Annotated in this window: 101 protein-coding genes and 5 tRNA genes (2 of these 106 only partly in view); 83 read left to right on the top strand and 23 right to left on the bottom strand. The window is 70.9% G+C overall.

What is annotated here, in order from left to right; all coding sequences use genetic code 11:
• Positions 1 to 1,066, top strand: the 3' portion of a protein-coding gene (locus ITJ64_RS14155; protein WP_194681391.1) for an ammonium transporter. The gene continues 173 nt to the left of window position 1, outside the view; only the last 1,066 of its 1,239 coding nucleotides appear in the window; its start codon lies beyond the left edge, outside the window; the stop codon is at positions 1,064 to 1,066.
• Here the strand turns inward: ITJ64_RS14155 and ITJ64_RS14150 are convergent.
• Both ITJ64_RS14150 and ITJ64_RS14145 read right to left on the bottom strand, forming a co-directional pair.
• Positions 1,045 to 1,860, bottom strand: a complete 816-nt coding sequence (locus ITJ64_RS14150) for an EI24 domain-containing protein (RefSeq protein ID WP_194681390.1) — start codon at positions 1,858 to 1,860, stop codon at positions 1,045 to 1,047. The two genes, ITJ64_RS14155 and ITJ64_RS14150, sit on opposite strands and share 22 nt — an antisense overlap.
• 30 nt (positions 1,861 to 1,890) lie before the next feature.
• Positions 1,891 to 1,966: transfer RNA gene (locus tag ITJ64_RS14145), tRNA-Val, on the bottom strand.
• A 137-nt stretch (positions 1,967 to 2,103) separates the two neighbouring features.
• Between ITJ64_RS14145 and ITJ64_RS14140 the strand changes: the two genes are divergently transcribed.
• The 17 genes from ITJ64_RS14140 to ITJ64_RS14060 all read left to right on the top strand — a co-directional run bounded on the left by ITJ64_RS14140 (position 2,104) and on the right by ITJ64_RS14060 (position 16,345).
• Positions 2,104 to 2,175 (top strand) — tRNA-Gly (locus ITJ64_RS14140).
• A 63-nt stretch (positions 2,176 to 2,238) separates the two neighbouring features.
• A tRNA-Cys gene (locus ITJ64_RS14135) sits at positions 2,239 to 2,312 on the top strand.
• 29 nt (positions 2,313 to 2,341) lie between these two features.
• Positions 2,342 to 2,413 (top strand) — tRNA-Val (locus ITJ64_RS14130).
• Between the two features lie 89 nt (positions 2,414 to 2,502).
• On the top strand, positions 2,503 to 3,072 hold the full coding sequence (locus ITJ64_RS14125) for an alpha/beta hydrolase (protein WP_194681389.1): 570 nt from the start codon (positions 2,503 to 2,505) through the stop codon (positions 3,070 to 3,072).
• 30 nt (positions 3,073 to 3,102) lie between these two features.
• Positions 3,103 to 3,438 (top strand): PGPGW domain-containing protein, encoded by a 336-nt coding sequence (locus ITJ64_RS14120; RefSeq protein ID WP_194681388.1) that lies wholly within the window; start codon positions 3,103 to 3,105, stop codon positions 3,436 to 3,438.
• 41 nt (positions 3,439 to 3,479) lie between these two features.
• Positions 3,480 to 5,468, top strand: a complete 1,989-nt coding sequence (gene thrS / locus ITJ64_RS14115; protein WP_370545193.1) for a threonine--tRNA ligase — start codon at positions 3,480 to 3,482, stop codon at positions 5,466 to 5,468.
• A complete protein-coding gene (locus tag ITJ64_RS14110; RefSeq protein ID WP_194681386.1) occupies positions 5,468 to 6,034 on the top strand; it encodes an HIT domain-containing protein in 567 nt (188 codons plus the stop codon). Before thrS ends, ITJ64_RS14110 begins: the two co-directional genes overlap by 1 nt.
• A gap of 27 nt (positions 6,035 to 6,061) precedes the next feature.
• A complete protein-coding gene (pdxS, locus tag ITJ64_RS14105) occupies positions 6,062 to 6,961 on the top strand; it encodes a pyridoxal 5'-phosphate synthase lyase subunit PdxS (RefSeq protein WP_194681385.1) in 900 nt (299 codons plus the stop codon).
• A complete protein-coding gene (pdxT, locus tag ITJ64_RS14100) occupies positions 6,951 to 7,559 on the top strand; it encodes a pyridoxal 5'-phosphate synthase glutaminase subunit PdxT (protein ID WP_194681384.1) in 609 nt (202 codons plus the stop codon). Before pdxS ends, pdxT begins: the two co-directional genes overlap by 11 nt.
• 46 nt (positions 7,560 to 7,605) lie before the next feature.
• Entirely contained in the window at positions 7,606 to 8,370 is a 765-nt protein-coding gene (locus ITJ64_RS14095) for a YebC/PmpR family DNA-binding transcriptional regulator (protein WP_194681383.1), read from the top strand.
• 48 nt (positions 8,371 to 8,418) lie between these two features.
• Complete coding sequence (gene ruvC, locus ITJ64_RS14090; RefSeq protein ID WP_194681382.1) at positions 8,419 to 9,003, top strand: crossover junction endodeoxyribonuclease RuvC; 585 nt, start codon at positions 8,419 to 8,421, stop codon at positions 9,001 to 9,003.
• Positions 9,003 to 9,629, top strand: a complete 627-nt coding sequence (gene ruvA, locus ITJ64_RS14085; RefSeq protein ID WP_194681381.1) for a Holliday junction branch migration protein RuvA — start codon at positions 9,003 to 9,005, stop codon at positions 9,627 to 9,629. Before ruvC ends, ruvA begins: the two co-directional genes overlap by 1 nt.
• On the top strand, positions 9,626 to 10,663 hold the full coding sequence (gene ruvB, locus ITJ64_RS14080) for a Holliday junction branch migration DNA helicase RuvB (RefSeq protein ID WP_194681380.1): 1,038 nt from the start codon (positions 9,626 to 9,628) through the stop codon (positions 10,661 to 10,663). Before ruvA ends, ruvB begins: the two co-directional genes overlap by 4 nt.
• 79 nt (positions 10,664 to 10,742) lie before the next feature.
• Positions 10,743 to 11,180: a preprotein translocase subunit YajC gene (gene yajC / locus ITJ64_RS18975; protein WP_228508679.1), complete on the top strand. Its 438-nt coding sequence runs from the start codon at positions 10,743 to 10,745 to the stop codon at positions 11,178 to 11,180.
• A gap of 68 nt (positions 11,181 to 11,248) precedes the next feature.
• Positions 11,249 to 12,970, top strand: coding sequence for a protein translocase subunit SecD (gene secD / locus ITJ64_RS14070; protein WP_194681379.1), 1,722 nt, complete (start codon positions 11,249 to 11,251; stop codon positions 12,968 to 12,970).
• Complete coding sequence (gene secF / locus ITJ64_RS14065) at positions 12,970 to 13,989, top strand: protein translocase subunit SecF (RefSeq protein WP_194681378.1); 1,020 nt, start codon at positions 12,970 to 12,972, stop codon at positions 13,987 to 13,989. The genes secD and secF overlap by 1 nt, the downstream gene beginning before the upstream one ends.
• A gap of 97 nt (positions 13,990 to 14,086) precedes the next feature.
• Positions 14,087 to 16,345: a bifunctional (p)ppGpp synthetase/guanosine-3',5'-bis(diphosphate) 3'-pyrophosphohydrolase gene (locus ITJ64_RS14060; protein WP_194681377.1), complete on the top strand. Its 2,259-nt coding sequence runs from the start codon at positions 14,087 to 14,089 to the stop codon at positions 16,343 to 16,345.
• Between the two features lie 59 nt (positions 16,346 to 16,404).
• Here the strand turns inward: ITJ64_RS14060 and ITJ64_RS14055 are convergent, their stop codons facing one another.
• The 3 genes from ITJ64_RS14055 to ITJ64_RS18970 all read right to left on the bottom strand — a co-directional run bounded on the left by ITJ64_RS14055 (position 16,405) and on the right by ITJ64_RS18970 (position 19,197).
• Positions 16,405 to 16,989 (bottom strand): hypothetical protein, encoded by a 585-nt coding sequence (locus tag ITJ64_RS14055; RefSeq protein WP_194681376.1) that lies wholly within the window; start codon positions 16,987 to 16,989, stop codon positions 16,405 to 16,407.
• A 92-nt stretch (positions 16,990 to 17,081) separates the two neighbouring features.
• Complete coding sequence (locus ITJ64_RS14050; RefSeq protein ID WP_194681375.1) at positions 17,082 to 18,311, bottom strand: DUF349 domain-containing protein; 1,230 nt, start codon at positions 18,309 to 18,311, stop codon at positions 17,082 to 17,084.
• A gap of 79 nt (positions 18,312 to 18,390) precedes the next feature.
• The gene (locus ITJ64_RS18970; RefSeq protein ID WP_370545192.1) at positions 18,391 to 19,197 is read right to left on the bottom strand and encodes a peptidylprolyl isomerase; all 807 of its coding nucleotides are present in this window, start codon (positions 19,195 to 19,197) and stop codon (positions 18,391 to 18,393) included.
• Positions 19,198 to 19,257: 60 nt separating this feature from the next.
• Between ITJ64_RS18970 and ITJ64_RS14040 the strand changes: the two genes are divergently transcribed.
• The 14 genes from ITJ64_RS14040 (at position 19,258) to nusB (ending at position 32,343) form a co-directional block, all read left to right on the top strand.
• Complete coding sequence (locus ITJ64_RS14040; protein WP_194681374.1) at positions 19,258 to 20,667, top strand: replication-associated recombination protein A; 1,410 nt, start codon at positions 19,258 to 19,260, stop codon at positions 20,665 to 20,667.
• A 212-nt stretch (positions 20,668 to 20,879) separates the two neighbouring features.
• Complete coding sequence (gene rpsD, locus ITJ64_RS14035; RefSeq protein ID WP_173181055.1) at positions 20,880 to 21,509, top strand: 30S ribosomal protein S4; 630 nt, start codon at positions 20,880 to 20,882, stop codon at positions 21,507 to 21,509.
• Positions 21,510 to 21,608: 99 nt separating this feature from the next.
• A complete protein-coding gene (locus ITJ64_RS14030) occupies positions 21,609 to 22,043 on the top strand; it encodes a DUF948 domain-containing protein (RefSeq protein ID WP_194681373.1) in 435 nt (144 codons plus the stop codon).
• Between the two features lie 58 nt (positions 22,044 to 22,101).
• A complete protein-coding gene (locus tag ITJ64_RS14025; protein WP_194681372.1) occupies positions 22,102 to 22,311 on the top strand; it encodes a hypothetical protein in 210 nt (69 codons plus the stop codon).
• Positions 22,312 to 22,411: 100 nt separating this feature from the next.
• Positions 22,412 to 25,102, top strand: a complete 2,691-nt coding sequence (gene alaS / locus ITJ64_RS14020) for an alanine--tRNA ligase (RefSeq protein WP_194681371.1) — start codon at positions 22,412 to 22,414, stop codon at positions 25,100 to 25,102.
• 2 nt (positions 25,103 to 25,104) lie between these two features.
• Positions 25,105 to 25,605: a Holliday junction resolvase RuvX gene (gene ruvX / locus ITJ64_RS14015; protein WP_194682159.1), complete on the top strand. Its 501-nt coding sequence runs from the start codon at positions 25,105 to 25,107 to the stop codon at positions 25,603 to 25,605.
• Entirely contained in the window at positions 25,598 to 27,043 is a 1,446-nt protein-coding gene (gene mltG, locus ITJ64_RS19395) for an endolytic transglycosylase MltG (protein ID WP_370545191.1), read from the top strand. The genes ruvX and mltG overlap by 8 nt, the downstream gene beginning before the upstream one ends.
• Before the next feature lie 6 nt (positions 27,044 to 27,049).
• On the top strand, positions 27,050 to 27,961 hold the full coding sequence (locus ITJ64_RS14005) for a shikimate dehydrogenase (RefSeq protein WP_194681370.1): 912 nt from the start codon (positions 27,050 to 27,052) through the stop codon (positions 27,959 to 27,961).
• 36 nt (positions 27,962 to 27,997) lie between these two features.
• A complete protein-coding gene (gene aroC / locus ITJ64_RS14000) occupies positions 27,998 to 29,197 on the top strand; it encodes a chorismate synthase (RefSeq protein WP_194681369.1) in 1,200 nt (399 codons plus the stop codon).
• On the top strand, positions 29,194 to 29,736 hold the full coding sequence (locus ITJ64_RS13995) for a shikimate kinase (RefSeq protein ID WP_194681368.1): 543 nt from the start codon (positions 29,194 to 29,196) through the stop codon (positions 29,734 to 29,736). The genes aroC and ITJ64_RS13995 overlap by 4 nt, the downstream gene beginning before the upstream one ends.
• Entirely contained in the window at positions 29,733 to 30,812 is a 1,080-nt protein-coding gene (gene aroB, locus ITJ64_RS13990; protein WP_194681367.1) for a 3-dehydroquinate synthase, read from the top strand. The genes ITJ64_RS13995 and aroB overlap by 4 nt, the downstream gene beginning before the upstream one ends.
• Before the next feature lie 8 nt (positions 30,813 to 30,820).
• Positions 30,821 to 31,255, top strand: coding sequence for a type II 3-dehydroquinate dehydratase (locus ITJ64_RS13985; protein WP_194681366.1), 435 nt, complete (start codon positions 30,821 to 30,823; stop codon positions 31,253 to 31,255).
• Positions 31,256 to 31,362: 107 nt separating this feature from the next.
• Positions 31,363 to 31,923, top strand: coding sequence for an elongation factor P (gene efp, locus ITJ64_RS13980; protein ID WP_173181045.1), 561 nt, complete (start codon positions 31,363 to 31,365; stop codon positions 31,921 to 31,923).
• Positions 31,924 to 31,932: 9 nt separating this feature from the next.
• Positions 31,933 to 32,343, top strand: coding sequence for a transcription antitermination factor NusB (gene nusB, locus ITJ64_RS13975; protein ID WP_194681365.1), 411 nt, complete (start codon positions 31,933 to 31,935; stop codon positions 32,341 to 32,343).
• Between the two features lie 25 nt (positions 32,344 to 32,368).
• Here the strand turns inward: nusB and ITJ64_RS13970 are convergent, their stop codons facing one another.
• Positions 32,369 to 33,502: a hypothetical protein gene (locus ITJ64_RS13970; protein ID WP_194681364.1), complete on the bottom strand. Its 1,134-nt coding sequence runs from the start codon at positions 33,500 to 33,502 to the stop codon at positions 32,369 to 32,371.
• Positions 33,503 to 33,765: 263 nt separating this feature from the next.
• Here ITJ64_RS13970 and pyrR point away from each other — a divergent pair, with 263 nt between their 5' ends.
• From pyrR to ITJ64_RS13820, 30 genes are all read left to right on the top strand, one after another.
• Positions 33,766 to 34,302 (top strand): bifunctional pyr operon transcriptional regulator/uracil phosphoribosyltransferase PyrR, encoded by a 537-nt coding sequence (gene pyrR / locus ITJ64_RS13965; RefSeq protein ID WP_194681363.1) that lies wholly within the window; start codon positions 33,766 to 33,768, stop codon positions 34,300 to 34,302.
• A complete protein-coding gene (locus tag ITJ64_RS13960) occupies positions 34,299 to 35,264 on the top strand; it encodes an aspartate carbamoyltransferase catalytic subunit (protein WP_194681362.1) in 966 nt (321 codons plus the stop codon). The genes pyrR and ITJ64_RS13960 overlap by 4 nt, the downstream gene beginning before the upstream one ends.
• A complete protein-coding gene (locus ITJ64_RS13955) occupies positions 35,261 to 36,604 on the top strand; it encodes a dihydroorotase (protein ID WP_194681361.1) in 1,344 nt (447 codons plus the stop codon). The genes ITJ64_RS13960 and ITJ64_RS13955 overlap by 4 nt, the downstream gene beginning before the upstream one ends.
• Positions 36,604 to 37,137, top strand: a complete 534-nt coding sequence (locus ITJ64_RS13950) for a hypothetical protein (RefSeq protein ID WP_194681360.1) — start codon at positions 36,604 to 36,606, stop codon at positions 37,135 to 37,137. Before ITJ64_RS13955 ends, ITJ64_RS13950 begins: the two co-directional genes overlap by 1 nt.
• On the top strand, positions 37,137 to 38,315 hold the full coding sequence (gene carA, locus ITJ64_RS13945) for a glutamine-hydrolyzing carbamoyl-phosphate synthase small subunit (protein ID WP_370545270.1): 1,179 nt from the start codon (positions 37,137 to 37,139) through the stop codon (positions 38,313 to 38,315). Before ITJ64_RS13950 ends, carA begins: the two co-directional genes overlap by 1 nt.
• Positions 38,315 to 41,614, top strand: a complete 3,300-nt coding sequence (gene carB / locus ITJ64_RS13940) for a carbamoyl-phosphate synthase large subunit (protein WP_194681359.1) — start codon at positions 38,315 to 38,317, stop codon at positions 41,612 to 41,614. The genes carA and carB overlap by 1 nt, the downstream gene beginning before the upstream one ends.
• Positions 41,611 to 42,489: an orotidine-5'-phosphate decarboxylase gene (pyrF, locus tag ITJ64_RS13935; protein ID WP_194681358.1), complete on the top strand. Its 879-nt coding sequence runs from the start codon at positions 41,611 to 41,613 to the stop codon at positions 42,487 to 42,489. The genes carB and pyrF overlap by 4 nt, the downstream gene beginning before the upstream one ends.
• Positions 42,486 to 43,400 (top strand): guanylate kinase, encoded by a 915-nt coding sequence (gene gmk / locus ITJ64_RS13930; protein ID WP_194681357.1) that lies wholly within the window; start codon positions 42,486 to 42,488, stop codon positions 43,398 to 43,400. The genes pyrF and gmk overlap by 4 nt, the downstream gene beginning before the upstream one ends.
• 5 nt (positions 43,401 to 43,405) lie before the next feature.
• Complete coding sequence (gene rpoZ, locus ITJ64_RS13925; RefSeq protein ID WP_173181035.1) at positions 43,406 to 43,669, top strand: DNA-directed RNA polymerase subunit omega; 264 nt, start codon at positions 43,406 to 43,408, stop codon at positions 43,667 to 43,669.
• Between the two features lie 34 nt (positions 43,670 to 43,703).
• Entirely contained in the window at positions 43,704 to 44,984 is a 1,281-nt protein-coding gene (locus ITJ64_RS13920; RefSeq protein ID WP_194681356.1) for a phosphopantothenate--cysteine ligase family flavoprotein, read from the top strand.
• Positions 44,981 to 46,189, top strand: coding sequence for a methionine adenosyltransferase (gene metK / locus ITJ64_RS13915; protein WP_194681355.1), 1,209 nt, complete (start codon positions 44,981 to 44,983; stop codon positions 46,187 to 46,189). The genes ITJ64_RS13920 and metK overlap by 4 nt, the downstream gene beginning before the upstream one ends.
• Before the next feature lie 77 nt (positions 46,190 to 46,266).
• Complete coding sequence (locus tag ITJ64_RS13910) at positions 46,267 to 48,309, top strand: primosomal protein N' (RefSeq protein ID WP_194682156.1); 2,043 nt, start codon at positions 46,267 to 46,269, stop codon at positions 48,307 to 48,309.
• On the top strand, positions 48,306 to 49,220 hold the full coding sequence (fmt, locus tag ITJ64_RS13905) for a methionyl-tRNA formyltransferase (protein WP_194681354.1): 915 nt from the start codon (positions 48,306 to 48,308) through the stop codon (positions 49,218 to 49,220). The genes ITJ64_RS13910 and fmt overlap by 4 nt, the downstream gene beginning before the upstream one ends.
• Positions 49,217 to 50,917, top strand: coding sequence for an RsmB/NOP family class I SAM-dependent RNA methyltransferase (locus ITJ64_RS13900; RefSeq protein WP_194681353.1), 1,701 nt, complete (start codon positions 49,217 to 49,219; stop codon positions 50,915 to 50,917). Before fmt ends, ITJ64_RS13900 begins: the two co-directional genes overlap by 4 nt.
• A 37-nt stretch (positions 50,918 to 50,954) precedes the next feature.
• Entirely contained in the window at positions 50,955 to 51,536 is a 582-nt protein-coding gene (locus ITJ64_RS13895) for a GNAT family N-acetyltransferase (protein WP_194681352.1), read from the top strand.
• A 9-nt stretch (positions 51,537 to 51,545) separates the two neighbouring features.
• A complete protein-coding gene (gene rpe / locus ITJ64_RS13890; protein ID WP_194681351.1) occupies positions 51,546 to 52,226 on the top strand; it encodes a ribulose-phosphate 3-epimerase in 681 nt (226 codons plus the stop codon).
• Between the two features lie 9 nt (positions 52,227 to 52,235).
• Positions 52,236 to 52,499: a phosphoribosyl-ATP diphosphatase gene (locus ITJ64_RS13885; protein ID WP_173181028.1), complete on the top strand. Its 264-nt coding sequence runs from the start codon at positions 52,236 to 52,238 to the stop codon at positions 52,497 to 52,499.
• A gap of 54 nt (positions 52,500 to 52,553) precedes the next feature.
• Positions 52,554 to 53,393 carry an ATP phosphoribosyltransferase gene (hisG, locus tag ITJ64_RS13880; protein WP_194681350.1) on the top strand — a complete coding sequence of 280 codons (840 nt, stop codon included), beginning with the start codon at positions 52,554 to 52,556 and terminating at the stop codon, positions 53,391 to 53,393.
• Positions 53,393 to 54,163, top strand: coding sequence for an imidazole glycerol phosphate synthase subunit HisF (gene hisF / locus ITJ64_RS13875; RefSeq protein ID WP_194681349.1), 771 nt, complete (start codon positions 53,393 to 53,395; stop codon positions 54,161 to 54,163). Before hisG ends, hisF begins: the two co-directional genes overlap by 1 nt.
• Positions 54,160 to 54,525, top strand: a complete 366-nt coding sequence (hisI, locus tag ITJ64_RS13870; protein WP_194681348.1) for a phosphoribosyl-AMP cyclohydrolase — start codon at positions 54,160 to 54,162, stop codon at positions 54,523 to 54,525. Before hisF ends, hisI begins: the two co-directional genes overlap by 4 nt.
• On the top strand, positions 54,522 to 56,048 hold the full coding sequence (locus ITJ64_RS13865; RefSeq protein WP_194681347.1) for an anthranilate synthase component I: 1,527 nt from the start codon (positions 54,522 to 54,524) through the stop codon (positions 56,046 to 56,048). The genes hisI and ITJ64_RS13865 overlap by 4 nt, the downstream gene beginning before the upstream one ends.
• Positions 56,048 to 56,779, top strand: coding sequence for a Trp biosynthesis-associated membrane protein (locus tag ITJ64_RS13860; RefSeq protein ID WP_194681346.1), 732 nt, complete (start codon positions 56,048 to 56,050; stop codon positions 56,777 to 56,779). The genes ITJ64_RS13865 and ITJ64_RS13860 overlap by 1 nt, the downstream gene beginning before the upstream one ends.
• Before the next feature lie 108 nt (positions 56,780 to 56,887).
• Entirely contained in the window at positions 56,888 to 57,118 is a 231-nt protein-coding gene (locus ITJ64_RS13855) for a DUF6704 family protein (protein WP_194681345.1), read from the top strand.
• Between the two features lie 4 nt (positions 57,119 to 57,122).
• The gene (trpC, locus tag ITJ64_RS13850; RefSeq protein WP_194681344.1) at positions 57,123 to 57,896 is read left to right on the top strand and encodes an indole-3-glycerol phosphate synthase TrpC; all 774 of its coding nucleotides are present in this window, start codon (positions 57,123 to 57,125) and stop codon (positions 57,894 to 57,896) included.
• On the top strand, positions 57,893 to 59,122 hold the full coding sequence (trpB, locus tag ITJ64_RS13845; protein ID WP_194681343.1) for a tryptophan synthase subunit beta: 1,230 nt from the start codon (positions 57,893 to 57,895) through the stop codon (positions 59,120 to 59,122). Before trpC ends, trpB begins: the two co-directional genes overlap by 4 nt.
• Positions 59,119 to 59,916, top strand: a complete 798-nt coding sequence (gene trpA, locus ITJ64_RS13840) for a tryptophan synthase subunit alpha (protein WP_194681342.1) — start codon at positions 59,119 to 59,121, stop codon at positions 59,914 to 59,916. The genes trpB and trpA overlap by 4 nt, the downstream gene beginning before the upstream one ends.
• A gap of 276 nt (positions 59,917 to 60,192) precedes the next feature.
• Positions 60,193 to 64,791 (top strand): glutamate synthase large subunit, encoded by a 4,599-nt coding sequence (gltB, locus tag ITJ64_RS13835; RefSeq protein WP_194681341.1) that lies wholly within the window; start codon positions 60,193 to 60,195, stop codon positions 64,789 to 64,791.
• On the top strand, positions 64,784 to 66,241 hold the full coding sequence (locus ITJ64_RS13830) for a glutamate synthase subunit beta (protein ID WP_194681340.1): 1,458 nt from the start codon (positions 64,784 to 64,786) through the stop codon (positions 66,239 to 66,241). The genes gltB and ITJ64_RS13830 overlap by 8 nt, the downstream gene beginning before the upstream one ends.
• 97 nt (positions 66,242 to 66,338) lie before the next feature.
• Complete coding sequence (pyk, locus tag ITJ64_RS13825; protein ID WP_194681339.1) at positions 66,339 to 67,784, top strand: pyruvate kinase; 1,446 nt, start codon at positions 66,339 to 66,341, stop codon at positions 67,782 to 67,784.
• A 247-nt stretch (positions 67,785 to 68,031) separates the two neighbouring features.
• Positions 68,032 to 68,841, top strand: a complete 810-nt coding sequence (locus ITJ64_RS13820) for a hypothetical protein (protein ID WP_194681338.1) — start codon at positions 68,032 to 68,034, stop codon at positions 68,839 to 68,841.
• On the opposite strand, the gene ITJ64_RS13815 is transcribed toward ITJ64_RS13820, so the two are convergent.
• The 5 genes from ITJ64_RS13815 to ITJ64_RS13795 all read right to left on the bottom strand — a co-directional run bounded on the left by ITJ64_RS13815 (position 68,838) and on the right by ITJ64_RS13795 (position 71,701).
• The gene (locus ITJ64_RS13815) at positions 68,838 to 69,077 is read right to left on the bottom strand and encodes a hypothetical protein (RefSeq protein WP_194681337.1); all 240 of its coding nucleotides are present in this window, start codon (positions 69,075 to 69,077) and stop codon (positions 68,838 to 68,840) included. The two genes, ITJ64_RS13820 and ITJ64_RS13815, sit on opposite strands and share 4 nt — an antisense overlap.
• A 26-nt stretch (positions 69,078 to 69,103) precedes the next feature.
• Positions 69,104 to 70,318, bottom strand: coding sequence for a cupin domain-containing protein (locus ITJ64_RS13810; protein ID WP_194681336.1), 1,215 nt, complete (start codon positions 70,316 to 70,318; stop codon positions 69,104 to 69,106).
• A 125-nt stretch (positions 70,319 to 70,443) separates the two neighbouring features.
• Positions 70,444 to 70,809: a hypothetical protein gene (locus ITJ64_RS13805; protein WP_194681335.1), complete on the bottom strand. Its 366-nt coding sequence runs from the start codon at positions 70,807 to 70,809 to the stop codon at positions 70,444 to 70,446.
• Positions 70,810 to 70,824: 15 nt separating this feature from the next.
• A complete protein-coding gene (locus ITJ64_RS13800) occupies positions 70,825 to 71,499 on the bottom strand; it encodes a DUF1275 family protein (protein WP_194681334.1) in 675 nt (224 codons plus the stop codon).
• Positions 71,500 to 71,618: 119 nt separating this feature from the next.
• Positions 71,619 to 71,701 (bottom strand) — tRNA-Leu (locus tag ITJ64_RS13795).
• Between the two features lie 39 nt (positions 71,702 to 71,740).
• Here ITJ64_RS13795 and ITJ64_RS13790 point away from each other — a divergent pair.
• Entirely contained in the window at positions 71,741 to 72,346 is a 606-nt protein-coding gene (locus ITJ64_RS13790; RefSeq protein WP_092552903.1) for an ANTAR domain-containing response regulator, read from the top strand.
• A gap of 53 nt (positions 72,347 to 72,399) precedes the next feature.
• On the opposite strand, the gene ITJ64_RS13785 is transcribed toward ITJ64_RS13790, so the two are convergent.
• Entirely contained in the window at positions 72,400 to 72,816 is a 417-nt protein-coding gene (locus tag ITJ64_RS13785) for a PaaI family thioesterase (protein WP_194682155.1), read from the bottom strand.
• A 123-nt stretch (positions 72,817 to 72,939) separates the two neighbouring features.
• Here ITJ64_RS13785 and polA point away from each other — a divergent pair, with 123 nt between their 5' ends.
• The gene (gene polA / locus ITJ64_RS13780; protein ID WP_194681333.1) at positions 72,940 to 75,642 is read left to right on the top strand and encodes a DNA polymerase I; all 2,703 of its coding nucleotides are present in this window, start codon (positions 72,940 to 72,942) and stop codon (positions 75,640 to 75,642) included.
• Positions 75,643 to 76,195: 553 nt separating this feature from the next.
• On the opposite strand, the gene ITJ64_RS13775 is transcribed toward polA, so the two are convergent.
• Genes ITJ64_RS13775 through ITJ64_RS13765 form a run of 3 tightly spaced genes read right to left on the bottom strand, consistent with a single transcriptional unit; the run spans position 76,196 to position 82,275 of the window.
• Positions 76,196 to 79,669 (bottom strand): error-prone DNA polymerase, encoded by a 3,474-nt coding sequence (locus tag ITJ64_RS13775; RefSeq protein WP_194681332.1) that lies wholly within the window; start codon positions 79,667 to 79,669, stop codon positions 76,196 to 76,198.
• Between the two features lie 54 nt (positions 79,670 to 79,723).
• Positions 79,724 to 81,523 carry a DNA polymerase Y family protein gene (locus ITJ64_RS13770; RefSeq protein WP_194681331.1) on the bottom strand — a complete coding sequence of 600 codons (1,800 nt, stop codon included), beginning with the start codon at positions 81,521 to 81,523 and terminating at the stop codon, positions 79,724 to 79,726.
• The gene (locus ITJ64_RS13765; protein ID WP_194681330.1) at positions 81,520 to 82,275 is read right to left on the bottom strand and encodes a hypothetical protein; all 756 of its coding nucleotides are present in this window, start codon (positions 82,273 to 82,275) and stop codon (positions 81,520 to 81,522) included. Before ITJ64_RS13765 ends, ITJ64_RS13770 begins: the two co-directional genes overlap by 4 nt.
• Before the next feature lie 121 nt (positions 82,276 to 82,396).
• On the opposite strand from ITJ64_RS13765, the gene ITJ64_RS13760 reads away from it, so the two are divergent.
• The 8 genes from ITJ64_RS13760 to ITJ64_RS13725 all read left to right on the top strand — a co-directional run bounded on the left by ITJ64_RS13760 (position 82,397) and on the right by ITJ64_RS13725 (position 90,577).
• A complete protein-coding gene (locus ITJ64_RS13760) occupies positions 82,397 to 84,064 on the top strand; it encodes a DUF885 domain-containing protein (protein WP_194681329.1) in 1,668 nt (555 codons plus the stop codon).
• Between the two features lie 2 nt (positions 84,065 to 84,066).
• Positions 84,067 to 84,795: a DUF4166 domain-containing protein gene (locus ITJ64_RS13755; protein ID WP_194681328.1), complete on the top strand. Its 729-nt coding sequence runs from the start codon at positions 84,067 to 84,069 to the stop codon at positions 84,793 to 84,795.
• Positions 84,792 to 85,817: an epimerase gene (locus ITJ64_RS13750; RefSeq protein WP_194681327.1), complete on the top strand. Its 1,026-nt coding sequence runs from the start codon at positions 84,792 to 84,794 to the stop codon at positions 85,815 to 85,817. Before ITJ64_RS13755 ends, ITJ64_RS13750 begins: the two co-directional genes overlap by 4 nt.
• Before the next feature lie 193 nt (positions 85,818 to 86,010).
• Positions 86,011 to 87,462: a 30S ribosomal protein S1 gene (gene rpsA, locus ITJ64_RS13745; RefSeq protein WP_173181006.1), complete on the top strand. Its 1,452-nt coding sequence runs from the start codon at positions 86,011 to 86,013 to the stop codon at positions 87,460 to 87,462.
• A 99-nt stretch (positions 87,463 to 87,561) separates the two neighbouring features.
• Positions 87,562 to 88,188: a dephospho-CoA kinase gene (gene coaE / locus ITJ64_RS13740; RefSeq protein ID WP_194681326.1), complete on the top strand. Its 627-nt coding sequence runs from the start codon at positions 87,562 to 87,564 to the stop codon at positions 88,186 to 88,188.
• A gap of 16 nt (positions 88,189 to 88,204) precedes the next feature.
• Complete coding sequence (locus tag ITJ64_RS13735; protein WP_194681325.1) at positions 88,205 to 88,969, top strand: 5-oxoprolinase subunit PxpA; 765 nt, start codon at positions 88,205 to 88,207, stop codon at positions 88,967 to 88,969.
• Positions 88,966 to 89,688 (top strand): allophanate hydrolase subunit 1, encoded by a 723-nt coding sequence (locus tag ITJ64_RS13730; protein WP_228508676.1) that lies wholly within the window; start codon positions 88,966 to 88,968, stop codon positions 89,686 to 89,688. The genes ITJ64_RS13735 and ITJ64_RS13730 overlap by 4 nt, the downstream gene beginning before the upstream one ends.
• A 13-nt stretch (positions 89,689 to 89,701) precedes the next feature.
• Positions 89,702 to 90,577: a biotin-dependent carboxyltransferase family protein gene (locus tag ITJ64_RS13725; protein WP_370545190.1), complete on the top strand. Its 876-nt coding sequence runs from the start codon at positions 89,702 to 89,704 to the stop codon at positions 90,575 to 90,577.
• Positions 90,578 to 90,648: 71 nt separating this feature from the next.
• Here ITJ64_RS13725 and ITJ64_RS13720 read toward each other — a convergent pair whose 3' ends face one another.
• Positions 90,649 to 91,674 (bottom strand): 6-phosphofructokinase, encoded by a 1,026-nt coding sequence (locus ITJ64_RS13720; RefSeq protein WP_194681324.1) that lies wholly within the window; start codon positions 91,672 to 91,674, stop codon positions 90,649 to 90,651.
• A 98-nt stretch (positions 91,675 to 91,772) separates the two neighbouring features.
• On the opposite strand from ITJ64_RS13720, the gene uvrB reads away from it, so the two are divergent.
• A complete protein-coding gene (uvrB, locus tag ITJ64_RS13715) occupies positions 91,773 to 93,842 on the top strand; it encodes an excinuclease ABC subunit UvrB (RefSeq protein WP_194681323.1) in 2,070 nt (689 codons plus the stop codon).
• 41 nt (positions 93,843 to 93,883) lie between these two features.
• Here uvrB and ITJ64_RS13710 read toward each other — a convergent pair whose 3' ends face one another.
• Positions 93,884 to 96,151 (bottom strand): lamin tail domain-containing protein, encoded by a 2,268-nt coding sequence (locus tag ITJ64_RS13710; protein ID WP_194681322.1) that lies wholly within the window; start codon positions 96,149 to 96,151, stop codon positions 93,884 to 93,886.
• A 144-nt stretch (positions 96,152 to 96,295) separates the two neighbouring features.
• Here ITJ64_RS13710 and uvrA point away from each other — a divergent pair, with 144 nt between their 5' ends.
• The 10 genes from uvrA (at position 96,296) to ITJ64_RS13660 (ending at position 107,706) form a co-directional block, all read left to right on the top strand.
• Positions 96,296 to 99,277: an excinuclease ABC subunit UvrA gene (gene uvrA / locus ITJ64_RS13705; protein WP_194682152.1), complete on the top strand. Its 2,982-nt coding sequence runs from the start codon at positions 96,296 to 96,298 to the stop codon at positions 99,275 to 99,277.
• A 9-nt stretch (positions 99,278 to 99,286) separates the two neighbouring features.
• Positions 99,287 to 101,209 (top strand): excinuclease ABC subunit UvrC, encoded by a 1,923-nt coding sequence (gene uvrC / locus ITJ64_RS13700; RefSeq protein ID WP_194681321.1) that lies wholly within the window; start codon positions 99,287 to 99,289, stop codon positions 101,207 to 101,209.
• Between the two features lie 43 nt (positions 101,210 to 101,252).
• A complete protein-coding gene (gene rapZ, locus ITJ64_RS13695) occupies positions 101,253 to 102,128 on the top strand; it encodes an RNase adapter RapZ (protein ID WP_194681320.1) in 876 nt (291 codons plus the stop codon).
• Between the two features lie 26 nt (positions 102,129 to 102,154).
• Positions 102,155 to 103,132 carry a DNA-binding protein WhiA gene (gene whiA / locus ITJ64_RS13690; protein ID WP_194681319.1) on the top strand — a complete coding sequence of 326 codons (978 nt, stop codon included), beginning with the start codon at positions 102,155 to 102,157 and terminating at the stop codon, positions 103,130 to 103,132.
• 85 nt (positions 103,133 to 103,217) lie between these two features.
• The gene (locus tag ITJ64_RS13685; RefSeq protein ID WP_194681318.1) at positions 103,218 to 103,841 is read left to right on the top strand and encodes a superoxide dismutase; all 624 of its coding nucleotides are present in this window, start codon (positions 103,218 to 103,220) and stop codon (positions 103,839 to 103,841) included.
• Between the two features lie 103 nt (positions 103,842 to 103,944).
• Positions 103,945 to 104,952, top strand: coding sequence for a type I glyceraldehyde-3-phosphate dehydrogenase (gap, locus tag ITJ64_RS13680; protein ID WP_194681317.1), 1,008 nt, complete (start codon positions 103,945 to 103,947; stop codon positions 104,950 to 104,952).
• Between the two features lie 75 nt (positions 104,953 to 105,027).
• The gene (gene pgk, locus ITJ64_RS13675) at positions 105,028 to 106,242 is read left to right on the top strand and encodes a phosphoglycerate kinase (RefSeq protein WP_194681316.1); all 1,215 of its coding nucleotides are present in this window, start codon (positions 105,028 to 105,030) and stop codon (positions 106,240 to 106,242) included.
• Positions 106,233 to 107,021, top strand: a complete 789-nt coding sequence (gene tpiA / locus ITJ64_RS13670; RefSeq protein ID WP_194681315.1) for a triose-phosphate isomerase — start codon at positions 106,233 to 106,235, stop codon at positions 107,019 to 107,021. The genes pgk and tpiA overlap by 10 nt, the downstream gene beginning before the upstream one ends.
• A gap of 59 nt (positions 107,022 to 107,080) precedes the next feature.
• Positions 107,081 to 107,332 carry a preprotein translocase subunit SecG gene (secG, locus tag ITJ64_RS13665; RefSeq protein WP_173180992.1) on the top strand — a complete coding sequence of 84 codons (252 nt, stop codon included), beginning with the start codon at positions 107,081 to 107,083 and terminating at the stop codon, positions 107,330 to 107,332.
• Between the two features lie 11 nt (positions 107,333 to 107,343).
• On the top strand, positions 107,344 to 107,706 hold the full coding sequence (locus ITJ64_RS13660; protein WP_173180991.1) for an RNA polymerase-binding protein RbpA: 363 nt from the start codon (positions 107,344 to 107,346) through the stop codon (positions 107,704 to 107,706).
• A gap of 96 nt (positions 107,707 to 107,802) precedes the next feature.
• Here the strand turns inward: ITJ64_RS13660 and pgl are convergent, their stop codons facing one another.
• The 6 genes in view from pgl to tkt are tightly spaced (at most 45 nt apart) and all read right to left on the bottom strand, a layout consistent with a single transcriptional unit that may run on beyond the window.
• A complete protein-coding gene (gene pgl, locus ITJ64_RS13655; protein WP_194681314.1) occupies positions 107,803 to 108,573 on the bottom strand; it encodes a 6-phosphogluconolactonase in 771 nt (256 codons plus the stop codon).
• A 20-nt stretch (positions 108,574 to 108,593) separates the two neighbouring features.
• Positions 108,594 to 109,568, bottom strand: a complete 975-nt coding sequence (locus tag ITJ64_RS13650; RefSeq protein ID WP_194681313.1) for a glucose-6-phosphate dehydrogenase assembly protein OpcA — start codon at positions 109,566 to 109,568, stop codon at positions 108,594 to 108,596.
• Positions 109,565 to 111,106, bottom strand: a complete 1,542-nt coding sequence (gene zwf / locus ITJ64_RS13645; RefSeq protein WP_194681312.1) for a glucose-6-phosphate dehydrogenase — start codon at positions 111,104 to 111,106, stop codon at positions 109,565 to 109,567. The genes ITJ64_RS13650 and zwf overlap by 4 nt, the downstream gene beginning before the upstream one ends.
• A gap of 28 nt (positions 111,107 to 111,134) precedes the next feature.
• Complete coding sequence (locus tag ITJ64_RS13640; protein WP_194681311.1) at positions 111,135 to 112,739, bottom strand: glucose-6-phosphate isomerase; 1,605 nt, start codon at positions 112,737 to 112,739, stop codon at positions 111,135 to 111,137.
• The gene (gene tal / locus ITJ64_RS13635) at positions 112,736 to 113,842 is read right to left on the bottom strand and encodes a transaldolase (protein ID WP_194681310.1); all 1,107 of its coding nucleotides are present in this window, start codon (positions 113,840 to 113,842) and stop codon (positions 112,736 to 112,738) included. Before tal ends, ITJ64_RS13640 begins: the two co-directional genes overlap by 4 nt.
• 45 nt (positions 113,843 to 113,887) lie before the next feature.
• Positions 113,888 to 114,933, bottom strand: partial view of a transketolase gene (tkt, locus tag ITJ64_RS13630; RefSeq protein ID WP_173180985.1) — the 3' end only. The gene runs 1,048 nt beyond the window's last position; 1,046 of the gene's 2,094 nt are visible here — the last part of the coding sequence; the start codon falls outside the window, past its right edge; its stop codon occupies positions 113,888 to 113,890.

Genomic DNA, 114,933 nt, shown 5'->3' with positions numbered 1-114,933 from the left:
GGTGCTCTACGGCTACGGCATGGCCTTCGGCACCCCGTTGATCCCCGGAATCCTCGGAAACCCCTTCGACGGCTCGATCGGCCTCGGCAGCCTCCTCGGCATCGACGAGTCGGGCGCGATGAGCCCCGACCTCGCCGGCCTCGCCTTCGCCGGCTTCCAGGCGACGTTCGCGATCATCACCGTCGCGCTGATCTCGGGAGCCATCGCGGACCGCGCGAAGTTCGGCGCCTGGATGGTCTTCGCCGGTGTCTGGGTGACCGTCGTCTACTTCCCCGTCGCCTTCATGGTCTTCAACCTCGCCGAGGGCTGGGCGCCCGTCTGGGGCGTCAACGACTTCGCCGGTGGCACCGCGGTGCACATCAACGCCGGTGCGGCGGCCCTCGCCCTCGCCCTGGTGCTGGGCAAGCGCGTCGGCTTCCAGAAGGGCATCCAGAAGCCGCACAACGTGCCGCTGACCCTGCTCGGCGCCTCGCTGCTCTGGTTCGGCTGGTTCGGCTTCAACGCCGGCTCCGAGGCCGCGGTCGACGGCGTCGCCGCCATCGCCTGGATCAACACCCTCGCCGCTCCCGCCGCCGCCATCATCGGCTGGCTGATCGTCGAGAAGATCAAGGACGGCAAGCCCACCTCGATCGGTGCCGCCTCCGGCGCCGTCGCGGGTCTCGTCGCCATCACCCCGGCCTGCAACATCCTCACCCCGGGCTGGGCGATCGTGCTCGGCGTGCTCGCCGGTGCCGTCTGCGCCCTGGCCATCGAGCTGAAGTTCAAGCTCGGCTTCGACGACTCGCTCGACGTCGTGGGCATCCACCTCGTCGGCGGCCTGATCGGCACGCTCTACATCGGCATCTTCGGCGCCGGCATCGGCCTGCTCGACACCGGCTCGCTCGAGCAGCTCTGGAAGCAGTTCGCCGCCGCCTTCGTGGTACTGGTCTACTCCTTCGTGATGGCCTTCATCATCGGCTGGATCATTCAGAAGACGATGGGCTTCCGCATCAAGAACGAGGACGAGGTCGCCGGCGTGGACACCACGGTGCACGGTGAAGAGGGCTACGCCCTCGAGACCGTCTGATCCGTCTCTCCTGCAGCACCGTCTGAGCGGGGCGTCACCTCCGGGTGGCGCCCCGCTTCGGCGTTCGCGGCGCGGGCCAGGCGGGTGGCGCCGACGACCGCCGCGGGCATCGCGACGACGGCACCGAGCGGGACAAGGAACACGAGGTAGGCGGCGACGCCGAAGCCGAGGGTGCGCGCGCGGCGGCGGCCGAGCATCCGTCGCCGCTCTCTCAGGGGGATGTCGCGGGCGTCGAAGGCGAAGCCGGTGAGTTCGAGGGCGAGGACCCAGCCGCCGAACAGGGCGCCCAGCACCGGCCCGGCGACCTGGCCGACCACGGGGATCAGCCCGACCGCGAACAGCAGCACGCCGATGCCGAGCGCGAGCAGCAGCAGCCTCAGGGCGTTGAGGATGCCGCGGGCCAGCTGCCCCCAGAATCCGCCGGCGGGCTCCCCGGGGGCGTCGCCCAGGGTCTCCTCGGTGGCGCGCCAGATGCGCTCGTAGAACGGGTCTCCGACGGCCAGGGTGATGGCGGTGAAGGTGAGCACCACGAGCAGCACGGCGAGGCCGACGAGGGCGAGCGAGGCGGCGGCGCGGGTGATCTCGCGCCACGGCTCGTCCCAGTCGTCGGCGAAGGGCGTCGCCCAGTCGGCGATCGCGGGGGAGTTGATCACCAGCAGCACGATGCCGGTCACGTAGACCGCACCGACGATGGCCGCGGGGATCGCGCCGAGGAGCATCAGGCGGGGGCGGGTGAGCCAGGTGCCGAGGCCGCGGCCGAAGAGGCCGACGCCTTCGAGGAACGAGCGGATCATGCCGCGAGCATATTGTGATGCGGAGGTTTCTGGTGGGCGATACCGGACTCGAACCGATGACCTCTTCCGTGTGAAGGAAGCGCGCTACCAACTGCGCCAATCGCCCGCGGTTATCGATAGTAGCGGACGAAACGGGGTGCTCGTGAACACCCGGGGGCGCGACACGCTGTTCCGGTGACGATTTGGCAATCGCCGAAAGAGTCGGCTAGTGTCTAATCCGTTCGCAGGAATGCTGAACGAAATGCGGATGTGGCGCAGTGGTAGCGCATCACCTTGCCAAGGTGAGGGTCGCGAGTTCGAATCTCGTCATCCGCTCGAGTGAAGTTACTCGGTTGTGAGAGCTCCGGTTCATCCGGAGCGATCGCAGTGCACGAACTGGGTGGCGTGGCCGAGAGGCGAGGCAGCGGCCTGCAAAGCCGTCCACACGGGTTCAAATCCCGTCGCCACCTCCACTCCACCACCAGAGGAGCCTGTCTCCACTGGGCGATTGGCGCAGCGGTAGCGCGCTTCCCTGACACGGAAGAGGTCACTGGTTCGATCCCAGTATCGCCCACAACGAAAACCCTCGGCCCGCGTTGATTCACGGTCAGCCGGGGGTTTTTCCCGTTCTGCAGCCCGTTCGCCCTCGAAAGGACTCCCGACATGGCCGACACCCAGATCTTCGACGCGGATGCGCGGGCGATCCCCTTCTCCGACGAGGGCGTGGGCCCGGCCGTCGTCATCGTCGCCGAGCGCGGCGAGGAGCTCGGCTACCTGGCCCCGCTCGCGCACTCGCTCGTCGAGGAGGACTTCCGGGTCGTGCTGATCGGCCATCGCGCCGGCGCCGAGGCTCCCGACGCGGTCACGGCGGCGCAGGACGTCGAGGACCTGCTCGACCAGCTCGAGCTCCCCGCCGCCTGGATCGGCGGCCACGGCTTCGGCGGCTCCGCCGCCCGGCACATCGCCCACCGCCGGCACGACCACGTCGACGGCGTGCTGTTGTTCGGTGTCGAGGCCGGCGACGACCTCCCGGCGCCCGCCGAGGGCATCCCGATGCTCGTCATCCAGGGCGACGCCGACGAGGTCACCCCGCCCGCCAACGGCGAGGCGCTCCGCGCGGCCGCGCCCGGGCTCGTCAGCGTGGTGCCGATCGAGGGCGGCGGCCACCGCTTCCCGGCCACCCACGTCGGCGCCACCTCCTGGGCCATCGAGGACTACCTCGACTGGGACTGATCTCCCAGCCCCTCGGGCTAGCGTCTCGGCATGACCGATGAACGCACCCCCGGAACCGCTCGCGTCGCCGCCGGCAGGGCTCGTGAGCTCATCCGCCGCAACCCGCGCGTGAACCGCGTCTACCGCACCGGCGTCGGCGTGGTGGGGGCCGGCACCGTCGCGCTCGGCGTCGTGATGATCCCGCTGCCCGGCCCGGGCGCCCTCGTGGCCGTCGGCGGGCTCGCCCTGCTCGGCACCGAGTTCGAGCCGGCGAAGCGCGCCAGCACGAAGGCGAACGCCGCGGCGAAGAAGGCCTACGCGACGGCGAAGGACGTGCGCGCTCGGCGCCGGGCCCGGAAGGCCGAGGGCACGCCCGAGCGCCGGTAGAGTTGGTTCGTTCTGCACCGACAGCTAGGGAGCATGCGAGCGTGGCAACTGGATTCGACCTCTTCACCGACCGGGCCGTCGTGGCCCTGCGCGTCAACGGAGAGCTGAAAGACCTCGCCACGACCGTGGGAGACGACGACACCGTCGAGCCCGTGACGATCGACAGCCCCGACGGCCTGGCCATCCTGCGCCACTCCGCCGCCCACGTGGCTGCGCAGGCCGTGCAGGCCATCAACCCCGAGGCGAAGCTCGGCATCGGCCCGCCCGTCACCGACGGCTTCTACTACGACTTCGACGTCGCCGAGCCCTTCACCCCCGACGACCTCAAGGCGATCGAGAAGGGCATGGAGCGCATCGTGCGTGCCGGCCAGCGCTTCGTGCGCCGCGTCGTCACCGAGGACGAGGCGCGCGCCGAGCTGGCGGACGAGCCGTACAAGCTCGAGCTGATCGGCCTGAAGGGCGGCTCCGACGGGGCGGCCGGCGACGACGAGCTGAACGGCGACAACGAGTCGGTCGAGGTCGGCGGCGCCGAGCTCACCATCTACGACAACGTCGACCCCAAGACCGGCGAGACCGTCTGGAAGGACCTCTGCCGCGGCCCGCACCTGCCGAGCACGCGGATGATCGGCAACGGCTTCGCGCTCACCCGCCTCGCGGCGGCCTACTGGCGCGGTTCCGAGAAGAACAAGCAGCTGCAGCGCGTCTACGGCACCGCCTGGCCCACGAAGGACGAGCTGCGCGCCTACCAGACCCGTCTCGAGGAGGCCGCGAAGCGCGACCACCGCAAGCTCGGCGCCGAGCTCGACCTGTTCTCGTTCCCCGACGAGATCGGCTCGGGCCTCGCCGTCTTCCACCCGAAGGGCGGCATCATCCGCTCCGAGATCGAGGACTACCTGCGCCGGCAGCTCGTCGCGAACGACTACGAGCTCGTGAACACCCCGCACATCACCAAGGCGCACCTGTTCGAGACCAGCCAGCACCTGCACTGGTACAAGGAGGGCATGTTCCCTGCGATGCACCTCGACGAGGAGCAGGACGCCGACGGCAACATCACCCGCCAGGGCCAGGACTACTACCTGAAGCCGATGAACTGCCCGATGCACAACCTGGTGTTCCGCGCGCGCGGCCGCAGCTACCGCGAGCTGCCGCTGCGCCTAGCCGAGTTCGGCACGGTGTACCGCTACGAGAAGAGCGGAACGCTCTCGGGCCTCACCCGCGTGCGCGGCCTCACCCAGGACGACGCGCACATCTACGTCGCGCCGGGCGAGGTGCGCGAGGAGCTCACCCGCCAGATCGACTTCATGCTCGAGGTGCTGCGAGGCTACGGCCTCGACGACTTCTACCTGGAGCTCTCGACCCGCGACCCCGAGAAGTCGGTGGGCACCGACGAGATGTGGGAGACCGCGACCGAGACGCTCCGCGAGGTCGCCCTGGCCTCCGGGCTCGAGCTCGTGCCCGACCCCGGGGGAGCGGCGTTCTACGGCCCGAAGATCTCGGTGCAGGCGCGCGATGCCATCGGCCGCACCTGGCAGCTGTCGACCATCCAGCTCGACTTCAACCAGCCCGAGCTGTTCGAGCTCGAGTACACCGCACCCGACGGCTCGCGCCAGCAGCCCGTGATGATCCACCGCGCGCTGCTCGGTTCGATCGAGCGCTTCTTCGCCATCCTGCTCGAGCACTACGCCGGGGCGTTCCCGGTGTGGCTCGCGCCGGTGCAGGTGGTGGGCATCCCGATCTCCGACGACCACGCCGACTACCTCGCCGAGGTGATCCGGCGGCTGAAGAAGCGCGGCATCCGTGCGCAGCTCGACGACTCGGGCGACCGCATGCAGAAGAAGATCCGCACGCACACCAAAGACAAGGTGCCCGTGCTGCTCATCGCCGGCGGCGAGGACGTGGCGGCCGGCTCGGTGAGCTTCCGCTTCCGCGACGGCTCGCAGGAGAACGGCGTGGGCGCCGACGAGGCGATCGAGCGCATCGTCGCCAGCGTCGAGAAGCACCTCCAGGTCACCACCGCCGGCCAGCTCTGATGGAGCACGAGCCGGTCGACGGCGTGGAGCTCGAGGGCTCGGCCGAGTTCGCAGGCGTGCCCGACGCGTTCCAGCGCCTCTGGACCCCGCACCGCATGGTCTACATCGAGGGCGGCCCCCAGCCGCACGTCGACGAGTGCCCGTTCGACCGGGCGCCCACGCTCTCCGACGAGGAGGGGCTGATCGTCGCCCGCGGCGAGCACGCCTACGTGCTGCTGAACCTCTTCCCCTACAACTCCGGCCACCTGCTGGTCTGCCCCTACCGGCACGTGTCGACGTACGACCTGGCGACGGATGCCGAGGTCGCCGAGATCGCGAGCCTCACGCAGACGGCCATGCGCGTGCTCACGGCCGTGTCGCACTGCGACGGCTTCAACATCGGCATGAACCAGGGCCGGGTCGCCGGTGCCGGCGTCGCCGGGCACCTGCACCAGCACATCGTGCCGCGTTGGGCCTCCGACGCGAACTTCTTCCCGATCATCGCCCGCACGAAGGCGCTGCCGCAGCTGCTCGGCGACGTGCGCGCGATGATCCAGGCGGCCTGGCCCGCCCCCGCTGCACGGTAGGATTCTCCTGCTTCCCGAAAGGACATGATGAGCGACACCACCAACCACCAGCTCGGCTCGAGCCGCGTCAAGCGAGGCCTCGCCGAGATGCTGAAGGGCGGCGTCATCATGGACGTCGTGACCGCCGAGCAGGCCCGCATCGCCGAAGACGCGGGAGCCGTCGCCGTCATGGCGCTCGAGCGCGTCCCCGCCGACATCCGCTCCCAGGGCGGCGTCGCCCGCATGAGCGACCCCGACCTGATCGAGTCGATCATCGCCGAGGTGTCCATCCCCGTCATGGCGAAGGCCCGCATCGGTCACTTCGTCGAGGCGCAGGTCCTGCAGGCGCTGAACGTCGACTACATCGACGAGTCCGAGGTGCTGAGCCCCGCCGACTACGTCAACCACATCGACAAGTGGAACTTCACCATCCCGTTCGTCTGCGGTGCCACCAACCTGGGTGAGGCGCTCCGCCGCATCACCGAGGGCGCGGCGATGATCCGCTCGAAGGGCGAGGCCGGCACCGGCGACGTCTCCGAGGCGACCAAGCACATCCGCACCATCAAGCAGGAGATCGCCCGCCTCTCGAGCCTGTCGAAGGACGAGCTGTACGTCGCGGCCAAGGAGCTCCAGGCGCCCTACGACCTCGTGGCCGAGGTCGCCGAGACCGGTCAGCTGCCGGTCGTGCTCTTCACCGCCGGCGGCGTGGCCACCCCGGCCGACGCGGCCATGATGATGCAGCTCGGCGCCGACGGTGTGTTCGTCGGCTCCGGCATCTTCAAGTCGGGCAACCCGGCGGCGCGCGCCGCGGCCGTCGTGAAGGCCACCACCTTCTACGACGACCCGAGCGTCATCGCCGAGGTGTCCCGCGGTCTCGGTGAGGCGATGGTCGGCATCAACGTCGCCGACGTCCCCGCCCCGCACCGCCTCGCCGAGCGTGGCTGGTAGCACGCCGCCGGTCGGGGTGCTCGCCCTGCAGGGCGACTTCCGCGAGCACCTCGCCGTGCTGCGCGGTCTGGGCGCGGAGGCCGTCCCGGTGCGTCGTCCGGAGGAGGTCGAGCTCGTCTCCGGCCTCGTCATCCCGGGCGGCGAGTCGAGCGTGATGGACAAGCTCTCCCGCGCCTTCGGCGTGGCCGAGACGCTGAAGCGCCGCATCGGGGAGGGCCTGCCCGTCTACGGCACGTGTGCCGGCCTGATCATGCTGGCCGACCGCGTGCTCGACGGCATCCGGGGTCAGCAGAGCCTCGGCGGGCTTGACGTCGCGGTGCGCCGCAACGCCTTCGGGTCGCAGACCGAGTCGTTCGAGGCCGAGCTCGACGTGCCCGTGCTGGGGGAGCCGCCGATGCACGCGGTCTTCATCCGCGCACCGGTGGTCGCCGAGCTGGGGCCCGAGGCGCGCGCGCTCGCCACCCTGGCCGACGGCACCGTCGTCGCGGTGGAGCAGGGCGCCCTCGTCGGCACCTCGTTCCACCCCGAGATGACGGCCGACTACCGCTTCCACCAGTACTTCCTCGACAAGGTCGCCGCGCGGTCCTCCCGCGGCTGAGCGCGCCCTCGCGTAGACTTGTCACCGACTTCCGAAGGAGATTTTCGTGTCCGGACACTCTAAATGGGCGACCACCAAGCACAAGAAGGCCGTCATCGACGCGCGCCGTGCCAAGTCGTTCGCGAAGCTCATCAAGAACATCGAGGTGGCCGCCAAGATCGGCGGTGCCGACATGTCGGGCAACCCCACCCTCGTCGACGCGGTGCAGAAGGCCAAGAAGACCTCGGTGCCGAACGACAACATCGACCGCGCCATCAAGCGCGGCGCCGGCCTCACCGGTGAGGTCATCGACTACCAGACGATCATGTACGAGGGCTACGGCCCGAACGGCATCGCCCTTCTGATCGAGTGCCTCACCGACAACAAGAACCGCGCCGCGGCCGACGTGCGCACCGCGATGACCCGCAACGGCGGCACCATGGCCGACCCCGGCAGCGTGGCCTACAACTTCAGCCGCAAGGGTGTCATCACCGTCGCCCACGCCGGCGAGCTCTCCGAGGACGACGTGCTGATGGCCGTGCTCGACGCCGGGGCCGAGGAGGTCACCGACCGGGGCGAGAGCTTCGAGGTGCTCACCGACCCGTCGCACATGGTCGCCGCGCGCACCGCGCTCCAGGAGGCCGGTATCGACTACGACTCGGCCGACGTCGAGTTCGTCGCGAGCCTGCAGGTCGAGGCCGACGCCGAGACCGCTCGCAAGGTGTTCCGACTGATCGACGGTCTGGAGGACTCCGACGACGTGCAGAACATCTACACGAACATGGACCTGACGCCCGAGGTGCAGGCCGAGCTCGAGGACGAGTCCGACTGATCCGGGTGGTCCCGGGCGGTCGGAGGGCTTCCGCATGAGGGGTGTGGCATGAGAGTGCTGGGCATCGACCCCGGGCTGACCCGCTGCGGTGTGGGGGTCGTCGACGTCTCGTCGACCCGCACGGCCGTGCTCGTGCACGTCTCCGTCATCCAGACCCCGCCCGAGATGCCGCTCGAGCTGCGCCTGCTGGCGGTCGCCGCCGGCATCGAGGCGGTGCTCGACGAGCACCGGCCCGACCACCTCGCGGTGGAGCGCGTGTTCGCCCAGCACAACGTGCGCACCGTGATGGGCACCGCGCAGGTGAGCGGCATCGCGCTGCTCGCGGCCGCCCGGCGGTCGCTGCCGGTCGGGCTGCACACCCCCTCCGAGGTGAAGGCCGCCATCACCGGCTACGGGCAGGCCGACAAGAAGCAGGTCGGCACGATGGTGGCGAAGGTGCTGAAGCTCGCCGAGATCCCGCGTCCGGCCGATGCGGCGGATGCGCTGGCCCTGGCGATCTGCCACGCCTGGCGGCTGCCTCCCACGGGGCCGGTCACCGCATCCGGAGCCCCCGGTCTCACGCCGGCCCAGCTGGCATGGCGCGCCGCCGAGCAAGGGACGACGTCGCGGGTGGCCGCCCGTAGGCTGGCCTGATGATCTCTGCCTTGCGCGGCACCGTGCTCTCCCTCTCGGGCGGTACCGCCGTCATCGACGTGGGCGGTGTCGGCTTCTCGGTGGCCGTCACACCGCGGCACGCCCTCAGCCTCCGCACCGGGTCGGAGACGACCGTGCTGACGACCCTGATCGTGCGGGAGGACAGCCTGTCGCTGTTCGGCTTCCCCGATCAGGACTCGCTCGAGATCTTCTCGGCGCTCGTCGGCGTGACGGGCGTGGGCCCGAAATCGGCGCTCGGTGTGCTCGCCGAGGTGACGCCGTCCGAGGTCGCGTCGGCCGTGGCCCGCGAGGACGACGCGGTCTTCCGCAAGGTCTCGGGCATCGGCCCGAAGACGGCGAAGCTCATCGTCGTCTCGCTCGCCGGCAAGCTCGCCCTGCGTCACGCCCCCGCGCCGGAGGAGCCCGCCGCGGGCACCTCGCCCGTCGTCCGCGGCAACGTCGAGCGCGCCCTGGTGGGCCTCGGCTACCCCGAGCGAAGCGCCACCGCGGCCCTCGACGAGGTGCTCGAGAGCGCCTCCGCGGTCGATGCCGGCAACGTGCAGACCCTTTTGCGGCTCGCCCTCGCGGTGCTCGGCCCGGCCAAGAACACCGGGGGAGCGCGATGACGCCCGGCTTCGACGGCAACGAGGTCGTGAACCCCGAGGTCGAGGGCGACGCGGAGGTCGCCTTCGAGGGCGCGCTGCGCCCGAAGTCGCTCGCGGAGTTCGTGGGGCAGCGCAAGGTGCGCGGCCAGCTCCAGCTGCTGCTCGACGCGGCCGCCATGCAGGACCGCACCCCCGACCACATCCTGCTCGCGGGCCCCCCGGGGCTCGGCAAGACCACCCTCGCGATGATCGTGGCGCACGAGACCGGCCGGCCGCTGCGCATGACGAGCGGCCCGGCCATCCAGCACGCCGGCGACCTCGCGGCCGTGCTGTCCTCGCTCGTGCCGGGCGAGGTGCTCTTCATCGACGAGATCCACCGGATGGCGCGCTCCGCCGAGGAGATGCTCTACCTCGCGATGGAGGACTTCCGCATCGACATCATGGTGGGCAAAGGGGCGGGCGCGACGAGCATCCCGCTCGACCTCGCCCCGTTCACGCTGGTCGGCGCGACCACCCGCTCGGGGCTGCTGCCGAACCCCCTGCGCGACCGCTTCGGCTTCACGGCCCACCTGGAGTTCTACGAGACCGAGGAGCTCGTGCGGGTGCTGCACCGTGCGGCGGCCCTGCTCGGCGTCGAGATCGAGGAGGAGTCGCTGCGCGAGATCGCGTCGCGCTCGCGCGGCACGCCCCGCATCGCGAACCGCCTGCTGCGCCGGGTGCGGGACTTCGCCCTGGTGGCCGGAACCGGGGCGACGCTCTCGGCCGTGCGCGCCGCCCTCGAGCTCTACGACGTCGACGAGCTCGGCCTCGACCGGCTCGACCGGGCGGTGATGACCACCATCCTGCAGCGCTTCGACGGCGGGCCGGTCGGCCTGAACACGCTGGCCGTCTCGGTCGGCGAGGAGGGCGAGACCATCGAGGCAGTCGTCGAGCCGTTCCTCGTGCGGATCGGCCTGATCTCGCGCACTCCGCGTGGCCGGATCGCCACGAAGTCGGGCTGGGCCCACTTCGGGATGGAACGCGATTCCGCTGCCCTTTTCGGCGATGACCTATAATTCAAGCTGGTCTCCAGGAACAGCACCCTAAGCTGTTCCTCGCTCAACAACCCCCACCATCTGGAAGGCGCCGTTTTTCATGGCATTCGATCCGTTAACTATCGTCATGCTGGTCGTTCTGGCCGTCCTGGTGATCTTCATGTTCCGCAACAGCCGCAAGCGCCAGCGCGAGGCCCAGGAGCTGCAGAGCAAGGTGGCGGTGGGCGCCGAGGTCATGACGAACTTCGGCGTGTACGGCACCGTGCTCGAGATGGACGACGAGGAGAACCAGGTCCTCCTCGAGACCACCCCCGGCACCGTGCTGAAGGTGCACCGCCAGACGGTCACCCGCGTCGTCACCCCGTCGCCCCTGGCGCCGATCGACGACGAGACGGTCGCCCTCGACGGCGAGCCCGCCTATGGCGAGCGCCTCGACGACGCCGACGCGAGCGCGACCCCGCTTCTCGACGGCCCCACCACCCGCACCACGGATGCCCCCGACTCCGCCGCAAAGTCCGACAAGAAGGGCGACGAGTAGCAACTCGTCCGACCTCTGACTCACGCTCGTCGCGATGGCGCTCGAGCGTACAGAAAGCTGAGTAACTGGTGGCACAATCGACCGCCGTGAAGAAGGCGTGGAAGACGCTGATCTGGCTCGGAGTGATCTTCGCAGTCCTGATCGGAACGATCGCCGGAGGCGTGCTGTTCAGCACGGCCACATGGACCCCGAAGCTCGCCCTCGACCTCGAGGGCGGCACCCAGATCATCCTGACCCCCAAGCTCGAATCGGGTCAGGAGGTCTCCGCCGAGCAGCTCGACCAGGCGGTGTCGATCATCCGGCAGCGCGTCGACGCCAGTGGCGTCTCCGAGGCCGAGGTGACCACCCAGGGCGCGCGCAACGTGGTGGTGTCGATCCCGGGTCAGCCCGACGACGCCACGCTGAACCGCATCGAGTCCTCGGCGAAGCTCGACTTCCGCGCCGTGCTGCTGGCCGGCGTGGCCACGCCGTCGGCGTCGACCTCGCCGAGCGCCTCGCCCGACCCGAGCCTGTCGACGGTTCCCACCGCGACGCCCACGAACGGCAGCGACCTGGCCTACGTGACGCCGGCGCTGCAGGCCCAGTTCGACAGCTTCGACTGCGCGTCCGAGGCCGCTGAGGACGCGGGCCAGGCGCCCGCCGACCAGCCGCTCGTCACCTGCGACGACAACGGGGTGAAGTACCTGCTCGGCCCCGTCGAGATCGAGGGTGCCGACATCGCCGACGCCTCCGCCGGAGTGGCCACCACGCAGCAGGGCGCCTCGACCGGTCAGTGGGTCGTCGACATCTCGTTCAACGACGCCGGCACCGCGAAGTTCGCCGACGTCACGACCCGCCTGTTCGGCCTGCAGGGCGTGCAGAACCAGTTCGCCATCGTGCTCGACGGGAAGGTGATCACGGCCCCCACCACGGGCGGCGCGTTCACCGACGGCAAGGCGCAGATCTCGGGCTCGTTCACGCAGGACTCGGCCCAGACCCTGGCCGACCAGCTGAAGTTCGGCGCCCTGCCGATCGGCTTCACGACGCAGTCGTCCGAGGCCATCTCGGCCACGCTCGGCTCGACCCAGCTGCTCTCGGGGCTGATCGCCGGCGCGATCGGGCTCATCCTCGTGGTGATCTACTCGCTGCTGCAGTACCGCCTGCTCGGCACGGTCACCATCGCCTCGCTCGTCGTGGCGGCCGCGCTGACCTACCTCCTGGTCACGCTGATGTCGTGGCGCATCGACTTCCGCCTGTCGCTCGCCGGCGTCGCGGGTCTGATCGTCGCGATCGGCATCACGGCCGACTCGTTCATCGTGTACTTCGAGCGAATACGCGACGAGCTGCGCGACGGCCGGGCCCTGAACTCCTCGGTGCAGGCCGGCTGGAAGCGCGCGATCCGCACGATCACCGCCTCCGACGCGGTGAACTTCCTCGCCGCCGCGGTGCTCTACGTGCTGGCCGTCGGCAACGTGCGCGGCTTCGCGTTCACGCTGGGGCTGACGACCATCGTCGACATCGTCGTGGTGATGCTGTTCACGCATCCGCTCATGACGCTGCTCGCCGAGCTGCCGTTCTTCCGCGACGGCCACAAGCTCTCGGGTCTCGACCCGCGGGCCCTCGGCGCCGTCTACCGCGGCCGGGCGCAGTTCCGCGCCCCGGCGGCGAGCGTCACCGCCGCGAAGAAGGGCTCCTCCAGCCGTGAGGCCGTGAAGCGCCAGACGATCGCCGAGCGCAAGGCGGCCGAGCTCGCCTCGAGCGGCACCGGCGCCGCCTCGACCCGTACGACCGACGAGGGGAAGAACTCCTGATGGCCAGCTTCTCCCAATTCGGAAACGACCTCTACTCGGGCAAGCGCTCGATCGACTTCGTCGGTCGCCGCCGCATCTGGTACATCGTCTCGGCGGTGCTCGTGCTGATCGCCCTGATCGGCCCGTGGCTGCGCGGCGGCTACGAGTTCGGCATCGAGTTCCGCGGCGGCTCGGAGTTCACCGTGTCGCAGGTCTCGAGCATGGACCAGACGCTGGCGACGGATGCGGTGAACGACGCCGCCCCGGGTGTGAACCCGCGCGTCAGCACCCTCGGCGGCGACTCGGTGCGCGTGCAGACCGACGAGCTCGACAAGACCCAGACGTCCACGGTTCAGGATGCCCTGGCCACCGCCTACGGTGTGCCGGCCGACGACGTCACCACGTCGTTCATCGGTGCGACCTGGGGGCAGGACATCACGACCCAGGCCATCCGCGGCCTCGTGATCTTCCTCGTGCTGGTCGCCGTGTTCATGGCGCTGTACTTCCGCACCTGGAAGATGGCGGCCGCGGCGCTGATCGCGCTGCTGCACGACCTCGTGATCACGGCGGGCGTCTACGGGCTCATCGGGCTCGAGATCACGCCGGCGGCGGTGATCGGCTTCCTGACGATCCTCGGCTACTCGCTCTACGACACGGTGGTGGTGTTCGACAAGATCCGCGAGAACACGGCGGGCATGAACGAGCGCGGTACCCAGACGTTCCCCGAGATGGTGAACCTGGCGATCAACCAGACGCTGGTGCGCTCGATCAACACCTCGATCGTGGCGGCCCTGCCGGTGGCGTCGATCCTCATCATCGGGTCGTTCGTGCTCGGCGCCTCCACGCTCCGCGACATCTCGCTCGCCCTGCTGATCGGCATCATCGTCGGCACCTACTCCACGATCTTCGTGGCGGCGCCGCTGTACGTGCAGTTCCGGCAGAAGGAGCCGAAGATGCGCAAGCACGACGCCCGCGTCGAGACCGACCGGGAGCGCGCGGCGAAGACCGCCGTCGCCTCGGACGCGACCGCCTCGGCCTGACGTCGTCCCGCTCCTGCTCGCCCTCGGCGCAATCGCGCCGGGGGCGAGCGTGCGTCCGGCCCTCCGCGCTGGGGGATAATCGACGTGGAGGCCTGATATGACCGAGACGAGCACCACCTCGACCGCGGCGCTGCGACGTCTCGTTCCGCGCCTGTTCTCCCGCGCCCAGCCGGCCGGGGCGGTGGACGAGCTGCTCCGAACGGTGCGCACGAACCACCCGAAGGCCGACCTCACGATCCTCGAGCGCGCCTACGCGACCGCCGAGAAGGCGCACGACGGCCAGAAGCGCCGCAGCGGCGAGCCCTACATCACGCACCCGATCGCGGTCGCCCAGATCCTCGCCGAGCTCGGTCTCGGCTCGAAGGCCGTCGCGGCCGCCCTGCTGCACGACACGGTGGAGGACACCGAGTACTCCCTCGACATGCTGCGCCACGACTTCGGCGACGAGGTCGCCATGCTCGTCGACGGCGTGACGAAGCTCGACAAGGTCAAGTACGGCGACAGCGCCCAGGCCGAGACGGTGCGCAAGATGATCGTGGCGATGTCCCGCGACATCCGCGTGCTCATCATCAAGCTCTGTGACCGGCTGCACAACGCGCGCACCTGGGGCTTCGTGCCCGCCGAGTCGGCGGCCCGGAAGGCCAAGGAGACGCTCGAGATCTACGCCCCGCTGGCGCACCGGCTGGGCATCCAGTCGATCAAGTGGGAGCTGGAGGACCTCTCGTTCGCCGTGCTGTATCCCAAGCTCTACGTCGAGATCGAGAACCTCGTGCGCCAGCGCACCCCGCAGCGCGAGGAGTACGTGCAGCAGGTCATCGACGCGGTCGGCGACGACCTCAAGTCGGGCAAGATCCGCGGCAAGGTCGTCGGGCGTCCGAAGCAGTACTACTCGATCTACCAGAAGATGATCGTGCGCGGCCGCGAGTTCGACGAGATCTACGACCTGGTGGGCATCCGCGTGCTCGTGAACACGGTGCGGGACTGCTACGCGGTGCTCGGATCGATCCACGCGCGCTGGAACCCGATCCCCGGCCGGTTCAAGGACTACATCGCGACGCCGAAGTTCAACCTGTACCAGTCGCTGCACACCACGGTGATCGGCCCGGGCGGGCGGCCCGTCGAGATCCAGATCCGCACCACCGAGATGCACCAGCGCGCCGAGTTCGGTGTCGCGGCGCACTGGAAGTACAAGGAGCGGGTGAACGGCGGCAAGTCGTCCTCCACCGCCCCCGCCGGCATGCCCGACACCGACATGGCGTGGCTCGCCCGCATCAGCGACTGGCAGGCCGAGACCGTCGACCCGGGGGAGTTCCTCGACTCGCTGCGCTTCGAGATCGGGGCGAAGGAGGTCTACGTCTTCACCCCGAAGGGCAAGGTGATCGGCCTGCCCGCCGGGGCGACCCCCGTCGACTTCGCCTACGCCGTGCACACCGAGGTGGGGCACCGCACCATGGGCGCCAAGGTGAACGGGCGGCTCGTGCCGCTGGACTCGACGCTCGGATCGGGTGACGTGGTCGAGGTGTTCACCTCGAAGAACCCCGACTCCGGGCCCTCGCAGGACTGGCTGACCTTCGTGCAGAGCCCCCGGGCGCGCAACAAGATCCGCCAGTGGTTCACGAAGGAGCGGCGCGACGAGGCCATCGAACAGGGGCGCGACGCGATCGCCCGGGCGATGCGCAAGCAGAACCTGCCGCTGCAGAAGCTGATGAGCCAGGACTCCATCGCCGACGTGGCGTCGCAGCTGCACTACGACAACGTCTCGGGCCTGTACGCGGCCATCGGCGAGGGTCACATCTCGACGCAGTCGGTGATCGAGAAGGTGCTGGCGTCGCTGCAGACCGAGGTCGAGAGCGACGACTCCGACGTCGACGTCTTCGTCGGCAACCGGCCGCGCGTGACGCACAGCGACTCCGGCGTGCTCGTGCGCGGGGCTCCCGACATCCTCGTGAAGCTCGCCAAGTGCTGCACCCCGGTGCCGGGCGACCCGATCGTCGGCTTCGTGACGCGCGGTTCCGGTGTCTCGGTGCACCAGTCGGACTGCCACAACGTGGCGTCGCTGCTGAACGAGCCCGAGCGCATGATCGACATCGAGTGGGCGCCGTCGTCCAAAAGCGTCTTCCTGGTGCAGATCCAGGTCGAGGCCCTCGACCGTTCGGGGCTGCTCTCGGACGTGACTCGGGTGCTGTCGGAGCATCACGTCAACATCCTCTCGGCCTCCGTGAACACCTCGAGCGATCGCCTGGCGATCAGCCGCTTCGTGTTCGAGATGGGGGACACCACCCACCTCGACCGGGTGCTGAACGCCGTGCGCCGCATCGACGCCGTCTACGACGTCTACCGCGTCAGCGGCGGCTGAGCCGACTTCGCGGGGTCACCGACCGCTCGAGCTCGCGGCGGCGGGCGCGGCGACCCCGCTCAGGTGGGCACGAGGCGCTCCAGAGCGTGGAGGCGGTCGAGCGCCCGCTGCTTGTGCGGCAGGTGAGGTGAGCGGTCGAGGACGGCTTCGGCCTCGGCGCGCCCGCGGGGCCCCATCAGCAGGAGCGTGACCACCGCGCTCCGGTGCCGGCCGTCGAAGGCTCCGTCGGGCGGGAGCCGCAGCAGGTCGAGCGCGGTGCGGAGCGGCGAGGTGGCCAGCACCCCGCGCACGACGACCAGCTCGTCGGGCGGGAGCACGGCCTGACGCAACGTCCACGCGACGTCGGGGCTCACGCGCACCCGGTGATCGCTCCGCACGCACAGCTCGAGCGGCGCGGGCGGCGCCGCCCAGGCCCCGTGCAGCCACGCGGCGGTGCGCCGCTCGACGACGAGGCCGGCGGGCAGCCGGGGGAACAGGGCGAGCGCCCGCAACTCGCGCGCTCCGCGCACGTCGACCGTTCGCGCGATGTCGGGGGGCGAGAAGCGGTCGCCGACTCCGACGAGCTCGCCGTCGAGGCGTGCGGCGTGGAGTTCGGCCAGCGGAAGTTCGGCGGGGCCGAGGAGGAAGGGCAGCGAGGGTGGCATGCCCCGATGGTGCCAGGAGACGGGAAAGGCCGGGTCGCGCATCCGGAATCTGTGGATGAACGACCCGGCCTTCGTGCCGGTGGAGGAGGAGATCAGCCCAGGGCGTCGAGCCAGACCTTGCGCGCGTCGAGCGCCTCCTGCAGCTCGGCGACCTTCTTCGTGTCGCCCGCCGACTTCGCGTCGTCGATCTCGCGCTGCAGCTTGTCGATGGCGCCGGTCAGCTGCGAGGCGAGGCCTTCGCTGCGGGCCTTCTTCTCGGGGTTGTTGCGGCTCCAGTGCTCCTCGTCGAGCTTGCGCACGGCGGCCTCGACACGGCGCAGGCGATCCTCGACGGGCTTGACCTGATCGCGGGGCACCTTCCCGATCTCGTCCCAGCGACGCTGGATCGAGATGAGGGCCTCGCGCGCCTTGGTGCGGTCGGTCTCCTTCAGCAGCGGCTCCGCCTCCTCGAGCAGCGCGAGCTTCGCGGTGAGGTTCTCACCGAACTCGGTCTCGTCGCGGGCGACGACCTCGCTGCGGGCGGAGTAGAGCACGTCACCGGCGGCCTTGAACCTGTCCCACAGCGCGTCGTCGTACTTCTTGCCGGCGCGGCCGGTGGCCTTCCACTGCGCGAGCAGGTCGCGGTAGGCGGGGATGCCGTCGGAGCCGCGCGCCTCGAGGGCCTCGGCCTGCTCGACGAGCGCCTGCTTGCGCGTGCGCGCGTCGCGGTGCACCTGGTCGAGCTCGGCGAAGAACGCCTTGCGCTGCGTCTCGAGCGAGGTGCGGGCCTCACGGAACCGCTTCCACAGCTCGCCGGCCTCGGCGCGGGGGAGCCGCGGGCCCTCCTGCTGATGCTTCTGCCAGCGGCCGAAGAGCTCGTCGATCTGGGCGGTGACGTTCTTCCACTGCGCCTTGGCCGGGTCGTGACCCGCGAGGGTCTCCATCTCGACCACGATCGCGGTGCGGTCGACGATGGCCTGGTCGACCAGCGCCTTGTCTTCGGCCGACTGCTTCTCGGTGATCTCCGAGACCGTCGACTTCAGCGCCTCGACGCGCTTCTGCAGGGCAGCGAGGTCGCCGACGGCGTTGGCCGAGGCGACCGAGGCCGACAGCGACTTGACGGTCTTCGCGATGTCGGCCGCCGGGGCGCCGCGCTTGGCGCGCTGCTCGAGCAGCGTCACCTGCCCGGCGAGGTCGGAGAACTTGCGCTCGAAATAAGCGATCGCTTCTTCTTTGCTGCCATCGGGGTACTGGCCGACGAGACGCTCGCCCTCGGCCTCACGGACGTAGACGGAGCCGTCGTCGTCGACTCGCCCCCACGGGTGCTGATCTGAATCGGTCACGGAACCATCCTGTCGACGATGTCTGGAGTACGGCCACAAGCCTAGAGCACGGGACGCCCCGAGCACCGGCCGTGGTGGGCTACTGGACGGTGACGTCGGTGATGACGGCCGCCGCGGCGGGCTTGCCGTCGGGCGCACCGTCGACGGCACCGGCGGCGATCACCGACGAGTCGAGCTGATCCAGCCCCGAGGTGATCTGCCCGAGCACGGTGTAGCCGCCCGCGGCGTCGGAGGGGATCGTCGAGTCGTCGTAGACGATGAAGAACTGGCTGCCCATGCTGTAGCCGTTGCCGCCCTGCCGGGCCATGGCGAGCGTGCCGGCGGGGTAGACGTCGTCGGCGGGGGCGTTCTCGACCGGGCCGTACTCGTAGCCGGGGCCGCCGGTTCCGGTGCCGGTCGGGTCGCCGCACTGCAGCACGAAGATGCCGCTCGTGGTGAGGCGGTGGCAGGAGGTGCCGGTGAAGAAGCCCGACTGCGCCTGCGAGATGAAGGCCGAGACGGCCTGCGGGGCAGCGGCGCCGTCGAGCGTGATGCCCAGCGGGACGTCGTTGATCGTCATCGTGCCGGTCCAGTCGCGGCCCTCGGCGATGCTCGAGGCGGGCACGTCGCCGGTGTTCTGGCCCTCGGCGGCGTCGTCCGGCGCGTCGGTGGCGGCCGGCGTCGAGGTGGGGGCCGACGAAGCCGCGGGGGCGCCCGGGCCGCCGCTGAAGTAGAACAGCTGCGCGGCGGTCACCCCGGCGATCAGCACGACCACCACGACGGCCGCGATCACGTTGTCGCGGGTGCGGCGGCGGATGCGCTCGGTGTGCGCCTGCTGCCGAGCCTGGTACTCGCGCAGACGGGTGCGGGCCTCACGAGCAGCACGCTCCTGGTTGCTGGGTGCCACAGGTCCTCCAGTGTCATCGATCCGCCGGGCGCTGTCGGCCCATCACAGTACCCTAGACGCATGGCTCTTCAGCAACCGGGACTCCACTCCGGGGCGGTCCCCCTTGCGGTGCGCATGCGCCCCAGAAGCCTCGACGAAGTGGCCGGTCAGCGCCACCTCCTGCGGCCCGGTTCCCCCCTCGTCAATCTCGCCACCGACCGCACCGGTGCGGCGGGTTCCGTGTCGGTCATCCTCTGGGGGCCGCCCGGCACGGGCAAGACCACGCTCGCGCAGGCCATCGCCCACTCCTCGGGCCGCAAGTTCGTCGAGCTCTCGGCCGTCACCGCCGGCGTGAAAGACGTCCGGCAGGTGATGGAGGACGCGTTCCGCAACCGCGACCTCTACGGCCTGTCGACCGTGCTCTTCCTCGACGAGATCCATCGCTTCACCAAGGCCCAGCAAGACGCGCTGCTGCCCGGCGTCGAGAACGGGTGGGTCATCCTGGTCGCGGCCACGACCGAGAACCCCTCCTTCTCCGTCATCTCACCGCTGCTGTCGCGCTCCCTGCTGCTCACCCTCGAGCAGCTCACCGACGACGACCTCGGTGTGCTGATCGATCGTGCGGTGACGGATGCGCGGGGCCTCGCCGGCACGGTCGAGCTCGACCACGAGGCGCGCGCCGCCATCATCCGCATGGCCTCGGGTGACGCCCGCCGTGCCCTCACGGCGCTCGAGGCGTCGGCCGGCACGGCGCTGGCGGCCGCGGAGGGTGCGGGAGCCGCGGGCCACGACGGCGACGAGGACGATGACGATGACGAGGACGAGGAGGAGGACGACGAGCATCCGCTGCCCGTCATCACCCCCGAGGTGCTCGAGCAGTCGGTCGACCGGGCGCTCCTGCGCTACGACCGCAACGGCGACGAGCACTACGACGTGATCAGCGCCTTCATCAAGTCGGTGCGGGGCAGCGACGTCGACGCCTCGCTGCACTACCTCGCCCGCATGTTCGAGGCGGGGGAGGACCCGCGGTTCATCGCGCGGCGGGTCATCATCCTCGCCGCGGAAGACATCGGCATCGCCGACCCGCAGGCGCTGCCGATCGCGGTGGCCGCGGCCGAGGCCGTGCAGATGATCGGCATGCCCGAGGGACGGCTGCCGCTCGCCGAGGCGGTGGTCTACCTCGCCACCGCACCGAAGTCGAACGCGGCTTATCTGGGCATCAACGCGGCCATCGCCGACGTCAAGGCCGGCAACTTCGGGCGGGTGCCCAAGCACCTGCGCGATGCGCACTACGCCGGCGCCAAGCGGCTCGGCCACGGCAAGGGCTACAAGTACCCGCACGACAGCGACGTGGGGGTCGTCAGGCAGCAGTACCTGCCCGACGAACTGACCGGGAAGGTCTACTACGACCCCACCGACCACGGTCACGAGCGGGAGGTCTCGGCGCGGCTCGCGAAACTCCGCGACATCACGCGGGGAACGCCGGGCTGACGGCATCCGCTGTGCTATTCTCGTAGACGCCTAATCAGCGTCATTTCGGAGCGGCTGCCGATCGATGTTCGATGACGGGGCCGCGTTCTTTAGCCGAACCGCCCGGCGACACCCTCTGAATCTATTGTCGCGGTATGCGACTGGTGCAGTCATCGACGCGCGCAACGGCGCACACCATCCCAACTATTCAGAATTTTCACGAAAGGACGTAAGTGGCTACCAAGTCGCGTACGCGCAGCAAGACCCGCCTCTCCCGGGCGCTCGGCATCCCCCTCACCCCGAAGGCGGCCAAGTACCTCGAGAAGCGCCCCTACGCTCCCGGTGAGCACGGCCGCACCAAGCGCAAGCAGGACAGCGACTACGCCGTCCGTCTGCGCGAGAAGCAGCGTCTGCGCGCCCAGTACGGCATCCGCGAGAAGCAGCTGACCATCGCCTTCGAAGAGGCCCGCCGCGCGAAGGGCCTGACCGGTGAGAACCTGGTCGAGCTCCTCGAGATGCGCCTCGACGCCCTCGTGCTGCGTGCCGGCTTCGCCCGCACCACCGCGCAGGCCCGTCAGATGGTCGTGCACCGTCACATCCTCGTCGACGGCCAGCTCGTCGACCGTCCCTCGTTCCGCGTGAAGCCGGGCCAGATGATCCACGTCAAGCAGCGCTCCGAGGGCACCGAGCCCTTCCAGGTCGCCGCCGCCGGTGGTCACATCGACCTGCTCCCGAAGACCCCGGCCTACCTCGAGGTCGAGCTCGACAAGCTCCAGGCGCGCCTCGTCGCCCGCCCGAAGCGCGCGCAGGTCCCCGTGACCTGCGAGGTCCAGCTCGTGGTCGAGTACTACTCGGGCCGCTAGCAGCACGAGTCACGACATACTAGAGAGCGGGTCGCCCACAGGGTGGCCCGCTCTCGTCGTATCCGGCCCCGCCCGGGTCGCTTTCCTGAAGGAGTCACCGTGACCGGTGGAGATATCGCAGGCCTGATCGCCGCCGGAGTGTTCGCCGTGCTGGTCGGCCTGATCGCCGTGCCCCTGCTGAAGCTCGGCGGCGTGTTCGACCAGACCCGCGACTCCATCAAGGACGTCAGCGACGGCATCACGCCGATCCTCGCCGAGTCGACCGTCACAGTGCAGGAGGCGAACAAGCAGCTCGCCCGGGTCGACGTCATCACCCGCAACGTCGAGGAGGTGACGGGCAACGTCACGTCGCTCGTCGCGCTGTTCGCGGCCTCCGTCGGCGGCCCGCTGATCCGCCTCGCGGGCTTCAGCGCCGCGGTGCGCGCCGGCCTGACCAGCCTCCGCGCCGCGAAGGAGGCCGACGACGTCGTCTCCGGCTCGAAGACCTCGAAGACCACGAAGACGACGAAGAAGCCCAAGAAGTCCAAGCGATAGTCTTGACGGAGGCTTGAACGGGCGCCGTCGCGCGCCCGGAACGAACGAGGAGAACGCAATGAAGAAGATCCTGTGGCTCGTCATCGGCATCGGCGTCGGTTTCGCCGTCGCCCACCAGGTGAACCAGACCAAGAGCGGCAAGGAGTTCTTCTCCGAGCTCGACCGCAAGACCAAGGAGTTCGGCGACTCGCTCGTCGACGGCTACCGCGAGCGCGAGGCCGAGCTGCGCGACGCCATCTCCGACGCGGGCGACAAGCTCTCCAAGTAGCACTCCGGCACGGGCCCGGCCGTCCGCCGGAGGCTCCTGCCGATCCGAACCGCGCGCCGACCCCAGCGTGCCGATCCGAACCGGGAACACCACTCCACCCATGCTCACCGCTGACATCCGCAACCGCTGGCTCGACTTCTTCGGAGAACGCGGCCACACCGTCGTGCCCTCCGCCTCGCTCGTCTCCGACGACCCGTCGCTGCTGTTCACCGTCGCCGGCATGGTGCCGTTCATCCCGTATCTGTCGGGGCTCGTGCCCGCACCGTACCCGCGCGCCACGAGCGTGCAGAAGTGCATCCGCACCCTCGACATCGAGGAGGTCGGCAAGACCACCCGGCACGGCACGTTCTTCCAGATGAACGGCAACTTCTCGTTCGGCGACTACTTCAAGGAGGGCGCGATCGGGTACGCCTGGGAGCTGCTCACCACCCCCGAGTCCGACGGCGGTCTCGGGCTGGCCGAGCGCGACCTCTGGGTCACCGTCTACGAGGACGACGACGAGGCGATCGACATCTGGAAGCGGGTGGCGGGGGTTCCGGATGCGCGGATCCAGCGCTTCGGCAAGGAGGACAACTACTGGTCCACCGGCCAGCCCGGGCCGGCCGGCCCCTGCTCGGAGATCTACTTCGACCGCGGCCCCGCCTACGGTGCCGAGGGCGGCCCCGCAGCCGACGAGAACCGCTACATCGAGATCTGGAACCTCGTGTTCATGCAGTACCTCCGCGGCGAGGGCACGTCCAAGACCGAGTTCGAGATCCTCGGCGAGCTGCCGCGCAAGAACATCGACACCGGTATGGGCCTCGAGCGTGTCGCCTTCCTCAAGCAGGGCGTCGAGAACCTCTACGAGATCGACCAGGTGCGGCCGGTGCTCGACCGCGCCGCCGAGATCTCGGGCCGACGCTACGGCGCCGACCACGACGACGACGTGCGGATGCGCGTGGTCGCCGATCACGTGCGCTCCGCTCTGATGCTGATGAGCGACGGCGTCACGCCCTCCAACGACGGCCGCGGCTACGTGCTGCGGCGTCTGCTGCGCCGCACGGTGCGCTCGATGCGCCTGCTCGGCGTCGACACCGCCACCATGCCCGAGCTGCTGACCGCCTCGCGCGACGCGATGAAGGCCGCCTACCCCGAGGTCGAGACCGACTTCTCGCGCATCTCGCGCGGCGCCTACGCCGAGGAGGAGTCCTTCCTCCGCACGCTCACGGGCGGCACGACCATCCTCGACACCGCGGTCGCCGCCGTGAAGCAGAAGGCCGGCGCCTCGGGCACCGACACCGCCCCCGTGCTGGCCGGCGACACCGCGTTCCTGCTGCACGACACCTACGGCTTCCCGATCGACCTCACCCTCGAGATCGCCGAGGAGTCCGGCCTCGCCGTCGACCGCGTCGCGTTCGAGTCGCTGATGGCCGAGCAGAAGCAGCGCGCCAAGGCCGACGCCAAGGCGAAGAAGCTCGGCATCACCGACCTCACCGTCTACAGCCAGTTCCGCGCCCTCGGCGAGACCGTGTTCCGCGGCTACGACGAGCTCGAGGCCGAGGCGCCCGTGCTCGGCCTGATCGTCGACGGCGTCTCGGTGACGTCGGCCGTGGCGGGGGAGCAGGTCGAGGTCATCCTGGCCGAGACCGCGCTCTACGCCGAGTCGGGCGGCCAGGAGGCCGACGCCGGCACCATCGTCGGCGACGGCTTCGAGCTGACCGTGCTCGACGTGCAGAAGCCCGTGAAGGGGCTGATCAGCCACCGCGTCGAGGTGACCAGCGGCCAGGTGGCCGTCGGCGACCAGGCGCGCTCGGTGGTCGACCCGTCCTGGCGGCGCGGTGCGACCCAGGCGCACTCGGCGACGCACCTCATCCACGCGGCCCTGCGGCAGACGCTCGGCGAGGAGGCCCACCAGGCCGGCTCGTACAACAAGGCGGGCTACATGCGACTCGACTTCTCGTGGAACCAGCCGCTCTCGGCCGCGACCCGCACCGAGATCGAGGAGATCGCCAACAACGCCATCCGCGACGACCTGACCGTCACGACCCGCGAGCTGCCGCTCGACGAGGCCCGCTCGATGGGGGCGATGGCCCTGTTCGGCGAGAAGTACGGCGAGGTCGTGCGCATGGTCGACATCGGCGGCCCGTGGTCGCGCGAGCTCTGCGCCGGCACCCACGTATCGACCAGCGCGCAGATCGGGCTGATCAACCTGCAGGGCGAGTCGTCGATCGGCTCGGCCAACCGCCGGGTCGAGGCGCTCGTCGGGCTCGAGGCGTTCCGGGAGTTCGCCGCCGAGCGGGCCCTCGTCTCGCAGCTCACCTCCTCGCTCAAGGCGCCGCGCGACGAGATCGCGTCGCGGGTGGCCGACCTGACCGCGAACCTCAAGGCGGCCGAGAAGAAGATCGCCGCGTTCGAGGCGTCCCAGCTGTCGACGCGCATCCCGGCCCTCGCCGCCGCCGCGCGCCCGGCCGGGGCCGTGTCGCTCGTCGCCGCCGACCTCGGTGAGCTGCGCTCGCCCGACGACGTGCGCCAGCTCGCCACCGGCGTGCGCGAGGCCCTCGTCTCCGGCGGGTCCGCCGCCGCGGTCGTCGCCCTCGCCGCCGCCGTCAACGGCAAGCCCGTCGTCATCGTCGCCACCACCGACGGCGCCCGCGCCGCCGGGGTGAAGGCCGGCGCCCTCGCCAAGCTCGCCGCCGGCGTGCTCGGCGGAGGCGGCGGCGGCAAGGACGACCTGGCCCAGGGCGGCGGCACCGACGTCGGCGCCATCCCCGCGGCGCTCGAGGCCATCGGCCGGGCAGCGACGGCCGGTTGAGCATGCGCAGCGGGGTGCGGGTCGGCGTCGACGTGGGCAGGGCCCGCATCGGCGTCGCCCGCACCGACCTGCACGGCATGCTCGCCACGCCGATCGAGACCGTGCCGCGCACAGCACCGGGCGAGGTGCCCGAGACGGGACCGAGCCCCGACGTCGTTCGCATCCTGGACATCGCCGACGAGCTCGACGCCCTCGAGTTCGTGGTCGGCCTGCCCCTGTCGATGAGCGGTTCCGAGACCGCCTCGACCCAGGATGCGCGGGACTTCGCCGCCCGTCTTCTCGCGGCCTCGGGCCGCCCGGTGCGCATGATCGACGAGCGGCTGAGCACCGTCTCGGCCCAGGCCGCCCTGCACCGGAACGGCCGGAACACCAAGAGCTCCCGCCCCGTGATCGATCAGGTCGCCGCGGTTATACTCCTTCAACATGCCCTCGACAGCGAGCGTGCCACCGACAGACCCCCCGGCATCCTCCTCGACCCGAGTCAAGGAAAAGGCAGTGACTGACCGACAGCCCGCACAGGACCATCCGTTCGCCGAGTTCTTCCGACAGGAGCCGGCGACGCCGCCGAGCCCCGCGGAATCGCCCCGGCGGGCGGCCAGACAGGCCGCAGAACCGGCCGCCTCGAGCCCGCGCTCCTCGACCCGCACCGCCGACGACGACGTCGAGCACGTGGGCATCGAGCACTTCGGGCTCGGCGACGAACCGGCCCGGGGTGGTGACTCGGGCGGCTTCGGCGGCTCGGGTGGCTCCGGATCGGGCGGCTTCGGCGGCTCGGGCGGTGGCTCAGGCCGATCCGGCGGCGGCTCGGGCGGCTCCGGTGGCTCGGGCGGCTCCGGCGGGCGCCGCTCCTCCGGTGGCGGTCGCCCCCCGCGCGAACGCCGTCGACGCCGCTGGGTGACCCCCGTCATCGTGCTCGTCGTCATCGTCGGCCTGATCGCCGGCGCAGGCGTCTTCGTCTGGAACGTCTTCGGTGAGCAGGTGCAGAGCCTGATCGCCGGCAGCCCCTCGGCCGACGACTACCAGGGCAGCGGCGAGGGCGAGGTGATGTTCGTCGTCAACGACGGCGACGTCGGCGAGACCATCGGCGACAACCTCGCCGAGCAGGGCGTCATCGCCAGCTCCCGCGCCTTCTACGAGCTGCTGCTCGACCAGGACCCGGCACCGGTCTTCCAGGCCGGCACCTTCCGCCTGGCCGAGAAGATGAGCGCTCAGTCCGCGCTCGACGCGCTGCAGAGCCCCGACTCCAAGGTCGACTTCACCGTCACCATCCCCGAGGGCTCGAGCGCCAAGGGCATCTACCAGGAGCTCGCCGACGTCACGGGCATCCCGGTCGAGGAGTTCCAGGCCGTGGGCGCGAACTACGCCGCCCTCGGCGTGCCGGCGAACGCCCCCACCATCGAGGGCTTCCTGTTCCCGGCCACCTACGTGTTCCAGCCGGGCGAGACCGCGACCGACATGATCACCACCATGGTGAACCGCACCTTCCAGTCGCTCGACGCCGCGGGGGTCGCCCCCGACGACCGTCTCCGCGTGCTCTCGCTGGCCGCGCTCATCCAGAAGGAGGCCGGCAGCGTCGAGGACATGGCGAAGGTCTCCCGCGTCTTCACCAACCGCCTCGACCAGGGCTGGAACATGGAGTCCGACGCCACGGTCGCCTACGGTGCCGGCCACAGCCGGGTCGAGACCACCCAGGCCGAGCGCGACGACCCGAACAACATCTACAACACGTACTACTACCCCGGCCTGCCGGTCGGCCCGATCGCGAACCCGGGCGACGACGCGATCAACGCGGCGCTGAACCCGGCCGACGGCCCGTGGATGTTCTTCGTGACGGTCGACCTCGACACGGGCGAGACCGTCTTCTCGACCACCGCCGACGAGCACGCGGCCGCGGTCGAGCGCCTGCAGGCCTGGTGGGCCGCCCACCCCGACGTCGAGTAGCGACCGGTGTCCGAGACGTTCGTTGGCGACGAGGCCGATGAGCTGACGCGCGAGCGGCGCCTCGGCGTGCTCGGCTCACCGATCGCGCACTCGCGGTCGCCGCTGCTGCACCGCACCGCCTACCGCGCGCTCGGGCTGCCCTGGCAGTACGACGCGCACGAGGTGACGACGGATGCGCTGCCCGCCTTCATCGACGGCCTCACGGCCGAGTGGCGCGGCCTCTCGCTCACCATGCCGCTGAAGGAGACGATCCGGCCGCTGCTGTCGAGTGTCGACGCGGTGGCCGAGGCGAGCGGATCCGTGAACACCGTGCTCGTCGCCGAGCACGACGGCCGGCGCGCGCTCAGCGGCTTCAACACCGACGTGCACGGCATCCGGCAGGCGCTCGAACGCGCGGGGGTGACCCGGGCCCGCCGGGTGATGATCGTCGGCGCCGGGGCCACCGCGCGCTCGGCCGCCGTCGCCGTGGCCCAGCTCGGTGCCGAGCACGCCGATGTCGTGCTGCGGAGCCCCGGCAAGGCCGGCTCGGTCGTCGACGCGGCCCGGGCCGCCGGGCTCAGCACCGAGGTGGTGGCCCTGCATGACCCGGGGATGCGGCTGATCGAGCCCGACCTGACGATCAGCACGCTGCCCGGAGGGGTCGGGGTGGGTGTGAACTTCGTCGACGCCGCGGCACCGCGCAGCTCGAGCATCCTGGACGTGGCCTACCACCCGTGGCCGAGCGAGCTCGCGACGATCTGGCAGGAGGCGGGCAGCCTCGCGGTGCCCGGGCTGGCGATGCTCGTGCACCAGGCGGCCGCCCAGATCAGGGTGTTCGTGCACGGCGACCCCCTCGTGACGCTCGACGGCGAGGAGCGTGTCGTGGCAGCGATGCTCGACGCCGTGGGGCTCGACGCGGCGGGCCGGCTGCGGGGCTGAGCGGGAGTGTCCTCCGTCTGTGGGAGGATCGTAACCATGCTTCGTTGGCTCACCGCCGGGGAGTCCCACGGTCAAGAACTCGTCGCCATCGTCGAGGGTCTTCCGTCCGGCATCCCGGTCACACTCGATCAGCTGCGCACCGACCTCGCGCGGCGCAAGCTCGGCTACGGCCGCGGCGCCCGCATGAAGTTCGAGCAGGACGAGCTCGCCATGACGGGCGGCGTCGTGCACGGCCGCACCCTCGGCAGCCCCGTCGCCGTGCGCATCGGCAACACCGAGTGGCCGAAGTGGACCGAGGTGATGGGCGTCGAGCCCCTCGACGAGGAGCTGCCCGGCCGCGGCCGCAGCGCCCCGCTGACGCGCCCCCGCCCGGGCCACGCCGACCTGGTGGGCATGCAGAAGTACGACTTCGACGAGGCCCGCCCCATCCTCGAGCGTGCGAGCGCCCGTGAGACGGCGGCCCGTGTCGCGCTCGGCGCAATCGCCCGCGCCTTCCTCGGCGAGCTCGGCATCACCCTCGTCAGCCACACCCTCGCGATCGGGCCGGTGCGCGTGCCCGAGGGCGCCGCCCTGCCGAAGCCCGCTGACGTCGACGCGCTCGACGCCGACCCGGTGCGCTGCTTCGACGCCGCCACGAGCGCGCTGATGGTCGCCGAGATCGACGACGCCCACAAGGAGGGCGACACCCTCGGCGGGGTCGTCGAGGTGCTCGCCTACGGGCTGCCCCCGGGCCTCGGTTCGCACGTGCACTGGGATCGCCGGCTCGACTCGCAGCTGGCGGCTGCGCTGATGGGCATCCAGGCCATCAAGGGCGTCGAGGTCGGCGACGGCTTCGAGACCACCCGCCGCCGGGGTTCGGCCGCGCACGACGAGCTCTACCGCGAGGGTGACGAGATCACGCGGTCCACCGACCGCGCGGGCGGCACCGAGGGCGGTATGTCCACGGGCACCGTGCTGCGGGTGCGCGCCGGCATGAAGCCGATCGCCACCGTGCCGCACGCCCTGCACACGATCGACGTGGCCACGGGGGAGGACGCGGCGGCGCACCACCAGCGCTCCGACGTCTGCGCCGTGCCCGCCGCGGGGGTCGTGGCCGAGGCCATGACCGCGCTGGTGCTCGCCAACGCCGTGCTCGAGAAGTTCGGCGGCGACTCCGTCGGCGAGACCCGCCGCAACCTCGAGGGCTACCTCGCGGCCATCCCCGAGGCGCTGCGCACCGGCATCGCCCGCGCATGAGGGTGGTGCTGATCGGGCCGCCGGCCTCGGGCAAGTCGCGCATCGGCAAGAAGCTGGCGCGGATGCTCGGCACCGGCTTCGTCGACACCGACCGTCTCGTGGTCACGTCGCACGGGCCGATCCCGGAGATCTTCGCGTCCCACGGGGAGGCGCACTTCCGCGCCCTCGAGCGGGCGGCCGTCGTGACGGCGCTGGAGAGCGACGGGGTCGTCGCCTTCGGGGGAGGAGCGGTGCTCGACCAAGAGACGCAGCGTGACATCGGTTCGTGGCCGGTCGTGCTGCTGAGCGTGCATCCTGATGTCGTCGCCGGGCGGCTCGGCAACGGCAAACGCCCCACCGTGCCCGACGTCGAGACCTGGAAGGCCGTCTACGAGCGCCGCCGGGAGCTCTACGAGCGGCTCGCCGACCACACCGCCGACACGAGCTCGCTGCCCACCGAGCGGGTCGCCGCCGAGATCATGGAGTGGCTCGGCAGCGCGGCGAACCCGAAGCGGGCGGACCAGAAGGCCTCGAACGAGAAGAAGGAGATCGTGCGATGAGCGCCGAGCCCACCGTCATCCCCGTCAGCGGAGAGAACGGCTACGACGTGCTCGTCGGCCGCGGCATCCTGGGGCGGGTCGCCGAGGGCTTCGGCCCCGGGGTGAAGAAGGTGCTGATCGTGCATCCGCCGACCCTCGGCCAGGCGGCCGCGAGCCTGCGCGAGAGCCTGCTCGACCGCTACGAGGTGCTGCTGGCCGAGATCCCGGATGCGGAGGCCGGCAAGCGCATCGAGGTCGCCTCGTTCTGCTGGCAGGTGCTCGGCCAGGCCGACTTCACCCGCACCGACGCCGTGGTCGGCTTCGGCGGTGGAGCCGTCACCGACCTGGCCGGCTTCGTCGCCGCGACCTGGCTGCGCGGCGTCACGCTCGTGCAGGTGCCGACCACGCTGCTCGGCATGGTCGACGCGGCCGTCGGCGGCAAGACCGGCATCAACACCAACGAGGGCAAGAACCTCGTCGGCGCCTTCTACGCCCCGTCGCTCGTGGTCGAAGACCTCGACACCCTCGCACCGCTGCCGCGGAACGAGATCCTCGCCGGCTTCGGGGAGGTCGTGAAGTGCGGCTTCATCGCCGAGCCCGAGATCCTCGACATCATCGAGGCCGACGTCGACCGGGCCACCGACCCCACCTCCGACGAGCTGCGACGGCTGATCGAGCTGTCGGTCGCCGTCAAGGCGCGGGTCGTCAGCTCGGACTTCAAGGAGGCGGGCCTCCGCGAGATCCTCAACTACGGGCACACCCTCGGGCACGCGATCGAGCACGCCGAGCGGTACCAGTGGCGGCACGGCGCGGCGGTGGCCGTCGGCATGATGTTCGCGGCCGAGCTCGGGCGCCTCACCGGATCGCTGTCGGACGAGGTCGTCGACCGGCACCGGCGCATCCTGACCTCGCTGACGCTGCCGACCGAGTACCCGGCCGGGCGCTGGCAGACGCTGCTCGCCACGATGCAGCGCGACAAGAAGTCGCGCGGCGGGATGCTGCGGTTCATCGTGCTCGACGACCTGGCGCGCCCCTCGGTGCTCGCCGGGCCGGAGACCTCCCTGCTGTTCGCCGCGTACCAAGAGATCGCCTCCTAGGAGCTCGCATGTCGTCTGTCCTCGTCCTCAACGGGCCGAACCTCGGTCGCCTCGGCAGCCGCGAGCCCGATGTCTACGGGTCGCAGGACCTCGACTCCCTCCGGCGGCTGCTCGAGACCGACGCGGCCGGTCAGCTCTCGATCGACCTCCGGCAGACCAACGACGAGGCCGAGCTGGTGTCGTGGCTGTACGAAGCCGTCGACACGGCGACCCCGGTCATCCTGAACCCCGCCGCGTTCACGCACTACTCGTACGCGCTGCGGGATGCGGCCGCGCTCGTGACGAAGGCGGGGGTGCCGCTGATCGAGGTGCACATCTCGAACCCGCACGCACGGGAGACGTTCCGGCACACGAGTGTGATCTCGGGGATCGCGACCGGGGTGATCGCCGGGTTCGGCTTCGGGTCGTACCGGCTGGCGCTGGCCTCGCTGCTCTGGCACTGACCGCACGGGCCCGAGCGGTCGCTGAGGCGGAACCGGTACACTCTTCGAGGACCTCCGCGACCGACATGCCGGTCGCACCATCTTCTTCGAAACGGATCATCCCCTCCATGGCTTCAACGAACGACATCAAGAACGGCACCGTGCTGGACATCGACGGCCAGCTCTGGAACGTGATCGAGTTCCAGCACGTCAAGCCGGGCAAGGGCGGCGCCTTCGTGCGCACCAAGATCAAGAACGTGCGCACCGGCAAGCTCGTCGACCGCACCTTCAACGCCGGCGCGAAGATCGAGACGGCCAATGTCGACCGTCGCGACTTCCAGTACCTGTACAAGGACGGCGAGGACTTCGTGTTCATGGACACGAGCGACTACGACCAGATCACCATCCCGGGCACGATCGTCGGCGACGCCGCCAACTTCCTGCTCGAGCAGCAGACCGCGACCATCGCGCTCACCGACGGCGAGCCGCTCTACGTCGAGCTCCCCGCCTCGGTCGTGCTCGAGATCACCTACACCGAGCCGGGCCTGCAGGGCGACCGCTCGACCGGCGGCACCAAGCCCGCCACCGTCGAGACCGGCTACCAGATCAACGTCCCGCTGTTCCTCGAGATCGGCACCAAGGTCAAGGTCGACACCCGCACGGGCGACTACCTCGGCCGGGTCAACTAGGCGCCGTCGTTGAGCGCACGCACGAAGGCCCGCAAGCGGGCCCTCGACATCCTCTACGCCGCCGACGTGCGGCAGATCCCGATCGCCGAGGCCCTCGCGGCCGAGGCCGGCCGGGCGGCGACCCAGCCCGACCGGCAGAACTCGTGGCTGTACGCTCGTGAGATCGTCGACGGCGTCACCGACCGCTTCAGCGAGATCGACGAGACCATCGAGAGCTACGCCCAGGGCTGGACGATCGCGCGCATGCCGACGATCGACCGCGCCCTGCTGCGCATCGGCGTCTGGGAGATCCTCTACAACGACGAGGTGCCCGCGGGCGTCGCGATCGCCGAGGCGGTCGAGCTCGCCAAGACGCTCTCGACCGACGACTCGGCCGGCTTCGTGAACGGCGTCCTGGGCAAGGTGGCCCAGGCCGCCTGACCGGCGCTCTCCACCTCGCGAGTGGTCACGTACGGCCCTGAGACTTCGGTCTCGGGGCCTTCTGTGTCCGCCCGATCGCGACGTCGGGCGCTGAGGCGACCACGGGGGAGTACGCCGAGGACTTGCCGAAGAGCGCGATGAGCGCTTCGTCCTGGGCGCCGTCGACGGGGGAGACCAGTCGCACGGCCTCGCTCAAGGTCGATCCGAGGTCGACACCGGCAGCGAGCATCGTGGATCGAGCATCACGGAGACCGTCGGTGATGCGGTCGTCGCGGGCGCCGCGGGCGGACAGCGCGATGAGGGCCAGTGCGAGCTCGAGGTCGGCACGCTGGTGGCGGCGCGCGCTGCGGGCGAGGGCGCTCGACGTCAGCTCGGCCCAGACGTCCTCCACCCGGGGACAGGCGGACAGCAGTCCCCGGACACGGGACCGCTCGGCCGCTCCCAGACGGTGCCGGTAGGACTCGGCCATCGGCAGCGCCAGGGCGATCACGTCGGGCAGCTCGACGGTCGACCCCTCCTCGAGATCCCGGAGCTGTCGCTCCCACCCGCTGATCAGTCGGTCCGACTCAGCGGGATCGAGCTCGGCCGATTGCGGCCGGTACGGGAGCCACGCCCGCCCGAGCGCGGTGAACAGACCGAAGGCTCCCGCCGTCGGGTCGTCGTGTTCGACGGCCAACAGAAGACCGGCGTCGAACACCGCAGCGACGTCGACGCCCTTCGCTTCCAGACGATCGCGCACCGGGAGGATCACTCGGTGGAAGTCCCGGCTCTGAGCGCGGAGGTCATAGATGGCAGTGAGGGCGAGCGCACGGCGAACGTGGGCCTCGTCGCCTGACGCGAGGTAGGCCTCGAACGCGTGGTGGGCGACGCCCGGCCACTGCCACTCCACGTGTGGATGCGCGGTGAGAAGCGCGATGACCCGGCGCCGCCCCGCCGTGTCCAAGTCGGCGTAACCGTCGGCCATCTCGAGCGCGAGCGGCGTCAGCAGCTCCTCGCGCTCCGCCATGGCCGACCTCCAGGCGGCGGAGACCGGTCGGGGTGGCGCGGATCCAGCGTCCATCGCAGCGGGAAGCGGGGCGCCGAACCGCCGCTCGAGTTCCGCGAGGCGCACGCGCCAGGCCTCGACGATGTCGTCGTGCATCGCATCCTCGGAGGGCATATGATGAGCATAGCTCGAGGTTCCGCGGAAGCGAGCCACCACTGAGGTCCGCCCAGTGTCAGTCACATCCGAGAGAGAGAATTTCGTGTCTGCAGAGCTTGATCTCCTTCGGGCGCCTGTGATGTCAGGCCGATCGCGCTGGTCAGCTGCCGGAACGGCTGGCCGCAGTGCGCACGCAGGGACGGTGGCTCCGCTGCTAGGGTGGAGGGGTACACAGGCATCCTTTAAGGCCGTCCGGGAGGCGGGGAAGGAGGTCGGTCGTTATGGCACGTACCGTGCTGCAGCAGGCTGACATAGCCCGGGCGTTGACTCGGATCTCGCACGAGATCCTCGAGTCCAACCGGGGAGCGGACGATCTGGTGATCCTCGGGATCCCGACGCGCGGAGTGCTGCTCGCCGAGCGCATCGGCGCGCTGATCGGCGGCATCGAACCCGGCAGCGACCCGGCCGGCATGGTCGGCGCGCTCGACATCACGATGTACCGCGACGACCTGTCGAAGCACCCGACTCGCACGCCGCAGCCGACTCAGGTCCCCCGGCAGGGCATCGACGGCAAGACGGTCGTGCTCGTCGACGACGTGCTGTACTCCGGCCGCACCATCCGGGCCGCGCTCGACGCGCTCAACGACCTCGGCCGTCCCCGCGCCGTGCGCCTCGCGGTGCTGGTCGACCGGGGCCACCGCGACCTGCCGATCCGCGCCGACTTCGTGGGCAAGAACCTGCCGACGTCCCGGGCCGAGCGCATCAACGTGCGCCTCGCCGGGCTCGATGCCACCGAGGAGGTGACGATCGAGGGATGAGACACCTCCTCTCCACCAAGGACCTCAGCCGCGACGAGGCCGTGCGCATCCTCGACATCGCCGAGGACATGGCCGACGTGCAGAACCGCGAGGTCAAGAAGCTGCCGACCCTCCGCGGCAAGACGGTCGTGAACCTCTTCTTCGAGGACTCCACGCGCACCCGCATCTCGTTCGAGGCCGCCGCCAAGCGGCTCTCGGCCGACGTGATCAACTTCTCGGCGAAGGGCTCCAGCGTCTCCAAGGGCGAGAGCCTGAAGGACACCGCGCAGACTCTGGCCGCGATGGGCGCCGACGGCGTCGTCATCCGCCACCACGCCTCGGGCGCGCCCCAGGTGCTGGCGCAGAGCGACTGGATCGACGCGGGCGTCGTGAACGCGGGCGACGGCACGCACGAGCATCCGACCCAGGCCCTGCTCGACGCCTTCACGATGCGCCGCCGCCTGCACGGCGACGCGAGCCGCGGCAAGGCCCTCGACGGCGTGCGCGTCGTCATCGTCGGCGACATCCTGCACTCCCGCGTCGCGCGCTCGAACCTCTGGCTGCTCGAGACCCTCGGGGCCGAGCTCACCTTCGTCGCGCCCGCCACCCTGGTGCCCGTCGGCGCCGAGACCTGGCCCGCCGCGGTGGGCTTCGACCTCGACGCGACGCTCGCCGCCGTGCGCCCCGACGTGCTGATGATGCTGCGCATCCAGAGCGAGCGGATGAACGCCGCCTACTTCCCCAACGCTCGCGAGTACGCGCGGCAGTGGGGCCTCGACGACGAGCGGATGGCGACCTTGCGCCCGGATACGATTGTGATGCACCCCGGACCGATGAACCGCGGCCTCGAGATCTCGTCGGGCGCGGCCGATTCCGCGCAGTCGACCGTGCTCGAGCAGGTCGCGAACGGGGTGTCCATCCGGATGGCAGTGCTCTATCTGCTGCTCTCCGGCGAGCGAGGCGAGCGAGAGGCCCTGAGTTGAGCGAGCAGAGCTACCTGCTGAAGGGCGCGACCCTGCCGAACGGTGCCGGCGCCGACATCCTGATCGAGGGCGGCCGCATCGTGTCGACCGGGGCCGCCGCGGGCCGAGCCGCCACGGCCGCCGCCACGGTCGTCGACGCCGCGGGCCTCGTGGCCCTGCCGGGTCTCGTCGACCTGCACACCCACCTCCGCGAGCCGGGCTTCGAGCAGAGCGAGACCGTGCTCACGGGCACCCGCGCCGCCGCGGCCGGCGGCTTCACCGCCGTGTTCGCCATGGCCAACACGCTCCCCGTCTCCGATACCGCGGGCGTCGTGGAGCAGGTGCAGGCCCTCGGCCGCGCCGCCGGCTACGCGACCGTGCGCCCGATCGGCGCCGTCACCGTGGGTCTCGGCGGCGAGCGCCTCAGCGAGATCGGCGCGATGGCCCAGTCTCGCGCCGGCGTGCGGGTCTTCTCCGACGACGGCACGTGCGTCCACGACTCCCTGCTCATGCGCCGCGCGCTGGAGTACGTGAAGACCTTCGACGGTGTGATCGCCCAGCACGCCCAGGACCCTCGGCTGACCGAGAACGCCCAGATGAACGAGGGCGCCCTGAGCAGCGAGCTGGGCCTGAAGGGCTGGCCCGCCGTCGCTGAGGAGTCGATCATCGCCCGCGACGTGCTGCTCGCCGAGCACGTCGGCGCCCGCCTACACATCTGCCACCTCTCCACCGCCGGCTCGGTCGACGTGATCCGCTGGGCGAAGGCCCGGGGCATCCCGGTCACCGCCGAGGCGACCCCGCACCACCTGCTGCTCACCGAGGAGCTCATCCGCAGCTACGACGCGCGCTACAAGGTGAACCCGCCGCTCCGCCGCGACGAGGACGTGCAGGCGCTCCGCGAGGCCGTCGCCGACGGCACGATCGACATCATCGCCACCGACCACGCCCCGCACCCGCGCGAGGCGAAGGAGTGCGAGTGGGACGCGGCGGCCTTCGGCATGGTCGGCCTCGAGTCGGCCCTGCCCGTGGTGCAGACCGCGCTCGTCGACACCGGGCTGCTCGACTGGGCCGACGTCGCCCGCGTGCTCTCGCAGGCGCCCGCGGCGATCGGCCGGCTCGAGGGGCACTCGCACGACTTCGAGGACGGCGCGCCCGCGAACCTCACCCTCGTCGACCCCGCCGCCTCGAGCGTCTTCGACCTCGAGCGCCTGCACGGCCGCAGCCAGAACTCGCCCTACCTCGGCGCCACCCTCGCGGGCAGCGTGCGCTGGACCTTCCACGAGGGCTTCGCGACCCTCCGCGACGGCGAGCTCGCACCCGTCTGGGAAGCGGCCGACGCCGCCGAAGCGGCGGTGCGCTGATGGAGCGGCTCGTCCCCGGCGTGCTCGTCACACTCTTCGCCGCGCTCGTGCTCGGCGCCATGGTGTGGGCCTGGCGCGCGAGGCGCCGCCGCCAGTCGGCGTTCGGCCGGGCGACGGATGCTCCGGCCGAGGCCGCGCGCGGCCGGGAGCTCGCCCGGGCATCCGTTCTCTACGTCGCCACCACCGCGGCGGGCGACCCGCTGAACCGCCTGACCATCCCGGGGCTCGCCTTCCGCGGACGCGGCGTGCTGACGGTGCTCGAGAACGGCCTGTCGCTCGTCGTCCCCGGCGAGCCCGAGACCTTCATCGCCCGCGAGCGCCTGCGCTCGGTGGGCACCTCCACCTGGACCATCGACCGCGTCGTCGAGCCCGGCGGGCTCGTGCGCATCGACTGGACCTACGACTCCACCACCGGCCCGGCCGAGGTCGAGAGCTACGTCCGCGCCACCGACCTCGGTGACGCCGGCCGGCTGATCGACGCCGCCGGCGCCATCATCCCGAACAACACCCCTCAGGGAGGAACCTCGTCGTGATCACAACCGAACCCGCCGTGCTCGTGCTGGAAGACGGTCGGCGCTACGAGGGCCGTGCCTACGGAGCCCGCGGACGCACCCTCGGCGAGGCGGTCTTCGCCACCGGCATGACCGGCTACCAGGAGACGCTGACCGACCCCTCCTACGCCGGTCAGATCGTCATGCAGACCGCGCCGCACATCGGCAACACGGGCGTCAACGACACCGACAAGGAGTCGGCGAAGATCTGGGTCGCCGGCTACGTCGTGCGCGACCCCTCCCGGGTCGTGTCGAACTTCCGCGCGCAGCGGAGCCTGGACGACGACCTCGTGACCGACGGGGTGGTGGGCATCTCGGGCATCGACACCCGCGCCGTGACCCGCCACATCCGCAGCGCCGGCGCCATGCGCGCGGGCATCTTCTCGGGCGCCGAGTACGAGCTGTCGGCCACCGAGCAGCTCGGCGCCGTGCGCGCCGGTGCCGAGATGGCCGGGCAGAAGCTCTCGAGCGTCGTGTCGACCCGTGAGCGCTACCAGGTGCCCGCCGTCGGCGAGCGCATCGGCTCGGTCGCCGTGCTCGACCTGGGCGTCAAGACCTCCACGCTGAACTACCTCGCCGAGCGCGGGCTCGACGTCGAGGTGCTGCCCGAGTCGGTCACCGTCGACGAGGTGCTCGAGATCGCTCCGGATGCCCTCTTCTACAGCAATGGCCCGGGCGACCCCGAGGCCTCCGAGAGCCATGTCGAGCTGCTCCGCGACGTGCTGAAGAGCGGCGTGCCCTACTTCGGCATCTGCTTCGGCAACCAGCTGCTCGGACGGGCGCTCGGGTTCGGCACCTACAAGCTGCCCTTCGGCCACCGCGGCATCAACCAGCCCGTGCTCGACAAGCTCACCGGCCGTGTCGAGATCACCAGCCAGAACCACGGCTTCGCCGTCGACGCGCCCCGCGAGGGCGTCGTCGACTCGCCCGCCGGCTTCGGCCGGGTCGAGGTGAGCCACGTCAGCCTGAACGACGACGTGGTCGAGGGCATCCGCTGCCTCGACATCGACGCCTTCTCGGTGCAGTACCACCCCGAGGCGGCCGCCGGCCCGCACGACTCCATGTACCTGTTCGACCGCTTCCGCGAGATGGTGCTCGCGCGCCGCGAGTCGCCGGCCGGCCAGCTCCCCACCGCTTCCTCCGAAGGAGACCACGAGTAATGCCACGCAGAGACGACATCCAGAGCGTTCTGGTCATCGGCTCCGGCCCGATCGTCATCGGTCAGGCCGTCGAGTTCGACTACTCGGGAACGCAGGCCTGCCGCGTGCTCCGCGAGGAGGGCGTGCGCGTCATCCTGGTGAACTCGAACCCGGCCACGATCATGACCGACCCCGACTTCGCCGACGCCACCTACGTCGAGCCGATCACCTGGAAGGTCATCGAGACCATCATCGCCAAGGAGAAGCCCGACGCGATCCTGCCGACCCTCGGCGGCCAGACGGCGCTGAACGCGGCCATCCAGCTGCACGAGCACGGCATCCTCGAGAAGTACGACGTCGAGCTGATCGGCGCGAACTTCGAGGCGATCAACAAGGGCGAAGACCGGCAGATCTTCAAGCAGCTCGTGATCGACGCGGGCGCCGAGGTGGCCCGCTCGTACATCGCGCACACCGTCGAGGAGGCCGTCGGCTACGCCGAAGACCTGGGCTACCCCCTCGTCGTCCGCCCCTCCTTCACCATGGGCGGGCTCGGCTCGGGCTTCGCCTACACCGAGGAGGAGCTGCGCCGCATCGTCGGCGACGGCCTGCACCAGAGCCCCACCACCGAGGTGCTCCTGGAGGAGTCCATCCTCGGCTGGAAGGAGTACGAGCTCGAGCTCATGCGCGACACCGCCGACAACACGGTCGTCGTCTGCTCGATCGAGAACGTCGACCCGGTCGGTGTGCACACGGGCGACTCGATCACGGTGGCCCCCGCGCTGACCCTGACCGACCGCGAGTACCAGAAGCTCCGCGACATCGGCATCGACATCATCCGCGCCGTGGGCGTCGACACCGGCGGCTGCAACATCCAGTTCGCCGTCGACCCCTCCAACGGCCGCATCATCGTGATCGAGATGAACCCGCGCGTGTCGCGCTCGTCGGCGCTCGCCTCGAAGGCCACCGGCTTCCCGATCGCGAAGATCGCCGCGAAGCTCGCCATCGGCTACCGGCTCGACGAGATCCCGAACGACATCACCAAGGTGACCCCCGCGTCGTTCGAGCCGACGCTCGACTACGTGGTCGTCAAGGTGCCCCGCTTCGCGTTCGAGAAGTTCCCGGCCGCCGACCCCACCCTCACCACGACCATGAAGTCGGTGGGCGAGGCCATGGCGATCGGCCGCAACTTCACGCAGGCGCTGCAGAAGTCGCTGCGCTCGCTCGAGAAGCGCGGCTCGTCGTTCCACTGGGACGGGGAGCCCGGCGACAAGGACGAGCTGCTCGCGATCGCGGCGGTGCCGACCGACGGCCGCATCGTCACGGTGCAGCAGGCCCTCCGGGCCGGCGCGAGCATCGAGGAGGCCTTCGAGGCCACCAAGATCGACCCCTGGTTCCTCGACCAGATCGTGCTGATCAACGAGGTCGCCGACGCGATCAGGGCCTCCGAGAACGCCGACCACGCCATGTTCACGCTCGCCAAGGAGCACGGCTTCTCGGATGCCCAGATCGCCTCGCTCCGCGGCTTCGGCGAGAAGGACGTGCGTGAGGTGCGCCACATCCTCGGCATCCGCCCGGTCTACAAGACGGTCGACACCTGCGCGGGGGAGTTCCCGGCGCTCACGCCGTACCACTACTCCAGCTACGACCTCGAGACCGAGGTCGAGCCGTCGGACGCCCGCAAGGTCGTCATCCTGGGCTCCGGCCCGAACCGCATCGGTCAGGGAGTCGAGCTCGACTACTCCTGCGTGCACGCCTCGTTCGCCCTGCACGACGCCGGGTACGAGACGATCATGATCAACTGCAACCCCGAGACGGTCTCCACCGACTACGACACGAGCGACCGGCTCTACTTCGAGCCGCTCACCCTCGAGGACGTGCTGGAGGTCATCCACGCGGAGTCGCAGTCGGGCGAGCTGGTCGGTGTCGTCGTGCAGCTCGGCGGGCAGACCGCCCTGGGCCTCGCGAAGGGGCTGAAGGAGGCCGGCGTGCCGATCCTCGGCACCACCCCCGAGGCCATCGACCTCGCCGAGGAGCGCGGGCTGTTCTCGGGCATCCTCGACGCCGCGGGCATCCTGGCACCCAAGAACGGCACGGCCGTCGACTACGAGACGGCCGTCGCGGTCGCCGAGGAGATCGGCTTCCCCGTGCTGGTGCGCCCGAGCTACGTGCTCGGCGGCCGCGGCATGGAGATCGTCTACGACACCCCGTCGCTCGCGGACTACTTCGAGCGGATCGCCGGGCAGGGCATGGTCGGCACGGCCAACCCGCTGCTGGTCGACCGCTTCCTCGACGACGCGATCGAGATCGACGTCGACGCCCTCTACGACGGCCACGAGCTCTACATCGGCGGCATCATGGAGCACCTCGAGGAGGCCGGCGTGCACTCGGGCGACTCGAGCTGCTCGCTGCCGCCCGTGACCCTCGGCCGCTCGCAGATCGACGCCGTGCGCGACGCCACCCTCGCCATCGCGCAGGGCATCGGCGTGCAGGGCCTGCTGAACGTGCAGTTCGCGATCGGTGCCGGCATCCTCTACGTGCTCGAGGCCAACCCGCGCGCCTCCCGCACCGTGCCGTTCGTGTCGAAGGCGCTGGGCATCCCGCTCGCGAAGGCCGCGTCGCGCCTCATGGTCGGCGTCACCATCGCCGAGCTGAAGGCCGAGGGCATGCTGCCCGTCGATGACGGCTCGCGGGTGCCGCTCGACTCGCCGGTCGCCGTGAAGGAGGCCGTGCTGCCCTTCAAGCGCTTCCGCACCAAGGAGGGCCTGATCGTCGACTCGGTGCTCGGCCCGGAGATGCGCTCGACCGGTGAGGTGATGGGGATCGACCGCGACTTCCCCCGTGCCTTCGCCAAGAGCCAGGAGGCCGCGTACGGTGGCATGCCCCTGTCGGGCACGGTGTTCGTCTCGGTGTCCGACCGCGACAAGCGCGCGATCGTGCTGCCGGTGCTGCGCCTGCAGCAGCTCGGCTTCGAGATCCTGGCCACCAGCGGCACGGCCGAGGTGCTGAACCGCAACGGCATCCACGCCGGCATCGTGGGCAAGTACTCCGAGAACGTCGGCGGCGACGGCACCGAGCCTGTCGAGACGATCGTCGACCTGATCAACGCCGACAAGGTCGACATCGTGATCAACACGCCCTCCGGCCGGTCGGCCCGCGTCGACGGCTACGAGATCCGTGCCGCCGCCGTCGCGGCCGACAAGCCGCTGTTCACGACCATCGCCCAGCTGGGCGCGGCCGTGGCCTCCTTCGACGCGTTGAAGGACGGCTTCGAGGTGACCTCGCTGCAGGAGTACGCCATCGCCCGGAACGCCCGCCGGTGAGCGGCGCTCCCTTCGGCGCCCGCCTCGACGGCGCGTTCGCGGCGCACGGCCACCTGTGCGTCGGCATCGACCCGCACCCCTACCTCCTTGCGGAGTGGGGGCTCGGGCGCGATGCCGCCGGCGTCCGCGACTTCGGCCTGCGGGTCGTCGAGGCGGCCGCCGGCCGGGTGGGCATCGTGAAGCCGCAGGTGGCGTTCTTCGAGTCGTTCGGCTCGGCGGGCTTCGCCGTCCTCGAGGACGTGCTGGCCGCGGCCCGCGCGGCAGGGCTGCTGGTGATCGGCGACGCCAAGCGCGGCGACATCGGCTCGACCAACGACGGCTACGCGGCGGCCTGGCTGACCGCGGGCTCCCCGCTCGAGGTCGACGCCCTGACCGTCACGGCCTACACCGGCGTCGGAGCCCTCTCCGGGCTGCTCGACACCGCCGAGGCGGCCGGCAAGGGGGCCTTCGTGCTCAGCGCGACCTCGAACCCCGAGGCGCGCATCCTGCAGACGGCGACGACGGATGCGGGCGAGAACCCCGGCCGCACCGTCGCGCGACTCGTCGCCGACGAGGTCGCCGCCCGCAACACCGACCGCACCCGCCTCGGCGACCACGGTCTGGTGCTCGGCGCCACCCAGCGCCTCGAGGACTACGGCTTCACGAGCGACGCCGGCCGCACCCTCTCGACCACACCGGTGCTCGCGCCGGGCTTCGGTTTCCAGGGGGCGGCGTTCTCGTCGATCCCCGCGGTCTTCGGGCAGCTGGCGCCGAACGTCGTCGTCAGCGTGTCCCGCTCGGTGCTCGCCCTGGGCTCCGCCAGTCCCGCCGGGGCCGCCGGCCTCGCCGAGGCGATCGAACGCGAGAGCGCCGCTCTCGGGGAGGTGCTGCGATGAATCCGCCCGACGTCGACCGGGTCGCCGCCAGCCGTGCCGCCGTCGCGGCACGCCGTGCCCGCGCATCCGTCAAGCGCGCCGTGACCGAGCGCCGGCTGAGCGCCGTCGCCGTGCTCGAGACCGCCCTCGGCAGCACCGAGAGCATCGAGGCCGGCATGCGCGTGCGTGACCTGCTGATGGCCATCCCGGGCCTCGGGCCGGTGCGCATCGAACGCGTGATGGAGTCGCTCGGCATCGCGACGTCGAAGCGCCTGTCCGGGCTCGGCGTGCACCAGCAGCAGCGGCTCCGGGAGTACCTCGAGCGCCGGGCGCCCAAGGTCGCCGCCACCGGCGACAGCCGGCTCGTCGTTCTGGCCGGCCCCACCGCCGTCGGCAAGGGCACGGTGTCGACGTACATCCGCGAGAACTTCCCCGAGGTGCACCTCTCGGTCTCGGCCACCACGCGGGCGCCGCGCCCGGGCGAGGTCGAGGGCGTCAGCTACTACTTCGTCTCCGACGAGGAGTTCGACCGGATGATCGAGGCGGGGGAGTTCCTCGAGTGGGCCGTGGTGCACAACAAGTCGCGCTACGGCACGCCCCGCACCCCGATCGACCGCGCCCTCGCGGCCGGTACGAGCGTGCTGCTCGAGATCGACATCCAGGGCGCGCGCCAGGTGAAGGCGGCCGAACCGAGCGCCACGCTCGTGTTCCTGCTGCCTCCGACCTGGGACGAACTGGTGCGCCGGCTGATCGGTCGCGGCACCGAGACGCTCGAGGAGCAGGAGCGCCGGCTGACCACCGCGAAGGTGGAACTGGCGGCCCAGGACGAGTTCGACTTCCGCGTCGTGAACCGCGATGTGCAGGCCGCGGCGGCGGAGGTCGTAGAATTGATGCAGATTCAGAAGGCGACTGACCTTCCCAGCAAGGAGTGAACACCGTGCCCACCAACAAACTCGGCATCATCGACCCGCCCATCGACGAGCTGCTCTCGAAGGTCGACTCGAAGTACGCCCTGGTGATCTTCGCCTCCAAGCGCGCTCGCCAGATCAACGACTACTACGCCGACCTGCACGAGGGAAGCCTGTTCGACAACGTCGGCCCGCTGGTCGACTCGACCATCGACGACAAGCCGCTCTCCGTCGCCATGCACGAGATCAACGAGGACAAGCTGACGATCCGCCCCGCGGCGCCCATCGAGTAGCACCTCCGTTCGTCCTCCACGCATCGGAGAGAAATTGAACATCGTCGTCGGGATCACGGGTGGCATCGCGGCCTACAAGGCCGTGAACGTCATCCGTGGTCTCGTTCTGCGTGGGCACGACGTGCACGTGGTCGCCACCGAGCACGCCCTGAAGTTCGTCGGGCGCCCCACGCTCGAGGCGATCTCGCGCAACACGGTCTCCACCGACCTCTACGACGGGGTCGCCCAGGTGCGGCACGTGGCCATCGGCCAGGCCGCCGACCTGATCGTCATCGCCCCGGCGACCGCGAACACCATCGCGAAGCTCGCCGCCGGGCTCGCCGACGACCTGCTCGGCAACACGGTGCTCGCCAGCCGGGCACCGCTCGTGATCGCGCCCGCGATGCACACCGAGATGTGGCAGAACCCGGCCACCGTCGCGAACGTGGCCACCCTGCGCTCGCGCGGGGTGCACCTCGTGGGGCCGGTCAGCGGGCAGCTCACGGGGTCCGACTCCGGGGTGGGGCGGATGGCGGAGCCCGACGAGATCGTGGCCGCGGCGCTGGAGGTCGCGGCGGGAGCTGGCGCCGGTGCCGATACCGGCGCTGGGGCTGCGACGGCGCCCGAGCGTCCGGGCGCGGGTGACGGCGCGCCGCGCATCCGGGACCTGGAGGGCCGGAGGGTTCTCGTGACCGCGGGAGGCACACGCGAGCCGCTCGACCCGGTGCGCTACCTCGGCAACCGCTCCAGCGGCAAGCAGGGCGTGGCCATCGCCGCCGCCGCCCGTGACCGGGGTGCGCACGTGACGCTGATCGCCGCTCACGTCGAGGTCGGGCTGCCCGAGGGCGTCGACGTCGTGCGCGTCGAGACCGCCGCCGAGCTGCTGGCGGCCACCACCGTGGCGGCGCCCGAGAACGACCTCACCGTGATGGCGGCCGCCGTGAGCGACTACCGGCCCGTCTCGGTCAGCGACTCCAAGATCAAGAAGACCGCCACGGGCGAGCGGCTCACGCTCGAGCTGGTGCAGAACCCCGACATCCTCGCGACGATCTCGGCCGGGCCGCGCGACGGGCGGCTCGTGGTCGGCTTCGCCGCCGAGACCGCCGACACGCGCGAGGAGCTGCTCGAGCTCGGCCGCGCGAAGATCGCCCGCAAGGGCTGCGACTTCCTCGTGGTCAACGGCGTCGGCTGGAGCACCGGCTTCGCCACGGAGAGCAACACGGTCCTGGTGCTGGATGCCGCCGGGGATATAGTCGTCGAGGCATCCGGCAGCAAGACGTCGGTGGCTGATGGCATTCTCGGAGTGTTCGCCGCCGCCCTATCAGGAGCACCATGACCTCCCTTCGCCTCTTCACGTCCGAATCCGTCACCGAGGGCCACCCCGACAAGATCTGCGACCAGGTCTCCGACACCATCCTCGACGCGCTGCTGACGGAGGACCCGCACTCGCGCGTCGCCGTCGAGACGCTCGTCACCACCGGGCTCGTGCACGTGGCCGGCGAGGTCACCACGAGCGGGTACGTCGAGATCCCGGCGCTCGTGCGCGAGAAGATCTCCTCGATCGGCTACACCTCGAGCGACGTGTGGTTCGACGGGCGCTCGTGCGGTGTGTCGGTGTCGATCGGCGGTCAGTCGCCCGACATCGCGCAGGGCGTCGACAACGCCTTCGAGACCCGCGAGGGCGCCTCCACCGACGAGGCCGACCGGCAGGGCGCGGGCGACCAGGGCATCATGTTCGGCTACGCCACCACCGAGACGCCGCAGCTCATGCCGCTGCCGATCTGGCTGGCTCACCGCCTCTCGGCGCGGCTCGCGGCCGTGCGCAAGGAGGGCGTGCTCGACTACCTCCGGCCCGACGGCAAGACCCAGGTCACCGTGGGCTACGACGGGGTCGTGCCGAAGACCGTCGACACGGTCGTGCTGTCCACCCAGCACGCGCCGTCGGTGGGGCTCGACGAGCTGCGCCGCGAGGTCGAGGAGACGGTCATCCGCCCCGTGCTGCAGCAGGCCGAGGCCGACGGGGTGTCGCTGTCGTCGAACGACGCGCGCATCCTGATCAACCCCACGGGCCGCTTCGAGATCGGCGGGCCGCAGGGCGACGCCGGGCTCACCGGCCGCAAGATCATCGTCGACACCTACGGCGGGGCCGCGCGGCACGGCGGCGGCGCGTTCAGCGGAAAAGACCCGTCGAAGGTCGACCGCTCGGCCGCCTACGCCATGCGCTGGGTCGCGAAGAACGCCGTGGCCGCCGGGCTCGCGTCGCGCCTCGAGGTGCAGATCGCGTACGCCATCGGCAAGTCGGCGCCCGTCGGCTTCTACGTCGAGACCTTCGGCACCGGCGTGGTGAGCGACGAGGTCATCACCGACGCGCTCCGGGAGGTCTTCGACCTGCGGCCGGCCGCGATCATTCGCGACCTCGACCTGCTGCGCCCCATCTACGCCCAGACGGCCGCCTACGGGCACTTCGGCCGCGAGCTCCCCGACTTCACCTGGGAGCGACTCGACCGGGTCGACGAGATCCGGGCCGCCGCGGGGCTCTGACCGTGGCGGGTGCCGCGCCCGACCCGCAGGCCGAGGCGACGCTCGAGTCGCCGTCGTCGGGGGTCGTCGCGCGGGTGATGCTCGAGTCGCCGCTGCCGCAGCTCGACCGGCTGTTCGACTACCTCGTGCCGGCGGCGCTGGTTCAGGATGCCCGTCCGGGCGTGCGCGTCAAGGTACCCCTGCGCTCCGCCGGCCGCACGGCGCGGGGCTACATCGTGGAGCTCGCGCCCCACGTGCCCGGGGAGCGCACCCTGAGCGAGGTCGACGAGGTCGTGTCACCGCTGCCCGTGCTGACCCCGGAGGTGTGGGCGCTCGCCCGGCGACTCGCCGACCGCGCGGCCGGCAGTGCCTGCGACATCGTGCGGCTGGCGATCCCGCCGCGCTTCGTGCGGGTGGAGAAGGCGTTCCTGGCGCGGCAGGCGGCGGGGGAGGCGACCCCTCGAGCAGAGGCGGTGGCGCCGACGGCGTTCGCCCTGACGGGGTACTCGGCCTCCGATGGCGTGCATCTCGCCGCGGCCGGAGCGCGCAGCGCCATCGACGCGATCGCCACCGTGACGGCGGTGCGCGCATCCGGAGACCAGCAGCAGGCGCAGGGCCAGGAGCAGGCGCAGGGGCAGGGGCAGGACACGGTGGGGCACCACACCGTGGGCCACTGGGCCCTGACCATCGCCGAGCTCGCCGTGGGCGTGCACCGGGGCGGCGAGTCGGTGATCGTCGCCGTGCCCGACTACCGCGACCAGCTCGCCGTCGAGCAGGCCCTCGAGAGTCTCGGCGCGGGCGACGCGATCGTGCGGCTCGACGCGCGGCAGGCGCGCAACGAGCGGTACGCGAACTTCCTCACGGCGCTCGACGGCGACCCGCACATCGTGGTCGGCAACCGTTCCAGCATCTACGCGCCCGTGTCGCACCTCGGCCAGATCATCGTCTGGGACGAGGGCGACTCCCTGCAGTCCGAGCCGCTGGCGCCCTACGTGCACCTCCGCGACGCCGCCCTCGTGCGCCAGGAGCAGTCGGGCTGCCGCCTCGCCTTCGTCTCGCACTCCCGCAGCACCGACATCGAGCGGCTCGTCGAGCTCGGCTTCCTGCACCCGGTCTTCCCGGCCCCGCGCTACCTGCCCCGCGTGCTGCCCACCGCCGAGCAGGACGACGCGGATGCTCCGCAGAATGCCGCCCGCATCCCCACCGCCGCGTGGCAGGCCGCCCGCCGCGCCCTCGAGCAGGGCCCCGTGCTCGTGCAGGTGGCGCGGCCGGGCTACGCTCCCGTGCTCGCGTGTCAGAGCTGCGGGCATCCGGCCGCCTGCACCGTCTGCGGCGGACCGCTGCACGTGCACCGGGCGGGTGAGCGGCCCTCCTGCACGCTCTGCGGGGCGATCGCGGCGAACTGGTCGTGCTCGCACTGCCACGGCACGACGTTCCGCTTCGCCTCGATCGGCGCGGGCCGCACCGCCGACGAGCTCGGCCGGGCGTTCCCGGGCACCCGGGTGATCGTCAGCGACGGCGAGCGCACGGTGCTGACGGTCGACGACAAGCCGGCCCTCGTGGTCGCCACCCGCGGTGCCGAGCCGGTCGCCGAGGGCGGCTACCGCGCCGTGCTGCTGCTCGACGGCCCGCGGATGCTCGCCCGGGAGTCCCTGCGCGTGGCCGAGGACTGCCTGCGGTGGTGGTCGAACGCGATCGCGCTGTCGGCTCCCCGCGCCCCGAACGTGCTCGTGGGGGTCGGCGGCGACCTCGCGAAGGCCCTCGTGACCTGGCAGCAGGAGATGGTGGCCTCGGCCGAGCTGGCCGACCGCCGCGCCCTGCGCTTCCCGCCGGCCGTGCGGCTCGCCACCGTGACCGGGGCCGCCGACACCGTGGCCGGCGCCCTCGCCGAGCTCGAGCGGCTCGTCACCGAGGCCGAATGGGCGAAGATGGATACCCTGGGCCCGGTGCCCACGGGTGACGGCATGGTGCGCGCCATCGTGCGCTTCGACTACGCGGTCGGCGCCTCGGTCGCCCGTCACCTGCGGGCGCTCGTGGTGAAGAACGCCACCACCCGGCGCTCTAAGACGGGCAGCGGCCCGGGCTTCCGGCCGCCGCCCACCCTGCGGGTTCGACTCGACGATTCGGAGATCATGGAATGAGACTCGTCTTCGCGGGCACCCCCGCCGTGGCCGTTCCCGCCCTGAAGGCGTTGGCCGCGCGGCACGAGGTGGCCGCCGTCGTCACGCGGGTCGACGCGCCGCTCGGGCGGAAGCGCGTGCTCACGCCGTCGCCGGTCGCCGCGGCCGCCGAGGAGCTCGGCATCGAGGTCGTCAAGGCGAACCGGCTCGACGAGGAGGCGACCGCGCGGATCGCCGCCGTCGGCGCCGAGCTCGGCGTGATCGTCGCCTACGGCGGTCTCGTGCGCGAGCCGCTGCTCAGCACGCCCACCCGCGGCTGGATCAACCTGCACTTCTCGCTGCTGCCGCGCTGGCGCGGGGCGGCTCCGGTGCAGTGGAGCATCATCGAGGGCGACACCGTCTCGGGCGCCACCGTGTTCCAGCTGGTGCCCGGGCTCGACGCCGGGCCGGTCTTCACGATGCGCTCGACGCCGATCGCCGCGCACGAGACGGCCGGCGGCCTGCTGGCCCGGCTCGCCGACTCCGGCGCCGCGCAGCTCGCCGACACGGTTGACGGCATCGCCGACGGCAGCCTCACCGCCGCCCCGCAGACGGGCGACGTCACCCTCGCCCCCAAACTCGGCCTCGAGGATGCGCGGCTCGACTTCACCCACGACCTCGACACGGTCTACGCCCGGCTGCGCGGCGTGACGCCCGAGCCCGGCGCCTGGTTCGACCTCGACGGGATGCGCGTGAAGGTGCTGGAGGCGTCACCGGCGCGCGACCGCCCCCGCCTGGATCCCGGTGCCGTCGACGGCTCCGGACGCACCCTGCACGTGGGCACCGCGACGGCGCCCCTGGAACTCCTGACGGTGCAGCCGGCGGGCAAGAAGCCCATGGCGGCCGCCGACTGGTGGCGCGGTGCGGGCGCGGAAGGACTGGTGGCACGATGAGCGACGAGCGACGACAGGGCGGCGGATCGGGGCGGCGGGGCCACGACGGGCGGCGCACGGGCGGAGGCGGCGCGGGAGCGCAGCGGCGCGGCCCCGAGCGGCGGAAGCCGGCGACCCCGGCGCCGTCCAGGCCCGGCGTGGTGCAGCCCGCCCGGCGGGTGGCCCTCGAGGTGATCGCCGCCGTGCGCGCCGACGACGCCTACGCGAACCTGCTGCTGCCCGTGCGGATCGCCGACGCCCGGCTGTCGCCCGCCGACGCCGGGCTCACGACCGAGCTCACCTACGGCACGCTCCGTCGCCGCGGCTACTACGACCGGGTGATCGAGCTCGCCTCCGGCCGGCCGATCGACGAGATCGACGGCGCCGTGCGCGACGTGCTCGAGCTCGGCGCGCATCAGCTGCTGTCGATGCGCGTCGCCCAGCACGCGGCCGTCAACGAGTCGGTGGAGCTGGCCCGCGCGGTCGCCTCCCGCTCGGCCACCGGCTTCGTCAACGGTGTGCTGCGCGCCATCACCCGCACCCCCGCCGAGGAGTGGCTCGAACGCGTCACCGACTCGGCCGAGTCGGACGAAGACCGGCTCGCGCTCACCTCCTCGCACCCCGCCTGGATCGTGCGCGCCTTCCGCCGCGCGCTCGTCGCCGACGGCGTGCCCGAGGCCCAGGTGTCCGCCGAGCTCGACGCGCTGCTCGAGGCCGACAACACGCCGGCGCGGTTGAGTCTCGTCGCCCTTCCGGGGCTGGCCGACCGCGAGGCGCTCGAGCGCGACGCGAACGCGGGGGCGCCCGGGGGCGCCCGGTCCGGGGACGCGCCGGGCGAGCATCCGGATGCCCTCGACGCCGTTCTGGCCGGAGCGAGCGACCCCGCCGACGACGACGGCACGGGCTTCGACGCGGCCCCCGCCGCCTCGGGCACCGCGGTCGGCCCGGCAGCCCGCGTGCCCGCCGCCTTCGAGCCGGCACCGCTGTCGCCCATCGGACTGGTGGCGCCGACCGGCGACCCGGCGTCGATCCCGGCGGTGCGCGCCGGCACCATGCGGGTGCAGGACGAGGGCTCGCAGCTCGCCGCCCTCGCCCTCACCCGGGCCCGCCCGATCACGGCGGGGGAGCGCTGGCTCGACCTGTGCGCCGGCCCCGGCGGCAAGACCGCCGTGCTGGCCGCCGAGGCGGGGCTCGCCGGTGCGACGGTGATCGCGAACGAGCCGATCGCCGCCCGCGCCGGCCTGGTGCGCCGCGCCGTCGCCGCCCTGCCCGAGCCGCCCGTGGTCTGGGAGCGCGACGGCACCCGCCTGGGCCGCGAGAACGACGAGGGCTTCGACCGAATCCTCGTCGACGCGCCCTGCACCGGGCTCGGGGCGCTCCGCCGCCGGCCCGAGGCGCGCTGGCGCAAGACCCCGGCCGACGTGGCCGACCTCGTGGCGCTGCAGCAGCAGCTGATCGACTCGGCCGTGGCCGCCCTGAAACCCGGGGGACTGCTCGCCTACGTCACCTGCTCGCCCCATGTCGCCGAGACGCGCGGCCAGGTGCAGGGCGCCCTGCGCCGCTGGCCCGACACGCTCGTGCAGCTGCCCGCCCAGGACGTGCTGCGGCAGATCACCGACGGCGCCGTGGAGCTCGGCGGAGACGACCCGGCCGTGCAGCTCTGGCCGCACCGCAACACCACCGACGCCATGTTCATCGCCCTGTTCGAGAAGCGCTGAGCGCGACACCCCTAAGCCCCGACCCGGAGAACCCGCTGTGCCGCACCACCCCTACGCCGACCTCCTCCCGCTCGACCTGGGCGACTGGCTGCGCCTCGAGCTCCGCACCCGGGCCGGGGCGCCGGAGGCCCACGAGCTCACGATGCAGAACCTCGACCGGCTGAGGCAGTGGGAGCCCTGGGCCCAGCCGGCGCAGAGCCTCACGGCCACCCGCACCTTCACCGACTTCGTGCTGGCACTGTACGAGCAGGGCAAGACGGTGCCGGCGCTGATCGTGCGGGACGGGCATCCGATCGGGAGCGTCTCGCTGAAACTCGACCCCGGCACCGCCATCGGAGAGCTCGGCTACTGGATCGACGGCGCCCACGAGGGCCGGGGGATCGTCACCCGCGCGGCCGCGGCCCTGCGCGACGCGGGCTTCGCACGGGGGCTGGCCCGGATCGAGATCCGCGCCGCGGCCGGCAACACCCGCAGCCGCGCGGTCGCCGAGCGCCTGGGCTTCCGGCTCGAGGGCGTGCTGCGTGAGGCGATGCCCGTCGGCGACCGCCGGCACGACCTCGCCGTCTACGGGCAACTGGCCGCCGAGCATCCGGCACCGACCGAACGGGCACCCGGGTAAAGTCGGCACGTGGCCCTTCGCATCAACCCCAGCATCCTCGCCTCCGACTTCGCGAACCTCGAGAGCGAGCTCGGACGCATCAGGAACGCCGACCTCGCGCACGTCGACGTGATGGACAACCACTTCGTGCCGAACCTCACCCTCGGCCTCCCGGTGGTCGAGCGCCTGCAGCAGGTCTCGCCCATCCCGCTCGACGTGCACCTCATGATCGACGCCCCCGAGCGCTGGGCGCCGCAGTACGCGGAGCTCGGCGCCTACTCGGTCACCTTCCACGCCGAGGCCGTCGGCCGCGACTCCGACCCGGTCGCCGTCGCCCGCAGCCTCCGCGAGCGCGGGGCCCGCGCCGGCCTCGCCCTGAAGCCCGGCACCGACGCCGAGCCGTTCCTCGAGCTGCTGCCCGAGTTCGACATGGTGCTCGTGATGACGGTCGAGCCCGGGTTCGGCGGTCAGTCGTTCATGCCCGAGACGATGCCGAAGCTCCGCACGCTCTCGAAGGCCGTGCGCGACTCGGGCCTCGACGTCTGGCTGCAGGTCGACGGCGGCATCAACGACGACACGATCGGCGTCGCCGCCGAGGCCGGCGCCACGGTCTTCGTCGCGGGCTCCAGCGTGTTCGGCGCCGAGAACGCCGGCGCGCAGGTCGACCACCTGCGCGAGCTCGCGGCCGGTCACCGCCACGGACACCGGTAGCCTTGATCCGTGAAGACTTTCGACGAGCTGTTCCTCGAGCTCTCCGCCAAGGCCACCGAGCGCCCTGAGGGCTCCGGCACCGTGCGCGAGCTCGACGCCGGCGTGCACCAGATCGGCAAGAAGATCGTCGAGGAGGCCGCCGAGGTGTGGATGGCGGCGGAGTACGAGTCCGACGAGAACACCGCCGAGGAGATCTCGCAGCTGCTCTACCACCTGCAGGTGCTGATGCTGGCCAAGGGCCTCAGCCCGGCCGACGTGTACCGACATCTGTGATCTGAGCACGACGCACCCGAACCAGACCTCCCACCGAAAGCACCCCTCACCCCCATGCTCAAGATCGCGGTGCCCAACAAGGGCTCCCTCTCCGAAACCGCCGCCCAGATGCTCGCCGAGGCGGGCTACAACGGCCGGCGCGACTCCCGCGAGCTCGTCATCGCCGACCCGCGAAACGACGTCGAGTTCTTCTACCTCCGCCCCCGCGACATCGCGACCTACGTCGGCTCGGGCGCGCTCGACGTCGGCATCACCGGTCGCGACCTGCTGCTCGACTCCGAGTCGCCCGCCACCGAGACCGCGTCGCTCGACTTCGGCGAGTCGACCTTCCGCTTCGCCCGCCCCGAGGGCACGGCGATCGAGCTGGCCGACCTGAACGGCGCCCGCGTCGCCACCAGCTACCCGGGTCTCGTCGGCGCGTTCCTCGCGACCCACGGCATCACCGCCCAGCTGATCCGCCTCGATGGCGCGGTCGAGTCGGCCGTGCGCCTCGGTGTGGCGGATGCGGTGGCCGACGTCGTCAGCACCGGCTCCACCCTGCGCAAGGCGGGCCTGGAGATCTTCGGCCCGGTCATCCTCGAATCCAGCGCGGTGCTGATCAGCTCGGGCACCACCCACCGCGGCGCCGAGACGCTGCTGCGCCGCCTGCAGGGCGTGCTCGTGGCCCGCCAGTACGTGCTGATGGACTACGACGTGCCGGTCACCCAGCTCGACGACGCCTGCGCGCTCACCCCCGGCATCGAGTCGCCGACGATCTCCCCGCTGCACGACCCCGAGTGGGTGGCCGTCCGCAGCATGGTGCCCCGCCGCGACACGAACCAGGTGATGGACGACCTGTACGCCGTCGGCGCCCGCGCCATCCTCGTCAGCCCGATCCACGCGGCGCGCATCTGATGTCGCTCGCCGTTCGCGTCATCCCCTGCCTGGACGTGGCCGCGGGCCGCGTCGTGAAGGGCGTCAACTTCGAGAACCTGCGCGACGCGGGCGACCCCGTCGAGCTCGCGGCACTCTACGCCGCGCAGGGCGCCGACGAGCTCACCTTCCTCGACGTCACGGCCACGGTCGACGACCGCGCCACGGTCTACGAGATGGTGCAGAAGACGGCCGAGCAGGTCTTCATCCCGCTCACCGTCGGCGGGGGAGTGCGCTCCGCCGAGGACGTGGCGAAGCTGCTCGCGTCCGGGGCCGACAAGGTGGGCGTCAACAGCGCCGCCATCGCCCGCCCGCCGCTGCTGGACGAGATCGCCGACCGCTTCGGCGCCCAGGTGCTCGTGCTCTCGCTCGACGTCAAGCGCACCGCCGTGCCCGGGCGCACGCCCTCGGGCTTCGTGGTCACCACCCACGGCGGCCGCCGCGAGACCGAGCTCGACGCCCTCGACTGGGCGCGCGAGGCCATCGAGCGCGGCGCCGGCGAGCTGCTGGTCAACTCCATCGACGCCGACGGCACGAAGGACGGCTTCGACCTCGAGCTCGTCGGCCTCATGCGCGAGCTGAGCACCGTTCCCGTCATCGCCTCGGGCGGCGCCGGCAAGGTGGAGCACTTCGGTCAGGCCATCGCGGCCGGCGCCGACGCGGTGCTCGCCGCAAGCGTCTTCCACCTGCGCGAGATGACGGTGGGCGACGTGAAGGACGAACTGCGACGAGAAGGGGTGGACGTGCGATGAGCACCGTCACCGAGACCGACGAGATCCTCAGCCGGGTGCACTTCGACGACACGGGCCTGCTGCCGGCGATCATCCAGCAGCACGACACCCTCGAGGTGCTCATGCTCGGCTACATGGACGCCGAGGCGCTGCGACGCACCCTCACCGAGGGCCGCGTCACCTTCTGGTCGCGCTCCCGGCAGGAGTACTGGCGGAAGGGCGACACCTCCGGCCACGTGCAGTACGTCAAGACGGCGGCGCTCGACTGCGACGACGACACCCTGCTCGTGCAGGTCGACCAGATCGGCGCGGCCTGCCACACCGGCGCGCGCCGGTGCTTCGACGTCGACCCCCTGAACCCCGAGGTACTCGAGCGATCATGACGACCACGGCCACCACCTCCCGCGCCGAGTTCGACGAGCTGAGCGGCTCGCACCGGGTACTGCCGGTCATCCGGGAGCTCTTCGCCGACGGCGAGACCCCCGTCGGCATCTACCGCAAGCTCGCCGACGGCCGCCCCGGCACCTTCCTCCTCGAGTCGGCCGAGCAGGGCGGCATCTGGTCGCGCTTCTCGTTCATCGGCGTCTCCAGCTTCGGCCTGCTCACCGAGGCGGATGACCGTGCCGTCTGGCTCGACCTCGGCCTCCCGGCCGACCGCGTCTTCCCGGCCGGCCTGCCCGCGGGGCCCCTCGAGGCCGTCTCGGCGCTCTACGAGCACTGGAAGACGGCGGCGGTGCCCGAGCATCCGCCCCTCACCGGCGGTCTCGTCGGCTTCATCGGCTGGGAGACGGTGCGCCAGCTGGAGCGCCTGCCGAACCGGCCGCCGCGCGAGTACCGCATGCCGAGCCAGGGGCTGTCGTTCGTCTCGGAGATGGTGGTCGTCGACCACCTGCAGGGCACCGTGCAGCTGCTCGTGAACGTGCTGACCGATTCCGACACGCCCTCCGACGAGCTCTGGGCCGATGCCCAGTCGCGGCTCGACGAGCTGCAGCGCGGTCTCGGCGCCCCGTCCGAGGCCTGGCTCGCGGAGGCCGACTTCGGCGTCGTGGGGGAGCCCCGCCACCGCACCGAGCGCGACGACTTCCTGGCCGCGATCGAGGTGGCGAAGGAGCACATCCGCGAGGGCGACATCTTCCAGGTCGTGATCTCGCAGCGGTTCGAGCTGGACTGCCCCGCGCATCCGCTCGACGTGTACCGGGTGCTGCGCACGCTGAACCCGAGCCCGTACATGTACCTGCTGACCCTCGTCGACGCCGACGGCGAGCCGTACCAGATCGTCGGCTCGAGCCCCGAGGCACTCGTCAAGGTCGAGAAGGGCCGGGCGCACACGCACCCGATCGCCGGGTCGAAGCCCCGCGGCACGACCCCGCACCACGACCTCGAGCTCGAGCAGGAGCTGCTCGGCGACGACAAGGAGCGCGCCGAGCACCTGATGCTCGTCGACCTCGCCCGCAACGACCTGCTGAAGGTCTGCGAGGCCTCCAGCGTCGAGGTCACCGAGTTCATGCGGGTCGAGCGGTTCAGCCACATCATGCACATCGTCTCCTCGGTCGAGGGGCAGCTGCGCGACGGCGTCGACGCGATCGACGTGTTCCGGGCGACGTTCCCGGCCGGCACGCTCTCGGGGGCGCCGAAGCCGCGTGCGCTCGAGATCATCGACGAGCTGGAGCCCGCCCAGCGCGGCCTCTACGGCGGGGTCGTGGGCTACTTCGGCTTCGGCGGCGACGCCGACCTGGCCATCGCGATCCGCACGGCGACGATCGTCGACGGCGTGGCGCGGGTGCAGGCGGGCGGCGGACTCGTGGCCGACTCCGACCCGGCGAGCGAGTTCCAGGAGTCGCAGAACAAGGCCGCGGCGCCGCTGCGCGCCGTGGCGATCGCGAACGCGATGACGCGGGTGCGCTGATGAGCGACGCCACGGCCGCGCCCGCCGGGAACGGCCGGCGCCTGAAGTCGGGCACCATCCTGCTCGTGCTGGCCCTGAGCGCCCTGACCTTCCTCGCCTGGTCGCAGACCTGGGGCACCCTCGAGCTCGTCGGCGGCACGGTCACCGAGGGCACGCTCGAGGTGCCCGGCTCGGTCGCGGCGCCCGCGCTCTCGGCCCTCGGCCTCGCGGGCATCGCCCTCGCCGGCGCGCTGGCGATCGCCGGGCCGATCGTGCGCGTCGTGCTCGGCGCCCTCGAGGTGCTGCTCGGCGTCAGCGTGATCTGGTCGGGCGTGCTCGCGATCACCGACCCGGTCGCGGCCGGAGCCTCCGTCGTCACCACGAGCACCGGGGTCGCCGGCACGTCGTCGATCCGCGAGCTGGTCACGGTGGGCACGAGCAGCCCGTGGCCGGCGCTGACGGTGGTGCTGGGCATCCTGATGGCGCTCACCGGGCTCGCGGTGATCGTCACGGTGCGGCGCTGGCCCGCCTCGAGCCGGAAGTACCAGGCGGTCACCTTCGAGGCGGCCGACGGCCGGCAGAGCGCGAACCCGGCCGACCTCCTCGACGACGAGCCGCTCGACGCGCCGGCGACCTCCGCGACGCCGGGGGCGACGGATGCGCGTCCCGCGCGCCGCCCGGCCGAGAACGCCCGCGACGCCGCCGTCGACAGCTGGGACGACCTCAGCCGCGGCACCGACCCGACCCGGTAGCTCGCATCCGCCCGCCCGGGCACGGCGGACGGCCCGCCCGACCCGGCGGCCCCGGAGCGACCGGGTAGACTCGACACGACCCGATCGATTGAGACAGGAAGAGGATCGATGAGCCACGAAGAAGACGAAATGGGCGAAGGCCACTCGCTCGCCGCCTGGACCGGCGTGATCATCGCGCTCGTCGGCATCGCCATCGGCACGGTCGCCTTCTTCTTCGAGATCGAGTGGGTCGTCTGGGCCGCCGCCGGCCTCACGCTGATCGGCTTCCTGGCCGGGTTCATCCTGTCACGCATGGGCTACGGCGTGCGCGGAGCCAAGACGCTCCAGAAGGAGCACTGACCCGGTGCTCGCCGATCTCGTAGCCGGAGCGCTCGAGGACGCCGAGGAGCGCCGCCGCACGCGGAGCCTCGCCGACGTCGAGGCCGCGGCCACGGCCCGCCCGGCGGCGCTGGATGCGCTCGCGTTCCTCGCCCCCGCCGAGCGCGTGAGGATCATCGCCGAGGTCAAGCGCGCGAGCCCCTCGCGCGGCGCCCTGGCGTCGATCCCCGATCCGGCGCTGCTCGCGGCCTCCTACGCCGAGGGCGGGGCGAGCGCCATCAGCGTGCTCACCGAGGGCCGCAAGTTCAAGGGCTCGCTCGCCGACCTCGAGGCCGTGCGCGCCCGCGTCGACGTGCCGGTGCTCCGCAAGGACTTCATCGCCACCGAGTACCAGGTGCTCGAGGCGCGCGCCGCGGGGGCCGACCTCGTGCTGCTCATCGTCGCCGCCCTCGACCAGCCCGCCCTGCAGCACCTGCACGACTTCGTCGTCGAGCTCGGCATGACCCCGCTGGTCGAGACGCACGACGCCGTCGAGGTCTCCCGCGCCGTCGACCTCGGCGCCCGGCTGGTGGGCGTGAACGCCCGCGACCTCAGCACCTTCGAGCTCGACCGCGACCTGTTCGGCCGCCTCGTCGACCGCATCCCCGCCGGCACGATCACGGTGGCCGAGTCCGCCGTGCTCGACGCCGCCGACGTCGCCCACTACCGCTCGGCCGGTGCCGACGTGGTGCTGGTCGGCGAAGCCCTCGTCACGGGGCCCGATCCCGTGGCGGCACTGAAGGAGTTCCTCTCCGTATGACTGACACACGCACCTCCCTCCGCGCCGAGACCGGCCCCTTCTTCGGGGAGTTCGGCGGGCGCTTCATGCCCGAGTCGCTGATCGCGGCCCTCGACGAGCTCGACGAGGCCTACCAGCTCGCCAAGCTCGACCCCGAGTTCCACCGCGAGCTCGCCGAGCTCGGCCGCACCTACACGGGCCGGCCGTCGATCCTCACCGAGGTGCCGCGGTTCGCCAAGCACGCCGGCGGGGCGCGCATCATCCTGAAGCGCGAAGACCTGAACCACACCGGCTCGCACAAGATCAACAACGTGCTGGGCCAGGCCCTGCTCGCCAAGCGCATCGGCAAGCACCGCCTGATCGCCGAGACCGGTGCCGGCCAGCACGGTGTCGCCACCGCGACCGCCGCCGCCCTGTTCGGCATGGAGTGCGTCGTCTACATGGGCGAGGTCGACACCGAGCGCCAGGCGCTGAACGTCGCCCGCATGCGCCTGCTCGGCGCCGAGGTCATCCCGGTCAAGAGTGGTACCCGCACCCTGAAGGACGCGCTGAACGAGGCGTTCCGCGACTGGGTCGCGAACGTCGAGTCGACGCACTACCTGCTCGGCACGGTCGCCGGCCCGCACCCCTTCCCGGCCATGGTGCGCGACTTCGTCAAGGTCATCGGCGAAGAGGCGCGTCAGCAGATGCTCGACCTCACCGGGGCGCTGCCCGACGCGATCACCGCCTGCGTCGGCGGCGGCTCGAACGCCATCGGCATCTTCCACGCCTTCCTCGACGACACCTCCGTGGGCCTGTACGGCTACGAGGCCGCCGGCGACGGCGTCGACACCCTGCGCCACGCCGCGACGATCACCAAGGGCCGCCCCGGCGTGCTGCACGGATCGCGCAGCTTCATGCTGCAGGACGAGGACGGCCAGACCCTCGACTCGCACTCCATCTCGGCCGGGCTCGACTACCCGGGCGTCGGCCCCGAGCACGCCTGGCTGTCGTCGATCGGGCGCGCGAACTACCGCCCGGTCACCGACAAGGCGGCCATGGAGGCCTTCCGCCTGATGTGCACGACGGAGGGCATCATCCCCGCCATCGAGTCGGCGCACGCCCTGGCCGGCACGATCGAGCTCGGTCGCGAGCTCGGCCCCGACGCGACCATCCTCGTCTCGCTCTCCGGGCGCGGCGACAAGGACGTCGAGACGGCCGGCCGCTACTTCGACGTGCTCGACGAGAACGGGAACGCCCGGGTATGAGCGACACCATCGTGAGCCCGGTCGCCTCGACGATCGCGGCCGCCAAGACCGAGCGCGCGGGCGCCCTCGTCGGCTACCTCCCGGTCGGCTTCCCCAGCCTCGACGCGAGCATCGACGCGGCGGTCGCCCTGGTCGAGAACGGCGTCGACGTGCTGGAGCTCGGCCTGCCGTACTCCGACCCGGTGATGGACGGCCCGGTCATCCAGGCCGCCACGGTCGCCGCCCTCGAGGCGGGCGTGCGCCTCCGCGACGCCTTCACGGCGGTGGAGCGCATCCGCTCGCGCGTCGACGCCCCCGTGCTCGTGATGACCTACTGGAACCCCGTGCTGCAGTACGGCGTCGACCGCTTCGCCGACGACCTCGTCTCGGCGGGCGGCGCCGGCCTGATCACCCCCGACCTCACGGTCGACTCGGGTGCCGACTGGCTCGCCACGAGCGACCGCACCGGCCTCGACCGGGTGTTCCTCGCCGCGCCGACCTCCACCGACGAGCGCCTGCGCCTCGCCGTCGACTCCAGCCGCGGCTTCGTCTACACGGTGTCGACCATGGGCATCACGGGTGCCCGGGCCGACCTCGGCACCGCGGCCCGCGCCCTCGTCGCGCGGCTGCGCGAGCAGGGCGCCGACAGCCTGGCGGTGGGCATCGGGGTCTCGACCGCCGATCAGATCGCCGAGATCCTGAGCTACGCCGACGGCGCGATCGTCGGCTCGGCCCTGGTCAAGGCGCTGGCCGACGGGGGAGTGCCCGCGGTCGCCCGACTCGCCTCCGAGCTCGCCGAGGGCACCCGCCGCTGACCCGATGACCGGTCTTCGCCCCAGCCTGGGTTAGAATCGAGCCGACACGTGATCGGGACACGGGCTGGAGGGCGAGGAAGCCCCCGGGCTCTCCGAGAACGAGGCAGTCGACCCGAGCGCCACAAGTGAAATCGGAGCGAAGCCGTCCCGCGCAACCACCACAGCACCAGGCGCGGGAGGCCGACACCTCGCCGCTTGAACGCGACGAGGAATCCCTGATATCCATGGGCCATAGGCGTCCCAGTTCCCTAAGAATGACGTAGAGGACGGTTCTCTATGGCCGATCAGCCCGCATCCCAGTCCCGCTCCCAGGCGGTGCCGTTCAGCGCGCTCCCGATGGCCCAGGGTCTGTACGACCCCGCCGACGAGAAGGACGCGTGCGGCCTCGCCATGGTCGCCACGCTCCGGGGCACCGCCGGTCACGACATCATCGACACGGCACTCGACGCCCTGCGCAACCTCGAGCACCGCGGTGCCGTGGGCTCCGACGCCGGCACCGGCGACGGCGCGGGCATCCTGACCCAGATCCCCGACGCGTTCCTGCGCGCCGTCGCCCCGGTCGAGCTGCCCCCGGTCGGCCGCTACGCGGTCGGCAACGCCTTCCTGCCCCTGCACGCCCGCGAGCGCCAGGAGATCATGGACCGCATCCGCGAGCTCGCCGCCGAGGAAGATCTGGCGGTGCTCGGCTGGCGCGAGGTGCCGGTGCGCCCCGACGAGCTCGGCCGGCTCGCCCGCGAGGCCATGCCCTCGATCTGGCAGCTCTACCTGCAGTCGACCCGCACCACCGAGTCGGGGGCGACCCTGTCGGGCATCGCGCTCGATCGCCAGGCCTACCGGCTGCGCAAGCGCATCGAGCTGCAGCACGAGGTCTACTTCATGTCGCTGTCCAGCCGCACCATCACCTACAAGGGCATGGTGACGACGCTCCAGCTCGAGCCGTTCTACCCCGACCTCTCCGACGAGCGCTTCGCCTCGAAGCTCGCACTCGTGCACTCGCGCTACTCCACCAACACCTTCCCGTCGTGGCCGCTCGCGCAGCCGCTGCGCATGATGGCGCACAACGGCGAGATCAACACGGTGCAGGGCAACCGCAACTGGATGCGCGCCCGGCAGTCCCAGCTCGAGTCGGAGCTCCTCGGCGACCTGTCGCCGCTCTACCCCATCGTCACGCCCGGCCTGTCCGACTCCGGCTCGTTCGACGAGGTCGTGGAGCTGCTGACCCTCGCCGGCCGCTCGCTGCCGCACGCGATCATGATGATGGTGCCCGAGGCGTGGGAGAACCAGGCCGACTTCGAAGACGCCCGCCGCGCCTTCTACGAGTACCACTCCATGCTCATGGAGCCGTGGGACGGCCCGGCCGCCCTCATCTTCACCGACGGCACGCTCGCGGGCGCCACGCTCGACCGCAACGGCCTGCGTCCCGGCCGCTACCTCATCACCGACGACGGCCTCGTCGTGCTCGCCAGCGAGATCGGCGTCTTCCCCGACGTCGACCCCTCCCGCGTGGTGCGCAAGGGGCGGCTGCGCCCCGGCAAGATGTTCCTCGTCGACACGGCCGCCGGCCGCATCATCGAGGACGACGAGATCAAGTCGGGCCTGGCGTCGGCCGAGCCCTACGGCGAGTGGCTCGACGAGGGCCGCATCAACCTGCGCGACCTGCCCGAGCGCGAGCACATCGTGCACACCCCGGCCTCGGTCACGCGCCGCCAGCGCATCTTCGGCTACACGCAGGAGGAGGTGCGCATCCTGCTCGCCCCGATGGCGAAGAACGCGGCCGAGCCCCTCGGCGCCATGGGCTCCGACACCCCCATCGCCGTGCTCAGCGACCGCCCGCGGCTGCTGTTCGACTACTTCACCCAGCAGTTCGCGCAGGTCACGAACCCGCCGCTCGACTCCATCCGCGAGGAGGTCGTGACGAGCCTCCGCCTCGGTCTCGGCCCGGAGCGCAACCTGCTCGACGCCACACCCGAGCACACCCGCCAGGTCGTGCTCGACTTCCCGGTGATCGACAACGACGAGCTGGCGAAGATCCAGCACATCGACCCCTCCTCGGGCAGCCGGCTCACGACGACCCTGCGCGGGCTGTTCCGCGTCGACGACGGCCCCAAGGCCATGCAGAACCGCATCGCGGCGATGTGCGCCGAGGCCGACGAGGCGATCGAGAACGGCGCCCAGTTCATCGTGCTGAGCGACCGCGACTCGAACAAGGACTTCGCTCCCGTGCCGTCGCTGCTCATGCTTGCGGGCGTGCACCACCACCTCATCCGCACGCAGACCCGCATGAAGGTCGGCCTGATCGTCGAGGCCGGCGACGTGCGCGAGGTGCACCACGTGGCTCTGCTGATCGGCTACGGCGCCTCCGCGGTGAACCCCTACCTCGCCATGGAGACCTGCGAGAACCTCGTGCGCTCCGGCAGCCTCACGGGCATCACCCCCGAGAAGGCCGTCAAGAACGTGATCAAGGCGCTCGGCAAGGGCGTGCTGAAGATCATGTCGAAGATGGGCATCTCCACCGTGTCCTCCTACGCGGGCGCCCAGACCTTCGAGGCCGTGGGGCTCGCGCCGGCGTTCGTCAAGGAGTACTTCACCGGCACCTCCTCCAAGCTCGGCGGCGTCGGCATCGACGTCATCGCGGCCGAGAGCGCCGCCCGGCACCGTCAGGCCTACCCGGAGGACGTGGCGATCGTCGCCCACGAGCCGCTCGCGGTCGGCGGCGAGTACCAGTGGCGCCGCGAGGGCCCGCCGCACCTGTTCAACCCCGACACGGTGTTCCGGCTGCAGCACGCCACACGCGCCCGCCGCTACGACATCTTCCGCGAGTACACCAAGCTCGTCGACGACCAGGCCGAGAACCTGATGACCCTGCGCGGCCTGTTCAAGCTCAGAACGGATGCGCGGCCCTCCATCCCGATCGACGAGGTCGAGTCGGTCGAATCGATCGTCAAGCGCTTCTCGACGGGCGCGATGAGCTACGGCTCCATCTCCCAGGAGGCGCACGAGACGCTCGCGATCGCCATGAACCGGCTCGGCGGCAAGTCGAACACCGGTGAGGGCGGCGAGGACGTCGACCGGCTGCTCGACCCCGAGCGCCGCAGCGCCATCAAGCAGGTGGCCTCCGGCCGGTTCGGCGTGACGAGCATGTACCTCACGCACGCCACCGACATCCAGATCAAGATGGCGCAGGGCGCGAAGCCCGGCGAGGGCGGCCAGCTGCCGCCGACCAAGGTCTATCCCTGGGTCGCGCGCACCCGGCACGCCACGGCCGGCGTCGGCCTCATCTCGCCGCCGCCGCACCACGACATCTACTCGATCGAAGACCTCAAGCAGCTCATCTTCGACGTCAAGCGCGCCAACCCCGAGGCCCGCGTGCACGTCAAGCTGGTCTCGCAGAACGGCATCGGCGCGGTCGCGGCCGGAGTCACGAAGGCCCTGGCCGACGTCGTGCTCGTCTCGGGCCACGACGGCGGAACGGGCGCCAGCCCGCTGAACTCGCTGAAGCACGCCGGCACCCCGTGGGAGATCGGCCTCGCCGAGACCCAGCAGACGCTGATGCTGAACGGCATGCGCGACCGCGTCGTCGTGCAGGTCGACGGCCAGATGAAGACCGGCCGCGACGTGATCGTGGGCGCCCTGCTCGGAGCCGAGGAGTTCGGCTTCGCCACCGCACCGCTGGTGGTCGAGGGCTGCATCCTGATGCGGGTCTGCCACCTCGACACCTGCCCCGTGGGCGTCGCGACGCAGAACCCCGAGCTGCGCGCGCGCTTCTCGGGCAAGCCCGAGTTCGTGGTGAACTTCTTCGAGTTCCTCGCCCAGGAAGTGCGCGAGTATCTCGCCGAGCTCGGCTTCCGCTCGCTCGAGGAGGCCGTGGGCCACCACGAGCTGCTCGACGTCAACGGAGCGATCGAGCACTGGAAGACCGACGGCCTCGACCTCAGCCCCGTGCTGGTCGGCCCGGCCTTCGCGCCCGACGAGCCCCGCAGCAACCACCGGAAGCAGGAGCACGAGCTCGAGAAGCACTTCGACAACCGGCTCATCCACGAGGCGGCCGCGGCGCTCGAGCACGGCGAGCCCGTGGCGATCACGCTGCCCATCCGCAACACGGAGCGCGCGGTCGGCACCATGCTCGGCCACGAGGTCACCAAGCGGCACGGTGAGCAGGGTCTGCCCGACGGCACGATCCAGATCACGCTGCTCGGCTCGGCCGGCCAGTCGCTCGGCGCGTTCCTGCCCTCGGGCATCACGCTGCGGCTCGAGGGCGACTCGAACGACTACGTCGGCAAGGGCCTCTCGGGCGGGCAGATCATCCTGCGCCCCGACCGGAAGTCGGTCTTCCCCGCCGAGCGCAACGTGATCGCGGGCAACGTGATCGGCTACGGTGCCACCCAGGGCAGCATGTTCCTGCGCGGCATCGTGGGGGAGCGGTTCCTCGTGCGCAACTCGGGTGCCACCGCCGTCGTCGAGGGCGTGGGCGACCACGCGCTGGAGTACATGACCGGCGGGCTCGCGGTGATCCTGGGATCGACCGGGCGCAACCTCGGCGCCGGCATGTCGGGCGGAACCGCCTACGTCTACGAGCTCAACGCCGACCGGGTGAACGCCGACTCGCTGGCCTCCGGGGAGCTGCAGCTGCTGCCCCTCGGCGGGGCCGACGTCGAGATCGTGCGCGACCTGCTCGAGCGCCACGAAGCGGAGACCGGCTCGCCCCTCGCGGCGCGTCTGCTCGCCGACTTCGACGGCACCGTCGCGAAGTTCGTGAAGGTGCTTCCCCGTGACTACGCCGCCGTCCTCGCCACCCGGCAGACGGCGGTCGAAGAAGGTCTTGACCCCGACGGAGACGTCGTCTGGGGCCGTATTTTGGAGGTGACAGGTGGCTGATCCCAAGGGCTTCCTGAAGACGCCGGAGCGCGAGCTCCCCAAGCGCCGCCCGGTCTCGGTGCGGCTGATGGACTGGAAAGAGGTCTACGAGCAGGGCGACGCCGCGACCACGCGCCGTCAGGCCGGCCGCTGCATGGACTGCGGCATCCCGTTCTGCCACCACGGCTGCCCGCTCGGCAACCTGATCCCGGAGTGGAACGACCTCACCTGGCGCGACGAGGGCCGCGCCGCCATCGAGCGTCTGCACGCCACGAACAACTTCCCCGAGTTCACGGGCCGGCTCTGCCCGGCCCCGTGCGAGTCGGCCTGCGTGCTCGGCATCAACCAGCCGCCGGTGACGATCAAGCAGGTCGAGGTCTCGATCATCGACCAGGCCTTCGCCAACGGCTGGGTGCAGCCGCACCCGCCCGAGCGCCTGACCGGCAAGACCGTCGCCGTCGTGGGCTCCGGCCCCGCCGGCCTCGCGGCCGCCCAGCAGCTGACCCGCGCCGGTCACACCGTGGCGGTGTACGAGCGCGACGACCGCATCGGCGGCCTGCTGCGCTACGGCATCCCCGACTTCAAGATGGAGAAGAAGCACCTCGAGGCACGTCTGACCCAGATGATGGCCGAGGGCACTCGCTTCCGCGCCGGCATCGAGATCGGGAAAGACCTGTCCTGGGCCGACCTCCGCGCGCGCTACGACGCCGTGATCGTCTGCACCGGCGCCACCGTGCCGCGCGACCTCCCCGTGCCGGGCCGTGACCTCGACGGCGTGCACTACGCCATGGAGTACCTCGTCCAGCAGAACAAGGTGGGCGCGGGCGACGACATCCCCGGCCAGATCGACGCCGAGGGCAAGCACGTGGTCGTGCTCGGCGGTGGCGACACGGGAGCCGACTGCATCGGCACCGCGCACCGTCAGGGCGCCCTGTCGGTGACGAACCTCGCCATCGGCAAGCAGCCGCCGGCCGAGCGCCCCGACGACCAGCCGTGGCCGATGTCGCCGCAGCTGTTCGAGGTCGCGAGCGCCCACGAGGAGGGCGGGGAGCGCAAGTTCCTCGCGTCCACCGTGGAGTTCCTGTCGAACGACTCGGGCGAGGTGCGTGCCATCCGCGTCGCCGAGACCGAGTACGTCGACGGGCGCCGCATCCCCAAGGCGGGCACCGAGCACGAGATCCCCGCCGACCTGGTGCTGCTCGCGCTCGGCTTCACCGGAGCCGAGAACGAGCACCTCGACGGTCAGCTCGGCACGCGCTTCGACACCCGCGGCAACATCGAGCGGGCGGGCGACTACCAGAGCACCCACCCCGGCGTGTTCGTCGCCGGTGACGCGGGTCGCGGCCAGTCGCTGATCGTCTGGGCGATCGCCGAGGGGCGGGCCGCCGCCTCCGCGGTCGACCGCTACCTCGAGGGCGACACCGAGCTGCCCTTCCCCGTCAAGCCGACCGACCGCGCCATCGCGGTCTGATAGCCTCCACCGGGACTTCCTCCCGGTTCCCCACGACCTCCACCTCCACCACCACCACGTGCGCCCCCGGGCGTAGAACACGGAGCAGTTGACACAGATGAGACGCGCGAAGATCGTCGCAACACTCGGGCCGGCGACGTCGACCTACGAAACCATCAGGGCCATCATCGACGCGGGCGTCGACATGGCCCGCATGAACCTGAGCCACGGCAGCTACGACGTGCACGAGTCCGTGTACAAGAACGTGCGCCAGGCGGCCGACGACTCCGGCCGCGCGGTCGCGGTGCTGGTCGACCTGCAGGGTCCGAAGATCCGTCTCGGCAAGTTCGAGAACGGCCCCTACGACCTCGCCGAGGGTGACATCTTCAAGATCACCATCGAGGACATCATCGGCAACAAGGAGATCTCTTCCACGACGTTCAAGGGCCTGCCCCAGGACGTCAAGCCGGGCGACCCGCTCCTGATCGACGACGGCAAGGTCACGCTGCGCGTGCTCGAGACCGACGGCACCGTGGTCACCACGGTCGTCGAGGTGCCCGGCGCCGTGTCGAACAACAAGGGCATCAACCTGCCCGGTGTCGCGGTCAACGTGCCCGCCATGTCCGAGAAGGACATCGCCGACCTGCGCTGGGGCCTGAAGCTCGGCGCCGACTACATCGCGCTGTCCTTCGTGCGCGACGCCGCCGACGTGGTCGAGGTGCACCGCATCATGGACGAGGAGGGCCGCCGCGTCCCCGTCATCGCCAAGATCGAGAAGCCGCAGGCCGTCGACAACCTCGAGGAGATCATCGACGCCTTCGACGGCATCATGGTCGCCCGTGGCGACCTCGGCGTCGAGCTCCCGCTGGAGGCCGTGCCGATCGTGCAGAAGCGCGCCGTCGAGCTGTCCCGCCGCATGGCGAAGCCCGTCATCGTCGCCACCCAGGTGCTCGAATCGATGATCTCCTCCCCGCGCCCCACGCGCGCCGAGGCCTCCGACTGCGCCAACGCGGTGCTCGACGGCACCGACGCGGTCATGCTCTCGGGCGAGACCAGCGTCGGCGAGTTCCCCGTCATCACCGTGCAGACGATGGCGCGCATCATCGAGTCGACCGAAGACCACGGCCTCGAGCGCATCCCCGCGCTCGGCACGAAGCCCCGCACCCAGGGCGGTGCGGTCACCCTCGCCGCCGCCGAGGTCGGCGACTTCGTAGGCGCCAAGTTCCTCTGCGTGTTCACCGAGTCGGGCGACTCCGTGCGACGCATGACGCGACTGCGCTCGAGCATCCCGATCCTCGGCTTCACGCCGGAGCCGGGCATCCGCAACCGCATGGCGCTGAGCTGGGGCGTGCAGTCTTACCTCGTCGACCGGGTGAAGCACACCGACGAGCTGATGGGCCAGGTCGACGACGTGCTGCTCGGCCTCGGGCGCGCCCAGATCGGCGACAAGGTCATCGTCATCTCCGGCTCCCCTCCCGGAGTGGCCGGCACCACCAACGACATGCGCGTGCACGTCATCGGCTCGGCGCACAACCCGCTGGTGCCCGAGAAGTTCGACAACTAGCACCCGTCACGGCACCTGGGGCCCTACCTCAGGATTCGGCCAGGATTCGATCAGTCTTCGATCGGTTCCTGGCCGATCGCTGTTTCCGGGCGCATCCGGGGCGATAGATTTCGGATGCCCTGCAGCACCCGTGCGGGGGCTGCACCCTTGCACCCGTGGCAGCCCCCGCATCCTGCACCCCCGCTCTCCGGAACGGGGTCGGCCGGGCATCCGTCGACCGTGCGACCTCGCGACCGAAAGAACACTCATGCCTCGTCAGACCCTCCTCCTCCGCTCCGCCGGCATCGCCGCCGCCCTCGCGACCGTCGTCGCCCTCTCGGGCTGCTCGACGATCATGCCGTTCTTCGGCGTGCAGCCCACCGCCCCCGGAGCCGCCGGAGCCGCGGGCGCCGGGGTCTCGGCCGGCACCACCGCCGACTCGACCACCGCCGACCTGGGAGCGAACACCACCGACGGCGCCCTGCAGTTCGCCTCGGTCTTCACCGACATGGGCTCGGTGCACCCCACTACCGACATCGCCGACCAGCTGCAGCTGAAGCTCGACGTCTGGACCGAGCAGAAGACCCACGACTGGACGCCGATGGCCGACAAGCGGTTCTCGTTCGTGATCGGCGTCTACGACAACAAGGTGCCCGCCGAAGCGCCCTTCGACCAGAAGCGCCGCGTCTACATGTCGAACATCACGGTGACCGCGAAGACCACCAGCGTCTCCGGCGCCGTCGAGACCGCGTACAACCTCAACAACGACCCGCTGAAGATCACCCTCGACCCCGAGGCGCTGCGCTCGGAGCAGGGCCTCGGCCTGCTGATCACCTCGCCCAAGGGCGGGTTCCAGCTCGAGTCGCAGCAGATCGGGGTCGTCGCCGACGACACCCTCGGCCTGATGCTCGACTTCGCGTTCCAGGTGTCGTACGAGACCGCGCCGCTCGCGAACACCTATATGACGCAGGTCGTGCACCAGTACGTGCCGGTCGCGATCTTCTCGGAGGCCGACGCCGTCGCCGCCAAGACGACGCCGACGCCGACCGCGACGCCGACGCCGATCCCGGCGGGCTAGGCGGAAGTCGCCGCCGATCGCGTGACGGCCGGCGGCGCGGCCGTCTCGGCCAGCGCCTGGGCCAGCACGTCTCCGAGCAGCGTGCCGCCCGAGGCGCGGTCGAGGAACGCCCGCGCCCGGTCGTCCAGCACGCCCCGGCGGGTCGCGTCGATCACCAGCTCCCGCACCGCCTCGCGACGGCCGGGCGACAGGGCACCGACGATGGTGTCCGCCTCGACGAGAAGCTCGCGTCGCATGGTCCCTCCTCCTCTCGCCCGGCCGGTCAGCGCTTCGGGGTGATGCCCTGGGTGCCGCGGGGGAACGTGGCGATCACGTCCTCGGGGATGTTCAGGTGCGCGGCCACCAGGGCCGGGGGCAAGTGGCTCAGCCAGTTCGCGAGCGACACCTCCTCGTAGCGGTCGCTCTTGAACGTCTCGAGGAACACCAGCACGTCGTCGCCGGTGTTCTCGACGTAGTGGCCGTAGTTGCGGCGCACCACGCCGACGTCGCCGGCCTTGAAGTCGGTGGTGTTCGCGTGCGGACCGGTGTTGAAGACGGTCATCCGCCCCTGGCCGCGCAGGTAGTACTGCCACTCGTCGGCGTTCGGGTGCCAGTGCAGCTCGCGCATCGCCCCGGGTTCGAGGGTGACGAGCGCGGCGGCGACCGTGGTCGAGGAGGGGAAGTTCGTGCTGTCCGCGATCCGGATGCTGCCGCCGCTGTTGCTGTGCGCGGGCTCCGAGCGCGACAGCCGGTAGATCACGGGCTCGTTCGCACCCCAGGTGACACCGGCCGCCGCCTGGTCCTTCTCGAGCTCACCGGGCACGTCGCCCGGGAAGATCCAGAGGTTGTGCAGCGGGATGTCCTTGAAGACCTCCTGGGCGACGCCGAAGTTCTTGGCGAGCACCTCCGGGGGAGTGTGGGCGAACCAGTCCGTCAGCAGCAGCGTGTTGCTCTCGGACTGCTCTCCGTCGTCGAACGCCAGCACGAACTCGGCCCCGTCGGGTCCGAGCCCCTGGAGGGAGTGCGGCAGACCGGCCGGGAAGTACCAGAGGTCGCCCTCCTCGACGTCCTCGACGCTCGGGAGCCCCTCGCGGCTGAGCGTCGTGACCCGGCACCGGCCGCGGGTCATGATGGCCCACTCCGCCGTCTGGTGCCAGTGCAGCTCGCGGATGCCGCCGGCCTCGAGGTGCATGTTCACCCCGGAGATCTCCTCGGAGATCGCGAAGTCCTGCTGGGTGATCTCCCGGGCCCAGCCGCCGCTCTGCACCCGTCGGGGCGAGATGTTGAAGCTGCTCCAGAAGAACGCCTGCGTGCTGATGTCGGTGCCCGGGGCATCCATCTGGTTGGGGAACTGGCTCTCGATCGCGGTGTTCTGCGGGCCGGTCATGGCCACGCTGCCCGGGTCGCCGACGGTGTTGGACTCGCCCTCCTGCGGCAGGTCGGGGTTTCCCAGGGTGGGGGTCTCGTGGTGCGGCGCCGGGGCCTTGTCGTCTGCCATCTCTGGTGTCCCTCTCTGCGGTGGGTGTGGGTCCCGCCCATGGCACCACCGTTGTGGGGCAGGAGTGGAGGGACGGCTGACTCAACCTGTTCCGGCAGTTGTCGAAAGCGTCGGGTCGGATCGCCTCAGGCGCAGTCCTCGATCCACGAGGCGATCGCGCCGTCGCAGACCTCGAGCACGGCGAACGGGGTGCCGCGATCGGTGTGGTGCGGGCCGCTGTGCAGGAGGACGAAGGGCTCGAGCACGACGACTCCCTCGAGGGTCACGAGCCGGCGCCGGAACAGCGACCGGCGGCGGAGTTCCCGCGCCACCGTCGAGCGGCCGTCGAAGGCCGCTCCCGAGCTGCAGCGCAGCCGCGCATCCGCTGTGAACAGGGCCTCGAACCGTGCGGTGTCCGCGGAGTGCACCAGTTGCAGGGCGTCGCGGGCGAGGAGCTCGAGCTCCAGCGCGGTGATGGTGCGGCTGATCGACCGGTCCGGCAGCGCGTGCATGGTCACTCCTCTGCGTCAGGTGCGGGTGCGCGTCGCCGAGAGGGCGACGATCGCGGCAGCCGACGCGACCACGAACGCCACGAGCGGGCCGGCGCCGGCGGCCACGTGCATGACGGCGGTGGCGGCGACGGCGCCGAGGGGGAGCGCGGCGATCGAGAGCAGCCGGAGGAGCTGACCGGCGTCGCGGCGCTCGGCGAGGTCCTGCATCGTGGTGGTGAGCGAGCCGGTGACGTAGGTGGTCGTGATGCCGTCGGTGTCGCTCAGGCGCTTGGCGGCCACGGTCTGCAGGGCCAGCGCCCCGGCCGAGAGTGCGATGACCACGCACTGCACCGCGAGCGGCGGGGACGCCCCGGCCGCCAGCCAGACCACCACCACCACGCCCTGCGCCGCCGAGGACGGTGCGAGCAGGCGCAGCACGAGCCGCCGGTGGTCGGGCGCGGCCGCCGGCTGCCGGCTGTGCCGGAACCCGAGGTACAGCACGATCGCGAACGCGGCGACGGCCACGACCGCGCAGAGCGCCGTCTGCGCGTAGCCCGGACGCGTGAACATCGCCACCAGCACCAGGTTGCCCGTCATGTTGGCCGTGAAGGTGCCGCTGAGCGCCAGGAACGCGAAGGCGTCGGCGGCTCCGGCCGCGAACGACAGCATCACGAGCGCCGCGTGCAGGCGAGCGGTCGGTCTCGTGGTCATCGCGTTCCCTTCGTCACCGGTTGAGTGAACGGTAGGGAGGCGCGGGGGTGGGCGGTACGGACGTCTGTCGACTCCCGATGCGACAGAACGCGCATCCGGAACCCGGCCCTCGAGCGCCGTACCGGTGGTGGGACTCGAACCCACACGCCCTTTCGGACAGCGCATTTTGAGTGCGCAGCGTCTGCCATTCCGCCACACCGGCCTGCTACGAGCGAGCTCAAGAATACCGTAGGGTTGAAACGTGACTGACCAAGAACCGACGACAGCAGTGCCCCGCCGTGTAGTGGTGGCCGAAGACGAGTCCCTGATCCGCCTCGACATCGTCGAGATCCTGCGCGACAACGGGTTCGATGTCGTGGGCGAGGCCGGAGACGGCGAGACCGCGGTGGCCCTGGCCACCGAGCTGCGTCCCGACCTGGTGATCATGGATGTCAAGATGCCCCAGCTCGACGGCATCTCCGCGGCCGAGCGCCTGTCGAAAGACCACATCGCGCCCGTCGTGCTGCTCACCGCCTTCAGCCAGAAGGAGCTCGTCGAGCGCGCCACCGAGGCCGGCGCGCTCGCCTACGTCGTGAAGCCCTTCACCCCGAACGACCTGCTGCCCGCGATCGAGATCGCCCTCTCGCGCTACGCCCAGATCATCACCCTCGAGTCCGAGGTGGCCGACCTCGTCGAGCGCTTCGAGACCCGCAAGCTCGTCGACCGGGCCAAGGGCCTGCTGAACGAGAAGATGGGGCTCACCGAGCCCGAGGCGTTCCGGTGGATCCAGAAGGCGTCGATGGACCGCCGGCTGACGATGCACGACGTGGCGCAGGCGATCATCGAGCAGCTGTCGCCGAAGAAGTAGCCGGGGCTTTTCCGGCTCGTAGCTCGGTTGCCGCGGCTGCTGCGCCGTTCGGGCTACTTCGGCTCGAAGACCTGCTGGGGCCGTCGGTCCTTGATGATGTTCGTGATGCGGACCGTCGAGAGCCGGCGGCCCTTCTCGTCGTCGATCTCGATCTGATGCGTCGCGAGGCTCTTGCCGAGGTGGATGGCCGTGCAGGTGCCGATCACCCAGCCGCTCGTCGCCGAGCCGGAGTGGCTGGCGTTGATCTCGATGCCCATCGCGACCTTGGTGGGGCCCGCGTGCAGGTTCGCGGCGGTCGATCCGAGGCTCTCGGCCAAGACGACGTACGCCCCGCCGTGCACGAGACCGAGGGGTTGCGTGTTGCCCTCGACGGGCATCCGCGCCACCGAGCGCTCGGCGCTCAGCTCGAGGAACTCGATGCCCATCTTCTCGGCCAGGGTGCCGATACCGCGGTAGCCGAAGACCGACATGACGTCGATCGGGAGAGCCTCGGCACTCGTCGCGGGCGCGCCGTCGGGGCGGGATTCTGGCTGCGTCATCGGTGTGGAATCCTGTCTCGAATGACTGTCGGAGGCCCTGTGTAGGCTGGCCGTGTGCCGGACAAAGAACAGCCTACCCTCCTCGTCATCGACGGTCATTCGCTCGCGTTCCGGGCGTTCTACGCCCTTCCGGTCGACAGTTTCCAGACCCGCGACGGGCAGCACACGAACGCCATCCACGGCTTCCTCGCGATGCTCATCAACCTCCTCAAGGCCGAGAAGCCCACGCACCTCGCGGTGGCCTTCGACATCTCCCGGCACTCCTTCCGCACCCGCGAGTACCCCGACTACAAGGGCACGCGCGGCGAGACGCCGTCGGAGTTCATCGGGCAGGTGCCGCTGCTGCAGGAGTGCCTGCACGCGCTCGGCATCACCACCATCGAGAAAGAGGACTTCGAGGCCGACGACATCCTCGCGACCCTCGCGCGCCAGGGCGTCGAGGAGGGCTTCAAGGTCTACGTCGTCTCCGGTGACCGGGATGCGATCCAGCTCGTCAACGACAAGGTGACGCTGCTCTACCCCTCCCGCCAGGGCGTGTCCGACCTCACCCGCTACGACGAGGCGAAGGTGCAGGAGCGCTACGGCATCCGCCCCGAGCAGTACCCCGACATCGCGGCCCTCGTCGGCGAGACGAGCGACAACCTGCCGGGTGTGCCCAAGGTGGGCGAGAAGACCGCGGTGAAGTGGCTGAACCAGTTCGGCACCCTCGACGCCATCCTCGAGCACCGCGACGAGATCCCGGGCGTCGTCGGCAACAACCTGCGCGAGCACGTCGACAACGTCGTGCGCAACCGCAAGCTGAACCGGCTGCTCACCGACGTCGAGCTGCCGGTGGGTCCCGCCGACCTGCTGCGCGCGCCCGCCGACGAGCAGCAGGTGCGCGACGTGTTCGCGCGCCTGGAGTTCCGCACGCTGCTCGACCGGGTGCTGAAGCTCGAGGGCATCACGGGCGACTCGGAGGTCGGCCAGGCGGCCGCCGCCGAGGCCGCGGCGAAGGCCGAGAACGCCCCCGTGCCCGTCACGCTGCTCGACGAGGAGCTCGCCGGCTGGCTGGCCCGCCACACCGCCACGGCCGCCGAGGCCGCGGCCGACATCACCAAGGCGATCTCGGTGCAGGTCGAGACCATCGACGGCTACCCGGTGGCCGTCGGCCTCGCCACGCTGCACGAGACGATCTTCCTGCCGTGGACGCAGGGCAGCCGCGACTACGCGCCCTTCGAGGCCTGGCTCGCGAGCGACGCCCCGAAGACCTTCTTCGACGCCAAACGGCAGATCAAGGCGCTCCGCACCGCGGGGCTCGCCGTCTCCGGGCTCGCGTTCGACCCGGTGATCGCGGCCTGGCTGCTGAAGCCCGACTCGAGCGCCGACCGCTCGCTCGAGAAGCTCGTCGATCGGCACCTCCTCGAGATCCTGCCGAAGTCCGACCCGAACCAGCTGGTGCCCGAGGACGACACGGTCGTCGGCCCGGCCGGCGAGGCCTGGTACGCGCTGCGGGTCGCCCGCGCCCTCACCGCCCAGCTCGACGAGCGCACCCTGCGCGTGCTCACCGAGATCGAGCTGCCGACGCTGATGGTGCTCGCCGAGATGGAGCTCACGGGCGTCACGGTGAGCCACCCCGAGCTCGTCTCGCTCTCCGACGAGCTGGGGGCCTCCGCCTCCGCCATCGCCACGGAGGCCTTCGGAATCATCGGGCGCGAGGTGAACCTCGGCTCGCCGAAGCAGATCCAGGAGGTGCTCTTCGACCAGCTCGACATGCCGAAGACGCGTGCCACCAAGACGGGCTACTCGACGGATGCGGGGGCACTCGCCGATCTCCAGGCCTCCAACCCGCATCCGTTCCTGGGGCTCCTGCTCGCGCACCGCGACGCCACGAAGCTCCGCCAGATCATCGAGGGCGTCGACAAGGCCATCGCGCCCGACGGCCGGGTGCACACCACCTACGTGCAGACCGGGTCGTCGACCGGGCGCATCTCCTCGACCGACCCGAACCTGCAGAACATCCCCGTGCGCACCGAGGAGGGCCGGCGCATCCGCCATGCCTTCCGCGTCGGGGAGGGTTACGAGTGCCTGCTCACCGCCGACTACTCGCAGATCGAGATGCGCATCATGGCGCACCTGTCCGGCGACCAGGGCCTGATCGACGCGTTCCACTCGGGCGAAGACCTGCACCGCTTCGTCGGCTCGCGCATCTTCTCGGTCGACCCGGCCGACGTCACGCCGAACATGCGCACGAAGGTGAAGGCCATGTCGTACGGCCTCGCCTACGGCCTGTCGGCCTTCGGCCTGTCGAAGCAGCTGCGCATCGAGACCGCCGAGGCGAAGCAGCTGATGGGCGACTACTTCGAGCGCTTCGGCGGGGTGCGCGACTACCTCCGCAACGTCGTCGTGCAGGCGAAGGTCGACGGCTACACCGAGACGATCTTCGGCCGCCGCCGCCCCTTCGCGAACCTGAACAGCGCCAACCGCGTGCTCCGCGACAACGACGAGCGCGCCGCCCTGAACGCGCCCATCCAGGGCACCGCCGCCGACATCATCAAGATCGCGATGATCGACATCGCGGCCGACCTCACCGCCCAGGGCCTCGCCTCGAAGCTGCTCCTCCAGGTGCACGACGAACTCGTCTTCGACGTGGCGCCCGGCGAGTGGGATGCGCTCTCGGCGCTCGTGACGGCCCGCATGTCCTCGGCGGCCGCCCTCTCGGTCCCCCTCGAGGTGCAGATCGGCCGCGGCGAGAACTGGAACGAGGCGGCCCACTAGCCCGCCCCGCCGCGCGGCGCCCTGCGGCGCGGCGCCCCCGCGCCCCGCGTCGGCGCGTCGGCGTGGCCACGCGCTTCACGGCACCCCGCCCCGTCGCCACCCCGTGCCGTCGCGCCTCAGCCGTGCCGACCGCCGCGCGCCGTCTGCGCCGACCGCGCCCTGTCCGGCGCGGACTTCCGCAATCCTCGCTCGATGCGGCCCGCCTGCGGTCGGGGATGCGGACAGTCTTGACGAAGTCCGCCGCGGCCGCCGTCGCATGCCCCATCCCTCCACGCGCCTCACCCTCCGCGCGCCTCCGCGCCGCGAGCCTTCGTTCGCGGGCGACCGCGCCGCAGCGTGCCCGCCGCTCGGGTGCAGGCGCCGCCCCGCTGCGCGCCCTCCCGCTTCTCCCTCGCGCGTCCTCCCACTGCCCCCTCGCGCGCCCTCCCGCTTCCACCTCGCGCGTCCTCCCATCTCCGTTCTTCGCGAGTGGTCACTTTTGGCGCGAAACACGGGGTTCTGCGGCCGAAAGTGACCACTCGCGACATGCGTGAGGTGGAGCGGGCGGGCGGGGTCAGCGGAAGTCGCGGGAGGAGGTCTTGGCGGCGAGGGTGAGGGGCTCGAGCTGGTCGGCCACGAGGTTCGTGATGCCCTCGTCAGTGCGCTCGAGGATGCCGCGCACCACTAGCGCCGGCGAGTCCCGGGCGATGCGGCGGTAGCGCTTCCAGATGCCGACGCCGCAGATCACGTTCAGGATGCCCGTCTCGTCCTCGATGTTCATGAACGTGATGCCGCTCGCCGTCGCCGGACGCTGCCGGTGCGTCACCACCCCGCCCACCTCGATCCGCCGCCCGTTCTCGGCCGTCGCGAGGTCACCCACCGAGAGCGCGCCGCGCCTCCGCAGCTCGGCCCGCGCGTGCGCCAGCGGATGGTCGTCGGGCGAGATGCCCGTCGCCCACAGGTCGTAGACCACCTGCTCCTCGGCCGAGAGCATCGGCAGCAGCGGCGGCTGCACCGACACGAAGGTGCCCGGCAGGTACTCCGCCTTCTCCTGCGCCGCGTTGCCCGCCTCCCACAGCGCCTCCCGCTTGGTCAGCCCGACGCTCTCGAACGCGCCGGCGGTGGCGAGCGCCTCGAGCTGCGGAGTGGTGAGCCCCACCCGCCGCGCCAGATCGGCCATGCTCAGGTAGAGCCCGTTCTCGTCGCGCTCGGCGACGATCCGCTCGGCGAGCGTGGTGCCGATCGAGGTCACCTCGTCGAGGCCCAGCCGCACGGCGACGTTGCCGTCGCGGCGGTGCTCGGCCGTACGGTCGGGCTTCGAGCGGTCGAAGACCTTCGGCACCGGCGGCGGCTCGTGCAGGCAGGCGTCCAGCCCGGTCTCGGCCACGACGGCCACCGGCCCGGCATCGCCATCGGGGGCCTTACTGTCGGCGGCATCGCGCTGGGCGGCATCGCGCTGGGCGGACAGCAGCAGCGGTTCGAGACCGGCCTGCACGCCCGAGCGCTGGATGTCGGGGCGTCGCACCTCGACGCCGTGCCGCCGAGCATCCGCCGTGAGGGTCTGAGGCGAGTAGAAGCCCATCGGCTGCGCGCGCAGCAGCCCGGCGAGGAAGGCGGCGGGGTAGTGCAGCTTGATCCACGAGCTCGCGTAGACCAGCAGGGCGAAGCTCGTGGAGTGGCTCTCGGCGAAGCCGAAGTTCGCGAACGCCTCGATCTTCGTGTAGATGACGTCGGAGTCGGCCGCGTTGATGCCGTTGTTCGCCATGCCCTCGTAGAGCTTCTCGCGCAGGCTCGAGATCTTCTCGAGGCCGCGCTTGGAGCCCATCGCCCGCCGGAGCAGGTCGGCGTCCTCCGCGGAGCAGTCGCCGACGGCCATGGCCATCTGCATCAGCTGCTCCTGGAACAGCGGCACCCCGAGCGTGCGCTCGAGCACCGGTTTGAGCTTGGGGTGCAGGTAGGTCACCGGCTCCTGCCCGAGCTTGCGCCTGATGTACGGATGCACGGCCCCGCCCTGGATCGGACCGGGACGGATCAGCGCGATCTCCACCACGAGGTCGTAGAAGGCGCGGGGCTGCAGGCGGGGGAGCGTGCCCATCTGCGCCCGGCTCTCCACCTGGAAGACGCCGATGGAGTCGGCCCGGCAGAGCATGTCGTAGACCGCTTCCTCCTCCTTGGGGAGGGTGTCGAGGGTCCACCGCCGGCCGGTCGACTCGTGCACGAGGTCGAAGCAGTACTGCAGCGCCGAGAGCATGCCGAGCCCGAGCAGGTCGAACTTGACGAGGCCCATCCAGGCGCAGTCGTCCTTGTCCCACTGGAGCACCGTGCGGTCGGCCATGCGCCCGTTCTCGATCGGGCACACCTCGCCCACCGGGCGGTCGGTGAGCACCATGCCGCCGGAGTGGATGCCGAGGTGCCGCGGGAACTTCAGCACCTCGGTGGCGAGGGCGATCACCTCGTCGGGGATGTCGTGGTCGTCGCTCTCGACGGCCGGGCCCCAGCGCTCGATCTGCTTCGACCAGGCGTCCTGCTGGCCCGGGCTGTGGCCGAGCGCCTTCGCCATGTCGCGCACCGCGAACTTGGGGCGGTACTGGATGACGTTCGCCACCTGGGCGGCGTTGCGGCGACCGTACTTCTCGTAGACGTACTGGATGACCTCCTCGCGGCGCTCGGAGTCGAAGTCGACGTCGATGTCGGGCTCCTCGTCGCGCATGCTCGACAGGAAGCGCTCGAAGGGCAGCTCGCGGGCGATCGCGTCGACCGCGGTGATGTCGAGCAGGTAGCAGACCGCTGAGTTCGCCGCCGAGCCGCGGCCCTGACAGAGGATGCCACGGCTGCGGGCCTCGCGCACGATGTCGTAGACGATGAGGAAGTAGCCCGGGAAGTCCTTCAGCTCGATCACGTCGAGCTCGCGATCGATGCGCGCCAGGTCGTCGGCACTGGCGCGCGGGTACTTGCGCGGGATGGCGTCGAGCACGAGCTTGCGCAGCCACGACATGGGGGTGTGGCCCTCGGGCACCTTCTGCCGGGGGAGCCGCGGCTTCGCCATGCGGAGCTGGAAGGACAGGTCGGCCGCCACCTCGACGGTGCGCTCGACGGCGCCCGGGTAGCGGGCGAAGCGCCGGGTCATCTCGGCGCCGGAGCGGAGGTGGGCGGTGGGCGCGGCGGGCAGCCAGCCGTCGAGCTCGTCGAGGCTGCGGCGGGCGCGCACCGCGGCCAGGGCCTGGGAGAGCCGGTGCTGCTTCGTGGTGGCGTAGTGCACGTTGCCGGTGGCGACCGTGCCGAGACCCTGCTGCTCGGCGATGCCGGCCAGGGCGTCGTTGCGGGTGCTGTCGAGCGGATCGCCCCGGTCGGTGAGCTCGACCAGCACGTTCTCCCGGCCGAACAGGGCGACGAGCCGGTCGACCTCGCGGGCGGCGCCGTCGACCCCCTCGAACTCGAGCGCCTGGCGCACGGGGCCCTTGCGGCAGCCGGTGAGCACCAGCCAGTCGCCGTGCGCCTGGGCGGCGAGCTCGTCGAGGTCGTAGAGCGGGCGGCCCTTCTCGGCCTGCGGGGCGAGCTGGGCGGAGGTGATGGCGCCGGCGAGGCGGTGGTAGCCCTCCTTCCTGCGGGCGAGCACGAGCAGGTGGGAGCCCTCGGGGTCGGCGACGCCGTTCTGCGGCTTGCTGAGGTCGAGCGAGAGCTCAGCCCCGAAGACCGTGGCGACGTCGTGCTTCTCGGCGGCCTCGGCGAAGCGGACGATGCCGTAGAAGCCGTCATGATCGGTGAGGGCGAGGGCGTTCAGGCGCAGGCGGGCTGCCTCCTCGATGAGGGTCTCGGGGGAGGAGGCGCCGTCGAGGAAGCTGAAGTTGGAGTGCACGTGCAGTTCGGCGTAGGGCACCGACGGCTCGGCGGGCTCTGTCGGCTCGGCGCTCTCGGCGGCCTCGGGATCGTAGGGCGCCCGCTTGGCGGACTCGGTCACCCCGTCACCGGGCGGCGGGCCGGGCCTCGTGCGGTCGGACAGGGTGCGCTCGAGCTCCGACCACGGGATCGCGGGATTGTTGAAGCCCATCAGCACCCCTTCGTTCGTGTGCGGCCGGCGGGTCGGTGGTGGGCGGGTCGGTGGTCAGTCATAGCGGGCCTCCGCCCACCAGAGGTGGCGGTCGAGGGCGAGGAGCCAGGCGACGCCGTCGGCGTCGACGAGCTGGAGGCGGTCGACGCGGCGGGCCTTGCGGCTGTCCCACCAGCGCTCGGAGACCGGCCAGGGGCCGGCCCAGGCCTGCACCGGGCGGAGCGACCGGCTGGAGACGTCGGGGGAGAAGCGGGCGGGAACCCCGACGAGCTCACCGGACTCGTCGACGTCGACCAGCTCGTTCCGGCCCGTCATGAGCAGCACCTGGCGACGCTGCTCGAACACCGTGGTCGGCAGCGGGGGCGGGAGGCTGCCCGGCCAGGGCGCCACCTCGGCCCCGGCGGAGCTCTTCGGCCCGCGCCGTCGCCCGCCGGCCGACGTCGGCCGGACAGCGGCGCGCGTCACCGCGGGTTCGATCATGGCTTCGGTGCCCGCCAGCGCTATCCGCGAGCCGGAGGGCGCGGTGCGGGACGCAGCGGTCGCGGTGCCGGGCAGGGTGGGCGCGGCGGGCGTGGAGAGGGCCGCGGCGGGCGCGGTGCGGGGCATGGTGGGCGCGGTGCGTCCGGGGGCGGCGGGAGTCGCGGGGCGGTCGCCCCACGGGACGAGGAGCTGCCGCTCGCGCGGGGAGCGGCCTCCGCCGATGGAGGCCGTGAGCACGCCCTCGTGGCCCACGATGCTCTGCACGCGGGAGAGGCCGTGGTGGATGCGCTCCTCGGAGCCCGTGCCCCAGAGCCCGGTCTCGTGGCGGGCGCTGTCGTCGACCGTCTCGGCGGTGAGCCGCACCCGCACGACCGGGGCCGAGAGCGTGCTCTCGATGGTGCTGCCGCCCTGCAGCTGCCAGCGCACCCGGTCGACCACGTCGCTCGCGCCGAACCAGCGCGGATGCAGCCAGGTGCGCTCCCGCACCTCGCCACGCTCGGTCGCGATCTCGACGCGCAGCTCGGTGCAGACCAGGCGGGCCGCCGCGAGCTCGCCGACGAAGCGGTCGGCCTCGGCCCGGATGCTGAAGGTGATCTGGTCGATGCGCTCCAGCGGCGGCTCGAAGGCGTTGACGCTCTCCCGCACCTCGGGCGGGACGCGGGGGATCACCCGCCGCGGGTCGGTGCCGCTCGCCCGCTCGTGCGCCCGCGCCCCCGGCTCGCCGAAACGGGACCGCACGTCTTCGGCCGGCAGCCGCGCGAAGTCGCCCAGGGTGCGGATGCCGAGGCGCCAGAGCAGGGCGCAGAGCTCGTCCTCTGCCAGCAGCTGCAGCGGCAGCCGGGCGAGGAACTCGGGCGAGGCCCCCTCCGGCACGATGCGGATGAGGTCGACCCCCGGCAGCCGCGCCGCCTGCTCGGCCGCGAACAGCCCGTCGGCCACACCGACCCTGGCCTCCGTGACGCCGAGCTCGGCGAAGCGCTCGAGGAAGGCGAGGGCCGCCGCGTGCTCGCTGCCGTAGAACCGCTTCGGGCCGCGGGCACGGAGGGCGCAGCTGCCCGCGCGCATGACCTGCACGTTCGGGCTCATCTCCTCGAGGGCACCGATCAGCGGCTCGAAGGCGCGGTTCACCCGCACCGGGTCGTAGGGGAAGTCCCGCAGCCGAGGGCTCCGCGCCTGCGCCTCCCGCAGTCGCAGCCCACGGCGCACCCCGTCGGAGCGCGCCCCCTCGGAGCAGGCGTAGACCAGCCCATTCTCGATCACCGCGATCGGGTCGTCGAGCGTCAGCCCCTCGGCCTCGGCCGCGGCCGCCACCGGCCAGTCGGGGCACCACAGCACCATCGTGCGCACGGCCCCGGCGGCCGCCCCCGCGCTCATCCGTTCACCTCGTGAAGCAGTCTCAGGGAGGCAGGTGTCTCACGACGACCGTCGACCGGCGGCACAGCCGCCAGCCCCGGCAGCTCCATCACCGGCCGGAACAGCTCGTCGCCGTCGGGCAGCCACAGCCGCCCCCGCCGCGGCCGCCCGTTGCCCGTGCGCGCCGTGACCGACACCATCGCCTGCCGCCCCGCCAGGTAGCCGTGCCCCGAGCCGATGCCCGTCCACGTGCTCTCGGTGATGCGCAGCGTCGCCTCGCTCTGCGGCCAGTCGCCGAGCACGATCAGCGTCGCCTCACGCTGCCGGATGCGCGCCTGCAGCCGGGCCATCGCGGCGTCGGGCACCCGCCCCGGCACCCGGGTCACGACGACTCCCACCACGTCGGCCATCGCCGCGGTGACGGTGAGCCACTCGTCTCCCGGATGCGGCACCAGCGCCAGCCGCTCCAGGTCGACCCCGAACCGGGAGGCCGCCTCGACCCCGAAGTCGGGCAGCCCGACGACCCCGCACCAGATGCCGTCGGCCGAGGGCCCCGCCATCAGCGCCATCACGAGCGCGGTCGAGCTCTCGACCGAGTAGGCGGCCCCGGCGCGCAGCGAGCCGCCGGGCAGCAGGGGCGCGATCGCCGGATGGGTGCGCACCGCCCGCGTGTCGAGCTTGGTGGCCTGCATCTGGCTGATGCGCGACTGCAGCGCCCGGATCTCCTCGCCCGCCGGAGCGGGGGAGGAGACGTCGAGTGCGGCATCGGTCATGGCCCCATATTCGAACATATGTTCGAAGAAGTCAATCGGGCGGGACGGTCGTGCAGAGCATCCTGAGGCCTGTGAAGAACCCTCAACGACCGGTGTCGGTGGGGTGCCCTAGGGTCGAATCATGAGCACTGTACGTCCTGCAACCGACATCGACCGCATCGCCGAGCGCTGGGTCGACACCGTGGTCGAGCTCGAGCCCGTGCTCGGCACCTACATCGGCCGCACCGAGGTCAACGACCGGTTCGGCGATCTCTCGCCCGCCGGCCACGAGCGCTACGTCTCCGCCGTGAGGTCGGTGCTCGCCGAGCTCGAGGGCGCCGTGCCACTCGACGACGTCGACGAGGTCACCAAGACCGACCTCTCGAACGAGCTCCGGCTCAGCCTCGCGAGCAGCGAGGCCGGCCTGCAGCTGCGCGACCTGAACGTGATCGACTCGCCCAGCCAGCACATCCGCGAGGTCTTCGACCTCATGCCCACCGAGACCGAAGACGACTGGGCCGTCGTCTCGAAGCGCCTCTCGGCCGTCGAGGAGGCCGTGAACGGCTACATCGTCACCCTGCGCGAGGGCATGCGGCAGGGTGTCGTGCCCGCGCGCCGGCAGGTGCTCGAGGTGCTCGCCCAGGCCCGCACCAACTCCGGCCCCGACAGCTTCTTCACCACCTTCGCCACGAGCGCCGAGGCCACCGCCCGCGTCGGCGAGGCGCTGCACCGCGACCTCGGCCGTGCCGCCGAGACCGCGTCCGAGGCCTACACGAAGCTCGCCCAGTTCCTCGAGAACGAGCTGGCCCCGGTCGCCGGTGAGCAGGATGCGGTGGGCCGCGAGCTCTACGCCCTCCAGTCCCGGCGTTTCCTGGGTGCCACGATCGACCTCGACGAGACCTACGAGTGGGGCATCGAGGAGCTCGGGCGCATGGTGCGCGAGCAGGAGGCGATCGCCGAGGAGATCAAGCCCGGGGCGTCCGTCCTCGAGGCCATCGCCTTCCTCGACGAAGACCCGGCCCGAAAGCTCCACGGCACCGAGGCGCTGCGGGTCTGGATGCAGGAGACCAGCGACCGCGCGGTGGCCGAGCTCGGCGCGACCCACTTCGACATCCCCGAGGAGGTGCGGGCGATCGAGTGCATGATCGCCCCCACCCACGAGGGCGGCATCTACTACACCGGCCCCACAGACGACTTCTCCCGCCCCGGCCGCATGTGGTGGTCGGTGCCCGAGGGCGTCACCGAGTTCGACACCTGGCGCGAGCTCACCACCGTCTACCACGAGGGCGTTCCCGGCCACCACCTGCAGATCGGCCAGGCCGTGGTCAACCGCGCGAAGCTCAACACCTGGCGGCGCCAGCTCGCCGGCACGAGCGGCCACGCCGAGGGCTGGGCGCTCTACGCCGAGCGCCTGATGGAGGAGCTCGGCTACCTCGACGACCCGGCCGACCGCCTCGGCATGCTCGACGGCCAGCGCATGCGGGCGGCCCGCGTGGTGCTCGACATCGGCGTGCACCTGCAGAAGCCGCGCCTGGACGGGCAGGGCGTCTGGGACGCCGGGTACGCCCTGGAGTTCATGCGCCAGAACGTGAACATGGACGACGCGTTCATCCGCTTCGAGGTGAACCGCTACCTCGGCTGGCCCGGCCAGGCCCCCTCCTACAAGGTGGGCCAGCGCATCTGGGAGGAGGTGCGCGACACCCTCCGCGCCCGCGAGAAGGAGGCCTTCTCCTCGAAGGAGTTCCATCGCCGCGCCCTCGACCTGGGCGGCGTCGGCCTAGACACCCTGCGCACCGCGCTCCTCGGCTGATCGTGGTCGCCCGCGCGCGTTCCCCCTACGAGCTGACCTCCGGCTCGGCCCTGGACGACCTGCATCCGGTCGTGAGGCGCTACGTCGGCGGCATCCGGCCCGGCTTCCGCGGCTACGGCAGCGGGGTGTTCGAGCAGATCGGCACCCCGAGGCGCTGGCTCTGGCCCCTGCTCCGGATGCTGGCCCCTCAGGGCATCCTGTTCCCCGCGTGGGAGCACAACGTGCCCTTCAGCATCATCAACGCCCCGCTCGTCGACCGCGACGGCCGCACCGGAGTCGTCGCGGTGCGCCGTTTCCACTTCCTCAGCGGAGCGCAGGCCATGGTCGACGCGATCACCGCCGAGAACCCGGGTGCCGACGGTCTGGTCGACCACCTCGGCGTCGACCGGCGCTTCCGCGTGCGGCTCGCGACCCGGGTCGTGCGGGGCGAGCTGCACCTCACGTCGACCGCGCTCGAGCTGCGCGTCGGGCGGCACTTCGTGCGACTGCCCGCGGCGCTGTCCCCGCGAGTCACCGTCGTCGAGCGCTTCGACGACGCCGCGAACGCAGGGGAGGGCGCGCAGCGCGTGACCGCCGTGATCGAGGCGCCCCTCGTGGGGCGGGTGTACGAGTACACCGGAACGTTCGCGTACGAGATCCGGCCCGAACCGGCGCGCACCGGCACCGAGTCGGCCGAGCGCACCGAGTCGCCCGCGCCCGCCCCGTCCACCCGTCCCGGTCGCCCCGAATGACGGCTCCCCGGCGGGTCGTGCTGGCCGGAGCATCCGGCTTCATCGGCACCGCGCTGGCGCAGTCGTTCCGCGACGAGGGCGCCGAGGTGCTGCTCATCGGGCGTCGTGGGCCGGATGCGCGGTGGAACGACCCCGCGGCGATCGCCGCCGTCGTCGACGGCGCCGACCTCCTGATCAACATGGCCGGCAAGAGCGTCAACTGCCGATACGACGCGGCGAACCGGGCCGAGATCTTCCGCTCACGGCGGGAGACCACGCGGGCGCTGCACGAGGCCGTGGCCGCCGCCGCGCATCCGCCCCGCCTGTGGATCAACTCGTCGACCGCGACCATCTACCGCCACGCCGACGACCGGCCGATGACCGAGTCGACGGGCGAGATCGGCGAGGGCTTCTCGGTGAACGTCGCGACGAGCTGGGAGGCCGAGTTCTTCCGCGGCGAACTGCCGGCGACCCGGCGGGTGGCGCTCCGCACCGCGATCGTGCTCGGCGACGGCAGCGCGCTGGCGCCCATCATGATGCTCGCGCGCGTCGGCCTCGGCGGCCCGCAGTTCGACGGGCGCTGGCCCGCGACCCGCGCCGGGCTCGCCGCCGGCACGTACCACCGCTACCGTCCGAGCTCGCGCGGCGGCCGCCAGCGGTTCAGCTGGGTGCATCTCGACGACGTCGTGGGCGTGGTGCGCTTCGTCGACGAGAACGACGCGATCGAGGGCGTCGTCAACGTGTCGGCGCCGAACCCGACCGACAACCGCACCTTCATGGCCTCGGTGCGCCGGGCGGTCGGCGCGCGCTTCGGCATCCCGACCTGGCGGTGGATGCTCGAGCTCGGCTCGATCGCCATCCGAACCGAGACCGAGCTCGTGCTGAAGAGCCGCTGGGTGCTGCCCGAGCGCCTCGAGGCGGCCGGCTACGCCTTCCGCTTCCGCGACCACGACGCAGCACTCGACGCGATCGTCGCCGAGCGACGCGCGAGCCGCGCGCGCGGAGGCCGCTCGCGCGGACGCGGCTCGCGCGAACGCGGCTGAAGGAATGCCCGACGCGGCCGCGGCGTTGAGAACAACATGCCCGAATCCGCACTTGCCGCGCCCGTTCCCGCATAGCTAGACTAGAGCGTCACTTCTGTGACTTCTATCCGCCTGCCAGTCGCGGAAAACCTGGAATTCGAATGAGATCCATCGCGACCGGCCTGAATCATGTCCACAACGGAGCAACCACTACATGACAATCGCAACGACCGAAAAGGCAACCAAGCAGGTCGCCATCAATGACATCGGATCTGCTGAAGACTTCCTCGCCGCGGTCGAAAAGACTCTGAAATTCTTCAACGACGGAGACCTCATCGAGGGCACCGTCGTGAAGATCGACCGCGACGAGGTCCTCCTCGACGTCGGTTACAAGACGGAGGGCGTCATCCCTTCGCGTGAACTCTCGATCAAGCACGATGTCGACCCGACCGAGGTCGTTCAGGTCGGTGACCTGGTCGAGGCCCTCGTCCTCCAGAAGGAGGACAAGGAAGGCCGGCTCATCCTGTCGAAGAAGCGCGCCCAGTACGAGCGTGCATGGGGCGACGTCGAGAAGATCAAGGACGCCGACGGCGTGGTGACCGGTTCGGTCATCGAGGTCGTCAAGGGCGGTCTGATCGTCGACATCGGCCTGCGCGGCTTCCTCCCCGCCTCGCTGATCGAGCTCCGCCGCGTTCGCGACCTGACCCCGTACCTGGGCCAGGAGATCGAGGCCAAGATCCTCGAGCTCGACAAGAACCGCAACAACGTCGTGCTGTCGCGCCGCGCCCTGCTCGAGCAGACGCAGTCCGAGAGCCGCACCACCTTCCTCAACAACCTCCAGAAGGGGCAGGTCCGCAAGGGCGTCGTCTCGTCGATCGTCAACTTCGGTGCGTTCGTCGACCTGGGCGGCGTCGACGGTCTGGTTCACGTCTCCGAGCTCTCCTGGAAGCACATCGAGCACGCCTCCGAGGTCGTCGAGGTGGGCCAGGAGGTCACCGTCGAGATCCTCGAGGTCGACCTCGACCGCGAGCGCGTCTCCCTGTCGCTCAAGGCGACGCAGGAAGACCCGTGGCAGGTGTTCGCCCGTACCCACGCCATCGGCCAGGTCGCGCCCGGAAAGGTCACCAAGCTGGTGCCGTTCGGTGCGTTCGTCCGTGTCGCCGAGGGCATCGAGGGTCTGGTGCACATCTCCGAGCTCTCCGGCAAGCACGTCGAGCTCGCCGAGCAGGTCGTGTCGGTCGGCGACGAGGTCTTCGTCAAGGTCATCGACATCGACCTCGAGCGCCGCCGCATCAGCCTCTCGCTGAAGCAGGCGAACGAGGGCGTCGACCCCGAGGGCACCGAGTTCGACCCGGCGCTCTACGGCATGCTCACCGAGTACGACGACCAGGGGAACTACAAGTACCCCGAGGGCTTCGACCCGGAGACCAACGAGTGGAAAGAGGGCTTCGAGGCCCAGCGCGAGAAGTGGGAGCAGGACTACGCCGAGGCGCAGGCCCGCTGGGAGGCCCACAAGAAGCAGGTCGCGACGTCGGCCGCCGAGGCGCTCAACAGCGACATCCCCTCGGGCTCGAACTCGTTCTCGAGCGAGTCGACCGGCGCGGGCACCCTCGCCGACGACGAGACCCTCGCCGCTCTGCGCGAGAAGCTCAGCTCGAACAACTAGTCACACGCCGTACTGCAGTACCGGATGGCCGTCCCTCTCGAGGGGCGGCCATCCGCCGTTTCACGAGCCATCAGCGGGGCCGCCCGCTAGCATGGCAGCGTGTTCGTGATCGCACTCACCGGGGGCATCGCCGCCGGAAAGTCCACCGTCGCCCGCCGCTTCGCCGAGCACGGCGCCGTCGTCGTCGACGCCGATCGGCTCGCCCGCGAGGCCGTCGAACCGGGAACCCCGGGCCTCGCCGCGATCGCCGAGCGCTTCGGCCCCGGGGTCATCGACGCCGACGGCCGGCTCGACCGCCCCGCGCTCGGCGCCATCGTCTTCGCCGACGAGGCGGCCCGGCTCGACCTGAACGGCATCACCCACCCGGCGGTCGCCGCGCTGCTCAAGGAGCGCCTCGCCGAGACCGCCGCGTCCGATCCCGACGCGATCGTCGTCTACGACGTGCCGCTGCTGGCCGAGTCGGGTGGCCGCCGCGACGGGCTGTTCCGCTTCGTGGTCGTCGTCGAGGCTCCGGCCGAGGTGCGGGTGCGGCGCCTGATCGAGCTGCGCGGGATGGCCGCCGACGAGGCCGGGCGGCGCGTGGCGTCCCAGGCGAGCGACGAGGAGCGGCGCGCCCTCGCCGACGTCGTCATCGACACGGGCGGCTCGCTCGACGAGACCCTCGAGCAGACGGACGCCGCGTGGCTCCGGGTGCGCGAGGCCGCCGCCCGGGCATCCGAGATCTGACGGCGACCCCCGCGCCGTGACCACCATCGACCTCAACGCCGACCTCGGCGAGTCCTACGGCGCCTGGACCCTCGGCGACGACCGCAGCATGCTCGAGCTCGTGACCAGCGCGAACGTCGCGTGCGGCTTCCACGCCGGCGACCCGTCAGGCCTCCTCGCCACGGTGCGCCAGGCCGCCGCGCACCGCGTGAGCGTCGGCGCCCAGGTGTCGTACCCCGATCTCCGCGGCTTCGGCCGCCGCGACCTCGATCTGCCGCCGGCCGACCTGATGGCCGACGTCGTCTACCAGCTGGGGGCTCTGCAGGGGCTGGCCACCGCATCCGGAACCCGCGTCGCCTACCTCAAGCCGCACGGCGCCCTCTACAACCGGGTCGTGCACGACGAGCTGCAGGCCGCGGCCGTCGTCGAGGCGGTTCTCGCGGTCGACGCGACGCTGCCGATCGTCGGGCTGCCCGACTCCGAGATCGGCCGCCTCGCCGAGGCCGAGGGCCTGCGCTTCGTGCCCGAGGCCTTCGCCGACCGGGGCTACCGGCCCGACGGCACGCTGGTTCCGCGCGGCGAACCCGGTGCGGTGCTGCACGACCCCGACGAGATCGGCGAGCGGATGCTCCGCCTGGCCGCCGAGGGCGTCGTCACCGCGATCGACGGCACCGACCTGCCCCTCTCGGCCGAGACCATCTGCGTGCACGGCGACACCCCCGGCGCCGTGCGGATCGCCCGCGCGGTGCGCGACGCGCTCGAGGCCTCCGGGCTGACGGTCGCGGCGTTCGCGGTGCGATGACGGGTGCGCCGCGCGCTTCGGCGTCTCCGCTCGGGCTGCAGCTGCGACCGGTCGGTGCGTCGGCGCTGCTGGCCGAGGTTCCGGATGCCCGGTCCGCCCTCGCCCTCTACTCCCGGCTCCGGGCGCAGCCGTCGGCGCCGCCCTCGCTCGACGGGGTGATCGACGCCGTGCCCGCCGAGCGCACGGTGCTCGTGACGTTCGACCCCGGACGCACCGACGCCGCCCGTGTGCGGCGCTGGCTGCTGGAGGCGGCGGACGCCGCGGCCGCCGCGGGCCCGGCAGCCGCGGGCTGGGCCGCCCAGGGCTCCGCCGTTGCGGGCCCGACCGACGGGCCGCACCGCGTCGACATCCGGGTCACGTACGACGGCCCCGACCTCGACGACGTCGCGCGCACGCTCGGCCTGACGGTCGGTGACCTGATCGCCTTGCACACGGGCACGCGCTGGACGGCGGCCTTCATCGGCTTCGCGCCCGGCTTCGCGTACCTGACGGGCGACGACGCGGGCCGGCTCACCCTGCCTCGACGATCGACTCCTCGGTCCTCCGTCCCGGCGGGATCGGTCGCGCTGGCTGCCGGCTACTGCGGGGTGTACCCGCGCGAGTCGCCCGGAGGCTGGCACCTGATCGGCCGCACCGAGGCCACGCTGTGGGACGCCGGTCGTCCCGCTCCGGCCCTGCTCGCCCCGGGCACCGCGGTGAGGTTCGTCGATACCGGCTGAGCACGCGGTCGAGGTGCTGGCGACCGGCACGCTCACCCTGCTCCAGGATGCGGGCCGCCCGGGCCTCGCGCACCTCGGCGTCACCGGGTCGGGTGCCGCCGACCAGGGTTCGTACCGGGCCGCCAACCGGCTGGTCGGGAACGCGGCGGGGGAGGCGGTGCTCGAGTCCGTGCTCGGCGGGATCGTGCTGCGCGCCCGGGGTGCGCTGCTCGTGGCCGTGACCGGGGCGACGGGGTCGGTCGTCGTGGAGCGGTCGGGCGGGCGGGCGGCGGTCGAGCATCCGGTGGGCTGTTCGTTCACCCTCGGCGACGGCGACGTCGTGCGGGTGGGGCCGCCGACGCAGGGGCTCCGCACGACGCTCGCCGTGAGGGGCGGATTCGCCGTGCCGCCCACGCTCGGCAGCCGGTCGAGCGACGTGCTGAGCGGGCTCGGCCCGGCGCCGCTGCGGGCGGGCGACGTGCTGCCGGTGGGCGACGTCGCGGGGGAGTGGCCCGAGGCGACCCTGCTGCCCGGGGCGATCGGCCGGCGATGGGGGCGGATGCTCGCGGTGACGCCCGGGCCGCGCGCCGACCTCGTGGGCGCCGCCGGCTTACCGCGCCTGCTCGCGACGGAGTGGACCGTCTCCGCCGCGTCGAACCGCGTCGGCGTGCGGCTCGTCGGCCCGCAATCGGCCCCCGGATCAGGGGGCCACGCACTCACCCTGCCCAGCGAGGGCATGATCGTCGGCGCGGTGCAGCTGCCGCCGAGCGGGGAGCCGGTGGTGTTCCTGCGCGACCACCCGGTGACGGGCGGCTACCCGGTGATCGCGGTGCTCACACCGGAGGCCGTGGACGTCGCGGCACAGCTGAGGCCGGGCGATGCCGTCGGGTTCGAGGCGGTGCACGGGTAGACGCACGGGTGCGGGACGCCGACCGCTCCTGAGGGTCGACGGCCCGCATGCGTGCGCGAGCTGATCGGGGGTCAGCCGAAGAGCATGGCCGCTTCGTCGTAGCGGTGCTGCGGCACCGTCTTGAGCTTGCCGAGCGCCTCCTCGAAGCCGACCGTCTCGATCTCGGTGCCGCGGAGCGCGACCATGCGGCCCCACGAGCCGTCCTGCACGATGTCGCTCGCGGCCATGCCGAGGCGGGTGGCGAGCACCCGGTCGTAGGCCGTCGGCACTCCGCCGCGCTGGATGTGGCCGAGCGTGGTGGCGCGGGTCTCGATACCGGTGATCTCCTCGATCATGGGGGCGAGGCGTTCGCCGATGCCGCCGAGGCGGGGGCGGCCGAAGGCGTCGAGGCCGCGCTCGGAGTGGGCGTCGTCGGCGTGGTCGGGCGTGAAGCCCTCGGCGACGACGACGAGCGGCGCGCGGCCGCGGTCGGCGGCGCTGCGCACCCACGCGGCGACCTGCTCCATGCTCGTCTTCTGCTCGGGGATCAGGATGGCGTGGGCACCGGCGGCCATGCCGGAGTGCAGCGCGATCCAGCCGACGTGACGGCCCATCACCTCGGCCACCATGCAGCGGCTGTGCGAGTCGCCGGTGGTGCGCAGGCGGTCCATGGCCTCGGTGGCGATCTCGACGGCGGTGTCGAAGCCGAAGGTGTAGTCGGTGGCGTCGAGGTCGTTGTCGACGGTCTTCGGCACACCCACGATCTTCAGCCCCGCATCCGTCAGCCGCTTGGCCGCCGCGAGGGTGCCCTCGCCGCCGATGGCGATGATGGCGTCGATGCCGTGCCGGTCGAGCATCTCCTGGATGCGCTCGGGCCCGCCGTTGCCCTCGAACGGGTTCGTGCGCGAGGTGCCGAGGATGGTGCCGCCCTGCTTGGCGATGCCGCGCACGTCGCTGCGCTCGAGCGGGCGGATGTCGCCCGCGACGACGCCGCGCCAGCCGTCCTTGAAGCCGACGAACTCCTGGTCGTTGATCTCCGTGCCCTTCAGCACGGCGCCGCGGATGACGGCGTTCAGACCGGGGCAGTCGCCGCCGCTGGTGAGGATTCCGATTCGCATGGTGATGTCTGCCTCGTGGTGGTGGTGAGGTAACGCTCGGCATGACGCTCTGAGCGAGCACCGACGCTGATGTCGGTGGCTCTCCCTAAACTTAACGCATGGAACCCACTCGCTCCGTGCACCCCTTTGAAGTCATCTCTGAATACACGCCGAGTGGAGACCAGCCCGCCGCCATCGCCGAGCTCGCCGGCCGCATCAACGCGGGCGAGACCGACATCGTCCTGCTCGGCGCCACCGGTACCGGAAAGTCGGCGACCACCGCCTGGCTGATCGAGCAGGTGCAGCGCCCGACCCTGGTGCTCGCGCACAACAAGACCCTGGCGGCCCAGCTGGCGAATGAGTTCCGCGAGCTGATGCCCAACAACGCCGTCGAGTACTTCGTCTCGTACTACGACTACTACCAGCCTGAGGCGTACGTGCCGCAGACCGACACCTTCATCGAGAAGGACAGCTCGGTCAACGCCGAGGTCGAGCGCCTGCGCCACTCCACAACCAACTCGCTGCTGTCCCGCCGCGACGTGGTGGTCGTCTCGACCGTCTCGTGCATCTACGGCCTCGGCAAGCCGGAGCAGTACCTCAACGCGATGATGGCGCTCCAGGTGGGGCAGCGCATCGACCGTGACCACCTGATCCGCCGCTTCGTGTCGATGCAGTACCAGCGCAACGACATCGACTTCTCCCGCGGCAACTTCCGGGTGCGCGGCGACACCATCGAGATCATCCCGATGTACGAAGAACTGGCCATCCGCATCGAGATGTTCGGCGACGAGATCGAGGGGCTGTACAGCCTGCATCCGCTCACCGGCGACATCGTGCAGAAGCTCGAGAGCGTCTCGGTGTTCCCCGGCTCGCACTACGTGGCCGATACGAACGTCATGCACCGCGCCATCGAGACCATCCAGACCGAGCTGCACGACCGGCTGGCCCAGCTCGAGCGCGAGGGCAAGCTGCTCGAGGCCCAGAGACTGCGGATGCGCACGACCTTCGACCTCGAGATGATGCAGCAGATCGGCTTCTGCTCGGGCATCGAGAACTACTCGAGGCACATCGACGGCCGCAACCCGGGCGAGGCGCCGCACTGCCTGATCGACTACTTCCCCGACGACTTCCTGGTCGTCATCGACGAGTCCCACGTCACCGTGCCGCAGATCGGCGCCATGTACGAGGGCGACTCCTCGCGCAAGCGCACGCTGGTCGACCACGGGTTCCGGCTGCCGAGCGCGCTCGACAACCGTCCGCTGAAGTGGAACGAGTTCAAGGAGCGGGTGGGCCAGACCGTCTACCTCTCGGCGACGCCGGGGCGGTACGAGATGGGCATCGCCGACGGGGTGGTGGAGCAGATCATCCGCCCCACCGGTCTGATCGACCCGACGCTCATCGTGAAGCCGTCCAAGGGGCAGATCGACGATCTGCTCGAGGAGATCCGGCTGCGGGCCGCACGCGACGAGCGGGTGCTCGTCACCACGCTCACGAAGAAGATGGCCGAGGAGCTCACCGACTTCCTCACGGAGGCGGGGGTGCGGGTGCGCTATCTGCACTCGGATGTCGACACGCTGCGACGGGTCGAGCTCCTGACCGAGCTCCGGCAGGGCGTCTACGACGTGCTCGTCGGCATCAACCTGCTGCGTGAGGGGCTCGACCTGCCGGAGGTGTCGCTGGTGGCCATCCTCGACGCCGACAAGGAGGGCTTCCTGCGCTCCTCGACGTCGCTCATCCAGACGATCGGCCGCGCGGCCCGCAACGTCTCGGGCGAGGTGCACCTCTACGCCGACAAGATGACCGACTCGATGCGGCTCGCGATCGACGAGACCGACCGCCGGCGCGAGAAGCAGGTCGCCTACAACACGCTGCACGGCATCGACCCGCAGCCGCTGCGCAAGAAGATCGCCGACATCACCGAGGCACTCGCCCGCGAGGGCGCCGACACGGCCGACCTGCTCAAGGAGCGCGCTGGCCGCGGCAAGAAGAGCCCCACGCCGAACCTCCGGCGCGAGGGCATCGCCGCGCAGGGCGCGAACGACCTCGAGTCGATCATCGCCGACCTGAACGGCCAGATGCTCGAGGCGGCCGCCGAGCTCAAGTTCGAGCTCGCGGGGCGCCTCCGCGACGAGGTCTCGGAGCTGAAGCGCGAGCTGCGGCAGATGGAGAAGGCCGGCCACATCGCCTGATATGCGGATGCCGGGGCCCTCGCGGGGCCCCGGCGACGCGCTCAGGAGGTGGGGCGGGTGGTGCGGCGACGGCGGAGCAGCACCAGGCCCGCGCCGCCGAGCAGGAGCAGGGCTCCGGCGGCGGCCCAGCCCGCGGGCTCGGCACCCGTCGACGCGAGGCCCGTGGGCTTCGCCCCGGCACCCGGCTTCGCGGGGGTGACGGGCGTGGCCGGAGCCGGGCTGGCCGGTGCCGGGCTCGTGGGGGCGGGGCTGGTGGGCGCCGGGGTCGGCTCGGCGGGCGGGATCGGGCCCTGCGGCCCGAGGGCGAGGTCGCACGAGATGGTGCCCGACCAGAGCGAATGTCCGCCGTTGTTGCCGTCGTCGGCCCGGATGACCTCCTTCACCCCGCCGACGCAGGTCGAGCTCGGGGTGACGGCGAAGCCCTCCAGGTTGTAGTCGGGCAGCCCCGTCGGCCGGTCGTAGACGCGATCGACGGCGAAGTCTCCCTGGGCGTCGATCTTCAGCAGGGTCACCGAACCGGCCGAGCTGTTGTCGGCGACGGCCCAGATGCGCTGCGCATCGGCATCCCACTGGGTCTCCTGGATCATCGGCAGGCCCGTGTCGATCGACCCGACCCGGTGGAACGACCCGTCTGCGTTCAGCGCGTAGGCGTAGAGGTGGCCGTTCTTCTCCAGGGCGGCGAAGTAGAGCCCGCTGCCGTGGCCCGGGTAGTCGGCCGGATCGTAGGCGGCTCCGGTGCTCTGGTCGACGAAGCCGTTGCCGGTGAGGTAGCTGTCGGGCACCCAGGTGAGACCCTCGAAGCCGAGGTTCGCGTCGGCCTTCACGGGGTCGATCGCGTCGGCCAGGTCGGCGGTCAGCACCCACTGGTGCGTCGGCTGAAGGGTGGTGCCCGAGGCGCTCGGGTCGTAGCGGAGCACGCTCTCCAGGGGCACGCTGCTGGCGGCGTTGTCGCGCTCGGTCGTGATGTAGAGGAACCCGTCGGGGCCGACGGTGATGCCCTCGGAGTCGGGCTGTCCGCCGCCGTCCGGGAAGACGATGTCCTTACCGGCGCCCCAGTCGTTCGCCGTGTCGGGCACCCAGAGGTCACCGCTCTTCACCAGTCGATAGACGTGGCTCTTGTTCTTGACGGCCCAGAGCACCGTGGGCTGGGCCGGGTCGATGGCGAGGCCCGAGAGATCCTGACCCGAGAGCGGGGTGACGAAGCTGCAGGCGTTGTCCGACACGCGCCAGTCCTGGCTGCCGGGCCAGGCGGCGCCACCGGCGATCGCCGGGCCGCTGCCCGAGGCCGCTTCGCTCTCGCACTCGGTACCGCCCGGGATGCTCGGCGGGATGATCTCGCCGGCGCACGCCTCGGCGTTCGAGACGCCCCAGCTCGACGCCGCCGTGTGCGCCCAGGCACCGGTGGCGTCGCCGCAGCGCGACCACGAGCCGGGCTGCGCGTCGGCCGCGCCCCAGGTGACCGAGTCGACCGAGGTGCTGCCGTCGGCGAGGAAGAGGCGCACGCCGTCGCCGTCGGAGCTGAGGCCCTGGTTCGACAGCAGCACGAGGTAGCCGTGCGCCGGCACGACGGTGCCGTTGGGCGCCTCGACCGGGGCGGGGGCGCTGCTGCTGTCGCCCTGCGTCCAGGAGGCGACGTCGACGTCGACGTCACCGGTGTTCACGAGCTCGTAGGCGTCGTGGTACGGGTCGGCGTTGGCCGAGGTGACCTCGTTGATCGAGACGGCCTTCCACGCGTCGCCCGGCTCGGCGGGGTCGGTCGGGTCCGTGGGGTCGGTTGGCTCCGTCGGCTCGCTCGTCTCCGGGTTGAGCGCGCCCTTGGACGGCACGGCCTGCTGCACGAAGTCACCCGTGCCGTTCGGCACCCGCCCGTAGCTGTCGAGGTGCCTATCGCCCCACTCGTACGAGTCGAGCAGCACCTCACCGCCGGGCGCGTAGAGCCCCAGGCGGTCGTTCTTCTTCAGCTTGAAGCCCGAGCCCTCGGCCACGAACACCGCGCCGGCGTCGATCACGGTGCCGGCCGGCAGGGTGAGCGACACGTCGTTCTCCCGCCCGGTCAGCACGGTGCCCGAGGCGTCGACCGGCTGCTCGCCGATGTTGACGAGCTCGACCCAGTCGGGGCTGCCGTCGGTCTCGATCTCGTTGATCCGCAGCGAAGCGGCAGCCGGAGTAGGAGAAGGAGAAGGAGAAGCAGGGGGCACGGCAGCGGGAGCCGGCGCGGCCGACGCCGCCACGGGCATCCCGAGCAGGCCGGAGAGGAGGAGGGCGCCGCCGGCGACGAGTGCGAGCGGGCGCGAGGAGATCTTCAGCACGGTCGCCACCCTGACGGCTCCGTGCGAACGGCAGGTGTCCCGCGGGTGACGACGGCCTGAACCGGGCCGAACCCGATCGCGGTGTCGCTCGAAGCGAACTCGGGCCTCAGTGTCGGTGGCTCCACGTACAGTTGAGGGGTGTCGATTTCGAACGTAGAGAACGTTGATTCCCTTGCCGTCAAGCCCTTCAATTCCCTCGGAAAGCTGACGGTCAAGGGCGCCCGGGTGCACAACCTCCGCGACGTCGACATCGAGATCCCGCGCGATTCCCTCGTCGTCTTCACCGGTCTGTCCGGTTCGGGCAAGTCGAGCCTCGCGTTCGACACCATCTTCGCCGAGGGTCAGCGCCGCTACGTCGAGAGCCTGAGTGCCTACGCGCGCCAGTTCCTCGGTCAGGTCGACCGGCCCGATGTCGACTTCATCGAGGGCCTGAGCCCTGCGGTCTCGATCGACCAGAAGTCGACGAACCGCAACCCGCGCTCCACCGTCGGCACCATCACCGAGATCTACGACTACATGCGTCTGCTCTGGGCACGCATCGGCATCGCGCACTGTCCCGTCTGCGGGGAGCGCATCTCCGCCCAGACCGTGCAGCAGATCGCCGACCAGCTGATGGAGCTCGAGCCGGGCATCCGCTACCAGGTGCTCAGCCCGGTCGTCTCGCAGAAGAAGGGCGAGTTCGTCGACCTCTTCAAGGAGCTGAGCGCGGGCGGCTACTCGCGCGCGATCGTCGACGGCGAGATGATCCAGCTCTCCGACGCCCCCAAGCTCAAGAAGCAGTTCAAGCACGACATCTCGGTGGTCGTCGACCGCCTGGTGGCCGGCCCCGAGATCCTCGGGCGCCTCACCGACTCGCTCGAGACCGCTCTGCGTCTCACCGACGGCCTGGTGCAGATCAACTACGTCGACGAGAACGGCCCCGACGCCTGGGCGACCTTCTCCGAGAAGCTCAGCTGCCCGAACCAGCACCCCATCCAGCTCTCCGAGATCGAGCCGCGCACCTTCTCGTTCAACGCCCCGTTCGGCGCCTGCCCCGAGTGCTCCGGCCTCGGCACCCGCATGTCGGTCGACCAAGACCTGCTGCTCGGCGACGAAGACCTGAGCATCAACGACGGCGTGATCATCCCGTGGACCACGCAGGGCAAGGGCCTGTTCCAGTACTACGAGAAGCTGCTCGACGGCCTCGCCCGCGACCTGAAGTTCTCGCTGAACACGCCGTGGAAGAAGCTGACCCCCGAGGTGCGCGAGGCGATCCTGCGCGGCGACAACTTCGAGGTGAAGGTCAAGTGGAAGAACCGCTACGGCCGTGAGATGAGCTACACCTCCGGCTTCGAGGGCGTGATGCCCTACATCGAGCGCCAGTTCCTGCAGGCCGAGAGCGACTCGCAGCGTCAGCGCTGGGGGGAGTACCTCCGCGAGGTGCCCTGCCCCGTCTGCAACGGCAAGCGGCTGAAGCCCGAGGTGCTTGCGGTCACCGTCAACGAGCTCAGCATCGCCGACGTCGCCGAGCTCAGCCTGAGCGACGCCCAGCAGTTCATGGGCACCCTCACCCTCACCGACCGCGAGGCGATGATCGGGGCGCAGGTACTGCGCGAGATCCGGGCGCGGCTCGACTTCCTGATCGAGGTCGGCCTGAGCTACCTCGACCTGGCTCGCGCCGCGGGGTCGCTCTCGGGCGGCGAGGCTCAGCGCATCCGTCTCGCCACGCAGATCGGGTCGGGCCTGACCGGCGTGCTCTACGTGCTCGACGAGCCGTCGATCGGTCTGCACCAGCGCGACAACCGCCGCCTCATCGACACCCTCGTGAAGCTGAAGAACCTCGGCAACACGCTCATCGTCGTCGAGCACGACGAAGACACCATCCGCACCGCCGACTGGATCGTCGACATCGGCCCGGGCGCCGGGGTGAACGGCGGCACCGTCGTGCACTCGGGCCACTACGACGAGCTGCTCGCGAACACCGAGTCGCTCACCGGTGACTACCTCTCGGGCCGCAAGGCCATCGAGGTGCCGACGAAGCGCCGACCGATCGACAAGAAGCGCATGATCACCGTCGTGGGCGCCGAGGCGAACAACCTCAAGAACGTCACCGCCGACTTCCCGCTCGGCACGCTCACCGCCGTCACCGGCGTGAGCGGCTCCGGCAAGTCGAGCCTCGTGAACGACATCCTCTACCGGGTGCTCGCCAACAAGCTGAACGGCGCGCGCAAGCTCCCCGGCAAGCACAAGCGCGTCACCGGTCTCGAGAACCTCGACAAGGTCGTGCACGTCGACCAGGCGCCGATCGGCCGCACCCCGCGCTCGAACCCGGCGACCTACACGGGCGTGTTCGACCGCATCCGCAACCTGTTCTCCGAGACCGCCGAGGCGAAGGCGCGGGGCTACCTGCCCGGCCGCTTCAGCTTCAACGTCAAGGGAGGCCGCTGCGAGGCCTGCGCGGGTGACGGCACGATCAAGATCGAGATGAACTTCCTGCCCGACGTCTACGTCGCGTGCGAGGTCTGCGGCGGTGCGCGGTACAACCGCGACACCCTGAGCGTGCACTACAAGGGCAAGAACATCGCCGAGGTGCTCGACATGCCGATCTCCGAGGCGGCCGAGTTCTTCGAGCCCATCTCGGCGATCCACCGCTTCCTGAAGACGCTGGTCGAGGTCGGCCTCGGCTACGTGCGGCTCGGCCAGAGCGCCACCACGCTCTCCGGCGGTGAGGCGCAGCGCGTCAAGCTGGCCACCGAGCTGCAGCGGCGCTCGAACGGGCGCAGCATCTACGTGCTCGACGAGCCGACCACCGGTCTGCACTTCGAAGACGTGCGCAAGCTGCTGATGGTGCTTAACGGCCTCGTCGACAAGGGCAACTCGGTGATCGTGATCGAGCACAACCTCGACGTGATCAAGTCGGCCGACTGGCTGATCGACCTCGGCCCCGAGGGCGGCTCGGGCGGCGGCACGATCATCGCCTCCGGCACCCCCGAGGAGCTGGCCAAGGTCGAGGCGAGCCACACCGGTCACTTCCTGGCCGAGGTGCTGCCCGCGCCGCGCAGCGCGAGCGCCGACAAGGCCCAGGCCCGGCGCCCGCGCAAGGCGGCGGCCGACAAGGCGGAGAAGCAGCCCGCCCTGACGAAGTAGCGACAGCCGATGGCAGACACCGTCCCCTACCGCCCCAAGGCGGGGGAGATCCCCACCCAGCCGGGCGTCTACCGCTTCAAAGACGCCACCGGCCGCGTGCTCTACGTCGGCAAGGCCAAGAACCTCCGGGCGCGCCTCAGCAACTACTTCGCCCCGCTCCGCAGCCTGCACGAGCGCACCCGGCGCATGGTGCTGAGCGCGGCCGGCGTGGAATGGACGGTCGTGGCGACCGACATCGAGTCGCTGCAGCTCGAGTACACCTGGATCAAGGAGTTCGATCCGCCGTTCAACGTCAAGTTCCGCGACGACAAGACCTACCCCTTCATGGCGGTCACGCTCGGCGACGAGGCGCCCCGGGTGATGGTGACGCGCAACCACCGCATCAAGGGCGCCAAGTACTTCGGCCCCTACCCGAAGATCTGGGCGGTGCGCGACACCATCGACCTGATGATCAAGGCGTTCCCCATCCGCACCTGCTCGGACTCGAGCTACAAGCACGCCATGCAGACCGGCCGGCCCTGCTTCCCGGGCCAGATCGGCCGCTGCGGCGGCCCGTGCTCGGGCAAGGTCACCATCGAGGAGCACCGCGCGGTCGTCGACGACTTCGTGGCCTTCATGGCGGGCGGCGACAAGCGCTTCGTGACCCAGGCCACGAAGAACATGAAGGCGGCGGCCGAGCGCCAGGACTACGAGGCGGCGGCCAAGTACCGCGACCAGCTGCAGGCCCTCGAGGCCGTGCTCGCCAAGAGCGCGGTCGTGCTGCGCGACAAGGTCGACGCCGACCTGTTCGGCATCGAGCACGACGAGCTGGCCGCCAGCGTGCAGCAGTTCATCGTGCGCGGCGGCCGCATCCGCGGTGAGCGCTCGTGGACGGTCGACAAGGAGATCGACATCGACACGGGCGAGCTGGTCGACACGATCCTGCTGCAGGCCTACGAGGGCGAGGTGCCGCCGAAGGAGATCATCGTGCCGGCGCTGCCGGATGACACCGACGAGCTCGAGGCCTGGCTCGGCGAGCGGCGGGGCCGCGGCCAGGTGCACCTCCGCACCGCCCAGCGCGGCGAGAAGGCGGCGCTGATGTCGACCGCCACGATGAACGCCAAGAACAACCTGATGCTCTACAAGACCCGGCGCTCATCCGACTTCGTCGCCCGCTCGCAGGCGCTCACCGACATCCAGGAGGCGCTCGGCATGACCGACGCCCCGCTGCGCATGGAGTGCTACGACGTCTCGCACCTGCAGGGCACCAACATCGTCGCCTCCATGGTGGTGTTCGAAGACGGTCTGGCCAGAAAAGACCAGTACCGCCGCTTCTCGATCGCCGACTCGACGGATGACACGGAGTCGATCTACCAGGTCATCACCCGCCGCCTCGCCTACCTGAAGACCGACGAGAGTGTCGAAGCCGTGGCCGCCGAGGCCAAGGCCGCCCTCGAGGCGCAGACGCAGGTCTTCGCCGAGGGGGAGGGGCCGGTCGAGCCCGAGAAGAAGAAGAAGTTCGCCTATCCGCCGAACCTGCTGATCGTCGACGGCGGCCAGCCGCAGGTGAACGCCGCGGCCCGCGCCCTCGAGGAGTCGGGCGTGCAGGGCATCTTCCTCGCCGGGATCGCCAAGCGTCTCGAGGAGATCTGGCTGCCCGACAGCGACTACCCGGTCATCCTGCCCCGCGGCAGCGAGGCGCTGTTCATGATCCAGCGCCTCCGCGACGAGGCCCACCGCTTCGCCATCACGCACCAGCGCTCGCGCCGCAAGCGAGACATCTCCAGCGTGCTCACCGAGGTGCCCGGCCTCGGCCCCTCCCGCGTGCGCGAGCTGCTGCGGCACTTCGGCTCGGTCGCCGAGCTGAAGAAGGCCGACGTCACGGCGATCTCCGAGGTCAAGGGCATCGGTCCGCTGCTGGCCGAGCAGATCCGCACCACCCTGCACCGGTAGGCTGGATGCCACCCCGTCCCGATCCCCTGAGCGAAAGCGTGTGATGTCCGACTCCCCTCAGCAGCAGGAAGTGCTGATCGTCACGGGCATGTCGGGGGCGGGCCGCTCCACCGTGGCCAACGCCCTCGAAGACCTGGGCTGGTACGTCGTCGACAACCTGCCGCCGCAGATGCTCCGGCCGCTCGTCGACCTCGCGGAGCACGCCGGTTCGACCCTCCCGCGCATCGCCGCGGTGGTCGACGTGCGCGGTCGCGACTTCTTCGCCGACCTTCAAGACATGATCCAGGCGCTGCGCGGCGGCACCCAGCTGCGCGTGGTGTTCCTCGAGGCGACCGACCAGGCACTGGTGCGGCGCTTCGAGCAGGTGCGGCGGCCGCATCCGCTGCAGGGCAACGGCACGCTGCTCGACGGCATCGGGGCCGAGCGCTCGCGCCTGAGCCCCATCCGGGAGTCGAGCGACATCATCATCGACACCTCCGACCTGAATATCCACCAGCTCGCCACGGTCGTGCAGGAGAAGTTCTCGCACGCCGACACCGCGGGCGTGCAGGTCACGGTGATGAGTTTCGGCTTCAAGTACGGGGCGCCGACCGACGCCGACGGCATCGCCGACGCCCGATTCCTGCCCAACCCGTTCTGGGTGCCCGAGCTGCGGGCCCACACCGGGCTCGACCCCGAGGTGAGCGAGTACGTACTCGGCCAGTCGGGGGCGCGCGAGTTCGTCGAGGCGTACGCCAAGGCGCTCGAGCCGGTGCTCGCCGGCTACCAGCGCGAGAACAAGCGCCACGCGACCATCGCGATCGGCTGTACGGGCGGCAAGCACCGCTCCGTCGCCATCGCCCGCGAGCTCTCCGAGCTGATCGGCGCCTTCCCCGGCGTGGTGGTCAACGTCAAGCACCGCGACCTCGGTCGCGAGTGACCAGCAACAGAAGAAGGTTCTGAATAGTGGCTCTCACAGCCGATGTGAAAGACGAACTCGCCCGCGTGGTCGTCAGCAAGACGACCGTCAGGGCAGCCGAGCTCGCGACCGTCCTCCGCTTCGCCGGAGGGCTCCATCTCATCTCCTCCCGCATCGCCATCGAGGCCGAGCTCGACACCGCCGACATCGTCAAGCGCGTTCTCCGCGACCTGGCCGAGCTGTACGGCGTGAAGGGCGACGTCTCGAAGGTGGCGCCCTCGGGTGCCCGCCGCGAGGGCTTCTTCCTCGTGCGCGTCATCGACGGCGGCGAGACCCTGGCCCGTCAGACGGGGCTGCTGGATGCGCGGCGGCGCCCCATCCGCGGCCTCCCCAACCGGCTCACCACCGGCGGCCGGGACGACTTGGCGGCCGTCTGGCGCGGCGCGTTCCTCGCCGCCGGCTCGCTCACCGACCCCGGACGGTCGGCGGCCCTCGAGGTCACCTGCCCCGGCAACGAGGCGGCCATGGCGCTCGTCGGCGCCGCGTCCCGGCTCGGCATCGCCACCAAGGCGCGCGAGGTGCGGGGCGTGCACCGCGTCGTCATCCGCGACGGTGAGGCCATCGCCGCGATGCTCTCCGTGATGGGGGCGGCCAAGACCGTCACCACCTGGGAGGAGATGCGCCAGCGCCGCGAGGTGCGCGCCACCGCCAACCGCCTGGTGAACTTCGACGACGCGAACCTCCGCCGCTCGGCGCAGGCCGCCGTCGCCGCCTGCGCGCGCGTCGAGCGGGCCATGGAGATCCTCGGCCCGGACATCCCCGACCACCTGAAGTACGCGGGCGAGCTGCGCCTGGCGCACCGCGAGTCCAGCCTCGACGAGCTCGGCCACCACGCCGACCCGCCGATGACGAAGGACGCGATCGCCGGCCGCATCCGCCGCCTCCTCGCGATGGCCGACAAGCAGGCCGTCGACCTGGGAATCCCCGGTACGGAGGCCAACCTTCCGCCCGACCTCGACGACTGATCCGGCCCCGGCAGGAATAGACTGATCAGGTCACTCACAGCCGCCGCTCATCTGGTCGGCGGCCTCTATCACGAGGAGATCATCCATGGCTGAGTACACTCTGCCTGAGCTGCCGTACGACTACGCTGCGCTCGAGCCCCACATCAGCGGCAAGATCATGCAGCTCCACCACGACAAGCACCACGCGACGTACGTGGCCGGCGCCAACACGGCCCTCGCCGCGCTGGCCGAGGCCCGCGCATCCGACAACCTGGCGAACGTCAACAAGCTGGAGAAGGACCTCGCCTTCAACCTGGGCGGGCACGTCAACCACTCGGTGTTCTGGACGAACCTGACCCCCGACACCCAGACCCCCGAGGGCGAGCTGGCCTCGGCCATCGACGACGCCTTCGGCTCGTTCGAGAAGTTCCAGGCCCACTTCACCGCCGTCGCGCTCGGCGTGCAGGGCAGCGGCTGGGCCGTGCTCGGCTGGGACGTCATCGGCCGGCAGCTCACCGTCTTCCAGCTGTTCGACCAGCAGGGCAACGTGCCGTTCGGCGTCGTGCCGCTGTTCATGCTCGACGTCTGGGAGCACGCCTACTACCTCGACTACCTCAACGTGCGCGCCGACTACATCAAGGCGGTGTGGAACATCGCCAACTGGGCGAACGTCGCCGCCCGCCTCGAGGCGGCCCGCACGAAGACCGAAGGCCTGCTGGTACTGTCATAGCGACGCCGGATGCCGGGGCCGACCGAGCTGGTCGCCCCGGCATCCTTCTCCACGGCTACCCACCACCACATGCCCGACAGGGCCCCAGCAACAGGAGCAATCTGTGTCCGTAAAGATCGGTATCAACGGCTTCGGCCGTATCGGCCGTAACTTCTTCCGCGCCGCCCTCGCCAAGGGCAGCGATATCGAGATCGTCGCCGTCAACGACCTCACCGACAACAAGGCGCTCGCGCACCTTCTCAAGTACGACTCCATCACCGGCCGTCTCGACGCCAAGGTGGAGCTCGACGGCGACAAGATCGTCGTCAACGGCAAGCCGATCATCGTGCTCGCAGAGCGCGACCCCGCCGACCTCCCCTGGGGCGAGCTGGGCGTCGACATCGTCATCGAGTCGACCGGCCGCTTCACCAAGAGCGACGACGCGCGCAAGCACATCACCGCCGGCGCGAAGAAGGTCATCGTCTCGGCTCCCGCCACCGGCGACGACGTCGCGACCCTGGTGCTGGGCGTCAACGAGGGCACCTACGACCCCCAGGTGCACGACATCATCTCGAACGCCTCCTGCACCACGAACTGCCTCGCGCCGCTCGCCAAGGTGCTGCTCGACAACTTCGGCATCGAGCGCGGCCTGATGACGACGGTGCACGCGTACACCGCCGACCAGAACCTCCAGGACGGCCCGCACAGCGACCTGCGTCGCGCCCGCGCCGCCGCGCTGAACATCATCCCCACCTCGACCGGTGCGGCGAAGGCCCTCGGCCTCGTCATCCCCGAGCTCGTGGGCAAGCTCGACGGCTACGCCCTGCGCGTGCCGGTGCCGACCGGTTCGATCACCGACCTCACCGTCGAGCTGACCAACCCGGCCACGGTCGAGCAGATCAACGAGGCGTACAAGAACGCCGCCGAGGGCGACCTCAAGGGCATCCTGAGCTACACCGAAGACCCGATCGTCTCCAGCGACATCGTGTCCGACCCGCACTCCTCGATCTTCGACGCCGGCCTGACCAAGGTCATCGGCAACCAGGTCAAGGTCGCCTCGTGGTACGACAACGAGTGGGGCTACTCGAACCGACTCGTCGACATCGCCGAGTTCGTCGCCGCCAAGCTGTAGTAAACCCCTCAGCCGGTGGTGCCCTCGTCGCCCTTTGCGACGGGGCACCACCGGCTCCTGACTGAAAGCGACCCCGTGACGCTCCGCACTCTCGACTCCCTCGGATCGCTCGCCGGCAAGCGCGTCGTCGTCCGCTGCGACCTCAACGTTCCTGTGAAGGACGGGGTCATCACCGACGACGGCCGCGTGCGCGCGAGCCTCCCCACCCTCAACGCACTGCTCGAGCAGGGCGCACGCGTCGTGGTAGTCAGCCACCTCGGCCGCCCCGACGGCGCCCCCGAGGCCAAGTACTCCCTCGAGCCCGTGGCGGAGCGTCTGAGCGAGCTGCTCGGCAAGCCGGTCGCGTTCGCCCACGACACCGTCGGCGACGAGGCGACGGATGCGGTGGCCGCCCTCGAAGACGGTCAGATCGCCGTGCTCGAGAACCTCCGCTTCAACCCCGGCGAGACCAGCAAGGACGAGGGGGAGCGCCGCGCGTTCGCCGAGAAGCTCGCCGCCTACGGCGACGCCTTCGTCTCCGACGGCTTCGGCGTCGTGCACCGCAAGCAGGCGAGCGTCTACGACCTCGCCGAGCTGCTGCCGAGCGCCGCAGGCCTCCTCATCCAGACCGAGCTCGAGGTGCTCGACCGCCTCACGGCGAACCCCGAGCGCCCCTACACGGTGGTGCTCGGCGGCTCGAAGGTCTCCGACAAGCTCGGGGTCATCGGCCACCTGCTGCCCAAGGTGAACACGCTCCTCATCGGGGGCGGGATGCTCTTCACCTTCCTCAAGGCCCAGGGCCACGCCGTCGGCGCCAGCCTCCTCGAGGAGGACCAGCTCAACACCGTGCGCGGCTACCTCACCAAGGCCGACGAGCTCGGCGTGCGCATCGTGCTGCCGACCGACATCGTCGTGGCCTCGAAGTTCGGCGCCGACGCCGACACGGCGGTCACCTCGGCCGACTCGATCGAGGAGACGCCGTTCGGAGCATCCGGACTCGGCCTCGACATCGGGCCCGACACCGCCGCGACCTTCGCGGAGATCATCGCCGACTCGAAGACCGTGTTCTGGAACGGGCCCATGGGCGTGTTCGAGCTCGAGCCCTTCGCAGCCGGCACCAAAGCCGTGGCGCAGGCCCTCACCGAGGTCGACGGCCTCGGTGTGGTCGGAGGCGGTGACTCGGCTGCGGCCGTGCGCGCCCTCGGCTTCACTGACGACCAGTTCGGTCACATTTCAACCGGAGGCGGTGCCAGTCTCGAGTTCCTCGAGGGCAAGCGTCTCCCCGGCCTGGAGGTCCTCGGATGGTCCTGAAGCGCACGCCCCTGATAGCGGGCAACTGGAAGATGAACCTCGACCACCTGCAGGCGATCGCCTTCGTGCAGAAGCTCGCCTGGTCGCTCGAGGACGCGAAGCACAGCTACGACGACGTCGAGGTCGCGGTGTTCCCCCCGTTCACCGACCTGCGGTCGGTGCAGACCCTCGTGGCCGCCGACAAGCTCGGGCTCGCCTACGGCGGACAGGACGTATCCGAGCACGAGTCCGGTGCCTACACCGGTGAGATCTCGGGTCAGTTCCTGGCCCAGCTCGACACGAAGTTCGTCATCATCGGCCACTCCGAGCGGCGCACGCTGCACGGCGAGACCGACGAGATCGTCGCCGCCAAGACGAAAGCGGCCGTGAAGCACGGCATCGTGCCGATCATCTGCGTCGGCGAGACCGCCGACGACCTCGAGAAGCACGGCCAGAGCGCTGTTCCGGTGGCGCAGCTCACCGCGGCGATCGAGGGCCTGAAGGCGGGCGTCGACATCGTCGTCGCCTACGAGCCGGTCTGGGCCATCGGCTCGGGTCAGGCCGCCACGCCCGAGCAGGCCGAGACCGTCGGTGCGGCGCTCCGCGCCGTGCTCGCCGAGAAGCTCGGAGCCGACACGGCTGCGGCCACCCGCATCCTCTACGGCGGTTCGGTCAAGTCCGGCAACATCGCCGGCTTCATGCGCGAGCCGAACGTCGACGGTGCCCTGGTCGGCGGTGCGAGCCTCGACGTGACGGAGTTCGCCGCCATCGTCCGCTACCAGAAGCACGTTGGAGTGTAGACTGACCTCTGGTCTTCGGGGGAAGCGACCCCGCTACCGACGTATGTGAAAGGCAAGCAGTGCAAATCCTTCAGGTCATCCTCCAGGTGGTTCTCGCCATCACGAGCCTGCTTCTGACCCTTCTGATCCTGCTCCACAAGGGGCGCGGCGGCGGTCTGTCCGACATGTTCGGCGGCGGCGTCACGTCCAACCTGGGAGCGTCCGGCGTGGCCGAACGCAACTTGAACCGCATCACCGTCATCCTGGGGCTCGTCTGGGTCGCCAGCATCATCGTGCTCGGGCTGATCACCAAGTTCGACACGGGACTCTAGGGGGAAATCCAATGGCATCAGGAGGAAGTGCGATCCGCGGATCGCGCGTCGGCGCCGGTCCGATGGGTGAGCAGGACCGCGGTTTCCACGCGGAGCGCATCCAGGTCTCGTACTGGGATGCACTCGGCAACGAGACGGTGCGCTACTTCGCGGCGAACCTGCCCGACGAGGAGATCCCCGAGGTCATCGACTGCCCGACCTCGGGCCTGCCCGCCGGTCGCGACAAGGCCAACCCGCCGTCGGTCGCCAAGCTCGAGCCCTACAAGACGCACCTCGCCTACGTGAAGGAGCGCCGCACCGAGCAGGAGGCCGAGCAGCTGCTCGAAGACGCCCTGACCCAGCTGCGCGAGCGCCGGGGCACGGTCGCCAAGTAGCTCGCGGCCCGCAACGCCAAAGGGAGGCTCTCGATCGAGAGCCTCCCTTTTTCGTGCCCCCGGCAGGGGCCGGATGCGCGGCGAACCGCGCCCGCCTCAGTACGACGGGGCGATCAGCGCCTCAGGCACCTCGGCCGCGGCCTCCTGGTCGACGAAGAACACCGTGCGCTTTCGCCCCTGGGCACCGGCGACCGGAACCTCGTCGACGCTCGCGCCGGCGAGGGCCAGCCCGATGGCCGACGCCTTGTCGGCACCCGCCAGCACCATCCAGATGCGGTCGGCCGACTGGATGACCGGAAGGGTCAGGCTGAGCCGCTCGGGCGGCGGCTTCGGCGAGTTGCGCACCGGCACCACGGAGGTGTCGGTGATGCGGATCTCGTCGTGACCGGGGAACAGCGACGCGATGTGCCCGTCGGGCCCGACACCCAGGAACATGATGTCGAAGCGCGGGTACTCCTTGCCCTCGGGCGCAGCCTCGGCGAGCTCGCGGGCGTAGACCCGCGCGGCCTCGTCGAGGTCGACGCCCTCGCCGGCGGCCGGGTAGGCGTGCACCTTCGACTCGTCGACGGGGACGTGGTCGAGCAGCGCCCGCCGGGCCTGCAGCTCGTTGCGGTCGGCGTCGTCACGGCCCACGAAGCGCTCGTCGCCCCACCAGAAGGTGATGCGCGACCAGTCGATCGTGTGCGAGGCGGGGGAGGTGCGGATGGCCTCCAGCACCTTCTCGCCCATCGTGCCACCCGTGAGCACGACGTTCGCCTCCTCGAACTCGTCGAGGATGTCGATCATCTTGGTGATGAACCGTGCCGCCACCGAGCCCGCGAGGGACTCCTTGTCGGGGTGCACGAGAACTCGGCGGTCAGTGGTCATCGAATATCGTCCCTACCCTGTCAGACCGCGTCGCGAACGCCGGCGTCTTTCGACTCCAGCAGCTCGGAGAGCCCCTGGGAGATCACTTCACCATACAGGTCGTCCGGATCGAGCCGACGCAGCTCCTCGGCCAGGCAGTCGCGCAGGTTGCGGCGCGGCAGCGACAGGTCGTGGGTGGGCTGGTTCGGCTGGCTGAGACGGGCGACGTTGGGCACGTCGCGCACCAGTTCGATGTCGCCGCTCTCCCGGGTGAGGATCACGCCGTGGATGCCGCTCGAGCCGTTCGAGCGCGAGAGCAGTCCGTACTTCACCGGCACCTGCAGCTGGTGCCGCAGCCAGGCGGCGAGCAGCAGCGTCGACGGTGAGTCGGAGGCACCCGAGACCTCGATGGCCGTGACCGGCTCGTAGGGCGGCTGGTCGAGCACCGCGGCGAGCTGGGCGCGCCACAGGGTGAGCCGCGTCCAGGCGAAGTCGGTGTCGCCGGGGGCGTAGCTCTCGGCCCGGCGCAGCAGCGCCTCGTAGGGGTTCGGCTGGTTCGACGAGTCGGTGATGCGTCGCGTCGCGATGCGGCCGAGGTCGCTCTTGGACACGTCGTCGGGGGCGGCGCCCGGCCACCAGACGACGACCGGGGCGTCGGACAGCAGCAGCCCGGTGACGAGCCCCTCCTGGTCGCTCGCCGCGGCGCCGTAGGCGCGCAGCACGACGACCTCGCTCGCTCCGGCATCACCGCCGACACGGATCTGCGCGTCGAGACGCGCTCCCCGGCCGGTGTTCATGCCGTCGTTCGCGGTGTCGGTCGAGACCACGATGACGCGCATCGGGTGCTCGCGGGAGGCGTCGTTGGCCGCCTCGATGGCGTCCTCCTCCTCGCCGAGCGAGGTCACGATGACGAGGGTGAGCACGCGGCCCAGGGCGACGGCGCCGCCCTCCTCGCGGATCTTCACCAGCGATTTCGAGATCTTGCTGGTGGTGGTGTCGGGCAGGTCGACGATCACGGGCGTCTCCAGGTTCTTCCGTCGCGGGCCAGCAGTTCATCGGCGGAGCTCGGTCCCCAGGTTCCGGGCCGGTACTGCTCCGGCTGGCCCTGGGTGCTCCAGTACTCCTCGATCGGGTCGAGGATCATCCACGACAGCTCCACCTCGCGCTGACGCGGGAACAGGGGCGGGTCGCCGAGCAGCACGTCGAGGATGAGGCGCTCGTAGGCCTCGGGGCTCGCCTCGGTGAAGGCGTGGCCGTAGCCGAAGTCCATCGTGACGTCGCGAACCTGCACGCCGGCACCCGGCACCTTCGACCCGAAGCGGATGGTCACGCCCTCGTCGGGCTGCACCCGGATGACGAGCGCGTTCTGCCCGAGCTCCGAGGTCTGGCTCTCGGCGAAGAGGTACTGCGGAGCGCGCTTGAACACGACCGCGATCTCGGTGACGCGGCGGCCGAGGCGCTTGCCCGCCCGGAGGTAGAACGGCACACCCGACCAGCGGCGCGTGCCGACGTCGAGCTTCACCGCGGCGTAGGTCTCCGTGGTGGACTGCGGGTTCATGCCGTCCTCCTCGAGGAAGCCGAGCACCTTCTCGCCACCCTGCCAGCCGCCCGAGTACTGCCCGCGGGCGGTCACGGTGCTGAGGTCCTCCGGCAGCTTGACGGCGGCGAGCACCTTCTCCTTCTCGGCGCGCAGGTCGGCGGCGTCGAACGAGATGGGCTCCTCCATGGCGGTGAGCGCCATGAGCTGCAGCAGGTGGTTCTGGATCACGTCGCGCGCTGCACCGATGCCGTCGTAGTAGCCGGCGCGGCCGCCCACTCCGATGTCCTCGGCCATGGTGATCTGCACGTGGTCGACGTAGTTCGCGTTCCAGATGGGCTCGTAGAGCTGGTTCGCGAAGCGGAGCGCCAGGATGTTCTGGACGGTCTCCTTGCCGAGGTAGTGGTCGATGCGGAACACCGAATCGGGCGGGAAGACCGACTCGACCACGTCGTTCAGCTCACGGGCCGTCTTCAGGTCGCTGCCGAAGGGCTTCTCGATGACGACGCGTCGCCACTGGCCCTCCTTCTGGTCGGCCAGCCCCGAGCGGCGCAGCTGCTCGGTGACGAGCGGGAACGCCTTCGGCGGGATCGACAGGTAGAAGGCGTAGTTGCCCATGGTGCCGCGGTCGCGATCGAGCTCGTCGATCGTCTCCTTCAGCTGCTCGAAGGCCGTGTCGTCGTCGAACTCGCCCGAGACGAAGCGGATGCCCTCGGAGAGCTGACGCCACACGTCCTCGTCGAACGGGGTGCGCGAGTGCTCCTTAACGGCGTCGTGCACGACGCGCTCGAAGTCCTGGTCCTCCCAGTCGCGCCGGGCGAAGCCGACGAGCGAGAAGCCGGGCGGCAGGAGGCCGCGGCTGGCGAGGTCGTAGACCGCCGGCATCAGCTTCTTGCGCGAGAGATCGCCGGTGACACCGAAGATCACGAGACCGGAGGGCCCCGCGATGCGGTTCAGGCGGCGATCGGAGGGAAGCCGGAGCGGGTTGTACTCCGGGGTGATCTCAACGGGAGGCATTGAACTCCTAGGTTCGGGCCGGACCTCGTCAGCGCAGGACGCTGAGGAGGGTCTCGGCGTCGAGGGACGCGTTCGTGAGGTTGAGGCGCAGCACGGGCCGGCCGTGCTGCTCGAGGACGGCCGCGTCGCCCGCGGCCTGGGCCTGGATGAGCTGGCCGAAGCTGAACGGGCGATCGGGGATCTCGAGGTCGGCTGCCGGGTCGGCGGTGATCTGGAGGAACACGCCGGTGGCGGGGCCGCCCTTGTGGTACTGGCCGGTGGAGTGCAGGAACCGCGGGCCCCAGCCGAAGGTGACGGGGCGGCCCGAGCGCGCGGCGAGCAGGTCGCGCAGCTCGGCGAGCTGCGGCAGTGCCGTGCGGTCGACGTAGGCCATCACCGCGAGGTAGCCGTCAGCCGGCAGCGTTGCGATCAGGGCGTCGACGGATGCCCGCACCGACGACTCACCCGACACGACGCCGGCCGTGCCGCGCACCTCGATGCCGCTCTCGACGAACGACGGCGCCTCGGGCTCCGGACGGGCGTCGAGCAGGCCGCGGGCAGCCTGCTTCGCCGACTCCACGTCGGGCTGGTCGAACGGATCGATGCCGAGCAGCCGCCCGGCGACCGCGACCGCGTACTCCCAGGTGAGCAGCATGGCTCCGAGGGAGCCGCTGATCAGCACCTCGCCCGGGTGGCGCTCCCGCAGGTGGAACTCGTTCGCGTCGGCGACCAGGCGCACGATCTGCACGTCGGGCAGACGCTCCGAGAGCTCGGGGGAGTCGACGTCGAGCACGACGGGGAGCAGGCCCTTGCCGTCCTTGCCGGTCGACTCCGCGATCAGCTGCTCGGCCCAGTCGGCGAAGCCCACGATGTGGGTTCCGTCGGCCACGATGCCCGTCTTGTCGCGAAGCGGGCTGGTGCCCGCGATGGCGGCGCCCAGGATGAGGCCGAAGTTCTCGTCACCGTCCTCGGCGAGGTTCAGCGAGATCGCCTCGGCCTCGTCGAGCAGCTCGTCGATCGCGGCGCCCGCGAGCCCCGAGGGCACGAGCCCGAACGCGGTGAGGGCCGAGTAGCGTCCTCCCACGTCGGGGGCGGCCAGGAACACGCGGTAGCCCGCCGTGCGGGCCTCGGCCTCGAGCGGCGAACCGGGGTCGGTGACGATCACGATGCGCGCGGCCGGGTCGATGCCCGCCGCACGGAAGGCGGCCTCGTAGGCCCGGCGCTGGCTGTCGGTCTCGAGCGTGCCGCCTGACTTCGACGACGCGATCAGCACCGTCGAGGCCAGGCGGTCGTCGAGGGCCGCCCGGATCTGCTCCGGGGACGTCGAGTCGAGGATGGTCAGCTCGACGCCCAACGTCTTCGTGATGACCTCGGGGGCGAGCGAGGAGCCGCCCATGCCCGCGAGCACGAAGTGATCGATCCCGGCGGAGAGGAATTCGGCGCGCAGCGCCTCGATCTCGGCGACCAGGGGACGCGAGACGGAGACCGCCTCGACCCAGCCCAGCCGCTTGGAGGCCTCCGCCTCCGCGGCTGAACCCCACAGCGTGGGGTTCAGCGCGGTGATGCCGGAGGCGACCAGGTCGCCCACCAGCACCGGGACCTGTGCCTGGACGGCCGCCTTGGCGTCGCCCGACACATGGATGGCGATCGTCATTCAGCAGCCTTCAGGGCGGCGGTCACGGTGTCGAGCAGCTCGTTCCAGGACACGATGAACTTCTCGACGCCCTCCTTCTCGAGCAGCTCGGTGACCTCGGCGTACGAGATGCCCAGGGCGCCGATGGCGTCGAGCACCTTGTTGGCCTCCTCGTAGGAGTGGGCGATGGTGTCGCCGCGCACCTCGCCGTGGTCGGAGAGGGCCTCGAGGGTCTTCTCGGGCATCGTGTTGACGACCGACGGGGCGGCCAGCTCGACGACGTAGGCGGTGTCGGGGACGCTCGGGTCCTTCACACCGGTCGACGCCCAGAGCGGACGCTGGGTGTTGGCGCCGCTCTCGAGCAGCAGCAGGGCGCGCTCGGTGGCGAACGCCTGGGTCCAGACCTCGTAGGCGAGCTGTGCGTTGGCGATGCCGGCCTTGCTCTTCAGCGCGAGGGCCTCGTCGGTGCCGATCGCGGTGAGGCGCTTGTCGATCTCGGTGTCGACGCGCGACACGAAGAACGAGGCGACCGAGTGGATCTTCGACAGGTCGTGGCCCGCCTCCTTGGCCTTCTCGAGGCCGGTGAGGTAGGCGTTGATGACGTCGCGGTAGCGCTCGAGCGAGAAGATCAGCGTGACGTTCACCGAGATGCCGGCGGCGATGGTCTCGGTGATCGCCTCGAGACCCTCGACGGTCGCGGGGATCTTGATCAGCACGTTCTCGCGGTCGACCTTGGCCGACAGCGCCTTCGCCTGGGCGATGGTGCCCTGGGCGTCGTGCGCCAGACCCGGCTCGACCTCGATCGAGACGCGGCCGTCGAAGCCCTTGGTGGCGTCGTAGATCGGCTTGAAGATGTCGCTGGCGGCGGCGACGTCGTCGGTGGTGATCTCGAACACGGCGTCGGTGACGTCGGTGTTGGTCGCGGCCAGCGCGGCGACCTGCTCGCTGTAGGACTCGCCGTTGGCCAGGGCCGCGGCGAAGATCGTCGGGTTGGTGGTGACGCCCACGACGTTCTTCTCGTCGATGAGCTTCTGCAGCCCACCGGAGGAGATGCGCTCGCGCGACAGGTCGTCGAGCCAGATCGACACGCCGACGTCGGACAGCTTCTGAGTGTTCTCAGTCATTTCTTCTTCTCTCTTAGATTCTCGACAAGCGATCTCTGAGGCGACTCAGAGCGCGGCGAGCGACGTCTTCGCGGCCTCGACGGCCGCCTCGGTAGTGATGCCGAACTCGCGGAACAGCGTCTTGTAGTCGGCCGAGGCACCGAAGTGCTCGATCGAGACGCTGCGACCGGCGTCGCCGATGTACTTGCGCCAGCCCATGTCGATGCCGGCCTCGATCGAGACGCGGGCCTTGACGGCGGCGGGGAGCACGGACTCCTTGTAATCGGCGCTCTGCTCCTCGAACCACTCCAGCGACGGGGCCGAGACGACGCGGGCGTTGATGCCCTCGCCGGCCAGGATCTCGCGGGCATTCACGGCCAGCTGCACCTCGGAGCCCGTGGCGATGAAGATCACGTCGGGGGTGCCGTTCGGAGCCTCGGCAAGCACGTAGGCGCCCTTCGAGACGTTCTTGGCCGAGGCGAAGACCTCGCCCGAGGCGTCGCCGTCGCCACGCTCGAACACCGGGATGTTCTGGCGGGTCAGCGCGATGCCGGCCGGGTTGTGCTTGCGGCCGAGGATGGTCAGCCAGGCGTGGCCGACCTCGTTGGCGTCGGCGGGACGCACGACGTCGAGCCCGGGGATGGCGCGCAGCACGGTGAGCTGCTCCACCGGCTGGTGGGTCGGGCCGTCTTCACCCAGCGCCACGGAGTCGTGGGTCCAGACGAAGATCGACGGGACCTTCATCAGCGCGGCCAGACGCACCGCGGGGCGCATGTAGTCGCTGAAGATGAGGAAGGTGCCGCCGAACGGGCGCGTCTTGCCGTGCAGCACGATGCCGTTCAGGATCGAGCCCATGGCGTGCTCGCGGATGCCGAAGTGCAGCACCCGGCCGTACTTGTTGCCCGTCCACTCGTGGGTGGAGTGCTCCGACGGCACGAACGACGCGCCCGACTCGATGGTCGTGTTGTTCGACTCGGCGAGGTCGGCCGAACCGCCCCAGAACTCCGGCAGCACCGGAGCGAGGGCGTTGATGACCTTGCCCGACGCGGCGCGGGTCGAGACCTCTTTGCCGGCCTCGAACACGGGCAGGGCGTCTTCGAGGCCCTCGGGCA

The sequence above is a fragment of the Herbiconiux sp. VKM Ac-1786 genome (genome assembly GCF_015350805.1).
Lineage (GTDB): Bacteria > Actinomycetota > Actinomycetes > Actinomycetales > Microbacteriaceae > Herbiconiux.
The sequence above is the reverse complement of the archived record's forward strand: the minus strand, read 5'-3'. Positions and strand labels throughout refer to the sequence as shown.

Excerpts from the sequence above, each read along its gene's own strand:
- ITJ64_RS14150 (WP_194681390.1), bottom strand. The coding sequence starts at position 1,860 with ATGATCCGCTCGTTCCTCGAAGGCGTCGGCCTCTTCGGCCGCGGCCTC.
- ITJ64_RS14125 (WP_194681389.1), top strand. The coding sequence starts at position 2,503 with ATGGCCGACACCCAGATCTTCGACGCGGATGCGCGGGCGATCCCCTTC.
- ITJ64_RS14120 (WP_194681388.1), top strand. The coding sequence starts at position 3,103 with ATGACCGATGAACGCACCCCCGGAACCGCTCGCGTCGCCGCCGGCAGG.
- ITJ64_RS14110 (WP_194681386.1), top strand. The coding sequence starts at position 5,468 with ATGGAGCACGAGCCGGTCGACGGCGTGGAGCTCGAGGGCTCGGCCGAG.
- pdxS (WP_194681385.1), top strand. The coding sequence starts at position 6,062 with ATGAGCGACACCACCAACCACCAGCTCGGCTCGAGCCGCGTCAAGCGA.
- ruvC (WP_194681382.1), top strand. The coding sequence starts at position 8,419 with ATGAGAGTGCTGGGCATCGACCCCGGGCTGACCCGCTGCGGTGTGGGG.
- ruvA (WP_194681381.1), top strand. The coding sequence starts at position 9,003 with ATGATCTCTGCCTTGCGCGGCACCGTGCTCTCCCTCTCGGGCGGTACC.
- ruvB (WP_194681380.1), top strand. The coding sequence starts at position 9,626 with ATGACGCCCGGCTTCGACGGCAACGAGGTCGTGAACCCCGAGGTCGAG.
- yajC (WP_228508679.1), top strand. The coding sequence starts at position 10,743 with ATGGCATTCGATCCGTTAACTATCGTCATGCTGGTCGTTCTGGCCGTC.
- secF (WP_194681378.1), top strand. The coding sequence starts at position 12,970 with ATGGCCAGCTTCTCCCAATTCGGAAACGACCTCTACTCGGGCAAGCGC.
- ITJ64_RS14060 (WP_194681377.1), top strand. The coding sequence starts at position 14,087 with ATGACCGAGACGAGCACCACCTCGACCGCGGCGCTGCGACGTCTCGTT.
- ITJ64_RS14055 (WP_194681376.1), bottom strand. The coding sequence starts at position 16,989 with ATGCCACCCTCGCTGCCCTTCCTCCTCGGCCCCGCCGAACTTCCGCTG.
- ITJ64_RS14040 (WP_194681374.1), top strand. The coding sequence starts at position 19,258 with ATGGCTCTTCAGCAACCGGGACTCCACTCCGGGGCGGTCCCCCTTGCG.
- ITJ64_RS14025 (WP_194681372.1), top strand. The coding sequence starts at position 22,102 with ATGAAGAAGATCCTGTGGCTCGTCATCGGCATCGGCGTCGGTTTCGCC.
- alaS (WP_194681371.1), top strand. The coding sequence starts at position 22,412 with ATGCTCACCGCTGACATCCGCAACCGCTGGCTCGACTTCTTCGGAGAA.
- ruvX (WP_194682159.1), top strand. The coding sequence starts at position 25,105 with ATGCGCAGCGGGGTGCGGGTCGGCGTCGACGTGGGCAGGGCCCGCATC.
- aroC (WP_194681369.1), top strand. The coding sequence starts at position 27,998 with ATGCTTCGTTGGCTCACCGCCGGGGAGTCCCACGGTCAAGAACTCGTC.
- ITJ64_RS13995 (WP_194681368.1), top strand. The coding sequence starts at position 29,194 with ATGAGGGTGGTGCTGATCGGGCCGCCGGCCTCGGGCAAGTCGCGCATC.
- aroB (WP_194681367.1), top strand. The coding sequence starts at position 29,733 with ATGAGCGCCGAGCCCACCGTCATCCCCGTCAGCGGAGAGAACGGCTAC.
- ITJ64_RS13985 (WP_194681366.1), top strand. The coding sequence starts at position 30,821 with ATGTCGTCTGTCCTCGTCCTCAACGGGCCGAACCTCGGTCGCCTCGGC.
- efp (WP_173181045.1), top strand. The coding sequence starts at position 31,363 with ATGGCTTCAACGAACGACATCAAGAACGGCACCGTGCTGGACATCGAC.
- ITJ64_RS13970 (WP_194681364.1), bottom strand. The coding sequence starts at position 33,502 with ATGCCCTCCGAGGATGCGATGCACGACGACATCGTCGAGGCCTGGCGC.
- pyrR (WP_194681363.1), top strand. The coding sequence starts at position 33,766 with ATGGCACGTACCGTGCTGCAGCAGGCTGACATAGCCCGGGCGTTGACT.
- ITJ64_RS13960 (WP_194681362.1), top strand. The coding sequence starts at position 34,299 with ATGAGACACCTCCTCTCCACCAAGGACCTCAGCCGCGACGAGGCCGTG.
- ITJ64_RS13950 (WP_194681360.1), top strand. The coding sequence starts at position 36,604 with ATGGAGCGGCTCGTCCCCGGCGTGCTCGTCACACTCTTCGCCGCGCTC.
- carB (WP_194681359.1), top strand. The coding sequence starts at position 38,315 with ATGCCACGCAGAGACGACATCCAGAGCGTTCTGGTCATCGGCTCCGGC.
- gmk (WP_194681357.1), top strand. The coding sequence starts at position 42,486 with ATGAATCCGCCCGACGTCGACCGGGTCGCCGCCAGCCGTGCCGCCGTC.
- metK (WP_194681355.1), top strand. The coding sequence starts at position 44,981 with ATGACCTCCCTTCGCCTCTTCACGTCCGAATCCGTCACCGAGGGCCAC.
- ITJ64_RS13910 (WP_194682156.1), top strand. The coding sequence starts at position 46,267 with ATGCTCGAGTCGCCGCTGCCGCAGCTCGACCGGCTGTTCGACTACCTC.
- fmt (WP_194681354.1), top strand. The coding sequence starts at position 48,306 with ATGAGACTCGTCTTCGCGGGCACCCCCGCCGTGGCCGTTCCCGCCCTG.
- ITJ64_RS13900 (WP_194681353.1), top strand. The coding sequence starts at position 49,217 with ATGAGCGACGAGCGACGACAGGGCGGCGGATCGGGGCGGCGGGGCCAC.
- hisG (WP_194681350.1), top strand. The coding sequence starts at position 52,554 with ATGCTCAAGATCGCGGTGCCCAACAAGGGCTCCCTCTCCGAAACCGCC.
- hisF (WP_194681349.1), top strand. The coding sequence starts at position 53,393 with ATGTCGCTCGCCGTTCGCGTCATCCCCTGCCTGGACGTGGCCGCGGGC.
- hisI (WP_194681348.1), top strand. The coding sequence starts at position 54,160 with ATGAGCACCGTCACCGAGACCGACGAGATCCTCAGCCGGGTGCACTTC.
- ITJ64_RS13865 (WP_194681347.1), top strand. The coding sequence starts at position 54,522 with ATGACGACCACGGCCACCACCTCCCGCGCCGAGTTCGACGAGCTGAGC.
- ITJ64_RS13860 (WP_194681346.1), top strand. The coding sequence starts at position 56,048 with ATGAGCGACGCCACGGCCGCGCCCGCCGGGAACGGCCGGCGCCTGAAG.
- ITJ64_RS13855 (WP_194681345.1), top strand. The coding sequence starts at position 56,888 with ATGAGCCACGAAGAAGACGAAATGGGCGAAGGCCACTCGCTCGCCGCC.
- trpB (WP_194681343.1), top strand. The coding sequence starts at position 57,893 with ATGACTGACACACGCACCTCCCTCCGCGCCGAGACCGGCCCCTTCTTC.
- trpA (WP_194681342.1), top strand. The coding sequence starts at position 59,119 with ATGAGCGACACCATCGTGAGCCCGGTCGCCTCGACGATCGCGGCCGCC.
- gltB (WP_194681341.1), top strand. The coding sequence starts at position 60,193 with ATGGCCGATCAGCCCGCATCCCAGTCCCGCTCCCAGGCGGTGCCGTTC.
- pyk (WP_194681339.1), top strand. The coding sequence starts at position 66,339 with ATGAGACGCGCGAAGATCGTCGCAACACTCGGGCCGGCGACGTCGACC.
- ITJ64_RS13820 (WP_194681338.1), top strand. The coding sequence starts at position 68,032 with ATGCCTCGTCAGACCCTCCTCCTCCGCTCCGCCGGCATCGCCGCCGCC.
- ITJ64_RS13815 (WP_194681337.1), bottom strand. The coding sequence starts at position 69,077 with ATGCGACGCGAGCTTCTCGTCGAGGCGGACACCATCGTCGGTGCCCTG.
- ITJ64_RS13810 (WP_194681336.1), bottom strand. The coding sequence starts at position 70,318 with ATGGCAGACGACAAGGCCCCGGCGCCGCACCACGAGACCCCCACCCTG.
- ITJ64_RS13805 (WP_194681335.1), bottom strand. The coding sequence starts at position 70,809 with ATGCACGCGCTGCCGGACCGGTCGATCAGCCGCACCATCACCGCGCTG.
- ITJ64_RS13800 (WP_194681334.1), bottom strand. The coding sequence starts at position 71,499 with ATGACCACGAGACCGACCGCTCGCCTGCACGCGGCGCTCGTGATGCTG.
- ITJ64_RS13785 (WP_194682155.1), bottom strand. The coding sequence starts at position 72,816 with ATGTCGGTCTTCGGCTACCGCGGTATCGGCACCCTGGCCGAGAAGATG.
- ITJ64_RS13775 (WP_194681332.1), bottom strand. The coding sequence starts at position 79,669 with ATGGGCTTCAACAATCCCGCGATCCCGTGGTCGGAGCTCGAGCGCACC.
- ITJ64_RS13770 (WP_194681331.1), bottom strand. The coding sequence starts at position 81,523 with ATGAGCGCGGGGGCGGCCGCCGGGGCCGTGCGCACGATGGTGCTGTGG.
- ITJ64_RS13765 (WP_194681330.1), bottom strand. The coding sequence starts at position 82,275 with ATGACCGATGCCGCACTCGACGTCTCCTCCCCCGCTCCGGCGGGCGAG.
- ITJ64_RS13760 (WP_194681329.1), top strand. The coding sequence starts at position 82,397 with ATGAGCACTGTACGTCCTGCAACCGACATCGACCGCATCGCCGAGCGC.
- ITJ64_RS13750 (WP_194681327.1), top strand. The coding sequence starts at position 84,792 with ATGACGGCTCCCCGGCGGGTCGTGCTGGCCGGAGCATCCGGCTTCATC.
- rpsA (WP_173181006.1), top strand. The coding sequence starts at position 86,011 with ATGACAATCGCAACGACCGAAAAGGCAACCAAGCAGGTCGCCATCAAT.
- ITJ64_RS13730 (WP_228508676.1), top strand. The coding sequence starts at position 88,966 with ATGACGGGTGCGCCGCGCGCTTCGGCGTCTCCGCTCGGGCTGCAGCTG.
- ITJ64_RS13720 (WP_194681324.1), bottom strand. The coding sequence starts at position 91,674 with ATGCGAATCGGAATCCTCACCAGCGGCGGCGACTGCCCCGGTCTGAAC.
- uvrB (WP_194681323.1), top strand. The coding sequence starts at position 91,773 with ATGGAACCCACTCGCTCCGTGCACCCCTTTGAAGTCATCTCTGAATAC.
- uvrC (WP_194681321.1), top strand. The coding sequence starts at position 99,287 with ATGGCAGACACCGTCCCCTACCGCCCCAAGGCGGGGGAGATCCCCACC.
- rapZ (WP_194681320.1), top strand. The coding sequence starts at position 101,253 with ATGTCCGACTCCCCTCAGCAGCAGGAAGTGCTGATCGTCACGGGCATG.
- ITJ64_RS13685 (WP_194681318.1), top strand. The coding sequence starts at position 103,218 with ATGGCTGAGTACACTCTGCCTGAGCTGCCGTACGACTACGCTGCGCTC.
- tpiA (WP_194681315.1), top strand. The coding sequence starts at position 106,233 with ATGGTCCTGAAGCGCACGCCCCTGATAGCGGGCAACTGGAAGATGAAC.
- ITJ64_RS13660 (WP_173180991.1), top strand. The coding sequence starts at position 107,344 with ATGGCATCAGGAGGAAGTGCGATCCGCGGATCGCGCGTCGGCGCCGGT.
- pgl (WP_194681314.1), bottom strand. The coding sequence starts at position 108,573 with ATGACCACTGACCGCCGAGTTCTCGTGCACCCCGACAAGGAGTCCCTC.
- zwf (WP_194681312.1), bottom strand. The coding sequence starts at position 111,106 with ATGCCTCCCGTTGAGATCACCCCGGAGTACAACCCGCTCCGGCTTCCC.
- ITJ64_RS13640 (WP_194681311.1), bottom strand. The coding sequence starts at position 112,739 with ATGACGATCGCCATCCATGTGTCGGGCGACGCCAAGGCGGCCGTCCAG.
- tal (WP_194681310.1), bottom strand. The coding sequence starts at position 113,842 with ATGACTGAGAACACTCAGAAGCTGTCCGACGTCGGCGTGTCGATCTGG.